Source organism: Pseudomonas lactis (assembly GCF_001439845.1).
Classification (GTDB): domain Bacteria; phylum Pseudomonadota; class Gammaproteobacteria; order Pseudomonadales; family Pseudomonadaceae; genus Aquipseudomonas; species Aquipseudomonas lactis.
Genome location: NZ_JYLO01000005.1, coordinates 225,503 through 340,845, shown reverse-complemented (window position 1 = coordinate 340,845; position 115,343 = coordinate 225,503). Strand labels below are relative to the sequence as shown.

101 protein-coding genes, 2 pseudogenes and 1 riboswitch (1 of these 104 cut by a window edge) are annotated in these 115,343 nt (G+C 59.8%); of the genes and pseudogenes, 55 read left to right on the top strand and 48 right to left on the bottom strand.

Features of this window, described 5'->3' with window-relative positions; genetic code table 11:
• Nucleotides 1–44: 44 nt before the first annotated feature.
• From TX24_RS10470 to TX24_RS10460, 4 genes are all read left to right on the top strand, one after another.
• A complete protein-coding gene (locus tag TX24_RS10470; RefSeq protein WP_057710286.1) occupies nt 45–2,483 on the top strand; it encodes a TonB-dependent siderophore receptor in 2,439 nt (812 codons plus the stop codon).
• 62 nt (nt 2,484–2,545) lie between these two features.
• On the top strand, nt 2,546–3,649 hold the full coding sequence (locus TX24_RS10465; RefSeq protein WP_057710319.1) for a PepSY-associated TM helix domain-containing protein: 1,104 nt from the start codon (nt 2,546–2,548) through the stop codon (nt 3,647–3,649).
• Nucleotides 3,646–3,816 carry a hypothetical protein gene (locus TX24_RS32140; protein WP_087149549.1) on the top strand — a complete coding sequence of 57 codons (171 nt, stop codon included), beginning with the start codon at nt 3,646–3,648 and terminating at the stop codon, nt 3,814–3,816. Before TX24_RS10465 ends, TX24_RS32140 begins: the two co-directional genes overlap by 4 nt.
• A 106-nt stretch (nt 3,817–3,922) precedes the next feature.
• On the top strand, nt 3,923–4,552 hold the full coding sequence (locus TX24_RS10460) for a glutathione S-transferase family protein (protein ID WP_047711942.1): 630 nt from the start codon (nt 3,923–3,925) through the stop codon (nt 4,550–4,552).
• On the opposite strand, the gene TX24_RS32790 is transcribed toward TX24_RS10460, so the two are convergent.
• From TX24_RS32790 to rloA2, 5 genes are read right to left on the bottom strand one after another with little or no spacing between them, the layout of a single operon-like run.
• On the bottom strand, nt 4,537–4,719 hold the full coding sequence (locus TX24_RS32790; RefSeq protein WP_044271779.1) for a hypothetical protein: 183 nt from the start codon (nt 4,717–4,719) through the stop codon (nt 4,537–4,539). The two genes, TX24_RS10460 and TX24_RS32790, sit on opposite strands and share 16 nt — an antisense overlap.
• On the bottom strand, nt 4,716–6,065 hold the full coding sequence (creD, locus tag TX24_RS10450; protein ID WP_057710285.1) for a cell envelope integrity protein CreD: 1,350 nt from the start codon (nt 6,063–6,065) through the stop codon (nt 4,716–4,718). The genes TX24_RS32790 and creD overlap by 4 nt, the downstream gene beginning before the upstream one ends.
• 51 nt (nt 6,066–6,116) lie before the next feature.
• Nucleotides 6,117–7,556 (bottom strand): two-component system sensor histidine kinase CreC, encoded by a 1,440-nt coding sequence (creC, locus tag TX24_RS10445; protein ID WP_057710284.1) that lies wholly within the window; start codon nt 7,554–7,556, stop codon nt 6,117–6,119.
• On the bottom strand, nt 7,556–8,224 hold the full coding sequence (gene creB / locus TX24_RS10440) for a two-component system response regulator CreB (RefSeq protein WP_003194839.1): 669 nt from the start codon (nt 8,222–8,224) through the stop codon (nt 7,556–7,558). The genes creC and creB overlap by 1 nt, the downstream gene beginning before the upstream one ends.
• 8 nt (nt 8,225–8,232) lie before the next feature.
• Nucleotides 8,233–8,733 carry a retropepsin-like aspartic peptidase RloA2 gene (gene rloA2 / locus TX24_RS10435; protein ID WP_057710283.1) on the bottom strand — a complete coding sequence of 167 codons (501 nt, stop codon included), beginning with the start codon at nt 8,731–8,733 and terminating at the stop codon, nt 8,233–8,235.
• 171 nt (nt 8,734–8,904) lie between these two features.
• On the opposite strand from rloA2, the gene TX24_RS10430 reads away from it, so the two are divergent.
• A complete protein-coding gene (locus TX24_RS10430) occupies nt 8,905–9,792 on the top strand; it encodes an acyltransferase (RefSeq protein WP_044271786.1) in 888 nt (295 codons plus the stop codon).
• On the opposite strand, the gene TX24_RS10425 is transcribed toward TX24_RS10430, so the two are convergent.
• Nucleotides 9,789–10,361 (bottom strand): DUF2780 domain-containing protein, encoded by a 573-nt coding sequence (locus TX24_RS10425; protein ID WP_047711945.1) that lies wholly within the window; start codon nt 10,359–10,361, stop codon nt 9,789–9,791. The genes TX24_RS10430 and TX24_RS10425 overlap by 4 nt on opposite strands.
• Nucleotides 10,362–10,497: 136 nt before the next feature.
• Between TX24_RS10425 and TX24_RS10420 the strand changes: the two genes are divergently transcribed.
• Together TX24_RS10420 and TX24_RS31820 are read left to right on the top strand one after the other, a co-directional pair.
• A complete protein-coding gene (locus TX24_RS10420; RefSeq protein WP_044271796.1) occupies nt 10,498–10,956 on the top strand; it encodes an anti-sigma factor domain-containing protein in 459 nt (152 codons plus the stop codon).
• Nucleotides 10,957–11,177: 221 nt separating this feature from the next.
• A complete protein-coding gene (locus TX24_RS31820) occupies nt 11,178–11,681 on the top strand; it encodes a hypothetical protein (RefSeq protein ID WP_157255544.1) in 504 nt (167 codons plus the stop codon).
• 136 nt (nt 11,682–11,817) lie between these two features.
• Here TX24_RS31820 and fdhA read toward each other — a convergent pair whose 3' ends face one another.
• From fdhA to TX24_RS10380, 8 genes are all read right to left on the bottom strand, one after another.
• A complete protein-coding gene (gene fdhA / locus TX24_RS10415) occupies nt 11,818–13,017 on the bottom strand; it encodes a formaldehyde dehydrogenase, glutathione-independent (protein ID WP_003194849.1) in 1,200 nt (399 codons plus the stop codon).
• Between the two features lie 183 nt (nt 13,018–13,200).
• Nucleotides 13,201–14,058 (bottom strand): formyltetrahydrofolate deformylase, encoded by an 858-nt coding sequence (purU, locus tag TX24_RS10410; protein WP_044271799.1) that lies wholly within the window; start codon nt 14,056–14,058, stop codon nt 13,201–13,203.
• 161 nt (nt 14,059–14,219) lie between these two features.
• Nucleotides 14,220–14,852, bottom strand: a complete 633-nt coding sequence (locus TX24_RS10405) for a sarcosine oxidase subunit gamma (RefSeq protein ID WP_047711947.1) — start codon at nt 14,850–14,852, stop codon at nt 14,220–14,222.
• A gap of 124 nt (nt 14,853–14,976) precedes the next feature.
• Nucleotides 14,977–17,994: a sarcosine oxidase subunit alpha gene (locus tag TX24_RS10400; protein ID WP_044271807.1), complete on the bottom strand. Its 3,018-nt coding sequence runs from the start codon at nt 17,992–17,994 to the stop codon at nt 14,977–14,979.
• The gene (locus TX24_RS10395) at nt 17,991–18,293 is read right to left on the bottom strand and encodes a sarcosine oxidase subunit delta (RefSeq protein WP_003194855.1); all 303 of its coding nucleotides are present in this window, start codon (nt 18,291–18,293) and stop codon (nt 17,991–17,993) included. Before TX24_RS10395 ends, TX24_RS10400 begins: the two co-directional genes overlap by 4 nt.
• Nucleotides 18,294–18,308: 15 nt before the next feature.
• Entirely contained in the window at nt 18,309–19,559 is a 1,251-nt protein-coding gene (locus TX24_RS10390; RefSeq protein WP_044271809.1) for a sarcosine oxidase subunit beta, read from the bottom strand.
• Between the two features lie 22 nt (nt 19,560–19,581).
• Nucleotides 19,582–20,835 (bottom strand): serine hydroxymethyltransferase, encoded by a 1,254-nt coding sequence (gene glyA, locus TX24_RS10385; RefSeq protein ID WP_003194857.1) that lies wholly within the window; start codon nt 20,833–20,835, stop codon nt 19,582–19,584.
• Between the two features lie 260 nt (nt 20,836–21,095).
• Nucleotides 21,096–21,824, bottom strand: a complete 729-nt coding sequence (locus TX24_RS10380) for a TraX family protein (RefSeq protein WP_057710282.1) — start codon at nt 21,822–21,824, stop codon at nt 21,096–21,098.
• A 90-nt stretch (nt 21,825–21,914) separates the two neighbouring features.
• On the opposite strand from TX24_RS10380, the gene TX24_RS10375 reads away from it, so the two are divergent.
• Together TX24_RS10375 and TX24_RS10370 are read left to right on the top strand one after the other, a co-directional pair.
• Nucleotides 21,915–22,955, top strand: a complete 1,041-nt coding sequence (locus TX24_RS10375; protein WP_003194862.1) for a threonine aldolase family protein — start codon at nt 21,915–21,917, stop codon at nt 22,953–22,955.
• Between the two features lie 193 nt (nt 22,956–23,148).
• Entirely contained in the window at nt 23,149–23,349 is a 201-nt protein-coding gene (locus TX24_RS10370; RefSeq protein ID WP_044271814.1) for a hypothetical protein, read from the top strand.
• A 70-nt stretch (nt 23,350–23,419) separates the two neighbouring features.
• On the opposite strand, the gene TX24_RS10365 is transcribed toward TX24_RS10370, so the two are convergent.
• Nucleotides 23,420–25,237 (bottom strand): flavin monoamine oxidase family protein, encoded by a 1,818-nt coding sequence (locus TX24_RS10365; RefSeq protein WP_057710281.1) that lies wholly within the window; start codon nt 25,235–25,237, stop codon nt 23,420–23,422.
• Nucleotides 25,238–25,519: 282 nt separating this feature from the next.
• Here TX24_RS10365 and TX24_RS10360 point away from each other — a divergent pair, with 282 nt between their 5' ends.
• Together TX24_RS10360 and TX24_RS10355 are read left to right on the top strand one after the other, a co-directional pair.
• Nucleotides 25,520–26,950 carry a purine-cytosine permease family protein gene (locus TX24_RS10360; protein WP_087149719.1) on the top strand — a complete coding sequence of 477 codons (1,431 nt, stop codon included), beginning with the start codon at nt 25,520–25,522 and terminating at the stop codon, nt 26,948–26,950.
• A 2-nt stretch (nt 26,951–26,952) separates the two neighbouring features.
• The gene (locus TX24_RS10355) at nt 26,953–27,768 is read left to right on the top strand and encodes a nitrilase-related carbon-nitrogen hydrolase (protein ID WP_057710280.1); all 816 of its coding nucleotides are present in this window, start codon (nt 26,953–26,955) and stop codon (nt 27,766–27,768) included.
• Between the two features lie 3 nt (nt 27,769–27,771).
• Here the strand turns inward: TX24_RS10355 and gbcB are convergent, their stop codons facing one another.
• Nucleotides 27,772–28,872: a glycine-betaine demethylase subunit GbcB gene (gene gbcB / locus TX24_RS10350; protein ID WP_014720237.1), complete on the bottom strand. Its 1,101-nt coding sequence runs from the start codon at nt 28,870–28,872 to the stop codon at nt 27,772–27,774.
• A 282-nt stretch (nt 28,873–29,154) separates the two neighbouring features.
• Between gbcB and gbcA the strand changes: the two genes are divergently transcribed.
• Nucleotides 29,155–30,450 (top strand): glycine-betaine demethylase subunit GbcA, encoded by a 1,296-nt coding sequence (gbcA, locus tag TX24_RS10345; protein ID WP_032894948.1) that lies wholly within the window; start codon nt 29,155–29,157, stop codon nt 30,448–30,450.
• An 841-nt stretch (nt 30,451–31,291) separates the two neighbouring features.
• Here the strand turns inward: gbcA and etfB are convergent.
• From etfB to TX24_RS10315, 6 genes are all read right to left on the bottom strand, one after another.
• Entirely contained in the window at nt 31,292–32,068 is a 777-nt protein-coding gene (gene etfB / locus TX24_RS10340; RefSeq protein WP_164545343.1) for an electron transfer flavoprotein subunit beta, read from the bottom strand.
• 4 nt (nt 32,069–32,072) lie between these two features.
• Complete coding sequence (gene etfA, locus TX24_RS10335) at nt 32,073–33,293, bottom strand: electron transfer flavoprotein subunit alpha (RefSeq protein ID WP_057710279.1); 1,221 nt, start codon at nt 33,291–33,293, stop codon at nt 32,073–32,075.
• Nucleotides 33,293–35,236: a dimethylglycine demethylation protein DgcB gene (dgcB, locus tag TX24_RS10330; RefSeq protein WP_057710278.1), complete on the bottom strand. Its 1,944-nt coding sequence runs from the start codon at nt 35,234–35,236 to the stop codon at nt 33,293–33,295. Before dgcB ends, etfA begins: the two co-directional genes overlap by 1 nt.
• A 158-nt stretch (nt 35,237–35,394) precedes the next feature.
• Entirely contained in the window at nt 35,395–37,455 is a 2,061-nt protein-coding gene (gene dgcA, locus TX24_RS10325; protein WP_032894946.1) for a dimethylglycine demethylation protein DgcA, read from the bottom strand.
• Between the two features lie 15 nt (nt 37,456–37,470).
• On the bottom strand, nt 37,471–38,001 hold the full coding sequence (locus tag TX24_RS10320) for a DUF5943 domain-containing protein (protein WP_008033249.1): 531 nt from the start codon (nt 37,999–38,001) through the stop codon (nt 37,471–37,473).
• 78 nt (nt 38,002–38,079) lie between these two features.
• Nucleotides 38,080–39,057 carry a dipeptidase gene (locus TX24_RS10315; protein ID WP_003176573.1) on the bottom strand — a complete coding sequence of 326 codons (978 nt, stop codon included), beginning with the start codon at nt 39,055–39,057 and terminating at the stop codon, nt 38,080–38,082.
• Between the two features lie 218 nt (nt 39,058–39,275).
• Here TX24_RS10315 and TX24_RS10310 point away from each other — a divergent pair, with 218 nt between their 5' ends.
• Nucleotides 39,276–39,677 (top strand): lysozyme inhibitor LprI family protein, encoded by a 402-nt coding sequence (locus TX24_RS10310; RefSeq protein ID WP_044271826.1) that lies wholly within the window; start codon nt 39,276–39,278, stop codon nt 39,675–39,677.
• A gap of 40 nt (nt 39,678–39,717) precedes the next feature.
• Nucleotides 39,718–40,134, top strand: coding sequence for a DUF3010 family protein (locus TX24_RS10305; protein WP_057710277.1), 417 nt, complete (start codon nt 39,718–39,720; stop codon nt 40,132–40,134).
• Nucleotides 40,135–40,141: 7 nt separating this feature from the next.
• Here TX24_RS10305 and TX24_RS10300 read toward each other — a convergent pair whose 3' ends face one another.
• Together TX24_RS10300 and TX24_RS10295 are read right to left on the bottom strand one after the other, a co-directional pair.
• Nucleotides 40,142–40,570, bottom strand: a complete 429-nt coding sequence (locus tag TX24_RS10300; protein WP_047711954.1) for a hypothetical protein — start codon at nt 40,568–40,570, stop codon at nt 40,142–40,144.
• 240 nt (nt 40,571–40,810) lie between these two features.
• Nucleotides 40,811–41,755 (bottom strand): GlxA family transcriptional regulator, encoded by a 945-nt coding sequence (locus TX24_RS10295; RefSeq protein WP_032894941.1) that lies wholly within the window; start codon nt 41,753–41,755, stop codon nt 40,811–40,813.
• Between the two features lie 195 nt (nt 41,756–41,950).
• On the opposite strand from TX24_RS10295, the gene TX24_RS10290 reads away from it, so the two are divergent.
• From TX24_RS10290 to TX24_RS10270, 5 genes are all read left to right on the top strand, one after another.
• Complete coding sequence (locus TX24_RS10290; protein WP_047711955.1) at nt 41,951–42,895, top strand: choline ABC transporter substrate-binding protein; 945 nt, start codon at nt 41,951–41,953, stop codon at nt 42,893–42,895.
• Between the two features lie 73 nt (nt 42,896–42,968).
• On the top strand, nt 42,969–43,856 hold the full coding sequence (gene cdhC / locus TX24_RS10285) for a 3-dehydrocarnitine:acetyl-CoA trimethylamine transferase CdhC (protein WP_044271833.1): 888 nt from the start codon (nt 42,969–42,971) through the stop codon (nt 43,854–43,856).
• 138 nt (nt 43,857–43,994) lie between these two features.
• Nucleotides 43,995–44,960 (top strand): L-carnitine dehydrogenase, encoded by a 966-nt coding sequence (locus tag TX24_RS10280; protein ID WP_057710276.1) that lies wholly within the window; start codon nt 43,995–43,997, stop codon nt 44,958–44,960.
• 119 nt (nt 44,961–45,079) lie between these two features.
• A complete protein-coding gene (locus tag TX24_RS10275; protein ID WP_057710275.1) occupies nt 45,080–45,574 on the top strand; it encodes a thioesterase family protein in 495 nt (164 codons plus the stop codon).
• Nucleotides 45,575–45,797: 223 nt separating this feature from the next.
• On the top strand, nt 45,798–46,061 hold the full coding sequence (locus TX24_RS10270; protein ID WP_032894934.1) for a hypothetical protein: 264 nt from the start codon (nt 45,798–45,800) through the stop codon (nt 46,059–46,061).
• A 127-nt stretch (nt 46,062–46,188) separates the two neighbouring features.
• Here the strand turns inward: TX24_RS10270 and gbdR are convergent, their stop codons facing one another.
• Nucleotides 46,189–47,292, bottom strand: coding sequence for a choline metabolism transcriptional regulator GbdR (gene gbdR, locus TX24_RS10265; RefSeq protein ID WP_003194907.1), 1,104 nt, complete (start codon nt 47,290–47,292; stop codon nt 46,189–46,191).
• Between the two features lie 512 nt (nt 47,293–47,804).
• Complete coding sequence (locus TX24_RS10260; protein ID WP_014720257.1) at nt 47,805–49,181, bottom strand: L-serine ammonia-lyase; 1,377 nt, start codon at nt 49,179–49,181, stop codon at nt 47,805–47,807.
• Nucleotides 49,182–49,597: 416 nt separating this feature from the next.
• On the opposite strand from TX24_RS10260, the gene TX24_RS10255 reads away from it, so the two are divergent.
• The 3 genes from TX24_RS10255 to choV all read left to right on the top strand — a co-directional run bounded on the left by TX24_RS10255 (nt 49,598) and on the right by choV (nt 52,635).
• Nucleotides 49,598–50,545 (top strand): choline ABC transporter substrate-binding protein, encoded by a 948-nt coding sequence (locus TX24_RS10255; RefSeq protein WP_032894932.1) that lies wholly within the window; start codon nt 49,598–49,600, stop codon nt 50,543–50,545.
• Nucleotides 50,546–50,614: 69 nt separating this feature from the next.
• On the top strand, nt 50,615–51,460 hold the full coding sequence (choW, locus tag TX24_RS10250) for a choline ABC transporter permease subunit (RefSeq protein ID WP_003194913.1): 846 nt from the start codon (nt 50,615–50,617) through the stop codon (nt 51,458–51,460).
• Nucleotides 51,457–52,635 (top strand): choline ABC transporter ATP-binding protein, encoded by a 1,179-nt coding sequence (gene choV / locus TX24_RS10245; protein WP_032894931.1) that lies wholly within the window; start codon nt 51,457–51,459, stop codon nt 52,633–52,635. Before choW ends, choV begins: the two co-directional genes overlap by 4 nt.
• Before the next feature lie 166 nt (nt 52,636–52,801).
• Here the strand turns inward: choV and TX24_RS10240 are convergent, their stop codons facing one another.
• Nucleotides 52,802–54,736: a BCCT family transporter gene (locus tag TX24_RS10240; protein ID WP_235369397.1), complete on the bottom strand. Its 1,935-nt coding sequence runs from the start codon at nt 54,734–54,736 to the stop codon at nt 52,802–52,804.
• 390 nt (nt 54,737–55,126) lie between these two features.
• Here TX24_RS10240 and betI point away from each other — a divergent pair, with 390 nt between their 5' ends.
• From betI to yccS, 10 genes are all read left to right on the top strand, one after another.
• Nucleotides 55,127–55,720: a transcriptional regulator BetI gene (gene betI, locus TX24_RS10235; protein WP_044271839.1), complete on the top strand. Its 594-nt coding sequence runs from the start codon at nt 55,127–55,129 to the stop codon at nt 55,718–55,720.
• A 110-nt stretch (nt 55,721–55,830) separates the two neighbouring features.
• Nucleotides 55,831–57,303: a betaine-aldehyde dehydrogenase gene (gene betB, locus TX24_RS10230; RefSeq protein ID WP_057710274.1), complete on the top strand. Its 1,473-nt coding sequence runs from the start codon at nt 55,831–55,833 to the stop codon at nt 57,301–57,303.
• 171 nt (nt 57,304–57,474) lie between these two features.
• Complete coding sequence (gene betA, locus TX24_RS10225) at nt 57,475–59,169, top strand: choline dehydrogenase (protein WP_032894927.1); 1,695 nt, start codon at nt 57,475–57,477, stop codon at nt 59,167–59,169.
• Between the two features lie 192 nt (nt 59,170–59,361).
• The gene (locus TX24_RS10220) at nt 59,362–60,804 is read left to right on the top strand and encodes a TldD/PmbA family protein (RefSeq protein WP_057710273.1); all 1,443 of its coding nucleotides are present in this window, start codon (nt 59,362–59,364) and stop codon (nt 60,802–60,804) included.
• Nucleotides 60,804–62,120: a TldD/PmbA family protein gene (locus tag TX24_RS10215; RefSeq protein WP_057710272.1), complete on the top strand. Its 1,317-nt coding sequence runs from the start codon at nt 60,804–60,806 to the stop codon at nt 62,118–62,120. Before TX24_RS10220 ends, TX24_RS10215 begins: the two co-directional genes overlap by 1 nt.
• A gap of 197 nt (nt 62,121–62,317) precedes the next feature.
• Nucleotides 62,318–63,208, top strand: coding sequence for an alpha/beta fold hydrolase (locus TX24_RS10210; RefSeq protein ID WP_057710271.1), 891 nt, complete (start codon nt 62,318–62,320; stop codon nt 63,206–63,208).
• A gap of 36 nt (nt 63,209–63,244) precedes the next feature.
• Nucleotides 63,245–64,672 carry a multidrug transporter subunit MdtD gene (gene mdtD, locus TX24_RS10205; protein WP_057710270.1) on the top strand — a complete coding sequence of 476 codons (1,428 nt, stop codon included), beginning with the start codon at nt 63,245–63,247 and terminating at the stop codon, nt 64,670–64,672.
• A gap of 130 nt (nt 64,673–64,802) precedes the next feature.
• A complete protein-coding gene (gene dbpA / locus TX24_RS10200; protein WP_232964675.1) occupies nt 64,803–66,140 on the top strand; it encodes an ATP-dependent RNA helicase DbpA in 1,338 nt (445 codons plus the stop codon).
• A 150-nt stretch (nt 66,141–66,290) separates the two neighbouring features.
• Nucleotides 66,291–67,469, top strand: a complete 1,179-nt coding sequence (locus TX24_RS10195) for a BaiN/RdsA family NAD(P)/FAD-dependent oxidoreductase (RefSeq protein WP_057710318.1) — start codon at nt 66,291–66,293, stop codon at nt 67,467–67,469.
• Nucleotides 67,470–67,669: 200 nt separating this feature from the next.
• Nucleotides 67,670–69,853 (top strand): YccS family putative transporter, encoded by a 2,184-nt coding sequence (gene yccS, locus TX24_RS10190; RefSeq protein ID WP_047711962.1) that lies wholly within the window; start codon nt 67,670–67,672, stop codon nt 69,851–69,853.
• Between the two features lie 685 nt (nt 69,854–70,538).
• Here yccS and TX24_RS10185 read toward each other — a convergent pair.
• Nucleotides 70,539–71,277 (bottom strand): annotated as a pseudogene (locus TX24_RS10185) (substrate-binding periplasmic protein).
• A 197-nt stretch (nt 71,278–71,474) separates the two neighbouring features.
• On the opposite strand from TX24_RS10185, the gene TX24_RS10180 reads away from it, so the two are divergent.
• Nucleotides 71,475–71,927 (top strand): GNAT family N-acetyltransferase, encoded by a 453-nt coding sequence (locus TX24_RS10180; protein ID WP_057710269.1) that lies wholly within the window; start codon nt 71,475–71,477, stop codon nt 71,925–71,927.
• A gap of 97 nt (nt 71,928–72,024) precedes the next feature.
• On the opposite strand, the gene TX24_RS10175 is transcribed toward TX24_RS10180, so the two are convergent.
• Genes TX24_RS10175 through TX24_RS10165 form a run of 3 tightly spaced genes read right to left on the bottom strand, consistent with a single transcriptional unit; the run spans nt 72,025 to nt 74,987 of the window.
• Nucleotides 72,025–72,321, bottom strand: coding sequence for a winged helix-turn-helix domain-containing protein (locus TX24_RS10175; protein ID WP_057710268.1), 297 nt, complete (start codon nt 72,319–72,321; stop codon nt 72,025–72,027).
• A gap of 17 nt (nt 72,322–72,338) precedes the next feature.
• Nucleotides 72,339–72,839 carry a M48 metallopeptidase family protein gene (locus TX24_RS10170; protein WP_003194942.1) on the bottom strand — a complete coding sequence of 167 codons (501 nt, stop codon included), beginning with the start codon at nt 72,837–72,839 and terminating at the stop codon, nt 72,339–72,341.
• A 42-nt stretch (nt 72,840–72,881) separates the two neighbouring features.
• The gene (locus TX24_RS10165) at nt 72,882–74,987 is read right to left on the bottom strand and encodes a putative bifunctional diguanylate cyclase/phosphodiesterase (RefSeq protein WP_057710267.1); all 2,106 of its coding nucleotides are present in this window, start codon (nt 74,985–74,987) and stop codon (nt 72,882–72,884) included.
• Between the two features lie 312 nt (nt 74,988–75,299).
• On the opposite strand from TX24_RS10165, the gene TX24_RS10160 reads away from it, so the two are divergent.
• The 3 genes from TX24_RS10160 (at nt 75,300) to TX24_RS31815 (ending at nt 77,079) form a co-directional block, all read left to right on the top strand.
• On the top strand, nt 75,300–75,965 hold the full coding sequence (locus tag TX24_RS10160; RefSeq protein WP_047711966.1) for a polysaccharide lyase family 7 protein: 666 nt from the start codon (nt 75,300–75,302) through the stop codon (nt 75,963–75,965).
• Nucleotides 75,966–76,172: 207 nt separating this feature from the next.
• Nucleotides 76,173–76,451, top strand: a complete 279-nt coding sequence (locus tag TX24_RS10155) for a hypothetical protein (protein ID WP_057710266.1) — start codon at nt 76,173–76,175, stop codon at nt 76,449–76,451.
• Between the two features lie 265 nt (nt 76,452–76,716).
• Nucleotides 76,717–77,079, top strand: a complete 363-nt coding sequence (locus tag TX24_RS31815) for a hypothetical protein (protein ID WP_125970778.1) — start codon at nt 76,717–76,719, stop codon at nt 77,077–77,079.
• Between the two features lie 335 nt (nt 77,080–77,414).
• Here the strand turns inward: TX24_RS31815 and TX24_RS30645 are convergent, their stop codons facing one another.
• Both TX24_RS30645 and TX24_RS31810 read right to left on the bottom strand, forming a co-directional pair.
• Entirely contained in the window at nt 77,415–77,603 is a 189-nt protein-coding gene (locus TX24_RS30645) for a hypothetical protein (protein WP_228391120.1), read from the bottom strand.
• Between the two features lie 175 nt (nt 77,604–77,778).
• Nucleotides 77,779–77,925: pseudogene (locus TX24_RS31810) on the bottom strand (fructose-1,6-bisphosphate aldolase); the annotation flags it as partial.
• A gap of 636 nt (nt 77,926–78,561) precedes the next feature.
• Here TX24_RS31810 and TX24_RS10150 point away from each other — a divergent pair.
• The 3 genes from TX24_RS10150 to TX24_RS10140 are packed head-to-tail and all read left to right on the top strand — an operon-like array spanning nt 78,562 to nt 82,454.
• Nucleotides 78,562–79,638 (top strand): SagB family peptide dehydrogenase, encoded by a 1,077-nt coding sequence (locus TX24_RS10150; RefSeq protein WP_057710265.1) that lies wholly within the window; start codon nt 78,562–78,564, stop codon nt 79,636–79,638.
• A 13-nt stretch (nt 79,639–79,651) separates the two neighbouring features.
• Nucleotides 79,652–81,250 carry a carbamoyltransferase C-terminal domain-containing protein gene (locus tag TX24_RS10145; protein ID WP_057710264.1) on the top strand — a complete coding sequence of 533 codons (1,599 nt, stop codon included), beginning with the start codon at nt 79,652–79,654 and terminating at the stop codon, nt 81,248–81,250.
• Nucleotides 81,237–82,454, top strand: a complete 1,218-nt coding sequence (locus TX24_RS10140) for an MFS transporter (protein ID WP_234454813.1) — start codon at nt 81,237–81,239, stop codon at nt 82,452–82,454. Before TX24_RS10145 ends, TX24_RS10140 begins: the two co-directional genes overlap by 14 nt.
• Before the next feature lie 109 nt (nt 82,455–82,563).
• Here TX24_RS10140 and fba read toward each other — a convergent pair whose 3' ends face one another.
• The 6 genes from fba to tkt form a co-directional block, all read right to left on the bottom strand.
• Complete coding sequence (gene fba, locus TX24_RS10135; protein ID WP_003177554.1) at nt 82,564–83,628, bottom strand: class II fructose-bisphosphate aldolase; 1,065 nt, start codon at nt 83,626–83,628, stop codon at nt 82,564–82,566.
• A gap of 232 nt (nt 83,629–83,860) precedes the next feature.
• Nucleotides 83,861–84,193 (bottom strand): MliC family protein, encoded by a 333-nt coding sequence (locus TX24_RS10130; protein ID WP_034133963.1) that lies wholly within the window; start codon nt 84,191–84,193, stop codon nt 83,861–83,863.
• Between the two features lie 61 nt (nt 84,194–84,254).
• On the bottom strand, nt 84,255–84,482 hold the full coding sequence (locus TX24_RS10125) for a hypothetical protein (protein WP_003194953.1): 228 nt from the start codon (nt 84,480–84,482) through the stop codon (nt 84,255–84,257).
• Nucleotides 84,483–84,513: 31 nt separating this feature from the next.
• Nucleotides 84,514–85,677, bottom strand: a complete 1,164-nt coding sequence (locus tag TX24_RS10120; protein ID WP_057710262.1) for a phosphoglycerate kinase — start codon at nt 85,675–85,677, stop codon at nt 84,514–84,516.
• 17 nt (nt 85,678–85,694) lie between these two features.
• A complete protein-coding gene (gene epd / locus TX24_RS10115) occupies nt 85,695–86,750 on the bottom strand; it encodes an erythrose-4-phosphate dehydrogenase (RefSeq protein WP_003194958.1) in 1,056 nt (351 codons plus the stop codon).
• A 142-nt stretch (nt 86,751–86,892) separates the two neighbouring features.
• Nucleotides 86,893–88,890, bottom strand: a complete 1,998-nt coding sequence (tkt, locus tag TX24_RS10110; RefSeq protein ID WP_034133964.1) for a transketolase — start codon at nt 88,888–88,890, stop codon at nt 86,893–86,895.
• A 260-nt stretch (nt 88,891–89,150) separates the two neighbouring features.
• On the opposite strand from tkt, the gene TX24_RS10105 reads away from it, so the two are divergent.
• The 5 genes from TX24_RS10105 (at nt 89,151) to TX24_RS10085 (ending at nt 94,115) form a co-directional block, all read left to right on the top strand.
• The gene (locus TX24_RS10105) at nt 89,151–90,146 is read left to right on the top strand and encodes an ArsR/SmtB family transcription factor (protein WP_003194962.1); all 996 of its coding nucleotides are present in this window, start codon (nt 89,151–89,153) and stop codon (nt 90,144–90,146) included.
• Between the two features lie 19 nt (nt 90,147–90,165).
• Nucleotides 90,166–91,356, top strand: coding sequence for a methionine adenosyltransferase (gene metK, locus TX24_RS10100; protein ID WP_003194964.1), 1,191 nt, complete (start codon nt 90,166–90,168; stop codon nt 91,354–91,356).
• Nucleotides 91,357–91,568: 212 nt separating this feature from the next.
• Nucleotides 91,569–91,919 carry a DUF1090 family protein gene (locus tag TX24_RS10095; RefSeq protein WP_047711968.1) on the top strand — a complete coding sequence of 117 codons (351 nt, stop codon included), beginning with the start codon at nt 91,569–91,571 and terminating at the stop codon, nt 91,917–91,919.
• A 99-nt stretch (nt 91,920–92,018) separates the two neighbouring features.
• Nucleotides 92,019–93,680, top strand: a complete 1,662-nt coding sequence (gene ligB, locus TX24_RS10090) for an NAD-dependent DNA ligase LigB (protein WP_057710261.1) — start codon at nt 92,019–92,021, stop codon at nt 93,678–93,680.
• Between the two features lie 39 nt (nt 93,681–93,719).
• Entirely contained in the window at nt 93,720–94,115 is a 396-nt protein-coding gene (locus TX24_RS10085; RefSeq protein WP_044271866.1) for a DUF1090 domain-containing protein, read from the top strand.
• A gap of 6 nt (nt 94,116–94,121) precedes the next feature.
• Here the strand turns inward: TX24_RS10085 and TX24_RS10080 are convergent, their stop codons facing one another.
• A complete protein-coding gene (locus TX24_RS10080; protein ID WP_003194972.1) occupies nt 94,122–94,571 on the bottom strand; it encodes a c-type cytochrome in 450 nt (149 codons plus the stop codon).
• Nucleotides 94,572–94,700: 129 nt separating this feature from the next.
• Between TX24_RS10080 and mltA the strand changes: the two genes are divergently transcribed.
• Entirely contained in the window at nt 94,701–95,894 is a 1,194-nt protein-coding gene (gene mltA, locus TX24_RS10075) for a murein transglycosylase A (RefSeq protein WP_057710260.1), read from the top strand.
• Between the two features lie 124 nt (nt 95,895–96,018).
• On the opposite strand, the gene TX24_RS10070 is transcribed toward mltA, so the two are convergent.
• Nucleotides 96,019–96,405 (bottom strand): MAPEG family protein, encoded by a 387-nt coding sequence (locus TX24_RS10070; RefSeq protein WP_003194977.1) that lies wholly within the window; start codon nt 96,403–96,405, stop codon nt 96,019–96,021.
• 29 nt (nt 96,406–96,434) lie between these two features.
• Nucleotides 96,435–97,268, bottom strand: a complete 834-nt coding sequence (locus tag TX24_RS10065) for an EamA family transporter (protein WP_044271870.1) — start codon at nt 97,266–97,268, stop codon at nt 96,435–96,437.
• A gap of 103 nt (nt 97,269–97,371) precedes the next feature.
• Here TX24_RS10065 and TX24_RS10060 point away from each other — a divergent pair, with 103 nt between their 5' ends.
• The gene (locus tag TX24_RS10060; protein WP_044271874.1) at nt 97,372–98,607 is read left to right on the top strand and encodes a cation:proton antiporter; all 1,236 of its coding nucleotides are present in this window, start codon (nt 97,372–97,374) and stop codon (nt 98,605–98,607) included.
• Here the strand turns inward: TX24_RS10060 and TX24_RS10055 are convergent.
• Entirely contained in the window at nt 98,591–99,466 is an 876-nt protein-coding gene (locus TX24_RS10055; RefSeq protein WP_057710259.1) for a LysR substrate-binding domain-containing protein, read from the bottom strand. The two genes, TX24_RS10060 and TX24_RS10055, sit on opposite strands and share 17 nt — an antisense overlap.
• Before the next feature lie 92 nt (nt 99,467–99,558).
• On the opposite strand from TX24_RS10055, the gene TX24_RS10050 reads away from it, so the two are divergent.
• Nucleotides 99,559–99,972, top strand: a complete 414-nt coding sequence (locus TX24_RS10050; RefSeq protein WP_044271877.1) for a VOC family protein — start codon at nt 99,559–99,561, stop codon at nt 99,970–99,972.
• Between the two features lie 34 nt (nt 99,973–100,006).
• On the top strand, nt 100,007–101,296 hold the full coding sequence (locus TX24_RS10045) for a cation:dicarboxylate symporter family transporter (protein WP_234454812.1): 1,290 nt from the start codon (nt 100,007–100,009) through the stop codon (nt 101,294–101,296).
• Between the two features lie 19 nt (nt 101,297–101,315).
• Here TX24_RS10045 and TX24_RS10040 read toward each other — a convergent pair whose 3' ends face one another.
• From TX24_RS10040 to TX24_RS10030, 3 genes are all read right to left on the bottom strand, one after another.
• Entirely contained in the window at nt 101,316–102,206 is an 891-nt protein-coding gene (locus tag TX24_RS10040) for a formate/nitrite transporter family protein (RefSeq protein WP_057710258.1), read from the bottom strand.
• A 71-nt stretch (nt 102,207–102,277) separates the two neighbouring features.
• Complete coding sequence (locus tag TX24_RS10035; protein WP_057710257.1) at nt 102,278–104,179, bottom strand: patatin-like phospholipase family protein; 1,902 nt, start codon at nt 104,177–104,179, stop codon at nt 102,278–102,280.
• Nucleotides 104,180–104,279: 100 nt separating this feature from the next.
• A complete protein-coding gene (locus tag TX24_RS10030) occupies nt 104,280–104,684 on the bottom strand; it encodes an acyl-CoA thioesterase (RefSeq protein ID WP_003194988.1) in 405 nt (134 codons plus the stop codon).
• A 198-nt stretch (nt 104,685–104,882) separates the two neighbouring features.
• A riboswitch (S-adenosyl-L-homocysteine riboswitch) is annotated at nt 104,883–104,989 on the top strand.
• 21 nt (nt 104,990–105,010) lie between these two features.
• Here TX24_RS10030 and ahcY point away from each other — a divergent pair.
• From ahcY to TX24_RS10005, 5 genes are all read left to right on the top strand, one after another.
• A complete protein-coding gene (ahcY, locus tag TX24_RS10025; protein ID WP_003194990.1) occupies nt 105,011–106,420 on the top strand; it encodes an adenosylhomocysteinase in 1,410 nt (469 codons plus the stop codon).
• A 172-nt stretch (nt 106,421–106,592) separates the two neighbouring features.
• A complete protein-coding gene (metF, locus tag TX24_RS10020) occupies nt 106,593–107,438 on the top strand; it encodes a methylenetetrahydrofolate reductase [NAD(P)H] (protein ID WP_003194992.1) in 846 nt (281 codons plus the stop codon).
• 79 nt (nt 107,439–107,517) lie between these two features.
• A complete protein-coding gene (locus TX24_RS10015; protein WP_044271883.1) occupies nt 107,518–108,600 on the top strand; it encodes a hypothetical protein in 1,083 nt (360 codons plus the stop codon).
• A 63-nt stretch (nt 108,601–108,663) separates the two neighbouring features.
• Nucleotides 108,664–109,467 (top strand): substrate-binding periplasmic protein, encoded by an 804-nt coding sequence (locus TX24_RS10010; RefSeq protein WP_044271885.1) that lies wholly within the window; start codon nt 108,664–108,666, stop codon nt 109,465–109,467.
• A gap of 222 nt (nt 109,468–109,689) precedes the next feature.
• Nucleotides 109,690–111,567, top strand: a complete 1,878-nt coding sequence (locus TX24_RS10005) for an RNA helicase RhlE2 (protein WP_044271888.1) — start codon at nt 109,690–109,692, stop codon at nt 111,565–111,567.
• A gap of 158 nt (nt 111,568–111,725) precedes the next feature.
• On the opposite strand, the gene TX24_RS10000 is transcribed toward TX24_RS10005, so the two are convergent.
• Together TX24_RS10000 and TX24_RS09995 are read right to left on the bottom strand one after the other, a co-directional pair.
• Entirely contained in the window at nt 111,726–112,304 is a 579-nt protein-coding gene (locus TX24_RS10000; RefSeq protein ID WP_032894782.1) for a YceI family protein, read from the bottom strand.
• Nucleotides 112,305–112,336: 32 nt separating this feature from the next.
• Nucleotides 112,337–112,888, bottom strand: a complete 552-nt coding sequence (locus TX24_RS09995; RefSeq protein ID WP_032894779.1) for a cytochrome b — start codon at nt 112,886–112,888, stop codon at nt 112,337–112,339.
• 272 nt (nt 112,889–113,160) lie between these two features.
• Here TX24_RS09995 and TX24_RS09990 point away from each other — a divergent pair, with 272 nt between their 5' ends.
• On the top strand, nt 113,161–114,567 hold the full coding sequence (locus TX24_RS09990; RefSeq protein WP_057710256.1) for an adenosylmethionine--8-amino-7-oxononanoate transaminase: 1,407 nt from the start codon (nt 113,161–113,163) through the stop codon (nt 114,565–114,567).
• Nucleotides 114,568–114,704: 137 nt separating this feature from the next.
• Nucleotides 114,705–115,343 carry the 5' portion of a 16S rRNA (uracil(1498)-N(3))-methyltransferase gene (locus TX24_RS09985; RefSeq protein WP_044271891.1) on the top strand. 81 nt of this gene lie beyond the right edge of the window, so 639 of the gene's 720 nt are visible here — the first part of the coding sequence; its start codon is at nt 114,705–114,707; the stop codon falls past the right edge of the window.

The window sequence follows — 115,343 nt, the reverse complement described above, 5'->3', positions numbered from 1 at the left end:
GCACCTAGGCAATTGAGAAATATTTCCATTCAGGAGCCGCCCGTATGTCCCGCACGCTAGACACCTTGTTGCGCCCCAGCCTGTTAGCCGTGGCGATCGCCCTCAGCGCCCCGCTGGCGAGCACTACGCTGTATGCCGCAGAACAAGCCTTGAGCGTGCGCGCCTACAACCTGCCGGCTGCGCCCCTGGCCACCACCCTGAACCAGATCGCCAGCCAGGCCGGCCTGGCGCTGACCCTCAACCCCGCACTCGCCGCCGGCAAGACCTCGGCGCCGGTCAAAGGCCAGTTCGATGCGCAGGGCGCGTTGCGTGAGGCGCTGCGGGGGACGGGGTTGCAGTTGGAGCAGAGTACGGCGGGGACTTTTACCTTGGCCGCGATTCCGCAAGGGGTTGTGGCGTTGCCCGAGACCAGCATCATTGCCCAGGGCAACTATGAAAGTGCCTGGGGGCCGGTGGATGGCTATGTCGCTACTCGCACAGCGGCGGGCACAAAGACTGATACTCCTATCGCCGAACTGCCCCGTTCCGTCACGGTCATTACTCGCCAGCAAATGGAAGACCGCTCCGTTCTCAACCTTAATGACGCCCTGCGCTACACGGCCGGCGTGCAGAGCAGTGGCTATGGCTCCGACTCGCGCAGTGATTGGTTACTGATTCGCGGTTTTGTCCCGACCCAATTCCTCGATGGTCTGCCTTTGCCCAAGGGTAACTACGCCACGCCGAAAATCGATACTTGGAATCTGGAACGCATCGCCGTGCTGCGAGGCCCCGCTTCGTCGGTTTACGGGCAAACCCCACCCGGCGGCTTGCTGGATATGGTTAGCCGTCGCCCCGAGGCCGAAAGCTCAAACGAAATTGAAGTGCAGGCAGGCAGCAACAACCACAAGCAGATCAACTTCGATAGCACCGGCAAAATCGACGACGAAGGCCAGTTCCTTTACCGAATCAGTGGCGTCGTGCGCGACAGCAATACGGCGGTAGACCACATCCCGGACAAGCGATACAACGTTGCCCCCAGTCTCACATGGAATATCAACGACGACACCAAGCTGACCTTGCTCACCCAATTCACTCGCGACGATACCGGTATCACCGGTCAGTTCCTGCCGCTGCAAGGCACCAAATTGAGCTCGCCAGCCGGCAAGATTTCCCATCATAAGAACCTGGGCGATCCAGACTGGGAGTTCTATGACCGCACTTACTACGCACTGGGCTACGCGTTTGAAACGCGCTTGAACGACATTTGGCAGTTCCGTCAGAACCTGCGATATACCAAGAACGACTTGTCGTTCCAGGGCCTTACCGCCGGGGGAGCGTTTTTCCCGAATGGCCCGGAAGCCGCAGTTGATGCCGACGGCAACGTAAGTCGCTCCGCCGGCAAGGTCGATGAGGACATCGGCCAGTTCGCAGTCGATAACAATTTTCAAGCTAACTTCCAGACCGGTCCTGTAAGTCATACCCTGTTGCTTGGTCTCGACCACCAGCGCTCCGACAGCAATGCACGCTGGCTATGGGGTTCAGGCGGTGTACCCACTATTAACTTCAATCGACCGGTGTACGGACAGGACTTTTCCAAGGTTCAGTACTTCACCATGTATGACTACAACCAAAAAACCCAGCAGACCGGTCTGTATGTTCAAGACCAGATGGCCCTCGATAACTGGCGCTTGACCCTCGGCGGACGCGAAGACTGGGTACACACAGGCACCACCTTCCACAACTTGAACGACGCCACCAATACTCAACGTGACAAGCATTTCAGCGGTAACGCCGCGCTGAGCTATGTCTTCGACAACGGCATTACTCCGTACCTGTCTTACGCCGAGTCATTCCAGGCGGGTTCAGGCACTCAAGTAGCCAGCACGGGGGCTTTCAAACCAACTGAGGGCAAGCAATACGAAGTCGGTGTCAAATACCAGCCACCTGGCACCAAAGCCTTGTTTACCGCAGCGGTGTTCGACCTGACTCAGCAGAACACCTCGGTTACAGAAGGCAGCATCACGCGCCAAGTTGGCGAGGTTCGGGTTCGCGGCTTGGAACTTGAAGCCAGCGCAGACGTTACTGAAAGCCTAAAGCTGGTGGGTTCCTACACCTATAACGATAGCGAAATCACCCAAGGCGCAGCCGCTGAAAAAGGAAATCGTCTGAACCAGTTGCCTCGCAATCAAGCCACAGGATGGGCCGATTACACTTGGCGCAGCGGCCTGCTGGACGGTTTCGGTGTAGGTGCGGGCGTACGGTATGTCGGTGACACTTACGGCAACGCTGCCAACACCGAACTCGGCCACGTAGGGTCCTACACCGTCTACGACGCCTCGGTGCATTACGATCTTGGCCGTGTAAGCAATGCCATGAAGGGCGTAACGGTGGCCGTCGACGCCAAGAACATCTTCAACAAGGACTACCTGCCCACCTGCGATGGTTTCTACTGCTACTACGGCGACCAACGTAACGTAGTAGCCAGCGTGAACTACAAATTCTAAGACGGTGAAAACCGCTGATGAAGGGCCGCCTGAACCGCGGCCCTTTTGCCTTTGGAGCCGTGATGAAAAGCAAAACCATCCGCCACTGGTCCTTCATCCACACCTGGACCAGCCTGATCTGCACCGTATTCCTGCTACTGCTCGCTCTCACCGGCCTGCCGTTGGTGTTTCACCACGAGATCGACCACCTGCTGGGCAATGAGCCCGAACTGGCGCAGATGCCTGCCGATACGCCCCGGCTCAACCTCGAGCAGCTTGTAGCCAAAGCCCAGGCCCATCGCCCCGGCGAGGCCATGCAGTACCTGGCCTGGGACGAAGACGACAACAACGGCGTGATCGCGATCATGGCGGCCACCGCCGGCACGGAGCCGAACTCATCGCACACCTTCATGCTCGATGCCCGCACTGGCGAAACCGTCGAAATGCCATCTGCCAATGGGGGCTTCACCCTGTTCCTGCTGCGCCTGCATGTGGATATGTTTGCCGGGCTGGCGGGCAAGTTGTTGCTGGCGTTCATGGGCATTCTGTTTGTGCTGGCGATTATCTCGGGCACGGTGTTGTACCTGCCGTTCATGCGCCGCTTGAAGTTCGCCACCGTGCGCCAGGACAAGTCCACTCGCCTGCGCTGGCTCGACCTGCACAACCTGATCGGCGTGGTCACCTTGACCTGGGCGCTGGTGGTGGGTGTTACCGGCGTGATCAGCGCCTGCGCCGACCTGATCATCGCCGCCTGGCGCCAGGACAGCCTCAGCGCCATGATCGAACCCTACAAGAACGCCCCGCCGCTGACCCAGCGCGCACCCGCCACCGAGCTGTTGAGCATTGCCGCCAAGGCCGCACCGGGTATGGAGCCAGACTTTATCGCCTTCCCCGGCACGCGCTTTTCCAGCGAACATCACTACGCTGTGTTCATGAAGGGCAGCACCCACTTGACCTCCCATTTGCTGACACCGGTACTGATCGACGCCAGCACCCTTGCCGTCACCGCCATCGCCGAACGGCCGTGGTACATGGACGCCATGGGCATGTCCCAACCCCTGCATTTTGGTGATTACGGCGGCATGCCGATGAAGGTCCTGTGGGCGGTGCTGGATGTGTTGACCATCATCGTGCTGGTGAGCGGCATTTACTTATGGATCGTACGGCGCAAGGCGGCCAGGGTATGAAGCCGCGGCAGTCGAATTTCTGGAAGGTGTTTGCCATACCCCTGGGGATTGGCCTGCTCAGTGCCGCCGGGTTATTTGCAGCGCTGCTGGGCGATGGGTGGTGGGATTCGTTGAGTTGGATCGGGTTGGGCATACCCGCGGCCATTGCCGTCTACAAACTGCTGTAGGAGCGAGCTTGCTCGCGAAAAACCCGAGAGCACCGCGTTAAACCAAGCGAGCTGCGTTATCGTTGGCGTTATTCGCGAGCAAGCTCGCTCCTACAGAGGAATGCCCATGTCCGCGCCTAGCATGACCTTGTTCCACAACCCGGCGTCACCCTTCGTGCGCAAAGTCCGCGTGCTGCTGATAGAGACCGGCCAACAGGACCGCGTGGCCCTGCACGCTTGCATGCCCACGCCCATCACCCCGGACGCCGATGTGGTGCAAGGCAACCCCACCGGCAAGATCCCGGCCCTGCGCCTGGCCGACGGTTCGGTACTGCACGACAGCCGGGTGATCCTCGATTACTTCGACCACCAGCATGTCGGCAACCCGCTGATCCCCCGAGACGGCTCGGCCCGCTGGCGGCGCCTGACCCTGGCCTCGATGGCTGACGGCATCATGGATGCCGCCGTGCTGGTGCGTTACGAGACCGCCATGCGCCCGCCAGAAAAACACTGGGCGCCCTGGCTAGATGAACAGCGCAACAAGATCCGCCGCGCCCTCGCCGAACTGGAGCGGGACGCCATTGCCGAACTGGCCAGCCACTTCGACATCGCCGCCATCAGCGTGGCCTGTGCACTGGGCTATATCGACTTTCGCCACCCGGATCTGCAATGGCGTACAGATAACCCAAGGCTCGCCGCCTGGTACGCCGAGGTCAGCCTGCGGCCTTCGATGCAGCAGACTCAGCCGCCTCTGTAGGAGCGCGGTTGCTCGCGAAAATCGTCAACGATAACGCGGGTCGTCTGGTTAAACGCGGTGTTCTTGCGTTCTTCGCGAGCAAGCTCGCTCCTGCAGTGGAAGGTGGCGTTGGTGAGAAAGTTGACCATCTTCGCTTTCATTTGCTGGTCTTCGCGCAGTCCGATCATTGCCCTTGCTCCACCTTGCGTTTACCCACCCCATACCAATCCAGCTTGCGTGTCAGCACCATCACGGTGCCCAACAGGCCAAACAGCAACAGCGAGCCCATCAACAGCGCGTAATCCTCGGCACTGAGCAACCCGTACAGCAAGCCATACAACGCCGCCAGCCCGGCCGAAAACCCCAGGCCGTGGGCAACGCTGCGCAGCACATGGCACACGTAGAAGCCGATCAACAGCACACAGGCGCTGGCGGATATCAGGTAGGCCAGGGCAAAGCCCAGATGCTCGGACAACGACAACAGCAGCAGGTAGAAGAACGCCAGTGCGACGCCCACTAAAGCGTACTGGATCGGGTGCACCGCCAGACTCTTGAGCACCTCGAAGAGGAAGAAGCCGGCAAAGGTCAGGGCGATAAACAACAGCGCATATTTAATCGCCCGGTCGCTCTTGAGGTACTGGTCTACCGGGTCGATGAAGTTCACGCCAAAGCTGCGGTTGCTGAAGTTTTCACAGCCTTGCCCGTCCAGGCAGTTCTGCAGGGCTTGTTCGAGGTTGGTGGAGAAGAATGTCGTCTGCCAATTGGCGCTGAAACCCTGGTCGGTGACTTCACGTTGAGCCGGCAGGAAGTTGCCGATAAAGCTCGGGTGCGGCCAGTTGGACGCCATTGACACCTGGCTGGTCTTGCCCACGGGCACCACTTGCAGTTGCTCGGTGCCTTGCAGGCGCAGGTCGAAGGCGAACTCCACCACGGCGGGTTTCTTGCTGTCTTGCTCGGGCAGCGTTACATGCACACCCTCGCCCAGCCAATCGACTTGGGAACCCGGAGAGAACTCCAGCCGCTGCTCACCCAGTTCCAGCTTCAGTGCGTTTTCAATGCCGCGAATATCACTGATGCCCACCGCCAGAAACGCCGGTTCAAAGCGGTAGTCTGCAAAGTCTTCGGTGATCCCCAACTGCGCAGGCAACTCGAAACGCCCGCTGATACGGTTGTCGGCATGGAACAACCGCGCCTGGTAGATCCCCCGCGAGCGCAGTTCGGTTTGCACCTTGCCGTCGAGCTCAAAACGGTCCGGCAGGAAATACAGACGGCCGCGTTCTTCACGGGTTTCTTCGTAGCGTTTGTTGAGCTTCTCATTGAGCTTCCACTCACGCACGGTCTTGCGATACGGCACCACCATCACCGGCCCGGTGAGGCGCTGGGCAAAGCTTGAGCTTCTGGCAATGTCCATCAATACGCCGTCGCGCAGTTGCTGGCGGTCGCTGATGATGCCGTTGATCATCAGCAATGGAATCAACAACAGCAGGATCAGCAGCGCAATCGCGCCCAGTTTGAAAAGCAGGTTGCGGTTCATGGGTCTCTCCCTGTTTTGATGGGGAGAGTCTGCCCAGCCGATATGGGGGATTTATGTGGGCAATGTGGAGACTGTGTGGAGATGCAGCACCGCTTGCACGCCGCCCGGTACGTTGCCGATCTGCAACAAGCCGCCGTGCAGCTTCATCACCTCCTCGACAAAGTTGAGCCCCAGGCCCGTACTTTTGCGCCCGCTGGCCGGGCGCGGCAGCGAGTAGAAGCGCTCGCTCAGGCGCGGCAAGGCGTAATCGGGAATTGCATCCGCCTGGTTGAACAGGCTGACCTGCACCTCGTTATGCCGCACCTGCGCGCTGAACCGCAGCGTGCCGCCGGGCGGAGTAAAGTCCAAGGCATTGTCCAGCAGGTTACCCAGGGCCTGGCGCAGCAGGAAAGGTTCGCCAAATACCTTCACATCAGCGGCAATCGCCTGCTCGACGTGCAAGCCGGCGCCTTCGACCCGCGCACATTGAGCCTTGAGCACATCCTCAACCAGGGCGGCCAAAGGAATGCTCGACTGCTCTTCCAGACCCTGGCGCTGCTCCACCTGGGCCAGGTTCAACAGGCGTTCGATCAACTGTTGCAGGCGCGCGCTTTCGCTGTCGATATTGCCGACAAAACGCTGCTGCTGCTCGCGGCTCATGTCGCCCTGCAACAACTCCGCCGCCCCGCGAATCGCCGCCAACGGGCTTTTCAATTCATGGGTCAGCGTGTGCACGTAGCGCTCTACGTAAGCCTTGCCTTCCAGCTGCGTGCGCATGTGTTCCACGGCGGTGGATAACTGCTTGAGCTCTCCGCCGCGATAATGCGGCAACTCGGCGCGGCGGCCCTCGCTCACGGCTTCGGCATAGGCGGTAAGGCGTCTGAGGGACGCCGTCAGCCACCACGACAATAGCGCGCCCAGCAGCAGCCCCAGGGTGACCAGCCCGGCGCCGTACCACAGCAGGCGCCGCTCAGTGCGATCCACGTAGGGTTGCAACGAGCTGTTGGGCTTGGCTACCGTGACCACGCCGATAATCTGGCCGTTGTCACGAATCGGCGCCCCCACGTGCATCACCGATGAGGTGGCGTCGTCCGCGTCACTGCGGGTGGAGCGCGCACCGTATTCGCCACGCAGGGTCAGGTACACGTCGTTCCATTTCGAATAGTCCTGGCCCACCGCTTCACCGCTGGAGTCGAGCAATACCCTGCCCTTGGCGTCGGTCACGTAGATGCGATGGTTGACCTGGTTTTTCGGCAGCCCCCAGATCACCGCACCCGGTTGACGGTTGCCATAGGCCTTGAGCAGCGCTGGCCAATGACTCTGGCCGAGGGTGCCGTTCTTCACGTCCTCGCGCAGGATCTCGGCCAACAGGTTGGCGGTGTCCACCAGGGTTTCTTCGGTGGACTGGCGCACGCCGGGGCGGATTTCCTTCATCACGGTGTTGAGCACGAAGTAGCCGGTCAGGCCGATAAACAGCGCATACACCAGGAAAATCCGCAGCCCCAGGCGCATCAGCTGTGGCTCGGGCTGTAGCTATAGCCAAGGCCACGATGGGTCTGGATTGGCTCGGCGTCCGCCGCCACACTCCGAAGCTTGCTGCGCAGGCTTTTGATATGGCTGTCGATATTGCGCTCGTAACCGGCATCAAAGGGTACGCCCACCGCGTCCAGCAGTTGCTCGCGGCTGAACACACGCTCGGGTTGTTCCAGCAGGCTTTGCAGCAGGCGGAACTCATGGCGCGTGAGGCTCAAGGGTTGGCCGCGATAGAGAATCTGCATGCGCTCCAGATCTACCTGGAACAGCGTCGGCGCCACACCCGGGCCGACCCGCTTGAGAATTGCCCGGACCCGCGCCGCCACTTCCCGTGGGCTGAAAGGTTTGACCACGTAATCATCGGCGCCGATCTCCAGCCCCACCACGCGGTCGATCTCCGCATCCCGGGCACTGAGGAACATCACCGGCACTTCGCTGAAGCGGCGCAATTGCTTGCAGGTTTCAAAGCCGGTGATGTCCGGCAGGCCGATGTCGAGGATGACCAGGTCGGCCGGGGTCTGGCGCTGATGCTCCAGCGCCGCCTGGCCGAGCGTCAGCCAGGTGGTGGTGAAGCCTTCGCCTTGCAGGGCAAAGATCAGCGTGTCGGCTATCGCCGCTTCGTCTTCGACAATCAGGATGTGCGGCATGGGCTCAATCAGCAGTCCGGTTTGTCGGCAGTGTAACGACGCGCCGGGTTTACCGCAGCACCAAACTCACGCAGGGCCTTGGCGCCAATCAGCAGTGGGTAGTTGAAACTGCTGCGGTCAGTAAGGTTGACCTCGACGGTGCGCTTGACGTCGCCCAGGCACATTTCCAGGTCGATCACCGGGCGCTTGGCCACGCTGGCTTCGTCCTTGTCATCATCTTCGTCGGCGCGGCTCTTGATCTTGCTGATGCGCGACACCTTGTGCTCATACACCTTGTTACTGGCGTCCTCACCGCCGAGGCGGAAGCGTACCCAATCATCGCCGTCGCGCTGAAAGGTTTCGATGTCACGCGCCGACAGCGAGGCGGTCAGTGCGCCGGTGTCCATCTTGGCCTTGAAGGTCTGGCCGATCTCCGGCAACTGGATGTATTCGTAGCGACCGTAAAGGGTCGGCTCGGCCGCCATGACAGGCACAGCAACCAGGGCGAACGCGGCAAGGAGTAATTTCACGGCAGGATTTCCTCGAAAGAAGTGGGCGGAGTCTAGACCGCAAACACGGCACTTAGTTGGATGACCGAGCATATCGCGCGCAGTGTGAAACATTCGTCGGGCATTTTGCGATTTGGCCTCTAGACTCACCTTGCTTATCATGGCCCGCCCACAGAATTCCAAGAGTTGCTTATGCGCCGCCTGCTCACCGGCTGTCTGGTTACACTGCTGCTGTTACTCAACACGCTGATCCTGATCGGCCCCTTGATGGTCTTCGCCCTGCTCAAGCTGGTGGCGCCAGGGCGCTCGCGTGACTATGCCTCATGGGCGGTGATGTGGATCGCCGAGACCTGGGCCGAGATCGACAAGCTGATCTTCGCCGCGTGCATCCCCACCCAATGGGATATTCGCGGTGGCGAGGACCTGCGCGGCGATACCTCTTACCTGGTGATCAGCAACCACCAATCCTGGGTCGACATTCCCGCACTGATCCAGGCATTGAACCGGCGCACACCGTTCTTCAAGTTCTTCCTGAAAAAAGAACTGATCTGGGTGCCCTTCCTCGGCCTGGCCTGGTGGGCGCTGGATTACCCCTTCATGAAGCGCTACACCAAGGCGTTCCTGGCCAAGCACCCGGAGCTGGCGGGGCAGGATTTGAAGATCACCAAGCAAGCGTGCGAGCTGTTCAAGCGTCAGCCGGTCACCGTGGTCAATTACCTGGAGGGCACGCGGTTCAACGAGGCCAAGCGCACGCAACAGGCTTCACCGTATAACCGGTTGCTCAAGCCCAAGGCGGGCGGCGTGGCCTTTGTGCTGGCGGCGATGGGCGAACAGTTGGACGCGATCCTCGACGTGACCGTGGTGTACCCGCAGCAAAAGATTCCGGGGTTCTGGGACTTGATCAGCGGCGCGGTGCCGACGGTGATCGTGGATATCCGCACCCGCGAGCTGGACCCGGCGTTGTGGCAAGGGGATTACGAGAATGATCCGGCGTTTCGCCAGACCGTCCAGAACTGGGTCAACCAGCTCTGGATGGAAAAGGATGCGCGCATCGAACAACTGCGCGAGGAGCCTCTTTAGCTGCCGGTGCCCCACGCCTGAGCCAATTTGCCCAGCACGGAGTTGCTGGCACCCGCGCCGCCCAGGTATTGCAAAATCACCGGGGCAAACTGGCCGACCATGCCGCTGTCCATGCCCAGAGCGCTGAAGGCGGTGTTCAAGTCATTGGTGCTTTTCACATTGCCCAGCAGGCCGTCCAGGCCGCTGGTCTTGCTGCCGCCGGTTTGGCCGAGCATCCCGCTCAAGGCACCGAGGCTGCCCAACGCGTTATTACCCGACAGCTGCTCGAGGCCCGGCACACTGCTACTCAACTGCGAGAAGTCGTTGCCGCTGAGTTTGTTCTTGGCCAGACCCAGCATGGCACCCGTGCCGCCCACCGCTTGCTCGGGGGTGATGTTCAATTGCGAGGTCAGGGCCTTCAGCAGGCCGCCCGTTTCCGACGTAGGCGCGGCGGCAGCGGCCTTGTTGTTGCCACCCTGCATGCCGGAAATGGCGTTGGCTGCATCGCCAAGGCTGAAACCTGCGGCGAACACCGGGCCGGCGGCCACGGTCAACAGGCAGGACAGGGCAAAACCGCGTGAAATCTTCATCGAAACAACCTCTGGGTATAGGGGTAAACGCAGGCGTTGGACTGGGTAACCCGTCGGTTGTTCCGGAGCCCCTCAGGAACCCATCGAGGATAAGCGGGTCCATGAACTGACTACAAAATTTGTCGAGAAGAGACTTATGACTGCGATCCAACCCCCAGTGATTGAGCACAAGCCTGCGTTCTGGAGCCGCCCTCGCCTGTTCATCGGCGCCTGCGTGGTGGTGGTTGCCGGTATCGGCGGCGCGCTCTACACCCAGGACAGCGTCAAATCCGCGGCAACGTTGGTGACCACGACCCAGCAGCCAGCCGCACAGATCATGGCCCACAAGGATTACCTGGAAGTAGAACCGATTGCCTCCACGGCGCCAGCACCGGACCAAAGCCTTGAACTCTGGGCGATTCCCAAAGACGGCACACCGGTGTCCCTTGGCCTGTTGCCCGAGGATGGCAAAGGTATCATTGGCCTGAATCCGCGCCAGCAGGAAACCATCAAACAACCCGTGGAGTTGATGGTAAGTTCTGAAACCAAAGGTGGCTCAGTGAGTAAGCAGCCAACCGGCCCTACGGTGTATCAAGGGGCACTGGCAATTCGCTAACCCTCGGCTACGCAAACTCGGATCAAACTGTCGGAGCGGGCTTGCCCGCTCCAACGTCACCTGTAAATCGCCCACCACACGATCAGACATCTTGAATACTTATTCAATTTGATTATAGACCGCATAAAAAATGAATCTAAAAACCTGTCAACATTCACAGTAGCTCATATCAAATTAAATATTGATGATGGAGACTCCTTCAAGCACTGGAGCAAACAAGGATGAACCCTTCAACATTCAAAAAACAGCCTTCTCTGAGCCTCTTCTGCCTGTCAGGTTTTATATCGCTGGCTGCGTTACTTGGAACCACTTACGCGTCGGCGGAAAGCTGTCCAGATCTAAGTCAGGTCAATGGCTCCCTGGACAACGGAACCTACAAATACCAGTTTGGTAATTGGAAAGGCTCCAATCAGCCCGGCGCACCCGACGCAGATAAGTCTTACCTGAATGCAGGGCTACACTTTGACAGGGTCACACTGGCGCAACGGGTAATTTCAAGCACAGAGGGATCGGAGGATCCCAATGAAACAGAAAGTCCGGGCACAACTGTCGCCTACATCAGATGTGATTATGTTGGCGCGGGAGATGACGCTCGAATCCGACTGGTCAAACATGTCGGCGAGCTACCTAAACCGGATGCTGGCACTTGGGAAAATGAAACCACCACTAATACAGCCGGCACGATCAACAAGTACTGCACCCATACAAGTTGCTCTTTTAAATAAATACGACTACCAGACCTCTAAGCATGGGTTATGCGTGGAGAATTCAGAACCGCTAAACGCGCCTTACCTCACTACGAAAGTTCTAGCTTTCAAATAATGCAGCAGGGCGGCCATTGGCCGCCCTTTTATCTTGAACTCAAGCTGCACTAAACAAACTATGCGGATCAATCACAAACTTCTTCGGCACACCCGCATCGAACTCGCCATACCCGCGTGGAGCGTCATCCAGGCTGATCACCTGCACGCCGACGATCTCGGCAATGTTGATACGGTCCCACATGATCGCCTGCATCAGTTGGCGGTTGTACTTCATCACCGGCGTCTGCCCGGTGTGGAAGCTGTGGGATTTGGCCCAGCCCAGGCCAAAGCGAATGCTCAGGCTACCCATTTTCGCGGCGGCATCGACAGCACCTGGGTCCTCGGTCACATACAGGCCTGGAATACCGATCTTGCCCGCCACGCGCACCACGCCCATCAGCGAGTTGAGCACCGTGGCCGGGGCTTCGGCCTTGACGCCATCGTGGCCGTGGCCGCGTGCTTCAAAGCCCACGCAGTCAACGGCGCAGTCCACTTCGGGCTCGCCCAATAGCGCGGCTATTTGTTCGTGCAGGGGGGTGTCGGTGGACAGGTCGACCACTTCAAAACCCTGGGCCTTGGCGTGGGCCAGGCGGATTGAGTTGACGTCACCGATGATCACCACCGCTGCACCCAGCAAACGAGCGGAGGCGGCAGCGGCCAGGCCGACCGGGCCGGCGCCAGCGATGTACACGGTGCTGCCTGGGCCAACACCGGCCGTAACGGCGCCGTGATAGCCGGTGGGCAGGATGTCGGAGAGGCAGGTCAGGTCACGGATTTTCTCCATGGCCTTGTCGCGGTCCGGCAGTTTCAGCAGGTTGAAGTCGGCATACGGCACCAGCACGTACTCGGCCTGGCCGCCGGTCCAGTCGCCCATGTCCACGTAGCCGTAGGCACCACCGGCACGGGCCGGGTTGACGGTCAGGCAGACGCCGGTGTGTTGTTCCTTGCAGGAGCGGCAGCGGCCGCACGCCACGTTGAAGGGCACAGACACCAGGTCACCGATTTTCAGGTTCTCGACGTCGCTGCCCTTCTCGATCACTTCACCGGTGATTTCATGCCCCAGCACCAGGCCGGTCTGGGCCGTGGTGCGGCCGCGCACCATGTGTTGGTCGGAGCCGCAGATGTTGGTGGAGACCACGCGCAGGATGACGCCGTGCTCAATCTTCCTGCCACGGGGGTCCTGCATTTTGGGATAGTCGATTTTCTGTACTTCGACCTTGCCGTTGCCGAGATACACGACACCACGATTACCAGACATGCTTTCACCTCGCTGTTGTTTTTATGGAACTGCGTTGCCCTTGGGGCAGCGCGTTAAGTGCTCGGGTACAGATGCTGTTTCTTGTGTTGCTTGTAAGGGCCTCATCGCAGGCAAGCCAGCTCCCACCGTGGATCGGGTTCACACATCCAGGAATGTGGGAGCTGGCTTGCCTGCGATAGCGATCTAGAGAACGACGGTGCGATTGGCATTCAAAAACACCCGCCGCTCGATGTGATACCCCACCGCCCGCGCCAATGTGAGCCCTTCGATATCGCGCCCCTTGGCAATCAAGTCTTCGGGATAGTGGCTGTGATCCACCACTTCCACGCCTTGGGCGATGATCGGCCCTTCATCCAGATCGTTGTTGATGTAATGCGCCGTCGCGCCCACCAGTTTCACGCCCTTGTTGTACGCCTGGTGATACGGCTTGGCGCCCTTGAAGCCCGGCAGCAACGAGTGATGAATGTTGATGGCCTTGCCGTCCAGCTTGCGGCACAGCTCCGGTGACAGCACTTGCATGTAGCGCGCAAGGATCACCAATTCGGCGCCGGTGTCTTCAATCACCTGCCACACCTGACGCTCCTGGGACGGTTTGTCGTTGGGGTCCAGGGGGAAATGGTAGTAGGGAATCTGGTGCCAGTCGGCCAACGGTTTCAGATCAGGGTGGTTGGACACCACCGCGACCACATCCATCGACAACTGGCCGATGCGCTGGCGATACAGCAGGTCGTTGAGGCAGTGATCGGCCTTGGAGACCATGATCACCACTTTGGGCCGGTAGTTCGGCGCCGTCAGTTCGAAGATCATGCCAAACGCTTCGCCACGGCTCGCCAGGCCTGCGCGAAAGGCTTGCTCGTCGAAGCCATCGGGCTGGCGAAACTCCACACGAATGAAAAACCGGCCCGAAAGGCGGTCATCGAACGAATGGTGCTCGGTGACGTAGCAGCCCTGTTCGAACAGATAGCGGGTGACCGCGTCCACCGTGCCGAGCACGCTGGGGCAGTCGGCGGTCAAAATCCATGTATCAGGGGCGCGGCTCATTACGAATAACTCCTCAAACAACGCTATCGACTGTAGGAGCGAGCTTGCTCGCGAAGAACGCCAACGATGATGCGTGCATGCTGAATGAACGCGGCGTCTTTGAGTTTTTCGCGAGCAAGCTCGCTCCTACAGTGAAGGGGTGAGACAGCGCGAGCGCCATGTCAGGCTTGGACGCTCAGGCCGAATTCGGCCGAGGCATCCTGCAGCCACAACCACCAGTAATCCGAGAAGCTGCGACGGATCAGCAGCTCCCAGGTGTCGTCGCTGGTATGACGGATCACCAGTTGCGACTTGGCAAACACCGTACCCACCGCCTTGCCCACCGGAAAGTTATTAGGGTGCACGTCATAGCTGGTGGACTTCATCAGCACATCGCGCACATTCGGGCCGCTCAGTTCAAGAATCTGCTGGCCGCCGCTGACGTTGACGATCTGGATATGCAGGTCGCCCAGGGCAGCGCGCAGATTTTGCTCGGCGGCAAACTCTTCACCGCTCGGCACGATCAACAGCCACTCATCCGGGCCGAGCCACTGCAGGCTGGTTTCACCGTTGACGACCACGCTCAAGGGGCCGGGCAGTTCGATGCCAACCGCCTTGTGTACGCCAGCGGCGAAGGCGGCGTCGTGGCCATCGCCACGGATAGTCAGGTGGCCGAGGAGTTTCTTTTCACGCACGGTCACGCCGGCGTTCTTGCGGCCCTTGCCCACCAGGCTGGCGAGGTCGGCATGGTGCAGCGACGACTCGGCCTTGGCACCGGTGGTGGGGCGTTGTTGGTAAACATTGGCTGCTGTCATAAAGCACCTGTTCTGAATTCTGTGGTGACTGTTCTGGCCTCATCGCGGGCAAGCCCGGTTCCCACAGGACAATACATTCCAAATGTGGGAGCTGGCTTGCCTGCGATGCAGGCGACTCGGTCGATCAGATGTTCTGGCGATCGCCTTTCGGGTCAAAGAACACCGATGAAACAATCTCGGCCTCGATCACGCTGCCATCCGCTTGCGGCGAGAACACCCGCTCGCCGATGCGCTTCAAGCCGCCCTTCACCACACCCATGGCAAACGAATAGCCCAGGGAGTTATGCGCATAACTTGAGGTAACGTGCCCCACCATCTTCATCGGGATCGTCTGCTTCGGATCGAACACCAACTGCGCGCCTTCCGGCAGCCACACATTCGGATCGATCGGCTTGAGCCCCACCAACTGCTTGCGCTCTTCGCGCACGCAGTCTTCACGGTTCATCCCGCGCCAGCCAATCCACGAGAACGGTTTGGTACGGCCAACGCACCAGCCCATGTTCAGGTCGTCCGGGGTCATCGAGCCGTCGGTGTCTTGCCCGACGATGATGAAGCCCTTCTCGGCGCGCAGGACGTGCATGGTCTCGGTGCCGTACGGGGTCAGGTTGTACTTTTTGCCGGCCTCGACGATTTTTTCCAGCACGCCCATGGCGTAGTCGGCCTGTACGTTGACCTCATACGACAGCTCACCGGTAAACGAGATACGGAACACCCGTGCCGGCACGCCGCCCACCAGGCCTTCCTTCCAGGTCATGAACGGGAAGCCGTCCTTGTCCAGGTCGATGTCGGTGACTTCACTGAGCAGCTTGCGGCTGTTGGGGCCCGACAAGGTCATGGTTGCCCAATGGTCGGTGACCGAGGTGAAGTACACCTTGAGGTCCGGCCATTCGGTCTGCTGGTAGATTTCCAGCCACTGCAATACGCGGGCGGCGCCGCCAGTGGTGGTGGTCATCAGGAAGTGGTTGTCGGCCAGACAGGCAGTCACGCCGTCGTCGAAGACCATGCCATCTTCCTTGCACATCAGGCCGTAGCGCGCCTTGCCCACGTCGAGCTTGGTCCAGGCGTTGGTGTAGATGCGGTTGAGGAACTCGCGGGCATCCGGGCCCTGAATGTCGATCTTGCCGAGGGTGGAGGCGTCCAGCAGGCCGACGCTGTCACGCACCGCCAGGCATTCGCGTTTCACCGCGGCGTGCAGGTCTTCACCGTTGCGCGGGAAATACCACGGGCGTTTCCACTGGCCGACGTCTTCAAACTCGGCGCCGTTCTTGACGTGCCAGGCTTGCAGCGCGGTGTAGCGCACCGGCTCGAAGATATGCCCACAGTGACGGCCCGCTACGGCGCCGAAGGTCACCGGCGTGTAGTTGGGACGGAACATGGTGGTGCCCATCTGGGGGATGGTCACGTTCAGCGAACGGGCGGCGATGGCCAGGCCGTTGACGTTACCCAGCTTGCCCTGGTCAGTACCGAAGCCCAGCGCGGTGTAGCGTTTGACGTGCTCGACCGATTCGAAACCTTCGCGGGTGGCCAGTTCGATGGCGGCTGCGGTGACGTCATTTTGCAGGTCGACAAATTGCTTCGGCGCCCGTGCAGTGGCTTTTTCGTGGGGCACCTGGAACAGCGCCAGCGTCGGCTCTTCCAGACGGCTCAAGGCTTTTGGCAGCGTGCCTTCAACCGGGGCAAAACCGGCTTCGCTGGCCGCACGCACGCCGCCTTCAAAGCCATCGGCGAGGGAATCGCCAAGGCCGTAGACACCGTTGATGCCGCCCACGCACACGCGTTTTTGCGGTGCTTCGCCCGGTACAAACCCGAGGATATCTTCACGCCAGGTCGGCTTGCCGCCCAGGTGCGAGGCCAGGTGCACCACCGGGCTGTAACCGCCGGAGCTGGCGACCAGGTCGCAGTCCAGCCACTCGCCGGGGCTGGTGACTTTATGCGCTTTGACGTCGATGGCTGCCACGCGGGCACCGGTCACATGCTTACTGCCACGGGCTTCGATCACGGCGCTGCCGGTGAGGATGCGAATGCCTTTGGCGCGGGCTTCTTCCACCAGTGCACCGCGTGGGTTGTGACGCGCATCGGCCACCGCGACAACGGTGAGGCCCGCATCGAACCAGTCCAGCGCTACGCGGTAGGCATGGTCATTGTTGGTCGACAGCACCAGCTTTTTACCCGGTGCCACGCCATAACGACGCACGTAGGTTGACACCGCACCTGCGAGCATATTGCCCGGCACATCGTTGTTGCCGTACACCAGCGGACGCTCGCACGCACCAGTAGCCAGCACCACCCGCTTGGCACGTACGCGGTGGATACGCTGACGCACCACGCCAATCGGCGCACGGTCACCCAGGTGGTCGGTCAGGCGTTCGTGAATGGTCAGGAAGTTATGGTCGTGGTAGCCGTTGACGGTGGCGCGGGGCAGCAGCACCACGTCCGGCAGGGCTTTCAATTCGGCAATGACGCCGGCGACCCATTCAGTGGCGGGCTTGCCGTCGAGGCTTTCACGGGAATCAAGCAGCGAGCCACCAAATTCCTCTTGCTCGTCGGCGATGATCACGCGGGCACCGCTGCGCGCCGCCGCCAGTGCCGCTGCCAGGCCGGATGGGCCTGCACCGACCACCAGCACGTCGCAATGACGGTTGAAGTTGTCGTAGGTGTCCGGATCGTTCTCGGTGGGCGAACGGCCAAGGCCCGCCGCCTTGCGGATGTACTTCTCGTAGGTCATCCAGAACGATTGCGGGTACATGAAGGTTTTGTAGTAGAAGCCCGGCGGCATCAGCTTGCCGCCGACCTTGCCGAGAATGCCCATCATGTCGTTGTTCACGCTCGGCCAGCCGTTGGTGCTGGTAGCAACCAAGCCCTGGTACAGCGCCTGTTGGGTGGCGCGCACGTTGGGGATCTGCGTGGCTTCGGTGGCGCCGATCTGCAGCACCGCGTTCGGCTCTTCGGCGCCTGCGGCAAAGATGCCCCGTGGGCGCGAGTACTTGAAGCTGCGGCCAATGATGTCGACGCCGTTGGCCAGCAGGGCTGCGGCCAGGGTGTCGCCTTCAAAGCCTTTGTAGCTCTGACCGTTGAACGTAAACGTCAGGACTTTATTACGGTCGATGCGGCCACCGTTGGACAGGCGATTGATCTGGCTCATACCTTCTCTCCAGAGGCCTTGGCGGTGAACTGAGGCTTCTCACCGATCTTGTAGGTTTCAAGAATTTCGTAGGTGACGGTGTCGCGGGTGGCGTTGAAATACTGGCGGCAACCGGCGGCATGGATCCACAGTTCGTGGTGCAGGCCGCGCGGGTTGTCGCGAAAGAACATGTAGTCGCCCCACTGCTCGTCGGTGCAGGCATTCGGGTCCAGCGGGCGCGGGATGTGCGCTTGGCCGGACGCATGGAATTCCTCTTCGGAGCGCAGTTCGCCACAGTGAGGACAGAAGATATGCAACATAGGGAATTTCTCCTGTTAGTGGGCGACGGCCGCAGCGCCGTGTTCGTCGATCAACGCACCGTTGTGGAAACGGTCGATGGAAAAAGGGGCGGCCAGTGGGTGCATTTCACCCTTGGCCAGGCTGGCGGCAAACACGTTGCCTGAGCCTGGGGTGGCCTTGAAGCCGCCCGTACCCCAACCGCAGTTGAAGAACATGTTCGGTACCGGGGTCTTGGAAATGATCGGGCAGGCGTCCGGGGTGGTGTCGACGATGCCGCCCCACTGGCGGTTCATGCGCACCCGCGACAACACCGGGAACATCTCGACGATGGCCTGGATGGTGTGTTCGATCACCGGGTACGAGCCACGCTGGCCGTAGCCGTTGTAGCCGTCGATACCGGCGCCGATCACCAGGTCGCCCTTGTCGGACTGGCTGATGTAACCGTGCACCGCGTTGGACATGATCACGCTGTCGATAATCGGCTTGATCGGCTCCGACACCAGGGCTTGCAGCGGGTGGGATTCGATCGGCAGGCGAAAGCCCGCCAGCGAAGCCATGTGCCCGGAATTACCGGCTGTGACCACACCGACGCGCTTGGCGCCGATAAAGCCCTTGTTGGTTTCCACACCGATGCACACGCCGTTTTCCTTGCGAAAACCGATCACTTCGGTCTGCTGGATCAAGTCCACGCCCAAGGCATCGGCGGCACGGGCAAAGCCCCAGGCCACAGCATCGTGACGGGCCACGCCGCCGCGCCGTTGCACGGTGGCGCCGAGTACGGGGTAACGGGTGTTCTTCGAGCAATCCAAATACGGGATTTCGTCGGCCACTTGCCGGGCATTCAGCAGTTCGCCGTCCACGCCGTTGAGGCGGTTGGCGCTCACACGACGTTCGGAATCACGGATGTCCTGCAGGGTGTGGCACAGGTTGTACACGCCACGCTGGGAGAACATCACGTTGTAGTTCAGGTCCTGGGACAAACCTTCCCAGAGTTTCATGGCGTGTTCGTACAGGTGCGCCGACTCGTCCCACAGGTAGTTGGAACGCACGATGGTGGTGTTGCGCGCGGTGTTACCGCCGCCCAGCCAGCCTTTCTCGACCACGGCCACGTTGGTGATGCCGTGCTCCTTGGCCAAGTAATAGGCGGTCGCCAGACCATGCCCGCCGCCGCCGACGATCACTACGTCATAGACCTTTTTAGGGGTCGGCGTGCGCCACATCTTCTGCCAGTTTTCGTGATGGCTGAGGGAGTGCTTGAAGAGGCCGAAGCCTGAGTAGCGTTGCATAGTCATTACTCCAAAACCGCGCTCAGCGATAAACCGGGAAATCAGCGCACAGGGCAGACACGTGCTTGGCCACGTTAGCCTCGACATCGGCGTCGCCGAGGTTGTCGAGGATGTCGCAGATCCAGCCGGCCAGCTCTACGCACTGCGGCACTTTGAAGCCACGGGTGGTCACCGCCGGGGTACCGATGCGCAGGCCCGAGGTCACGAACGGCGACTGCGGGTCATTCGGCACCGCGTTTTTGTTGACGGTGATGTGGGCGCGACCCAGAGCGGCATCCGCCTCTTTGCCGGTGAGGCCCTGGCGGATCAGGCTGACCAGGAACAGGTGGTTGTCGGTGCCGCCGGAGACCACGTCGTAGCCACGTTTGATGAACACTTCGGCCATGGCCTGGGCGTTATCGATCACTTGCTGCTGGTAAGCCTTGAAGCCGGGCTCCAGCGCTTCCTTGAAGCACACGGCCTTGCCGGCGATCACGTGCATCAGCGGGCCGCCTTGAGCGCCGGGGAATACCGCGGCGTTGAGTTTCTTTTCGATTTCTTCGTTGGCCTTGGCCAGAATCAGGCCGCCCCGTGGACCGCGCAGGGTTTTGTGGGTGGTGGTGGTGACCACGTCGGCGTAGGGCAGCGGGTTGGGGTACAGGCCGGCGGCGACCAGGCCGGCAACGTGGGCCATGTCGACGAACAGCAGCGCGCCTACTTTGTCGGCGATCTGACGAAAGCGTGGGAAATCCAGGGTTTTGGAGTAGGCCGAGAAACCCGCCACGACCATCTTCGGCTTATGCTCGACCGCCAGGCGCTCGACTTCGTCGTAGTCGATCAAGCCGGTGTCGGTGTTGATGCCGTATTGCACCGCGTTGTACAGCTTGCCCGAGGACGACACTTTAGCGCCGTGGGTCAGGTGACCGCCGTGGGCCAGGCTCATGCCCAGGATGGTGTCGCCGGCATTGATCAGCGCCAGGTACACGGCACTGTTGGCCGAGGAACCGGAGTGCGGCTGCACGTTGGCGTAATCGGCACCGAACAGCTGCTTGGCGCGTTCGATGGCCAGGGCTTCGACCTTGTCCACATGCTCGCAGCCACCGTAGTAGCGCTTGCCCGGGTAGCCTTCGGCGTATTTGTTGGTGAGGCCGCTGCCTTGAGCTTCCATCACGCGCTTGCTGGTGTAGTTCTCCGACGCGATCAGCTCGATATGATCTTCCTGGCGCTGCTCCTCGGCATTCATCGCCGCCAGCAGTGCGTCGTCATATCCCTGAATCTGGTCTTGTTTGCTGAACATCGCGTCTCTCCCAGCCTTTCGTATTGTTGAGGCCCTCGCAGGGCCCTTTGATGCGATGGTAGGGCTGGCGCGTGCGGGCCAAATGCCTGCGCACGCCACGCAAAGGTGCGTTTACGACATGGCCGAACGAATGATATTGGCAGGCCTGACAATTTGTAGGAGCGAGCTTGCTCGCGAAAACCTCATGGGCGCAGTGTTTATTCAGTAAGCACGCGTAATCGTTGACGTTTTTCGCGAGCAAGCTCGCTCCTACAGGAGGGTTAGGCGATGAGCTTGCGAAGGAGCAGCAGCAGGAGGAAGTGAAGCGGATAAAGGGCATAGGCCCAGCGGCGCATTGCTGGTGGCGCAGCGCTCCGGGCGCGCCGTAGTAAGATCAACCCAGCCAGCGGCGCACTCAGACATGCAGCCAACCCCAACAGCGCCACAGGCGTGCCGCTATTGAGCAGAATCTGCCACTGATTGGCGGCGACACAGACTAAACCCGGCAGCACGCTGAAATACCAGGGCCGGCGAAACACCAGCAATATCGCCAGCGGCAGCAATACACCAAAGAAACCGAACATCAACTGGTGTGAAAACACGGCCGCCATTGTGACGGCGATCAGCGCCAATCCTCGATCAACCAACGCCTTTTGCTGCCAACCTCGGGCAACCAGCAAGCCCAGCGCCAAGGTCGGCAACACGTTCAAGGTATCGGCATCTTCGATGAACATCCGATACGGCACCTCGCTGATCACGCTGAACAGCAGCAACCAACCCAAGTAGCGCCAATGGCCGGTCACCGGGGCGTAACGGACGCGATGCAAATTGGCCGCAATCGCCAGGCAAAACCACGGAAACGCCAGGCGCCCCGGCACGTATAGCCCATCCAGGCTCAGTCCCACATAGCGCAGATGATCGAGCACCATACTCAACAGCGCCAGCCACTTGAGCAGATCCAAAGCGCCATCTCGGACAGGTCCGACAGGCAGGGTTTGAGTACCGTGCATAATTCCCCAACGACTTTGCATTTACAGTGCGTGCGCGCCCCCGGCAATCTTGGGTAAAGTGCGCACCAACATCGACCACAGGAACGGGCCATGACCGACAAGAGCCAACAATTTGCCAGTGACAACTATTCCGGCATCTGCCCGGAAGCCTGGGCCGCCATGGAACAAGCCAACCAGGGCCATCAACGCGCCTACGGCGATGATGAATGGACCCACCGCGCCGCCGACGGTTTCCGCAATCTGTTCGAGACCGACTGCGAGGTGTTCTTCGCCTTCAACGGCACGGCCGCCAACTCCCTGGCGCTGTCCTCGTTGTGCCAGAGCTACCATAGCGTGATTTGCTCGGAAACCGCCCACGTCGAGACCGACGAATGCGGCGCGCCGGAGTTTTTCTCCAACGGCTCCAAACTGCTCGTCGCCCGCACCGAAAACGGCAAGCTGACCCCGGAGTCGATCCGTGAGATCGCCCTCAAGCGCCAGGATATCCACTACCCCAAACCCCGCGTAGTCACCCTGACCCAGGCCACCGAAGTCGGCAGCGTGTACACCCCCGAAGAAATCCGCGCCATCAGCGCCACCTGCAAGGAGCTGGGCCTGAACCTGCACATGGACGGCGCACGCTTCGCCAATGCCTGTGCATTCCTGGGTTGCTCACCGGCCGACCTGACCTGGAAAGCCGGCGTGGACGTGCTGTGCTTTGGCGGTACCAAAAACGGCATGGCGGTGGGTGAAGCCATCCTGTTCTTCAATCACAAACTGGCTGAAGACTTTGACTACCGCTGCAAACAGGCCGGTCAGTTGGCGTCGAAAATGCGCTTTCTCTCGGCGCCATGGGTGGGCCTGCTGGAAAACGACGCCTGGCTCAAGCATGCACGCCACGCCAACCATTGCGCGCAATTGCTGAGCAGCCTGGTGGCGGATATTCCCGGCGTGGAACTGATGTTCCCGGTACAGGCCAACGGCGTATTCCTGCAGCTCTCGGAACCCGCGATTGCAGCGCTGACCGCCAAGGGCTGGCGTTTCTACACCTTCATCGGCAAAGGCGGTGCGCGCTTCATGTGTGCGTGGGATACCGAGGAAGAGCGTGTAAGGGAATTGGCTGCCGATATTCGGGAAGTCATGAACGCTTAACGTACGAATTCGGCCAGTCCGTACTGGCCGATCGCCGAGACTGTTTTTTGATATTTCTGACAGCAATACAGCTCGTTTTTATTGTCTAGCCTCTTGTTACTCGCAAGGAAAACGCAGCGATATCTGCCCCCTTTCGGGTTTCACCGCCAGCCGAATAATCGGCGGCAAAGGTAAATCAATGGAGAGCTTGATCATGGAATATCAAAGCAACGTGAACACCGTGCTGAACAATGGTACTACCACCACCACTGTTATCGACTGGGATGAGTTCAGGAAAAGCGCCAAAGTCGGCGACACCATCCGCGAGCCATCCAGGACGCTCAGGATCTACGACAAAGTCTATGAACTGACAGCATCTGGCCAACACTTTGTGGTGCAGGTCTACGCTCAGTAATCATTAACTGAGGACCGCGTCGGAGCCTCATGACCTCCGGCGCGGTACCGAAGCAGCCCTCAGCTCGCTCCTACAATGCCTTTGGCTGAAGCGCCACCCATTCATCAATGGGGCCACGGTTACCAACAAAGGTGCCGCCACCGAACCTTACCGCCAGTTTATTAACCGCGTTCAGGGCTGTCGTCACCGCGCCCTCTGCCCAACCGCCAGTGAAAGACACATCATCTCCAGCAATAATGAACCCATCCGGGTTCCCACTATGCACACCGTTCATGAACTGCGAAAACAACAGGCGCTGGTATTCGTACTGCCCCGGCAGATTCATCTTGAAAGCACAAAGAAAAAACGGCTGCTCTTCCCAGTTGATTTCCACAAAGGGATCGGTCATGCCGAACTCCGCTGCAAGGTCCAGTTGGTGGTGGGCATACACCGAGTCCAACAAGGTCGAACATAGTGCAACATGGGAAGGCAACGGCGTCGTGCGATCCCCCATGAACTTGAGGCTGTCGTCGTTCCAGGTGTAAGACAAAAACATTCCGCTGCCCTTGTAGGCGCCTTGACTCGCCGCGTAATCCAACAGGTAAGTGCCACGGGTAATCCGGTCCGACAAGGTCACACTCATCTTGTACTGATGGTCCACCCCGATATCGGTCCAGAAAGGTCGCTTGGTCTGGGCGAATATTTTGGCCGACTGCATGTAGTGGGTGTACATCACCGCTTCCCATTCCTTGACGGACAGCAGGCTATTCATGGCGTTGAAATGATCGATGCCGCTCATATAGCGAAATTTGTCCAGAATCCGCTTCTGGGGTGTGTAGATCACGGCAGGGAAGGTGTATTGACGTTCGCCCCCCTGGTTATGATCAAAGATGTACACGTCGAACTCGCCGTCTTGGCGCCTTATGATCTGCCGCACCTCCTGCCCGAAAACCTGGGGAATGACTTGAGCGCTCAGGCTTGCGACGGTAGTGCCCGAAGGCCAGTGGGCCATGCTGTCGCCCATCGCATCCGGGCTGCGCGCCCATAACCGACAAGGCAGTTCGGTAGAGCCGTCGTACATCAACTTGTGGTTGGTATCCAGGCCGGTGTACAACACCCGTAACACCTCTAGAAAGCAGTTCGGATAGTCGGTATTCCACCCTCCCGTCCCAAACCCGATCTGGCCAAACAGGTCGATGTCCTCCCGACTCCAACCGGCCTGTTCCACCATGGCGGCAAAAAAGCTGAGATTGTCCCAACCTGCATCCAGAATCGCATTCCACAACGTCTTGATCTTCGCCTGGTCAAGGCTGCCCTCGGACATTGCCGCTTCCATTTCAGTGAAATGGATCGGGGCCTGTTCCAGAAAAACCTCAAACAACTTACGCTCGATTTCCAGGTATTCATCGGGCAAATTCTTGCCTTCGTAATAGACCTGTTTGTGTTGATAGTCGACCACCGTACTGAGAGTTGCAGCCGAGCCTGGGTTGGGAAAATCCGCCGAGTTGGCGCTCATGCCGACCTTGTCGAAATAGTGCATCAGCGCCTTGCCAGAAACGGGAAAACGCATGGCCCCCATTTCGCAGATAACACTGTTGGCCGGGTCTTGTGGGTCGCCCACTACATAGGAATAGAGTCGCCCACCCATGCGATGACTGGCCTCCACGACCACGGGATGCAAACCCATGCGCAGGGCTTCATAAGCCGCGACAAGGCCGGCGACGCCAGCCCCCACGATCAAGACCTTGCTGCCGTGGGCACTGTTGGAAACCTGCGCCAACGCCGTCCCGTTGCTGGCAGCCTGATTGAGGAACCGGGCGTAGTGAAAAGGAAAATCGGGGATAAGCGCGGTGACATCATCGGTCAGTAAGCGCGCCGCGCCTTTACTACGAGAAGGGATAGCAGACATGTCGAGCATCCTTGACTGGATAAAGGACGTCCACCTACTGCTCTATTACGAAGGGCGACAACGACGCGTTCGTTCATCAGCGTAGAAGATTGTAGGAATTGTCTCTATATCGCTTGGGAATAAGAAAGTCCGATATCAGCCAATCCTCACTTCTGCAAGGTTTTGCGCACTCAGTTCAGAGATTTCTGAAGTGATTATTTGCAAATACCGATTCAATCGTACATTTGCTTGTAAGACTCTTCATCGATCACTCAATAAAAACAGATCGTGAAACCTATGAACATGCCCTGCGACCAAGCGGCAGCTCCCCGTCCCGCGCTGAAAATAGAAACCCGTTCCATTGACTATGTGCCGCGCAATGAACGCCACGGCAAAGTCTGGCATCAAGCGCCGTTCTGGTTCACCGGTAACTTCGTACTCACTACCATGGTCACCGGGTTTACCGGCGCAGCCTTGGGGTTGAGCCTGGTCTACGCCATCCTGGCGATTGTCATCGGCGTGTGCCTTGGCACGTTCGCGATGGCCTTCCACGCCAACCAGGGGCCGCGCATGGGCTTGCCGCAGATGATTCAGTCGCGGGCGCAATTCGGCTTGCGCGGGGCAATCGTGCCCTTTATCGCGGTGGTCTTCGTGTACATCGGTTTTAACGTGTTCAACGTGATTCTCGCCACCGACGCCATTAATACCGTGCTGCCCGGCAATCGGACACCGTGGTATGCCTTGATGATCATCCTGGCCGTGGTGATCGCTGTGATCGGCCATGACCTGTTGCACACCGTGCAACGCTGGCTGACCTACGTGATGATCAGCGTGTTCGCGGTCCTGACGGTGGCTGCCGTGATGACCTTGCAGGCCGACACGGCGGTGGTCGACGCTCATTTTTCCTGGTCGGCGTTTCTGATTCAGCTTTCAGCCGCGGCGGGCTACCAGATCAGCTATGCCGTCTACGTCTCGGACTACTCGCGCTACCTGCCCTATAACACGCCGTCGCGCAGTGTCATTGGCTGGACGTACCTGGGCGCTGCCGGCTCGGCGCTGTGGCTGATGTCGCTGGGAGCCTTTCTCGCCTCGGCGCTGCCCTCACCCGATGCCATCGGCAGCGTGCAGGCCGTGGGCAATCAATTGCTTCCGGGATTTGGCACCTTTACCGTGCTGATCGCAGTACCCGCGCTGGTCGGCATCATGGCGGTCAACTGCTATGGCGCGATGCTCACCGGGATCAGTGCCATTGATGGGTTCGTCTCGATAAAGCCTCGCCTGAAAAGTCGAATCATTGGCATCAGCCTAGTGGCCGCCGTGATTTTTGGAATCGCCTTGAGCATCCCGCAAAGCTATCTGCACAGCTTCAATAACTTCGTACTCCTGATGTTGTATTTCCTCGTGCCCTGGACGGCGGTGAACCTGGCGGATTTCTACGCAGTACGAAAAGGGCGCTACGCAATCAGCGATCTGTTTAACCCAGCCGGCATCTACCGCCGCTGGTCAAGTACAGGGCTCACCGCTTATTTCCTGGGCATCGCGGCGATGATCCCGTTCATGTCCCTGGGCTTTTACCAAGGGCCGGCGGCACTGTGGCTGGGCGGAGCTGACATTGCATTCGTGGTGGGCCTGGTCGTGTCGGCCACCACCTACTGCATCATGGCCCGCGGCATCGACCACGCCCGCGAGGCCCGTGCCATCAAGGCCAGTGAACGCCTATTAGAGAGGAAATAGCCATGACATTGGCAACGGTTGCTTGCCATCAACTGGCGCCCCGTATTGGCGACCTTGATTACAACAGGGCGCTCAGTGAGAGCGCGATCCGTGACGCAAGCGCCCTCGCGGTGCAAGTCATCGTTCTGCCGGAACTGATGCAAAGCGGGTACGCCTTCGATAATCGCGAGGAGGCGTATGCGGCCTCCGAGGCCGATGACGGCCCAACGCTGAGCCTATGGCGTGCCCTGGCCAATGAACTGGATATCATCATCGTCGCCGGTTTCTGTGAGCGTCTGAGCGCTGGGCGAGTCGCCAATAGCGTTGCGCTGGTCCAACCCGCAGGCCGGCTGACGGTGTATCGCAAAGGCCACTTATGGAATCGGGAAAAGCTGATCTTCACGCCGGGCACCGAACCGCCTCCTGTCGTCGACACCCAAGTCGGGCGGATCGCCACAATGGTTTGCTACGACCTCGAACTGCCGGAGTGGGTCCGCCTTGCAGCCTTGGCCGGCGCCGACCTGCTATGCGCTCCGGTGAACTGGCCAGAGGGTCCGCGTCCGGCTGGCGAGCGGCCGGGAGAAATTGTCCGCCTCCAAGCCAACGCTGCCGTCAATCGCATGTTCATTGCCGCCTGCGACCGCTACGGCGAGGAGCGCGGCGTCAACTGGGTTGGCGGCTCGACCATCGTCGATGCCGACGGCTACCCATTGGCTGGCGCAGCCTCCCACCAACGCGAACAGCGGTTAGTCGCTCAGTTGCCACTGGCAGAGGCCAGGAACAAGTTTATCAGCGAGCATAACCACGTTCACCAAGACCGCCGACCGGGCTTGTACTGACCCTCAGAACTCAATCCGCACGTCACCCTTGGGCACACTGCAGCACGATAGGATGTAGCCTTCGGCTTCGTCCTCTTCGGTAATCCCGCCGTTGTGCTCCATCTCCACCTCGCCGCCCAGCTTCATCACCTTGCACGTACCGCAGATGCCCATGCCGCAGGCCTTGGGGATCAGCAGGCCGAGCTTGGCGGCCGCGGCGTGCACGGTCTCCCCCGGCGCCACGCGAATGCTCTTGCCGGACGCGATAAATTCCACTTGATGCAGGTCCGCCAGGTCGATCTCCGGCGCATCCGCCGCTTGCTCGGCCTGCTCCACCGCATCGGCACGGGCTTCCGGTGGTGTCGCGCCAAAGGATTCTTCGTGATAACGGGTCATGTCGAAACCGGCGACTTCCAGCAAACGCTTCACTGCGTTCATGTACGGCGTAGGGCCGCAGCAGAACACTTCGCGCTCCAGGAAGTCCGGCACCATAAGCTCCAGCATCTTGTGGTTCAGATAGCCGCGATACCCGGCCCAGGGCTCACCCAGGCCGTGTTTTTCGCAAATCAGGTGCAGGCTGAAGTTGTCGATCCGCGACGCCATGTGCTCCAGCTCGCGGTGATAGATGATGTCCTTGGGCGAGCGGGCGCTGTGGATAAAGGTCATGTCGACGTTGGCGTTGGTGTCGTAGAACCAGCGCGCCATGGACATCACCGGCGTAATCCCGACACCGCCGCTGAGGTACAGCACTTTAGGGCTCGGGAAGTCGATGGCATTGAACAGCCCGACCGGGCCGTGTACGGCCAACTCCTGGCCTTCGTGCAACGTATCGTGCAGCCAGTTGGAAACCCGGCCGCCGGGTACGCGCTTGATGGTCACCGAGAAGCTGTAAGGCACCGACGGTGAGCTGGAAATCGTGTACGAGCGCATGATCGGCTGGCCTTCGATTTCCAGCTCCAGGGTGACAAATTGCCCCGGCTTGAAAAAGAACAGGATCGGCTGATCGGCCATAAAGCAGAAGGTGCGCACATCCCAGGTTTCCTGGATGACTTTGACGCAGCGGACGATGTGCCGACCATTGGCCCAGGTCTGGGTGGTTACCGGATTCAGGAAATTATTGGACATGTTGTTCTCCACCGCCGACGTCGGCCTTATGGTGGCGATTCTGCGTAACGCGAGAACCACCCATTTACCTATCTGCGACATTCACATACTTACGGCGACCAGCCCCCAAAGACAGGGGCTTGCGCGTCGGGATCAGATTGGGCCATGTCGCCCATGGATAAGGTTCGACGTGACGCCGGGCCCACACTCGCTCCCAACAAAGACGCGTTCTTTACGCCTTGCACAGCACCAACCGTAGCCACTATTCGCCGGCCACACAGAATGGCCATGAGGACACACACGATGGACGTCACCGCAACCTTAAGCTTGGGCGATCCGCTGGAACCCGCACGCAAGGCCACCGCGCAAATGCTGCAAGAGCGCGAGCGCACTTTTTCGCTGCCGCAGCCGTTTTACTCTGATGAGCGGCTGTTCGATATCGATATGCAGGAGATCTTCCAGAAAGAGTGGTTGATCGCCGGCATGACCTGCGAAATCCCCACCAAGGGCAACTACCTCACCCTGCAAGTGGGCAAGAACCCGATCATCGTGATCCGGGGGGCCGACGGCGTGGTGCATGCGTTCCACAACGTCTGCCGCCACCGTGGCTCACGCTTGTGCACCAGCGACAAGGGCAAGGTCGCCAAATTGGTCTGCCACTACCACCAGTGGACCTACGAGCTGGACGGCCGCCTGCTGTTCGCCGGCACCGAGATGGGCGCCGATTTCGACATGAAGCAGTACGGTTTGAAGCCGGTGAACGTGAAGACTGCTGGTGGCTACATCTTTATCAGCCTAGCCGAAAACCCACCGGCCATCGATGACTTCCTGTCGACGCTCAGCCATTACATGGAACCCTACGACATGGAGAACACCAAGGTGGCGATCCAGACCACCTTGTTCGAAAAAGCCAACTGGAAGCTGGTGCTGGAAAACAACCGCGAGTGCTACCACTGCAACGCGTCACACCCCGAACTGCTGAAAACCCTGCTGGAGTGGGACGACGTTACCGACCCGCGCGCCGACCAGGCATTCAAGGACCACGTGGCCGCTTCCGCTGCCGCTTGGGATGCCGAAAAAATCCCTTACGCCCACGCCAGCTTCGGCCTGCGTAACCGCATTGTGCGCATGCCGCTGCTCAAGGGCACTGTGTCGATGACCCTGGATGGCAAACAAGGCTGCGCCAAGCTCATGGGCCGCATCAAGAACCCGGATCTGGGCTCGATGCGCATCCTGCACCTGCCCCACTCCTGGAACCACTGCATGGGCGACCACATCATTGTGTTCACCGTGTGGCCGATCAGCGCCCAGGAAACCATGGTCACCACCAAGTGGATCGTGCACAAGGACGCCGTGGAAGGCGTGGACTACGACGTGGAGCGCATGCGCCAGGTGTGGGACGCCACCAACGACCAGGACCGCCGCCTGGCCGAAGAGAACCAGCGCGGGATCAACTCCACCGCCTACCAGCCAGGCCCTTACTCCAAGACCTATGAGTTTGGCGTGGTTAATTTTGTGGATTGGTACAGCGAGCGCATGTTGAGCAACCTGGGCGCTGCTCCGGCGCCGTACCTCAAAGGTGTGGCAGCACACGAATAAAAATGTGGGAGCGGGCTTGCTCGCGAATACGGTGTATCAGCTTGCACATGTAGTGGCTGACACACCGTATTCGCGAGCAAGCCCGCTCCCACACTGACCTCAGAGTGATCAAAATTTGATCACCCTTCTCGCAGAGCGCTAGCGCCCTGCCCTCCAGCCTTTCCCCAACAACTTATCCACAGAGCCACCCACAGCAATTGTGGGCAAGTGCGCCGCGCACGCAAATTAAATCAAGAAAATCCGTGACTTATTCAAACTTGCGGGTTTTATCTTGAGCAGCTCATTTATTGATCAATCCTCCAAGAGCCTTGATTAGCGTGGCTTGTAGCGGTAAGCGAACACCTTATCCACAGATGCACCAACAGACTTTGGGGGCAACTTTGTTCGGGTTGTGGAAAAGCCCTTGAAACCCTCATGAATCGGGGATATCCAGCCGTTTAAACGGCGAATATGTGAGATTTGATCAATTATTGACCAACCCCTCGAAAGCCACGTTTTATAAGGCTTGTAGCGGATAGCGAACATCTTATCCACAAAAGCGCCAACAGACTTTGGGGGCAAGTCGAGGCCTCAAGACGGTGAAAACCCGAGCAAAAACCGCAAGTTAGGTTGGTTGTTTTTCGTACAGAGGGCTGCAGAGCTTGATATGCCGGGCTTGTGGACACCCGCGAACAGGTTATCCACAGGCGGATCAACAGGCATTGTGGGTAAGCCCAAGATAAAGCAGGAAAATGTGGAAGCGGCTTGCCCGCGATTGCAATACGTCAACGGATGCATGGGTTGCTGACCTACCGCTATCGCAGGCAAGCCAGCTCCCACAAGGTTTGGTGGTGGTCAGGGTTCAGCGTACGACGCCCTCTTCTACCAGAAGCTTGAGAATCGCTTGCGCGCCCTCTTCAGCGCTCACGCCCTTGAGCACCTGCCCACCGCCGCCACTGGCCTTGGCCGTTGCGGCCTTCATACGGTCGGCACCACTCTTGGCCTTGATCACCTTGAGGCGCTTTGGCCGTGGCTTGGCCGGTTGCAGCAGTGCGCCTGTGAATAACTCATCCTGTTCAATCTCGACGTCATGGGCCGCCAGCTCACCCCGTTGCGCCGGGCCGTAGGCGCTCTGGCGTGGTTTGGGCGCGGCGTTATCCACAGTGGCAAGAAACGGCAGGCGCACCTTCAAGCGCCGCCGCTGGCCGCGAGGCAACGCCTGCAGCACCAGGGCTACGCCGGCGTCGATGGACTCCACCTGCGCCAGCCCCACAATCAGCGGCCAGCCCAGTTGTTCGGCCAACAGGAACGGCAGCATCCCCGAACCTTCGCCGGTTTCTGCCTGGCTTCCGGTCAGTACCACTTGGGCGCCCGCGTCGCGCAGATACTCGCTGAGCACCGGCAACGCATCGGCGCCCGCCGGCTGTTCGAGTACCTGCAGTTGCGGCAGGCCCATGCCCAGGTAGCTGCGCAGGGTCGGTTCGCTGACATCACCCGCGTGCAGTACCTGCAACTTATCCCCAGCCAGTTGCAGCCCCAGCTCGACCGCGCGCGCGTCCTGCTCGGCGCGGCGTGGGCGCCCGGAGGTGGGGTGAGCGCCGATGGACACCAGGCTGAATACAGTGTTCGTCATGGTCATATCCTCAGGCTGCATCGCGCTTGGCGCCGTTGCGGTAGGTTTCGACCGCTGCGATCAAAGCGTTGAGTATCGAGGCGCTTTCGCCAATCACCGACAGGTCGGCACGCTTGATCATGTCGCAACCCGGGTCGAGGTTGATTGCCACCACCTTGTCGCAGGCACCAATGCCTTGCAGGTGCTGGATCGCCCCGGAAATCCCGACGGCTACGTACACCCGCGCAGTGACCCAGGTACCGCTGGCGCCGACCTGGCGATCACGCGCCATGAAGCCATCATCCACCGCCACCCGCGAGGCGCCTTCGGTGGCGCCCAGAGCCGCAGCGGTCTGGTGGAACAGCGCCCAGTCCTTCACACCGTTGCCACCGGAGAAAATGAACTCGGCCTCGGCCATCGGAATCGCTGCCGGGTCGACCGCCACCGCGCCGAGGTCTTCGATACGCGGCAAACTGCGCGCCAGGCCTGTGGATAACTCCACGGGCAAGACTTCGTGGCGGGTCTCGCTGACCGGATCGGCACATTCGGCGGCGGCGAGGATCAGACGGGGCAACGGTCGCGCCAGGTCTTCCTGGCCGGCACCAGCCCGGCCGATGCATTCATCACCCTTGATCTGCCACACCCGCGTTGCCGGGCGTTCCTTGAGGCTGGCGGCAAAACGTCGCCCCAGTTCGCCACCACCGCTGCGGCTGTCTGGCAGCAGCCAGTGGCGCGGGCTGAATTGGTTATCCACAGCACGCAAACCCTGCACGCGTTGCTCCGGTGCATAACCTTCGAATTCATGCCCCTCCAGCACCAGCAGTCGGTCGACGCCGGCGGTGGCAAAGGCGCTTTCCTTGTGTTCACCGAACACCACCGCCAACACCGCGCCGTCACTGCCGGCCAGTTGGCGCGCCAGGCCAAGCAGGTCGCGGTCGTGGCTGCTCAGGCGGCCGCCGACCATGTCTGGCACCACGTTGATGTAGAACGCCGGGACCGGCACCTGATGCAGCGGCAATTGCACTTCCACCGCCGCGGTACGCTTGGCTGCGCCGCCCTGCTGGGCACCGCTGCGGTCGATGCGCTTGATGCCGTTGGGGCCGATAAAACCGACACCATGCACGTTTTTGCGAATGACGCCGTTGGGGCCCATCCAACTGTGTTGCACCGGCTGCATGGCCGCGTGCAACGGGTGCAGGCGGTTACGGGCGATCCATTCGGCCCGTGGGTCGCGGCGGATAATGTCGCTCATCAGTGCACCTCCGCAGGTTCACGCTTGAGGGGGGCTTTGGCTGGCGCGGCGTCTTCAAGCAACGCGTCGGCGACCAGCTCGGCGATGTCTTTGATCAACGGGCGTGGTTCGACCACGCCTTCCAGCATCGCGGTGCATTGCGGGCAACCCACGGCCACCAGTTCGGCACCGGTTTCGCGGATGTCGTCCATGCGCATATCGGGAATGCGTTGCTTACCGGGAATGTCGGTGATCGGCGCGCCGCCGCCGCCACCGCAGCAGCGTGAACGGAAGCCCGAGCGTTGCATTTCCTTGACCTCGATACCCAACGCCCGCAGCACTTGGCGCGGCGCCTCGTACTCACCGTTGTAGCGGCCCAGGTAGCACGGGTCGTGGTAGGTCACGCTGTTGCCTTTGTGCTGGCCCAGGTTCAGCGCGCCCTCGCCAATCAGCTCGGCCATGAAGGTGCTGTGGTGCTGCACCCGGTAGTTGCCGTTGAAGGCACCGTATTCGTTTTTCAGCACATGGAAACTGTGCGGGTCGCAGGTGACGATGCGCTTGAAACTGTACTTGGCCAGGGTCTGGATATTGCGCGTGGCCAGCAGCTGGAATGTCGCTTCATCGCCGAGGCGGCGCGCCACGTCACCGCTGTCGCGTTCTTCCAGGCCAAGCACGGCGAAGTCGACCTTGGCGGCCTTGAGCACTTTTACGAAGGCGCGCAGGGTACGTTGGTTACGCATGTCGAAGGCGCCATCGCCGACCCAGAACAGCACATCGCAACTGCCATTGTCGCTGAGCAGCGGCAGGTTCAGGTCTGCCGCCCAGTTCAGGCGACCACCGGGGGCAAAGCCGCCAGGGTTGTCAGTAGCGATCAGGTTTTCCAGGACTTCGGCGCCCTTGTTCGGCGTAGCGCCTTTTTCCAGGGTGAGATGGCGGCGCATGTCGACGATGGCGTCCACGTGCTCGATCATCATCGGGCACTCTTCCACGCAGGCGCGGCAGGTGGTGCACGACCACAGGGTCTCGGCGTCCACCAGGCCGTTGACGATCGGCTGGTGCGGGTTGCCGCCGTGTTCGCCCACCGGTTTGCCGGGGTACGGGCTGCCGGCGAACTTGGCATCGGTGCCACCGGCCAGGCCGACCACCATGTCCTGGATGAGTTTTTTCGGGTTCAATGGCTGGCCGGCGGCAAACGCCGGGCACGCCGCTTCGCACTTGCCGCACTGCACGCAGGCGTCAAAGCCAAGCAGTTGGTTCCAGGTGAAGTCCTTGGGCTTTTCCACGCCCAGCGGTGCGGTTTTATCGCTCAGATCCAACGGTTTCAACCCGGTGGAGCGGCCACCGCCAAAGCGTTCGGCGCGGCGGTGCCAGGCCAGGTGCAGGGCACCTGCGAAGGCGTGTTTCATCGGCCCGCCCCAGGTCATGCCGAAGAACATTTCGGACACGCCCCACAACACGCCCACGCTCAGCAATGCCGCGAGCAACCAGCCGCCGAAGTCAGCGGGCAGAATCCCGGCCACCGGCAAGGTCACCAGGAAGAAGCTCACCGAGAAGGCCATCAGGCTTTTCGGCAGGCGCATCCACGGGCCTTTGGACAAGCGCGCAGGCGGATTGCGGCGGCGCAGGTACATGAAGATCGCGCCGACAAACATCAATGTCGACGCCAGCAGCAGTGCATAGCCAAGAATGCGGCTCTGCAGGCCGAAGCCGTGCACCACAATCGCCAGCAGCGCCGACAGCACAAAGCCCAGCGCCGTCGCAACGTGGGTGTTGGCGATGTATTTGTCACGGGCGACCACGTGGTGCAGGTCGACCATGTAACGCTTGGGCATGGCCAAAAGGCCGGCCAGCAGGTCGACTTTGGATGCGCGGCCACGGCGCCACATGTTCACCCGGCGCAGTGCGCCGAGGAAGGCGAGGCCCAGGGCGGCGAAGAGCAGGATGGGAAGAAGGGTATTCAGCATGGTGAAGCTCCCGAAGACCACACAGGTCTACTGTGAAACTGGCCCTGAATGTGGGAGCGGGCTTGCTCGCGAAGACGGCGTGTCAGTCGATGCATCCAGTGCCTGATACACCGCCTTCGCGAGCAAGCCCGCTCCCACATTTGACCGAGTTCACCTCGTCAGAAATCCTTGCACAAGCGCAGGGCGTCATAGATGGCGGCGTGGGTATTGCGCTGGGCCACACAGTCACCAATGCGGAACAGCAAGTACCCCTCGCCCGCTTCGCTCAAGCAGGGCTGCGGCTTGATCGCAAACAAGGCTTCAACGTCGATCTGGCCCTTGTTGCGCGAACCTTCCTTGAGCCCGTAGTAAATGGCCTCGTCCGGACGCACGCCGTTCTCCACCACCACCTGGTCGACCACCCGCTCCTCTTTGGCGCCGGTGTATTCGTTCTCCAGCACGGCCACCAGCTTGTCGCCCTCGCGGTAGACCTTTTCCAGCATCATGTCGCCGGTCATGATCACTTCCTTGGGGTACATGCTGCGGTAGTACGTGGGGAACGACGTACCGCCGATCGCCACGCCCGGCTTGATGTCGTCGGTGACGATTTCCACCTGGCTGCCTTTGTCGGCCAAGAAGTCGGCCACCGACATGCCGGTGAATTCACAGATGGTGTCGTACACCAGCACGTTCTTGCCCGGCGCCACCTTGCCGTCGAGCACGTCCCAACTGCTCACCACCAAGCCTTCGGCGGCGCCCCAGTGTTCGTTCTGCTCGATGAACGGATGACCGCCCACCGCCAGCACCACCACGTCCGGACGCACGTCCAGGATGGTCTCGGCATCGGCTGCAACACCCAGGCGCAGGTCGACTTTCAAGCGCGCCAGTTCCAGTTGATACCAACGGGTGATACCGGCGATCTGGTCACGCTGCGGCGCTTTCGACGCGGTGGTGATTTGCCCGCCGATAAACTCTTTTTTCTCGAACAGCGTCACGTCGTGGCCACGTTCGGCCGCCACGCGTGCAGCTTCCATCCCGGCCGGGCCGGCGCCCACCACAACCACCTTGCGCTTGGGCCCGGTGGACTTCTCGATGATGTGCGGTACGCCCATGTATTCACGGGAGGTCGCGGCGTTCTGGATGCACAGCACATCCAGGCCCTGGTACTGGCGGTCGATGCAGTAGTTGGCGCCCACGCACTGCTTGATCTGGTCGATCTGGCCCATCTTGATCTTGGCGATCAGGTGCGGGTCGGCAATGTGCGCACGGGTCATGCCGACCATGTCCACATAGCCGCCTTCCAGAATGCGCGTGGCCTGGTTCGGGTCCTTGATGTTCTGCGCGTGCAGCACCGGCACCTTGACCACTTCCTTGATGCCGGCCGCCAGGTGCAGGAACGGCTCCGGCGGGTAGCTCATGTTCGGGATGACGTTGGCCAGGGTGTTGTGGGTGTCGCAACCCGAGCCCACCACACCGATGAAATCGAGCATGCCAGTGTCGTCGTAGTACTTGGCGATCTGCTTCATGTCCTCGTGGGACAAGCCGTCCGGGTGGAACTCGTCGCCGCACAGGCGCATGCCCACGCAGAAGTCGTCACCCACCTCTGCACGCACGGCCTTCAACACTTCCAGGCCGAACTTCATGCGGCCCTCGAAAGTGCCGCCCCATTCGTCGGTACGCTTGTTGACCCGCGGGCTCCAGAACTGGTCGATCATGTGCTGGTGCACGGCCGACAATTCCACCCCGTCCAGGCCACCGGCCTTGGCCCGGCGCGCAGCCTGGGCGTAGTTGCCAATCACGCGCCAGATCTCTTCCGGCTCGATGGTCTTGCAGGTGGCACGGTGCACCGGCTCACGCACGCCGGACGGCGACATCAGGGTCGGCCAGTTGAAGCCGTCCCACCGCGAGCGCCGGCCCATGTGGGTAATCTGGATCATGATCTTGGCGCCATGCTTGTGCATGGCATCGGCCAGGTTCTGGAAGTGCGGGATGATGCGGTCGGTGGACAGGTTCACCGACGCCCACCATTCCTGCGGGCTGTCGATGGCCACCACCGAGGAGCCGCCGCAGATCGCCAGGCCAATACCGCCCTTGGCTTTCTCTTCGTAGTACTTCACATAGCGGTCGGTGGTCATGCCGCCGTCGGTGGCATACACCTCGGCATGCGCAGTGCTGAGCACGCGGTTGCGGATGGTCAGTTTGCCGATCTGGATCGGCTGGAACATTGCTTCGAAAGCCATGGCACGGTCCTCGGCTTACAACGGTTTGACGGTGAACAAACCATCATCGTGGCCCTCTTCGGAGCCTCCGTAGACTTGTTCGGCGACAGTGCGGATCTTGCTGCCACGCGCTTGCAGGATCTGGTCCATGGCGCCGGCAAACCAGCCGGTGAACATGTAGTCCACCTTGCGACCGACCTTGCCGTACACATAGACGAACGCCGAGTGTTCCAGCTTGACGCTGGCGGTGCCTTTGTCCAGGTCGATGTCCTGGATCTTGAACAGGCCCCAACCGCGTTGCGACAGGCGCTTCATGTAGTGTTCGAACACCGCAACGCCTTCCAGGCCGTGGCATTCAGCTTCTTTTTCACACCAGTGCCAAGCGGACTTGTAGCCAGCCTTGTAGAGGATCTCGGCGTAGGCGTCAGCGCCCAGCACTTCTTCGATGCCCATATGGTTGTTGACGAAGAAATGGCGTGGCACGTACAGCATCGGCAGGGCGTCGGAGGTCCAGACACCGGTTTCGCTGTCGACTTCGATAGGCAATTGCGGGGCGATCTTGGCCATGGAAACTTAACTCCAGAAAATTCGTTTTGATGCCCGCCGCGCGGATGGCGGCGGGTGAAGGATTAAGCGAGCAGTGGCTTATTCGCCCCAGACGTCCTTGAGTACGTTGACCCAGTTCTCGCCCATGATCTTGCGCACCACGCGCTCGCTGTGGCCGCGCTTGAGCAGCGTCTCGGTGAGGTTGGGGAACTCGCCCACGGTGCGGATGCCCAGCGGGTTGATGATCTTGCCGAAGCTGGTCAGGCGGCGGGCGTAACCCTTGTCATGGGTGAGCATTTCGAAGAAATCCTGGCCGTGGCCCTGGGTGAAGTCGGTGCCGATGCCGATCGCGTCTTCGCCGACGATGTTCATGGTGTATTCGATGGCTTCGGCGTAGTCGTCGATGGTCGAGTCGATGCCCTTGGCAAGGAACGGCGCAAACATGGTCACGCCGACAAAACCGCCATGGTCGGCGATGAACTTGAGCTCTTCATCGGACTTGTTGCGCGGGTGCTCTTTAAGCCCGGACGGCAGGCAGTGGGAGTAGCACACCGGCTTTTTCGATTCGAGGATGACCTCTTCGCTGGTCTTGGAGCCGACGTGGGACAGGTCGCACATGATGCCGACGCGGTTCATCTCGCCGACGATCTCACGCCCGAAACCCGAGAGGCCGCCATCGCGCTCATAGCAACCGGTGCCCACCAGGTTCTGGGTGTTGTAGCACATCTGCACCACGCCCACGCCGAGCTGCTTGAAGATCTCGACATAGCCGAGCTGGTCCTCAAAGGCATGGGCATTCTGGAAGCCGAAGATAATGCCAGTCTTGCCCAGCTCCTTGGCGCGGCGGATGTCGGCGGTGGTTTTCACCGGGATCACCAGGTCGCTGTTTTCGCGGATCAGGGTCTGGCTGGCAACGATGTTGTTGATCGTGGCCTGGAAGCCTTCCCACACCGACACCGTGCAATTGGCGGCGGTGAGGCCACCTTTGCGCATGTCTTCGAACAGGTCGCGGTTCCACTTGGCAATAATCAGACCGTCGATAACGATGCTGTCGGCGTGCAACTCGGCTGGGCTCATCAGGCGTCCCCTTATTGGCGATTCATGCGCCGAATCGTCTGCCGGCGCTTTGGGGCCAGCATATGCCCAGGCACCGACGGAGCCGGGTGCAAAAACGACAGGGGAATTGCCGAAAGCGTCAATCCGCGACAAAGGCTGCGAAGACAGGCCCCACGGTCGGCTGTTCTTTGTCTTACGCTTGAGCCAGAATTCCTCATCACCTGATATGAGACGGCGCAATGAAATCGATTTTCCTGGCTTTGGCACTCATCGCAACCACCGCCCACGCGGCCGAAGACCCCGACAGCACGCCGTGCGACGGTATCGAGAACGACCAGCAAACCCTGGAATGCGCCACCTACAACAAAACCACCGCCGAGCAATTGCTCAAGGATAACTATCAGGGGTTGCTGGAGCGCATGGGTTCGACCTACGGCAGCGACAAGACCAAACTGGCGGACATTACCGCCCGTCTGAAGGATGCCCAGCAAAAATGGGAAAAACTGCGCGACGCCGATTGTGCAGTGGACACCTTCCCGGCGGTAACCGGCACCAAGGCCTATGCCATTGCGCACAACGACTGCCTGGCGCGGATGAGTGATGAGCGGTCGGAGTTTTTGGAGTCGATTGGCCAGGAATAAGCGACAATCGCGCCACCTTCTCTTTTGATCAAGGCTACTCATGACTCTCTGCGGCATCGAAATCAAAGGCAGCGAAGCCATCATCGCCGTCGCCTCCCTGGACAACCAGGCGCTGACCCACGTCGCCTTGGCCACCAAGAAAATCGCCCTTGAAGACGACGACGAAGCAGCCAATGTCAAAGCCTTCGCCGCCCAGGCAAAAGCATTCGTCCAGGCCAACGGCATCACGCGCATTGCCATTAAGAAGCGCAGCAAAAAAGGCGAGTTCGCCGGTGGCCCGACGACGTTCAAGATTGAAGGGGTGTTTCAATTGCTGGAAGGGGTGGAGGTGACGCTGCTGTCGCCGCAGACCATCAATGCACAGAACAAGAAGCACACCTTTGATCTGCCCGCGACGCTCAACAAGTATCAGCACGAGGCCTATAAAACAGCCTGCTCAGGCCTGATGAAGAAATAACTGCGCGTCAGCTTTTGACGCAGTGCTCCAGGCCGTGCCCGCCGCCTTCGTATTCTGGGCCGTAGTAATACTTGACGAAGGACACCTTGCCTTCTGGGGTAGGTGTTACTTGGGCGACACCCACACCAAAGTCTTTCAAGGCAGGGTCGGTGTGGGCGAAGTAGATACCCAGGGTATCGGCAGTCCCGGCGGCCATGCCTTCATAGCGGGACTTGTCTTCCAGGGTCAGAGTGAAGGTGTAGGCCGCATATTTGCCAGTGCTTTGCTTGGCGTCGAGTTTCATGTCGACAACGCCTTTGAAGTTGCCGATATGTTTGTCCTGGCCAGTGCACTCATAACGCCCGCTGTAATCGGCGCCCGTGAAAGGCGCTGGCGCCTGGGCGGCCCACACTGGGGTGGACGCGAGTGCGATCAGAGTGATTAGTTTTTTCAGCATGCCAACCTCTTATGGTTACGTAAGGAACCCTTTGAACGTTAGCAGTCCGTTTCCAGTAATCGCCCGCAACCTTGAAAAACAAGAATATTCCCACACCACCACATGCGTTTCCTGACACCACACTACTTACCAATGTGGGAGCTGGCTTGCCTGCGATGGCGGCGGGTCAGCACTGCATAGGCCAACTGATACATCGCAATCGCAGGCAAGCCAGCTCCCACATTGAATCTGCACCAACGCTTAAACCACCTCCCGTCGCCGGTCCTCCCTAGGGCATTTGGCGAACCTGGCTCGATAACTTCGCGTGAAATACGACGGTGACTCAAACCCGCACGCAATACTCACTTCCAGCACGCTCATGTCGCTCTGGCGCAGCAGTTTGCGAGCTTTTTCCAGGCGCAGGCCAAGGTAGAAGTTACTGGGGGTGTCGTTGAGGTGCAGGCGAAACAGCCGCTCCAGTTGGCGTCGGGTGACCTTGATTGTTTCGGCCAGGGCCAAGGTGCTCAGGGGCGGTTCGGTGTGCTGTTCCATTTCGCCGATCACGTGCACCAGCTTCTTGTTATTGATGCCGTAGCGCGTGGCGATCTGCATGCGCTGGTGGTCTTTGCGTGGGCGGATGCGGCTTAGTACGAATTGCTCGGAAACCTGGATAGCCAGCTCCGGGCCGTGGGCCTGGGCGATGAGGTCGAGCATCAGGTCGATGGAGGCCGTGCCGCCGGCGCAGGTGATGCGGCGCCGGTCGATTTCGAACAGTTCCTGGGTCACGCTCAGGTGCGGATAGGCTTCCTTGAAGGCGTCGATGGCTTCCCAGTGCAAGGTCAAGCGGTGGCCGTCGAGCAGGCCCGCCTCGGCCAGCACGCAGGCGCCGGTGTCGATGGCGCCGAGGGTCACACCCTCATGGTCGAGGCGGCGCAGCCAATGCTCCAGGGCGGGCGTGGCGAACTGCAGGGGTTCGAAGCCGGCCACCACCAGTAAAGTCGCGCCTTTTTTCAGCGGCTCAAGCGCGGCGTCGGCGTTGACCGACATACCGTTGCTCGCCAGCACCGCGCCGCCATCGGCACTCAAGATGTGCCAGCGGTACAGCTCGCCGCGAAAGCGGTTGGCCACCCGCAACGGTTCCAGTGCGGAGATAAAACCGAGGGCCGAGAAACCCGGCATCAGCAAGAAATAGACATCCTGGGACATGGTGGCGCTCTCGTCGGACGGGCAGCGTGGTCACTGTGATACGCCAGTTCAACCGGCCATTCAAGAGCACAGGTCGCTGCAGTGCAAGAGCGAGTCGCCGCTGTGCGCTTTGCGGGGCGCCAAGCTGCGTAACGTGATCCCACGGCGCACCAAGACGCCGGCACCCACAATAACGACCTGCCGAGGGCTCCACCCATGAACCGACTGATCAGCCGCTGCGTACTTGCACTCAGCGCCAGCGCTATTTTGAGCACCCCTGTCATGGCAGCGGATGCCCCTGCTTGCCAGAACGTGCGCATGGGCGTGGTGAACTGGACCGACGTCATCGCCACCAGCGCCATGGCCCAGGTGCTGCTCGATGGCCTCGGCTACAAGACCAAACAAACCAGCGCCTCTCAGCAAATCATCTTTGCCGGCATCCGCGATCAGCGCCTGGACCTGTTTCTCGGTTACTGGAACCCGCTGATGACCCAGACCATCACGCCGTTCGTCGACGCCAAGCAAGTCAAGGTCCTCGACAAAGCCAGCCTGGAAGACGCCCGCGCCACCCTCGCAGTGCCGACTTACCTGGCCGACAAGGGCCTGAAAACCTTTGCTGACATCGCCAGGTTCGAGAAAGAACTGGGCGGCAAGATCTACGGCATCGAGCCGGGCTCGGGCGCCAATACCCAGATCAAGGCGATGATCGCCAAGAACCAGTTCGGCCTGGGCAAGTTCCAGTTGGTGGAGTCCAGCGAAGCCGGCATGTTGGCGGCCGTGGACCGTGCCGTGCGCCGCAAGGAAGCCGTGGTGTTCTTTGGTTGGGCGCCGCACCCGATGAACGTCAATGTGGCGATGACTTACCTCTCCGGCAGCGAAGACGCCCTGGGCCCGAACGAAGGCATGGCCACCGTGTGGACCGTGACCGCGCCGGCCTACGCCGAACAGTGCCCCAACGTGCATAAGCTACTGACCAACCTGACATTCACCGCCGCCGACGAGAGCCGGATGATGCAGCCGCTGCTGGATCACAAGGACGCCTTGGAATCCGCACGGCAGTGGCTCAAGGATCACCCTCAAGACCGGCAGCGCTGGCTCGATGGCGTCACCACTTTCGACGGCAAACCCGCCGCGACCAACCTGCAACTGACCAGCAAATAACGTTTTGCGAACCACCGTTTCGCGGCCACTTGCGACCGCGAACGGCACCACCACGCCTGTAAGGAACCGCCTCATGAACCACGACGTCATCATCACCTGCGCACTCACCGGTGCTGGCGACACGACCGCCCGAAGCCCACACGTGCCGGTCACGCCCAAACAAATCGCCGCCGCCGCGGTAGAGGCCGCCAAAGCCGGCGCCACCGTGGTGCATTGCCATGTACGCGACCCGCAAACCGGCAAATTCAGCCGCGATGTAGCCCTGTACCGTGAAGTGATGGAGCGCATCCGCGAGGCCGACATCGACATCATCGTCAACCTCACCGCCGGCATGGGCGGCGACCTGGAGATCGGTGGCGGCGAGAATCCCATGGAGTTCGGGCCTAATACCGACCTGGTCGGCCCGCTGACCCGCCTGGCCCACGTCGAAGAACTGCTGCCGGAAATCTGCACCTTGGACTGCGGCACGCTGAACTTCGGCGATGGCGACACCATTTACGTGTCCACCCCGGCGCAACTGCGTGCTGGCGCCAAACGTATCCAGGAACTGGGCGTAAAGGCCGAGCTGGAGATTTTCGACACCGGCCACCTGTGGTTTGCCAAGCAGATGATCAAGGAAGGGCTGCTTGATAACCCGCTGTTCCAACTGTGCCTGGGCATTCCCTGGGGCGCACCGGCCGACACCACCACCATGAAAGCCATGGTCGACAACCTTCCCGCCGACGCGGTGTGGGCGGGCTTCGGCATTGGTCGCATGCAAATGCCGATGGCCGCGCAGGCGGTGCTGCTGGGCGGCAACGTACGGGTGGGCCTTGAGGACAACCTGTGGCTGGACAAGGGCGTGCTCGCCACCAATGGCCAGTTGGTGGAACGCGCCAGTGAAATTCTCAGCCGGTTAGGCGCACGGGTCCTGACCCCGGCCGAAGGCCGCATCAAGATGGGCCTGACCCAACGCGGCTAACACAGACACCACACAACCCTGTGGGAGCGGGCTTGCTCGCGAATGCGGTGTGCCAGTTGGTGCATTCGGTACTGACCCACCGCATTCGCGAGCAAGCCCGCTCCCACAGGGGAATACCGAACTTTTTAGGAATATGCCATGCGCTTTATCACCGACATCAAAACCTTCGCCGCGTTGGGCAGCGGCGTCATCGGCAGCGGCTGGGTGTCCCGTGCCCTTGCCCATGGCCTGGATGTAGTCGCCTGGGACCCCGCGCCCGGTGCCGAGGCAGCCCTGCGCAAACGCGTCGCCAACGCCTGGACTGCCCTTGAACAACAGGGCCTGGCGCCCGGTGCCTCCCAAGACCGCCTGCGCTTTGTCACCACCATCGAAGAATGCGTGAAAGACGCGGACTTCATCCAGGAAAGCGCCCCGGAACGCCTGGAGCTGAAGCTGCAATTGCACAGCCAGATCAGCGCCTCGGCCAAGCCGAATGCCTTGATAGGCTCCAGCACCTCCGGGCTGTTGCCCAGCGAATTCTATGAGGGCTCCACCCACCCGGAACGCTGCGTGGTCGGCCACCCCTTCAACCCGGTCTACCTGTTGCCACTGGTAGAGGTGGTGGGCGGCAAAAACACCGCGCCAGAGGCGATCCAGGCAGCGATCAAGGTGTATGAATCCTTCGGCATGCGCCCGCTGCATGTACGCAAGGAAGTGCCGGGGTTTATTGCCGACCGCCTGCTGGAAGCGCTGTGGCGTGAGGCGCTGCACCTGGTCAATGACGGCGTGGCGACGACTGGTGAAATCGACGATGCCATTCGCTTTGGCGCCGGCTTGCGCTGGTCATTCATGGGTACCTTCCTCACTTACACCCTGGCGGGCGGCGATGCGGGCATGCGCCACTTCATGGCGCAGTTCGGCCCGGCGTTGCAGTTGCCGTGGACTTATCTACCAGCGCCTGAACTGACTGAAAAACTGATTGATGATGTGGTCGACGGTACCGCCGATCAGCTAGGTAACCACAGCATTTCGGCGCTGGAGCGCTATCGTGATGACTGCCTGCTGGCGGTGCTGGAAGCCGTAAAAACAACCAAGGCCAAGCACGGCATGAACTTCGCCGAATAACCCTGTAGGAGCGAGCTTGCTCGCGAAGATCGCCAACGATAACGCGGGGCATCAGGTACCCCACGGCGATCTTGAGTTTTTCGCGAGCAAGCTCGCTCCTACACATTGGAATTCATACCATGCCCGCACTGACCACCTACACCACCAAAGTCCAGCCGGACTGGGTCGACTACAACGGCCATCTGCGTGATGCGTTCTACCTGCTGATCTTCAGCTACGCCACCGATGCGCTGATGGACACCCTGGGGCTGGACAGCGAAAACCGCGAAGCCAGCGGCCACTCGCTGTTCACCCTGGAGTTGCACCTGAACTACCTGCACGAGGTAAAGCTCGGCGCCGAGGTTGAGGTGCATACCCAACTGATCGCCCACGACGCCAAGCGCCTGCATCTCTATCACAGCCTGCACCTTGTGGGCGAAGGGCGCGAGTTGGCCGGTAACGAGCAGATGCTGCTGCATGTCGACCTGGCCGGGCCGCAGTCGGCGCCGTTTGCCGGCGCCACCCTGGAAAAACTCACTGCCCTGAGCCAGGAACACGCCGACCTACCCCGGCCTGCCCTGCTCGGCCGGGTGATTGGGCTGCCCGCGCAAAAAAAAGCCCCGATCCAGCCGTGACGGGATCGGGGCAGAGTGCTTTGTGTGAGCCGTGCATTCGAGGGTGACCAAACCGTCAAGCTGCGTGCCTGGGGTCAGTGTGCCTGTTACGGGTCAGATCAAGTGACCCGAAAACGACCTGTTCATAGCCATACGAGCCATCGCTGGATTCTGCCCTTGCCGCCAGTCCTGGGGCCTACCAGAATCCAAGTCAATTCCCGCTCCCTACACCAGGATGACCGTCATGATGCACGCGGATTTGATTGACCAGGATGACCTGCTGGGCCAACTGCGCTCGCTGGGTTTTGAAGTGTCCAGCGGCGCTACCGCCGAGCAGGCTTGCGAATGTGCGGTGCGCGGGTTGAGCGAAGCCCGGGCCAAGGCGCTCAAGGGCATGGTTGAAAAGATGTACAGCGGCAGTGCGACGATTTTGCCGGCGGTGAGGCAGGCGATCGACAAGCAATTGTTGCCTGCGCTGATGCAGTTCAAACAAAGCTCTGGCGCCTGAAATACATCCTCTGTAGGAGCGAGCTTGCTCGCGAAAATCGCCAACGATAACGCGGGGCATCAGATACCCCACGGCGATCTTGAGTTTTTCGCGAGCAAGCTCGCTCCTACCATAAGGCAGCCCGGTGTCAGAGCCTTACGCTGGCAAACGTCGACTCGTTGCGCGCCTGGCTCAACGCCGACATCGGCCCCGACAACGGTGACAACACCAGTGCCGGCGGAATCGGCATCATCGCCACTTGCTGGGTGGTGTTGGAGCCTACGCGCTCATCCCGAGGCGGAATGCCGAAGTACTCGCGGTAGCACTTGGAAAAGTGCGGCGTAGACACAAACCCGCACACCGAGGCGACTTCGATGATCGACATTGGCGTCTGCTTGAGCAGTTGCCGTGCACGAATCAGGCGCAGCTTGAGGTAGTAGCGCGACGGCGAGCAGTGCAGGTATTTCTGAAACAGCCGCTCCAACTGCCGGCGCGACACGGCGACATACACCGCCAGTTCGTCCAAGTCGATCGGCTCTTCGAGGTTGGCTTCCATCAGCGCGACGATTTCCTGCAGTTTCGGCTGGTTGGTGCCGAGCATATGCTTGAGCGGCACACGCTGGTGATCCTGTTCGTTGCGGATGCGTTCGTACACGAACATCTCGGAGATGGCGGCGGACAATTCACGGCCGTGGTCGCGGCTGATCAGGTGCAGCATCATGTCCAGGGGCGCGGTGCCGCCGGAGCTGGTGAAGCGGTTGCGGTCGAGGGTGAACAGGCGCGTGCTCATGGCCACCCGCGGGAAGGCTTCCTGCATCGACGCCAGGCACTCCCAGTGCACGCTGCAATCAAAGCCGTCGAGCAAGCCGGCGCAGGCCAGGGCCCAGCTGCCGGTGCACACCGCGCCGAGGCGACGAGACTGGCGTGCCTGGCTTTGCAGCCACGACACATGCTCACGGGTGACGGTGCGCTGGATACCCACGCCGCCGCACACGATGACCGTGTCCAGGACGGGGGCTTTGTGCATGGAGGCATCGGGGGTGATTTGCAGGCCATCGCTGGCCCACACCTGGTTGCCGTCGACACTCAGCGTTGTCCAGCGATACAGCTCGCGGCCGGACAGCTGGTTGGCCATGCGCAGTGGCTCCACGGCTGACGCCAGGGAAATCAGCGTGAAATTGTCCAGCAGCAAAAAGCCGATGGATTGAGGCGCACGGTTCTGGGGTTGGGCCCCGGAGTTGGTCGACGTCATCGCAGTATCTCCTCACATCACACAAAGCAGGTGGTGGCCTCAGGCGAGGCTCTTGTTATTGCGCTCGTCCTGAAAAGGAGAGGCTTTGCAATTGATAGAGCAAATGCCATGCCTAAAATTGAATGGCTATTCAAGAACTCCTGAAAACGACCTGTTGATGCGTCTATACAAGCCCGCGCGTGAAGTGCGGGATATGACGCCTAACGGGCGGGGTTCAAGGGGTGTGAGCAGATCGGTAGCACTTGTGGGAAGGCGCTTTGCGGGCGTAGGAGAAGTCTGTCACCCAAAGCACATCAGGCGTGTGATCGTGTAGGAATCGTTCGGAAGCTACTTATCTATTTGCGACGCGCTAAAAGGTGGCGATTTTGGCTTAGGGTGTTCACTTTGTGAGCAGCGCTGGCTGAGCTACCGCATTCGCGAGCAAGCCCGCTCCCACATTTGACCGAGTACATCCTGACGAAATGCGGTCGAGTGTGGGAGCGGGCTTGCTCGCGAATGCAGGCAACTCGGTCTCAGCACTCGACCGCACTCACCGCCAACCCACCCCGCGATGTCTCTTTGTACTTGTCATGCATATCGGCCCCGGTATCACGCATGGTGCGGATCACCCGGTCCAACGAGATGAAGTGCTGGCCATCGCCACGCAACGCCATTTGCGCCGCGTTGATCGCCTTCACCGCCGCGATCGCATTGCGCTCGATACACGGCACTTGCACCAAACCGCCCACCGGGTCGCAGGTCAGGCCAAGGTTATGTTCCAAACCGATTTCGGCGGCGTTGCACAGTTGCTCCGGCGTGGCGCCGAGGATCTCCGCCAATCCGGCCGCAGCCATGGCGCACGCAGAACCGACCTCACCCTGGCAACCGACTTCGGCCCCCGAGATCGAGGCGTTCTTTTTACACAGGATGCCCACCGCCGCCGCGCCGAGCAGGTAGTCCACCACGTTGGCTTCGGTGACTTCTTCACTGAACTTCATAAAGTAGTGCAACACCGCCGGGATGATCCCCGCCGCGCCATTGGTAGGCGCCGTGACCATGCGCCCACCGGCGGCGTTTTCTTCGTTGACCGCCAGGGCGAACAGGTTGACCCATTCCATGGCGCTCAAGGTCGAGCCAATCACATTGGGCTTGTTCAGCTCCTGCAAGCTGCGGTGCAACTTGGCGGCGCGACGGCGCACGTTCAAGCCGCCAGGCAGGATGCCTTCGTGCTTGAGGCCCTGCTCCACGCAATCTTGCATGGCGCGCCAGAGCTTCATCAGGCCGCTGCGGATTTCTTCTTCGCTGCGCCAGGTTTTTTCATTCGCCAGCATCAGTTCGGCAACACGCAGGTTGTGGGTCTTGCACAGCTGCAACAGCTCCACGGCACTGGAAAAGTCATAGGGCAGCTCGGTACGGTCCATGTCCGCCACACCGCTTTGGGCCTGGGCTTCATCCACGACGAAACCGCCGCCCACCGAGTAATAGGTGTCGCGGTGCAACTCGCCGTTTTCGCCAAACACCACCAGGGTCATGGCGTTGGGATGAAACGGCAGGTTCTCATCGAGCAGGCGCATGTCCCGGGCCCACACAAACGGCACCGGCAACCGCCCGTCAAGCAGCAACGTGTCGGTTTCGCGCAAAGTGTGAATGCGGGCGCCGATTTGCGTGGGGTCGATTGCGTCCGGCCATTCGCCCATCAGGCCCATGATGGTGGCGGTGTCGCTGCCATGACCGATGCCGGTGGCCGACAACGAGCCGTACAGTTGCACTTCGACACGCTGCACCTGTTCCAGCCACCCACGCTCACGCAACCCTTGAACGAATAACGCCGCGGCGCGCATGGGCCCCACGGTGTGCGAACTCGAAGGCCCGATGCCGATCTTGAACAGGTCGAAAACGCTGATAGCCATTAACGTGAAACTCCTCGATAAGCACGGGCCGGGCTTGAACGAGGTGCTACGCTCAGATCGCCCAGATGGCGGCATCATCAAGCTTTTATTCGTCATCACGGCGTCTCACACCGACGCACTCATGCTCACCAGCGGCGCTCGCGTGCGAACGCCAGTTTTGGCCGTTTTTTGCGGTGCAGAAGGGTAAAAACAGCAGTTTTACCTTCGGAAAAACCTGTAAGCGACGTCATCGGTACTGGATGCGACCCTCCCTGTACTGGATACGACGCCCCCTGTAGGCGTCAGATTTTCACTGGTACATGATCAGTCTCGACTCGTTTGCAAGGCACCGCGCCAGAGCTGTTGTCTCACGCTCCAACCGCAACACTTATAAAGCGCGGCGAATGCCGCCAGAAAAGACACAGGAGTCTACCCACATGAAAGGTTCACCCTCGTTGTTGTTGGCCGCCATGCTGAGTCTGCCAGTCGTGGCACACGCCGCAGAACCGGAACAGTGCAAGACCGTCAACTTCTCCGATGTCGGCTGGACCGACATCACCGTCACCACCGCGACCACCAGCGAGATCCTCAAGGGCCTGGGCTACAAGCCGCGCACCACGATGATTTCGGTACCGGTGACTTACAAGTCCCTGGCCGACGGCAAGAACATGGACATTTTCCTCGGCAACTGGATGCCGACCATGGAAAACGACATCAAGCAGTACCGTGATGCCGGCACCGTGGAAACCGTGCGCGCCAACCTGGAGAACGCCAAGTACACCTTGGCAGTCCCACAAGCGCTGTACGACAAGGGCCTGAAGGACTTCGCCGACATCGCCAAATTCAAGGATGAGCTGAACGGCAAGATCTATGGCATCGAGCCGGGCAACGATGGCAACCGCACCATCCAGACGCTGATCGACAAAGATGCCTTCGGCCTGAAAACCGCCGGCTTCAAGGTGGTTGAATCCAGCGAAGCCGGCATGCTCTCCCAGGTTGAGCGCGCCTCCAAGCGCGACCAGGCCATCGTGTTCCTCGGCTGGGAACCGCACCCGATGAACACTCGCTTCAAGATGAAGTACCTGACCGGTGGTGACGACTCGTTCGGCCCCAACTACGGCCAGGCCACCATCTACACCAACACCCGCAAAGGCTACACCCAGGAGTGCAGCAACGTTGGTCAGTTGCTGAAGAACCTGGTGTTCACCCTCGACATGGAAAGCACCCTGATGGGGAACGTCCTGGACGACAAGATGAAGGCCGATGCTGCCGCCAAGGCCTGGCTGCAGAAGAACCCGCAAGTGCTCGACACCTGGCTCGCCGGTGTCACCACCGTTGATGGCAAACCAGGGCTCGATGCCGTTAAAGCTTACCTCGCCAAATAGCACCCGCTGACCCCAGGCCGGTGCGCTGGCCTGGGATGTTTTCCCCTTCGCATGTGGACATTCACTACCATGCTGACTGAACAGAAAATCCCACTAGGCCAGTACATCGCTGCCTTCGTCGACTGGTTGACCCAACACGGGGCCAACTACTTCGACGCAATCGCATCGACCCTGGAAACGATGATCCACGGCGTGACGTTTGCGCTGACCTGGTTCAATCCACTGGCATTGATCGGTCTGATTGCGCTGCTGGCTCATTTTATTCAACGTAAATGGGGACTGACTGTTTTTGTCATCGCCTCCTTCCTGCTGATCCTCAACCTGGGGTACTGGCAGGAAACCATGGAAACCCTCGCGCAGGTGCTGTTCGCCACCCTGGTCTGCGTGGTCATCGGTGTGCCGCTGGGTATTGTTGCCGCGCATAAGCCGATGTTCTACACCATGATGCGGCCGGTACTCGATCTGATGCAGACCGTGCCGACCTTCGTCTACCTCATCCCTACCCTGACCCTCTTCGGGCTGGGTGTGGTGCCTGGGCTGATTTCCACGGTGGTGTTCGCGATTGCCGCGCCGATCCGCCTGACCTACCTGGGTATCCGTGATGTCCCGCAAGAGCTGATGGACGCCGGCAAAGCCTTTGGCTGCTCGCGCCGCCAGTTGCTCTCGCGCATTGAACTGCCCCACGCCATGCCGAGCATCGCCGCCGGCATTACCCAGTGCATCATGCTGTCGCTGTCGATGGTGGTGATCGCGGCCCTGGTGGGCGCTGATGGCCTCGGCAAGCCGGTGGTCAACGCACTCAACACCGCAGACATTGCCTTGGGCTTTGAAGCGGGCCTGGCCATTGTATTGCTCGCCATCATGCTCGACCGTATCTGCAAACAACCCGACGCTAAAGTAGGGGGTGATGCATGAGCATTATCCGATTCGACAATGTCGACGTGATCTTTTCCAAAGACCCACGCGAAGCGCTCAAGCTGCTGGATCAGGGCATGAGCCGTAACGAAATCCTGAAGAAGACCGGGCAGATTGTCGGCGTTGAAAAGGCCAGCCTGGACATCGAGAAAGGCGAGATCTGTGTGCTGATGGGCCTCTCGGGCTCAGGCAAGTCCAGCTTGCTGCGCTGCATCAACGGCCTCAATACCGTCAGCCGTGGCCAGCTGTTTGTGGAGCATGAAGGTCGCCAGATCGACATCGCCTCCTGCACCCCCGCCGAGCTGAAAATGATGCGCACCAAACGCATCGCCATGGTGTTCCAGAAGTTCGCCCTGATGCCCTGGCTGACGGTGCGCGAGAACATCAGCTTCGGCCTGGAGATGCAGGGCCGCCCAGAGAAAGAACGACGTACGCTGGTGGACGAAAAGCTCGAACTGGTGGGCCTGAGCCAATGGCGCAACAAGAAGCCCGACGAGTTGTCCGGCGGCATGCAGCAGCGCGTCGGCCTGGCCCGCGCCCTGGCGATGGACGCCGATATCCTGCTGATGGACGAACCCTTCTCGGCCCTCGACCCGTTGATCCGTCAAGGCTTGCAAGATGAACTGCTGGAGCTGCAACGCAAGTTGAGCAAGACCATCGTGTTCGTCAGCCACGACCTGGACGAAGCACTCAAACTCGGTAGCCGTATCGCGATCATGAAAGACGGCAAGATCATCCAGTACAGCGTGCCGGAAGAGATTGTGCTGAACCCGGCGGATGACTATGTGCGCACCTTCGTCGCCCATACCAACCCGCTGAACGTGCTGTGCGGGCGCAGCCTGATGCGCACCCTGGATAACTGCACGCGTGTGAATGGTTCAGTGTGCCTTGATCCGGGTGGCGACTCCTGGCTGGACCTGGCCGAAGGCAACACCATCCAGGGCGCACGCCAGAATGGCGTGACGATGAACCTGCAAAACTGGGCGCCAGGGCAGGCCGTGGAAGGCTTGGGCCGCGTACCGACGCTGGTGGACTCGAACATCGGCATGCGCGATGCGTTGCAGATTCGCTACCAGACAGGCAACAAGCTGGTGCTGCACGACAACAACAAGGTGGTGGGGATTTTGGGAGACAGTGAGCTCTACCATGCCCTGCTGGGCAAGAACCTGGGCTAAGCCGCACCGCAGAGCAAATGTGGGAGCGGGCTTGCTCGCGAATGCGGTGTGTCAGTGAGTACATCTATTACTGATCCACCGCATTCGCGAGCAAGCCCGCTCCCACATTTTGATCTGCTTTCACATTAGCTAAGCGGCGCCAGTTAAGGCGCCGCCCGCTCAACTATCAGCTATAGACCCGGCCAAGGAGCTGCCGATGGCTTTCAAACTGATCGAGCACATCCCGGGTGATCTGCTCCTGGGTGAAGCCCATCAGGTCATACTCCTGAGGCCCGTTGTGCAGGTACACCTCGGCACGGTAGTAACGAGTGCGCTCTTCTTCAGGCAGGTCAGCGGGTGCTGCCGAGTAGCCATCCAGGCTCACTTCGTAGACAAACGGGTTGCCTTCGTCCATCTCGATTCGCACGCCGATGCAGCGCTTGGATTTGCCCAGCAAGGTCTGCACTTCCAGGCCCTGATCACGCAACGCACTCGCGGCTTCTTCCAACGCCGGCGTTACGTGCTTGTCCATAAAGCGCTGCACGGTGGCCTGGCTCGGTTGCAGGTCCAGGGCAGTCAAACGCTCGCTGAAACCACGACGCCCGCGTTCAGCCAATTGCGCCTGCTCCTGTTCGATGGCCACGTCTTGGCGCATGGCCTTGTGCAAACCGAACATAAAGAACACCAGCACCACCGAGAACGGCAGCCCCGCCAACACCACCATGGTTTGCATGGCTTCGAAGTTACCGGCAAACAGCAGGCCGATGGTCACCAGGGTGATCACCGCCGACCAGAAGATACGCAACCAGTGCGGCGCATCTTCATCCACATTACCGCCTTTGCAGGAAAGGTTGGCCATCATCACCGCGCCGGAATCCGCAGGCGTCAGGAACAGCACGAAGCCCACGAAGATCGACACGCCGATCACCACTTTCGACGCCGGGTAATGCTCAAGCAGTTGGTAGATGGCCATGGACGGTTGTTCCAGCGCCGTCTTGCCCAACTCCACCGCCCCATGGTTCAACACCAAATCCAGGGCCGAGTTGCCGAAGATCGACAGCCACGCCAGGGTAAAGCCCAGCGGGATCAGCAATACGCCAGCCACCAGTTCACGCACGGTACGCCCACGGGAAATACGCGCGATGAACATGCCTACAAATGGCGCCCAGGAAATCCACCAGGCCCAGTAGAACAGGGTCCACAGGCCCATCCAGCGTTCGGTCTTGGCACCGTCGCCTTCGTACACATACAGGTCGAAGGTTTTGAGCACGATACCGTTGAGGTAATCACCAGTGTTCTGCACCAGGCCATTGAGCAGGTGCAAGGTAGGGCCGAACAGCAGCACAAAGATCAGCAAACCGCTGAACAGCACAATGTTGAGGTTGGAGAGGCGGCGAATGCCGTTTTCCACACCCGACACGGCAGCGATGGTCGCCACGGTGCTCATCACGATGATCACGATCAGCAAATTGGTATTGCTGTGCTCCATGCCGAACAGGTTTTCCAGCCCCGACGACACTTGCATCGAGCCGATCCCCAGGTTGGTCACCAGGCCCAGCAGGGTCACGAACATGCCGAAACCGTCTACCGCATGGCCGGCGGCGCCCTTCACCCAACGCTCGCCCACCAGCGGGTACAGCGCCGAACGCAAGGCCAGCGGCTGGTTGTGACGATAAGCAAAGTACGCCACGGCCAGGCCCACCAGCGCATAGATCGCCCAGCCGTGCAGGCCCCAGTGCAGGAAGGTCAGTTGCAGCGCCTGGCGTGCCGCGCCATTGCTGGCGGCAGCGCCTTCGGGCGGGTTGAAGTAGTGGTCCAACGGCTCGGACGCACCGAAATACAACAGCGAGATGCCGATACCCGACGAGAACAACATGCCGGCCCAGGCGCCGTAGCTGAAGTCTGGGGTATCGTCCTTCGCACCCAGCTTAAGTTTCCCATAGGACGAAAACGCCAGGCCGACCACAAACACCAGGTAGGCGGCGATGACCACCATGTAGTACCAGCCAAAGCTTTTCGACAGCCAGGCCTGTGCTACGCCGAGCAGGCGCCCGGCCTCCTGCGGGGCGACGATCAGAATGGCGGTCAACAATAAAATCAGCGCGGTGGAGGTGTAGAACACCCAACCGTTGACCCGGACCTTTTCCGGTGGGGTCTTTATAAGAGAGGCAGAACTCATGGCGCAGATGCTCCAGGCAGTGCGAAAGAGAAACACAAGGCAACGGTTATCCCGGGACATCGATTTTTCGGCAGTCGACGGACGGGTGTTATAAAGACACCCCGAAAATTCTTGAGCCCGCCAAGGCGGTGATCAGGCTCTGAAGTGGCCTGTTTCAAGGGTTTTTGCAGGTGTCGAAGGTTGCAGCTCGCAGGTAGGAAACATCTGTAGGCAGCGACCATTTGTCGCAGATCTTATTCTTTGTTGATTGAACGTTCAATCAAAACAAAATAGACTGGCCCTCAAGCCGACGGACGTGGATCGCCCATCGGCAGGCCTAAGGAGAGGTGCTACATGCCCAAGGTCGGTATGCAACCCATACGCCGCCAGCAGTTGATCGAAGCCACATTGACGGCCATCGATCGGGTCGGGATGGGAGATGCCAGCATTGCGTTGATCGCCCGTCTGGCCGGCGTCTCGAACGGCATCATCAGCCACTACTTTCAGGACAAGAACGGCCTGATCGCAGCGACGATGCGCTACCTGATGAATGCGCTGATCGAGAACGTGCAAGAACGCAGGCGTGCCTTGAAGGATGACAGCCCACGGGCGCACCTTCAGGTGATCATCGAAGGCAACTTCGACGCCAGCCAGGTCAACGGCCCGGCAATGAAAACCTGGCTGGCCTTCTGGGCCACCAGCATGCACCACCCGTCATTGCACAGGTTGCAGCGGATCAACGATCAACGTCTGTATTCCAACCTGTGCTGCCAGTTCCGCCGAGTGCTGCCGCTGCCGCACGCACGCAAAGCAGCCCGAGGCCTGGCGGCTCTGATCGACGGTTTGTGGTTGCGCGGCGCCCTGTCGGGAGACGCTTTCGACACGGCGCAGGCGCAACGGATCGCTTACGAATACATGGATTTCCAATTGGCCAAGCAGGTGAGTTAGAGCACACATAACCGCTCAACCCCTGAACGTCCGCCGCTCAGTGTTGCCACAACCCCATGGCCCACTGTTCGGCGGGTAACGCCAACCACTTATGCACTTGCGAGGACTTTATGGCCCGTTTCGACCTGCAAAAACTCTACATTGACGGCGGCTACAGCGACGCTGGCAGCGATGCCACCTTCGAAGCCATCAACCCGGCTAACGGTGAAGTTCTCGCCCAAGTGCAACGCGCCACCTTCGATGACGTTGAACGTGCCGTGGTCAGCGCTGAAAAAGGCCAGAAAATCTGGGCCGCCATGACCGCCATGGAGCGTTCGCGCATCCTGCGTCGTGCCGTGGACATCCTGCGCGAGCGCAACGATGAACTGGCCGCCCTGGAAACCCTGGACACCGGTAAAGCCTTCTCTGAAACCAAGTACGTCGACATCGTCACCGGTGCTGACGTGCTGGAATACTACGCTGGCCTGGTGCCCGCCATCGAAGGCGAGCAGATCCCCCTGCGCGACACCTCGTTTGTCTACACCCGCCGCGAGCCGCTGGGCGTGGTTGCCGGTATCGGCGCGTGGAACTACCCAATCCAGATCGCCCTGTGGAAGTCCGCACCAGCCCTGGCTGCCGGTAACGCGATGATCTTCAAGCCAAGCGAAGTCACCTCGCTGACCACCCTGAAACTGGCCGAGATCTACACCGAGGCTGGCGTTCCAGCGGGCGTGTTCAACGTACTGACCGGCAGCGGCCGTGAAGTCGGCACCTGGCTGACCGAGCACCCGCGCATCGAAAAAGTCTCCTTCACCGGCGGCACCGACACCGGCAAGAAAGTCATGGCCAGCGCGTCGAGCTCCTCGCTTAAAGACGTGACCATGGAGCTGGGCGGCAAGTCCCCGCTGATCATTTTCGACGACGCCGACCTCGACCGCGCCGCCGACACCGCCATGATGGCCAACTTCTACAGCTCCGGTCAGGTCTGCACCAACGGCACCCGTGTGTTCGTGCCCAAGCACCTGCAAGCCGCGTTCGAAGCCAAGATCGTTGAGCGTGTTGCGCGTATTCGCATCGGCAACCCGGAAGACGAAAACACCAACTTCGGCCCGCTGGTCAGCTTCGCCCACATGGAAAGCGTGCTGGGCTACATCGCCAAAGGTAAAGAACAAAGCGCCCGCCTGTTGTGCGGCGGCGATCGCCTGACTGACGGCGACTTCGCCAAAGGCGCCTTCGTGGCCCCGACCGTGTTCACCGACTGCACCGACGACATGGTGATCGTGCGTGAAGAAATCTTTGGCCCGGTGATGAGCATCCTCACCTATGAAACCGAAGAAGAAGTGATCCGTCGCGCCAACGACACCGACTTCGGCCTGGCCGCTGGCCTTGTAACCCGCGACCTGAACCGCGCCCACCGCGTGATTCACCAGTTGGAAGCCGGTATCTGCTGGATCAACGCCTGGGGCGAGTCCGACGCGAAAATGCCGGTCGGTGGCTACAAGCAGTCGGGTGTGGGCCGTGAGAACGGCATCAGCTCGCTGAACAACTTCACCCGCATCAAATCGGTACAGGTTGAATTGGGCGATTACGCCTCGGTGTTCTAACACCAGCGAGTCTTGTATTGCCCGTGAGGCCATCGCGGCGGTGCGACGACTCGACAAGCCCGGCGCCCACATTTGCTCTGTGTGAACCCGATCAAATATGGGAGCTGGCTTGCCTGCGATCGAGTGCGAAGCACTCGCCAGACCTGACCATACTTCAAAGAGGGTACATTCATGTCCCAAGAATACGATTACATCATTGTGGGTGCCGGCTCCGCCGGTAACACCCTGGCGACCCGTCTGACCGAAGACGAAGGCGTCACCGTCCTGTTGCTGGAAGCCGGTGGCCCGGACTACCGCCTCGACTTCCGTACCCAGATGCCAGCCGCCCTGGCCTTCCCGCTGCAGGGCCGCCGCTACAACTGGGCCTACGAAACCGATCCAGAGCCCCACATGGACGGCCGCCGGATGGAATGCGGTCGCGGCAAGGGCCTGGGTGGCTCTTCCCTGATCAACGGCATGTGCTACATCCGTGGCAACGCCATGGACTACGACAACTGGTCGAAGCTGCCGGGCCTGGAAGACTGGACCTACCTGGACTGCCTGCCGTATTTCCGCAAAGCCGAAACCCGCGACATCGGCCCCAACGATTGGCACGGTGGCGACGGCCCGGTCAGCGTGACCACGCCGAAAGCGGGCAACAACCCGCTGTTCCACGCCATGGTTGAAGCGGGCGTACAGGCCGGTTACCCACGTACCGAAGACTTGAACGGCTACCAGCAAGAAGGCTTCGGCCCGATGGACCGTACCGTCACGCCGAACGGCCGTCGCGCCAGCACCGCACGCGGTTACCTGGACACGGCTAAAAAGCGTTCGACCCTGACCATCGTCACCCATGCCCTCACCGACAAAGTACTGTTCGAAGGCAAGCGTGCAGTGGGCGTGCGTTACCTGATCGGCGCGGCCGAAGAGCGCGTTGAAGCCCGTGCGCGTAAAGAAGTATTGGTGTGCAGCGGCGCAATCGCTTCGCCGCAACTGCTGCAACGCTCCGGCGTCGGCCCGGCCAAATTGCTGGAAAGCCTCGACATCCCGGTGGTCCACGACCTGCCGGGCGTGGGTGAAAACCTGCAGGACCACCTTGAGCTGTACCTGCAATACGCCTGCACCCAGCCCGTGTCGCTGTACCCTTCGCTGCTCTGGTACAACCAGCCGGCGATTGGTGCCGAATGGCTGTTCAACGGCACCGGCATCGGCGCCAGCAACCAGTTCGAAGCGGGCGGTTTTATCCGTACCCGTGAAGAATTCGAGTGGCCGAACATCCAGTACCACTTCCTGCCGGTAGCCATTAACTACAACGGCAGCAACGGTGTGAAAGAGCACGGTTTCCAGGCGCACATGGGCTCCATGCGTTCGCCAAGCCGTGGCCGTATCCAGCTGAAGTCGAAGAACCCACGGGACTACCCGAGCATCCTCTTCAACTACATGGCCACCGAGCAGGACTGGCAGGAGTTCCGCGATGGCATCCGCCTGACCCGTGAAATCATGCAGCAGCCGGCACTGGACCCATACCGTGGCCGCGAAATCAGCCCGGGCATCGACGTGCAAACCGATGAGCAGTTGGACAAGTTCATCCGCGAGCACGCCGAGACCGCGTTCCACCCGTCCTGCTCGTGCAAGATGGGCACCGACGAGATGGCCGTAGTCGATGGCGAAGGCCGCGTGCATGGCATGCAGGGCCTGCGTGTGGTCGATGCCTCGATCATGCCGATCATCACCACCGGCAACCTGAACGCGCCGACGATCATGATCGCCGAGAAAATCGCCGACAAGATCCGTGGCCGCAAGCCGCTGCCGCGCAGCACCGCCGATTACTACGTGGCAGGCGATGCGCCGGTGCGTGGCAAGCCGTTGCGTGAGATTGCGCAGTAACTGATACACCGCGGTGCCTGCATCGCAGGCAAGCCAGCTCCCACAGTTGAATGGGTTCACAACTCAAAATGTGGGAGCGGGCTTGCCCGCGATGAGGCCCGACCAGACACAACAAAACCTCCCTTGATCAGCTCCCCGCCCAGGCCTACTCTGTTGGCCTGCCCGCGCCGAGCCGCCCACAAGGAAGGCCCCATGTTCGAACACCACGCCACGCTCAAGAAACACTTCGGTGCCCTGCGCACCACCGCCGAATTTTTCTCCCTGCGCTACGTTCGCGAATCCGGCCAGTACCTGTCGGTGCGCAAGAACGTCGCCGAACCGCCTCACCTGGGCCATGACGAAGGCGCCATGCTTACCGTGCGTCTCAACGGCGTGGAAGCCTACGCCGCGACCAACGATATTTCCCTTGCCGGCCTGCAAGCCGCCCTTGAGCGTGCTGAACAGCAAGCCCGGTTGATCAAGCCTCACGCCCTGCTCGACCTGCACCAGCAACCAGTGTCCAGCGACGTCGCCGACTACCTGTCGCCCGACCTCGACCAGCCCTTCCCTTCCCTGAGCGACTGCTACCAATTGCTCGGCGATGAGTCCGCCGCCGTGCCCAAGGATGAGCGCCTGGTGAGTTGGGAAGTCAGCCTGGGCACCACGCGGGTCGAACAGATCTACCTCAACAGCGCCGGCGCGCAATTGCGTCAGGCCCAGCGTTTCGTGTTCCCCGGCTTGAGCGTCACCGCCTTCGACGGCAACGACAGCCAGACCCGCACCTTGGGCGGCACCAACTTCGGCCAGCAAGGCAGTGCCGGCGTGATCCAGCGCTTCGGCCTGGTGGGCGCCGCCCGCAAAGTGGCCGACGAAGCCCTGCAGTTGCTGCTCGCACCGAATACGCCCCACGGCCCGCGTGACCTGCTGCTGATGCCCGACCAGATGATCCTGCAGATCCACGAATCCATCGGCCACCCGCTGGAGCTGGACCGCATCCTCGGTGACGAGCGCAATTACGCCGGCACCAGTTTTGTGAAGGCCAGCGACTTCGGCCACCTGCAATATGGCTCACCGTTGCTCAACGTCACCTTCGACCCGGACATCCCCGAACAGCTTGCCAGCTACGGCCATGACGACGACGGCACGCCTGCCAGCAAGCAATTTCTGATTCGCGAGGGCCTGCTGCTCAAGCCCTTGGGCGGTGCCTTGTCGCAATTTCGCGCCAACCTGCCAGGCGTTGCCAACAGCCGCGCCTGCGGCTGGAACCGTGCGCCCATCGACCGCATGGCCAACCTGAATATCGAGCCCGGCGATAAAAGCCTCGCGCAATTGGTGGGCGGCATCGAGAACGGCATCCTGATGTCGACCAACCGTTCGTGGTCCATCGACGATGCGCGCAACAAGTTCCAGTTCGGCTGCGAGTGGGGCCAGTTGATCGAAAACGGCGAACTCAAGGGCGTGGTGAAGAACCCCAACTACCGGGCGATTTCCGCGCAGTTCTGGCGCAAGCTCAGCGCGGTGGGCGATGCCAGCACCTTCAAGGTGTTGGGCACGCCGAACTGCGGCAAGGGCGAACCCAACCAGGTGATCCGCGTCGGCCATGCGTCGCCGGCCTGTGTATTCAGCAATGTCGATGTATTTGGGGGAGATGCCTGATGAACCACTTCAAGGCACTGGTGGACTGGCTCCAGCAAGCCATCACCGACAAGGAACACTTTCAACTCGGCTACGCGGATGAAGCGTCCGAGTTCGTGCGCTTCAACCACGCACAGGTGCGCCAGGCCGGCCAGGTACAGCAGGCCAGCCTGAACCTCAAATTGATCAACGATGGGCGCCACGCCGACCTGGGTATCACCCTGTCGGGCGAAGCGGAGCTGGATCGCCAACGCCTGGCGAATGGCCTGCAACAACTGCGCGAAACCTTGCCGCTGTTACCGCCTGACCCGTACCTGCTGTTGAACCCCGACGCCTGGCACAACCATAACGAACAGCTGCGCCCGCTGCCGGAACTGGCCCAGGTGCTGGACGATATCAGCCAAGCCGCCGACGGCGTGGACCTGGTCGGTTTCTACGCCGCAGGCCCCATCAGCCGTGGTTTCGCCAGCTCAACGGGCGCGTTCGGCTGGCACCGGGCTAACAGCTTCAATTTCGACTTCAGCCTGTTCCACGCCAATGGCGAAGCGGTCAAAGCCAGCTACGCCGGGCATACCTGGAACAGCGCCGAATTCGCCGCCCGTTTCCAACAGGCCCGGGAGCAACTGGCGTTTCTCGATCGCCCGCTGCACAACCTGGCGCCCGGCCAATACCGCGCCTACCTGGCGCCGGCAGCGCTGGAAGAAATCATCAGCATCATCACCTGGGGTGGTTTTTCGGCCCAGGCCATCGCCAGCAAAGGCAGTTCGTTGCAACGCCTGTACGCGGGTGATCAGTCACTGAGCCCGCTGGTGACGGTGGATGAGCAGATCAGCGGCTCCCTGAGCCAGGCGTTTTCCACTGAAGGCTACCCGCGCGAGGATGTCACCCTGATCAACGCAGGCCAGGCCGAGGGCCAGTTGATCAACTCGCGCAGCGCCGCCGAATACGGCTTGAACACCAACGGCGCCAGCAGCGACGAGTCGCCCAGCGCCTTGCAAATGGCGGCCGGCAACCTGGCCCAGGCCGATATTCTCAAGCAGTTGGGCACCGGGCTGTATATCAGCAACCTGTGGTACCTGAACTACTCCGACCTGCCGGCAGCGCGTCTGACCGGCATGACGCGCTTTGCGACCTTCTGGGTGGAAAACGGCGAGATCCAGGCGCCTGTCAGCACCATGCGCTTTGATGACAGTGTCTATCAGTTGCTCGGTTCGCAATTGGAAGCGCTGACTGCTGATCGGGAGCTGCTGTTGTCGGCCAGTACCTATGACCAGCGCAACACCGCTTCCAACCTGTTGCCAGGCGCTTTGGTAAAGCGCCTGACGCTGACCTTATAAACCGTAGGAGCGAGCTTGCTCGCGAAGAACTTACAGACACCGCCGGCTGGCTATCAGCACTGCGTTATCGTTGACGTTTTTCGCGAGCACGCTCGCTCCTACAGAGCAATAACCTGCACTGCAAAGAAACGTCTATCCCGCCACCCCTGCCCACGAGAGCATAACCTTGCCTGGGAAAGGCAAGCTGGAGTCTTGAGATGAACCATGGAAGTTTTGTCATTGAGAAGTTGTACAAGCACTACAACGTTCACGTAGAGCAACTGGGTAACGACCCGCACAGAAAAACCGTACTGATGGTTAACGGCGCGCTATCCACCACGCGCTCCTTTGCCCGTACCAGCAAATGCCTGGCCGAGCACTTCAATGTGCTGCTGTTCGACTTGCCCTTCTCTGGTTTGTCGCGCGAGCACAACACCGAACTCGACCTGGTCACCAAGGACGACGAAGTGCAAATACTGCGGGCCTTGGTGGCGCGTTTCAAAGTCAATCATCTGGTCTCGGCATCATGGGGCGGCATCTCCACGCTGTTGACCCTGGCGCACAACCCGCCCTCCATCGAAAGCTCGGTGGTGATGGCCCTGGCGCCCAACCTCAACCAGGCGATGCTGGAGTATGTCGAGCGCGTGCGTGTGCTGATCGAGGCTGATGACAAATCGGCGGTCGGCCATCTGCTCAACGAAACGGTGGGCAAATACCTATCGCCGCGCCTCAAACGTAATAACCATCGGCACCTGTCGACCATGGCCACCACCGAGTACCGCCAGGCGCGCTTTCATATTCATCAGGTGCTGGGCTTGGGCGATGGCAACTACTTGCCGGCGCTCAGGCAGATTGAAACACCGGTGCACTTTCTCAACGGCGCGCTGGACGAATACACCCCGGCCGACGAGGCCCAGCTGTTCAAACACTATGTAGGCCGCAGCAGCTTTGCCGTGGCCGAACACACCGGCCATCTGCTGGACCTGGAGTCCCGCGAAGCCGCGCTGGCAGTGCATCGGGCCTTGCTGGACTTCCTGGTGGGCGAGCATGCGAGCTTGTCAGCTATAGACGAACCGCCAGTGGGAAAAGGGGCGACGGATGGCGCATAATCGCCAACACATAGCCTGCTAATAAAAAGGGATCCCATGCCGAATCGTGCCCCTCTCGATGCCAAGACCGCCCGCTGGCTCCCCTGGGTGGTAGCGATTGCCTTCTTCATGCAGTCGCTGGACGGGACGATTCTCAACACTGCGCTGCCGGCGATGGCCCAGGACCTCGCGGAAAACCCGCTGCGCATGCAAGGGGTGGTGATCGCCTACATGCTCACCGTGGCCTTGCTGATTCCCGCCTCGGGCTGGATCGCCGACCGCTTTGGCACCAAGAAGATTTTCTTTGGCGCGATCATGCTGTTCAGCATCGGGTCGTTGCTGTGTGCGCTGTCCAGTAGCCTGAGCATGCTGGTGGGCGCACGGGTGGTCCAGGGCCTGGGCGGTGCGCTGATGCTGCCGGTCGGGCGGCTGGTGGTGCTGCGGGCTTATCCGCGCTCCGAGCTGGTGCGGATCATGGGCTTCATCACCATTCCCGGCCTGCTCGGCCCCTTGCTTGGCCCGACGATGGGCGGCTGGATGGTGCAATACCTGACCTGGCACTGGATCTTCCTGATCAACCTGCCGGTGGGCATGATCGGCTGCTATGCCGTGTGGAAATTCATCCCCGACCTGCGCGGCAGCGAGCGCACGCGCTTCGACGGCCTGGGCTTTCTGCTGTTCGGCGCGGCGATGGTGCTGATCACCATCGCCATGGAGGGCCTGGGCGAACTGCACCTGCCGCACCTGCGGGTGATGTTGCTGTTGTTCGGCGGGCTTGCCTGCCTGGCGGCGTACTGGCTGCGCGCCGGGCACATCGACAACCCGCTGTTCTCGCCGGTGCTGTTCAAGACGCGCACCTTTGCCGTGGGGATCCTCGGCAACCTGTTTGCGCGCCTGGGCAGCGGCGCACTGCCGTTCCTGGTGCCGCTGCTGTTACAAGTGGCGCTGGGCTATTCGCCGTCAGAAGCCGGCATGAGCATGCTGCCGCTGGCGGCGGCGGCAATGTTCGCCAAATCCATCGCGCGCCCGCTTATCGAGCGCCTCGGCTACCGCGTCGTCCTGACCGGCAACACCCTGGCCCTGGGCCTGATGCTGGCGAGCATGGGCCTGGTCAGCGAACAAACGCCCTACCCGTTACTGTTAGGCATGCTGGCAGTCCTGGGGGCCATCAACTCCCTGCAATTTACCGCGATGAACACCGTCACCCTGATCGACCTCGACGACGCCCAGGCCAGCAGCGGCAACAGCTTGCTGTCGGTGGTGGCGCAGTTGTCCCTGAGCCTGGGCGTGGCTTGTGCCGGTGCATTGCTCGGCGGCTTTACCGCCGAAGCCGGCAATGACGGGGTCAATACGGTGCTGGGCGCCTTTCAACTGACCTTCCTCACCGTGGGCATCATGGCGATGCTGGCGGCGGCGATCTTCCTGCAACTGTCGCCCAAGGACGGCAAACGCGTGGTCAGCCGCGAGCACGATATCGAGCACTAACGGGCGTCTCGTCGAGAACTTGCGAGGAAAATCCCACGAGACTGGTACACTGCGCGACATTTTGTTTTGCAGAGCCAGTCCCGTGACTACCATCGCCACCGCTTTTAATACTTTGCCCCTGTCCGCCGCCATGCTGGCTAACCTCGACTCGCTGGGTTACGTCGAGATGACGCAGATCCAGGCGCAAAGCTTGCCGGTGATCCTCAAAGGGCTGGACCTGATTGCCCAGGCCAAGACCGGCAGCGGCAAGACCGCTGCATTCGGCATCGGCCTGTTGAACCCGATCAACCCGCGCTACTTCGGTTGCCAGGCGCTGGTGATGTGCCCGACTCGCGAGCTGGCCGACCAGGTGGCCAAGGAAATCCGTCGCCTGGCCCGTGCCGAAGACAACATCAAGGTACTGACCCTATGCGGCGGCGTGTCCCTCGGCCCGCAGATCGCCTCCCTGGAGCACGGCGCCCACGTTATCGTCGGCACGCCGGGCCGTATCCAGCAGCACCTGCGTAAAGGCTCGCTGGTGCTGGACGGCTTGAACACCCTGATCCTCGACGAAGCCGACCGCATGCTCGACATGGGCTTCTACGACGCCATCGAAGACATCATCAGCAAGACCCCGCCGCGCCGCCAAACCCTGCTGTTCTCGGCCACGTACCCCGTGAGCATCAAGCAGCTCGCTTCCAAGTTCATGCGTGCGCCTCAGCAAGTGAAAGCCGAAGCGTTCCACTCCGACGACCAGATCGAACAGCGCTTCTACGAAATATCCCCGGAAGAACGCATGGACGCCGTGACCAAGGTGCTGGCGCACTTCCGCCCGGCCTCCTGCGTGGCGTTCTGCTTTACCAAGCAGCAAGTGCAGGAAACCGTCGACCACCTGACCGCCAAGGGCATCTCCGCCGTTGGCCTGCATGGTGACCTGGAACAGCGCGACCGTGACCAGGTACTGGCGATGTTTGCCAACCGCAGCACCTCGGTGCTGGTGGCCACCGACGTTGCCGCCCGTGGCCTGGACATCGACGCCCTGGACATGGTGATCAACGTCGAACTGGCCCGCGACTCGGAAATTCACATCCACCGTGTAGGCCGTACCGGCCGTGCCGGCGAAACCGGCATCGCCATCAGCCTGGTGGCGCCGTCCGAAGCCCACCGCGCCCAGGCCATCGAGCAACTGCAAAAGTCGCCGCTGAACTGGGACCAACTGGACAACCTCAAGCCGCAAAGCGGTGGCCCGCTGTTGCCGCAGATGAGCACCCTGTGCATCGCCGCAGGGCGTAAAGACAAGGTGCGCCCAGGCGACATTCTCGGTGCATTGACCGGTGAAGCCGGCATTCCGGGTGCCCAGGTCGGCAAGATCGCGATCTTTGATTTCCAGGCCTTCGTGGCCGTGGAGCGCGGCATCGCCAAGCAGGCGTTGCAGCGTTTGAATGACGGCAAGATCAAAGGCCGTTCGCTGCGCGTGCGTATTTTGTAATAACACCGAGTTCCCATTGCAGGAACCGAATCAATGTGGGAGCTGGCTTGCCTGCGATAGCGACGGTGAATCCACTACCGCTATCGCAGGCAAGCCAGCTCCCACAGTGTTGATGGCATTTCAAATCAATAGTTTTGTGAGGACATGGCTGTGCGCTCGACCGAAGTTGTGATCATTGGCGCCGGCGCCGCAGGCTTGATGTGCGCGCTGACCGCCGCCGGGCGTGGGCGCAAGGTGATGTTGATCGACCACGCCAACAAGGCCGGCAAGAAAATCCTGATGTCCGGTGGCGGCCGCTGCAACTTCACCAACATGTACACCGAGCCGGCCAACTTCCTCTCCCATAACGCGCACTTCTGCAAATCCGCCCTGGCCCGCTACACCCAGTGGGATTTCATCGGGTTGGTAGCCAAGCACGATGTGCCGTACCACGAGAAGAAACTCGGCCAGCTGTTCTGCGACAACAAGTCCAGCGACATCCTCGGCATGCTGCTCGACGAGTGCATCCAGACCGGCGTGAGCCTGCACCTGGACACCTCCATCGAGGCAATCGCCAAGCTCGAAAGCGGCTATCAACTGCAAACCACCTTGGGTGAGCTGCGCTGTGAATCCCTGGTGATCGCCACGGGCGGTTTGTCGATCCCAACGCTGGGCGCCACCGGTTTCGGTTACCAAGTGGCCAAACAGTTCGGCCACGAACTGCTGCCGACCCGCGCCGGGCTGGTGCCGTTCACCATCACCGACCAGCTCAAGGAGTTGTGCGGCGAGTTGTCCGGCACCTCGGTCGACTGCCTGGTGAGCTGCAACGGCCAGAGTTTTCGCGAGAACATCCTGTTCACCCACCGCGGCCTGAGCGGGCCGGCAATTTTGCAGATTTCCTCGTATTGGCACTCCGGCGACACGGTAGAAATCAACCTGCTGCCCGACCACGACGCCCATGCCTGGCTGCAACAGCAACAGGCCGAACACCCCAACAGCGAGTTGAAAACCCTGCTGGGCGAGATCTTCACCAAGAAGATGGCCAACCTGCTGGCCCAAAGCTGGTTCGAATCCAAACCGATGAAGCAGTACACCCACGCTGAAATTGCCGATATCGCGCAAAAACTGGGGAGCTGGCAACTGGTACCGGCCGGCACCGAGGGTTATCGCACCGCCGAGGTGACATTGGGCGGGGTGGATACGCGGGAAGTGTCGTCCAAGACCATGGAATCGCTGAAAAGCCCCGGCCTGTACTTTATCGGCGAAGTGCTGGATGTGACCGGCCACCTGGGCGGGTTCAATTTCCAGTGGGCCTGGGCCTCGGGCTACGCGGCCGCGCAATACGCCTGATGTGGGAGCGGGCTTGCTCGCGAATGCGGTGGATCAGTTAACTGTCTATTAGCTGACACACCGCATTCGCGAGCAAGCCCGCTCCCACATTGGTTTTGCAGTGATCCTGAGAATTTTGCTGTCCGATGTGATCGCCGCACTTGCCGTGGCGTCCTTGATAGCTCAATTTAGCGACAACGTCCCGGAAGACTCCAGACTTCATGTCATCGACCTCGTTCAAGCAGTCCATGCGGCGCCTGTGGGCGCTGGATAAATTCAGCTACAGCGTACGGGTGTTCATCGCCCTCACCGGCAGCATGGCGTTGTGTTGGTACCAGGATGAAATGACGCTGCTGATCCCGCTGTTCCTGGGGATTATCGCCAGCGCCCTGGCCGAGACCGATGACAGCTGGCAAGGCCGCCTCAATGCGCTGGCGGTGACACTGGTGTGTTTCAGCATCGCCGCGCTGTCGGTAGAGCTGCTGTTCCCTTACCCCTGGATATTTGCCATCGCCCTGGCCCTGGCCAGTTTCGGCCTGACCATGCTCGGCGCGCTGGGCGAACGCTATGGCGCGATTGCTTCGGCTACCTTGATTCTGTCGGTCTACACCATGATCGGCGTGGACCAGCGCGGCGGCGCCGTCACGGATTTCTGGCATGAGCCGCTGTTGCTGGTCGCCGGTGCCGCTTGGTACGGCGCGTTGTCGGTGCTGTGGCAGGCGCTGTTTTCCAACCAGCCGGTGCAGCAGAGCCTGGCGCGGTTGTTCCGCGAGCTGGGGCGTTACCTCAAGCTCAAGTCGTCCTTGTTTGAACCCATCCGTCAGTTGGACGTAGAAGCGCGACGCCTGGAACTGGCTCAGCAAAATGGCCGAGTCGTCGCTGCGCTGAATGCCGCGAAGGAAATCATCCTGCACCGCGTCGGCAATGGGCGTCCGGGCTCGAAGGTCAGTCGCTACCTGAAGCTCTACTTCCTGGCCCAGGACATTCACGAGCGCGCCAGTTCCTCTCACTACCCCTACAACGCCCTCACTGAAGCCTTCTTCCACAGCGATGTACTGTTTCGTTGCCAGCGCCTGCTGCGCCAGCAGGGCAAGGCCTGCCAGACGCTGGCCGAGTCGATCCAATTGCGCCAACCGTTCATCTATGACGACAGTTTTGCCCAAGCCCTGGGCGACCTGAACGCCTCCCTGGAGCACCTGCGCATCCAGAGCAACCCGGCCTGGCGTGGCCTGCTGCGCTCCTTGCGCGCCCTGGCGGCCAACCTGTCCACGCTCGACCGCCTGCTGGGCGACGCCAGCAACCCCGATGCCCTGGCCGACGCCACCGACAGCAACCTGCTGGACCGCGCCCCGCGCAACCTCAAGGAAATGTGGACGCGCCTGCGCACCCAACTGACGCCCACCTCGCTGCTGTTTCGCCACGCCCTGCGCCTTTCCCTCGCGTTGACCGTCGGCTACGCCACCCTGCACGCCATTCACGCGTCTCAGGGTTACTGGATCATCCTCACTACCCTGTTCGTGTGCCAGCCGAGTTACGGCGCCACCCGGCGCAAACTCGGCCAGCGGATCATCGGCACCGCCATCGGCCTCACCGTGGCCTGGGCGCTGTTCGATCTGTTCCCCAACCCGGTGGTGCAGTCGATGTTCGCTATCGCCGCAGGCCTGGTGTTCTTTATCAACCGCACCACCCGCTACACCCTGGCGACGGCGGCCATCACCTTGATGGTGCTGTTCTGCTTCAACCAGGTGGGCGATGGCTACGGGCTGTTCCTGCCGCGCCTGTTCGATACGTTGCTCGGTAGCCTGATCGCGGGCCTGGCGGTGTTCCTGTTCCTGCCAGACTGGCAAGGCCGACGCTTGAACAAAGTGCTGGCCAACACCCTGACCTGCAACAGCATCTACCTGCGCCAGATCATGCAGCAATACGCCGCCGGCAAGAGCGACGACCTGGCTTACCGCCTGGCCCGCCGCAACGCGCACAACGCCGACGCCGCGTTGTCCACCACCCTGGCCAATATGCTGATGGAGCCGGGGCACTTCCGTAAGGAAGCCGACGTGGGCTTCCGCTTCCTGGTGCTGTCTCACACCTTGCTCAGCTATTTGTCAGGGTTGGGGGCACATCGCGATACTTCGCTACCGAGCGATGTGCGTGAGCACTTGATCGAAGGCGCGGGCAACAGCCTGGCGGCGAGCATTGATGAGATCGCCACCGGCCTGGCCAACAAACAGTCGGTTGCGATCCAGAGCGATGCCGAGGAAGCGCTGGCCGCCGAGCTTGAACAAATGCCGGATGAGATCGACGAAGGGCAGCGGTTGGTACAGACGCAGTTGGCGTTGATCTGCCGGCAGTTGGGGCCGTTGCGTACGTTGGCGGCGCATTTGATCAAGGATACCGGTGCGGCTTAGGCCGCTATCGCAGGCAAGCCGGCTCCTACATTGGAACGCATTCCCATGTAGGAGCCGGGCTTGCCCGCGATGAGCATAGGTATCTACACAACTGTGTAGTTCGCAGCAGCCTCCTGAAACCACGATGCGAAGCGAGTCGCTCTTGATCTTGATCTGCTTTTGATCTTAGGCGCCCCGTTAAACCACGCTGGCCGGAATTCGACAGGGATTTGGGGGGTAAACCGGCAGGGATGCCGGTTTAGCCGCCCCGCGCCATGGATGGCGCGTGGCGGCGGCCCCCCAAATCACTGGCGGATTACGGGCACACCGAGCCTAAGCGAGGTGCCGAGTGGTGGGGCAAGAGCGTTTTGCTTACTTTTGCGCTTTTCAAAAGTGAGCCGCCGTCAGGGCGGAACCCTAAGTGGCCGTTACCGCAGGAATCGATATGTACTCGGTATAACTGTTTTGACTGTCAGGCCGCCTTCGCGAGCAAGCCCGCTCCCACAGTTGGGTCGTGGGGCGTCAGGTAAATAGGCGTCGGCTGTCAGGCCGTCTTCGCAGGCAAGCCAGCTCCCACAATTAGATCGCGGTGCGTCAGTTAGAGCCGCGTCGGCTATCCGGCCGTCACGGGAGCAAGCTCCCTCGCCACAGGGTCAGCGTCGCACCAACGTTGTGTAGATAACTATGCCGCGATGAGGCCCGCACGCTACATCCCATGCGCCTTCATCAACCGCGCATAACTGCCATCAGCCTTCATCCTGGCAATCTCCCGATCAAAACCCGCGACAATCTGCGCATGCTCGGGGTTCTTCAAACTGACCAGAATATGCAGGCTGTTCTCGCTCAAAGGCTTGCCCACAAACGCCACGGTATTGCGCACCCGCGGCGACTCCCGAGCCAGGTAATAACGCGCCACGTATTCATCTTCCAGCGTCAACCGCACCCGCCGCGCCGCGAGCATGCGCACCGCCATGGCAAAGTTGTGCACGGGTACTTTCTGTAGCTGGGTGTCTTGATCGAACGCTGCCGAGTAAGCGTAACCGCGCACCACGGCGATGGTCTCGTCGCGCAGTTCGGCCAGGCTCTGATAACCAATGTCATCGTCGCTGCGCTTGAGAAAGCGCACACGGTTAAGCAGGTACTCAGCAGAAAACTGGCCAAACTGCGTGCGGGCCTCGTCGTACCAGGCGTTGATCAGCACATCGTAGCGCCCATCCCCCACGCCCTTGAGCGCACGGGCCCAGGGCACCTGTTCAAAATCACTGGCGTACCCCGCACGGGCCAGGGCCGTGCTGACGATATCGGTGGCCAGGCCGCCATTGATCAATGGTGGCATCGGTGAACGGCGGCCAGCCATCCGCCACCAGGCGCAGACGCTGGGCCAGCACCGGCTGGGCCAGCAACAGCACTGCGATCAAAGCAACGGCACGAGTCAATCGCGGCATGCTCAAAGTCCTTGGCGGGCAGGCGGTGGCCTGATAACAGTAGCTCATCAATAAGCTTGCATTGCAGATTACACAAAGCAGCCAACGGCGCACGCACTGAATGATGGCAAATTGACGCCATTCACACATTTGCCAATTTTAGACAGCGGCGCCCGTCACGCTTACTATCCAGGCACGTCTTTATAAGAGCACACATCATGACGGTTGATTGGGTTTGTAAACATCACAACGACTTGGGCAAGGACCAGCTATATGCCGTCCTGCGTTTGCGCAGCGAGGTATTCGTCGTCGAGCAGAAATGCGCGTATCAGGACATCGATGGGCAGGACCTGGCGGGGGACACCCATCACCTGATGGCCTGGAACGACAATGAACTGGTGGCTTACCTGCGCCTGCTGGACCCGGAGTCCCAGGGCGGTGATGTGGTGATTGGCCGGGTGATCGTTGCGCCATCGGCACGCGGCACCGGGTTGGGGCACACGATGATGGAAGAGGCCCTCAAGCAGATTGAAGAAATCTGGCCCGAGACACCGATCTTTCTCTCAGCTCAGGCGCATTTGCAGGAGTACTACGGGCGGTATGGGTTTGTAGTGGCGGGTGAGGAATACCTGGAGGACGATATTCCCCATATCGGCATGCGGCGCATCTGAGGGCGCCATCGCAGGCAAGCCAGCTCCCACATTGGAACGCATTCAACTGTGGGAGCCGGGCTTGCCCGCGATAGCGTCAGCCCTGCCACCGCTGAACTCAGGGGTAGCCCAACACCTGCTTGATCGACGCCAGATTAGCCTCGATCCACCCCCGATCAATCGCCCCCCAATCCCGAATCCGATAGCGCCCCGCATGGTTACGCGCACCGTCCTCCTGCTCGAACTCACACACAATATCCAGGTCGGCCAACGCCGCAATCGTATCCTGGGCGGTACGCCTAGGCATGCCGGTGGCCTCGGTCAGCGCCGGGACGCTGCTGGCCAGCTGGCTGTCGATCAAGTACGCCACGTACAGGCGGCGGTAGAAGCTGCTTTTGGTCTTGCTCACATCCATGGTCAGTCGCCTTGGGGTTAGGGCTTGCCCTGCAAATCGCGCCAGGTGAGGTACACGCGCAGGTCGAATTCCACCTGATGGTAGCCCGGCATCATGTATTGGCAGAGTTTATAGAACGCCTTGTTGTGGTCCGACTCCTTGAAGTGAGCCAGTTCATGTACCACGATCATGCGCAGAAACTCCGGGGCCGCCTCCTTGAACAGCGAAGCGATGCGGATCTCTTTCTTGGACTTGAGATTACCGCCCTGCACTCGGGAAATCGTGGTGTGCAAACCCAAGGCACGATGGGTCAGGTCCAGCCGGTTGTCGAACAGCACTTTGTCGATAGACGGCGCGTTACGCAGGTGCTCCTGCTTCAAGGCCAGGGCATACGCATACAGGGCCTTGTCGCTCTGCACCGCATGGCGCTCGGGGTAACGCTGTTCCAGATAGGCACCCAACTGGTCCTTGGCGATCAGTTGGCGCACTTGCTCCTGGAGCGCGGCGGGGTAGGCCTGGAGGTATTTCAACGCGGTCATGGGCTCGGCAACGCAATTGGGACGGGCGCCAGTGTAGCGAATTCAAAGCGCGCGAGGGTACGACCAGCCGGCAACGTCTTCGGCCATCAACGGCAGCGCCGCCCACGGCCCCTGGATATACGCGCAGCCATTGGCCTTTAGCCATTGTGTTTGCTCAAGGGTCTCCACGCCTTCGGCGATCACCAGCACACCAAAATGCTCACACAGTTGGATGATGCTGCGCGCCATCGCCGCATCCCGCGCCGAGCCAGGCAGGCGCGCCACCAGTTGAGGGTCAAGTTTGAGCGTATCGAACTTGAGGTCGCGCAAATGGGCCAGGGAGCACTGGCCGCAGCCAAAGTCGTCCAAGGCAATCCGCACCCCGATCCGGCGCAGTAACTGGAGTTGCTTGGTAGACTCGGCAAGATTACTCATCAAGCAGTCCTCGCCGATTTCCACCTCCAGTTGCCGCCCCTCTAACCCATGCCGCTCCAGCATCTGCTGCAGTTGGTTGGCGAGGTTGGGCATGTTGAACTGGCTGCTGCTCAGGCTCACGCTCAACACCAGGTCGGGGTCGAAGGTAGCTTGCCAACCCTGGCGCTGGGCGGCGACTTGCTGGTAGATCCAGGCACTCAACTGGTTGATCAACCGCGCCTCTTCCAGCAGCGGCAAGAACAGGCCCGGCGGCACATCACCGACGCTGGGATGCTGCCAGCGCAACAGCGCCTCGACGCCGCGCAAACGCCCGTCTTCCAGGGAGACTTGGGGCTGGTACACCAAGGTGAAATCCTTGTTGGCAATGGCGGTACGCACACTGTCTTCCAGCATCAGCCGCGAGCGGGCGCGGCCGTTCATTTCCTGGTCGTAGTAACGATACTGCTGACGGCCGGCGCGCTTGGCTTCGTACATGGCAATATCCGCCGCCCGCAGCAGGCCGCTCAAGTCCGAGCCGCAATCCGGGAAGGTCGCGATGCCGATACTGACCCCCAGCATCACCTCCAACCCATCGACCTGCTGGCACACAGACACCCGTTCGATGAGCTTTTCCGCGATCTTCGCGGCCTGCTCGGGAAACTCCAGCTCCAGCAACGCGGTGAACTCATCCCCGCCCATGCGCCCCAGAATGTCGTAGGAACGCAGGCACGCCTGCATTTGCTCCGAGACCCAACGCAACACGCGATCCCCGGCGTCATGGCCCAGCGTATCGTTGACCCGCTTGAAGCCATCCAGGTCCAGGTACAGCAATACCAGCGCCTGCTCGCTACGTTCGCTGCGCAGCAAGGTGTTCTCCATCGCCTGATGGAAACCGCGCCGGTTCAACAGTCCGGTCAGCGGGTCGGTCACGGCCTGAAATTCCAGTTGCTGGTGCAGGTGCCTTACTTCAGACATGTCCAGCACCGTCACCACCATCGCCTTCTGCTCGGCAGGCAAGGGCGCACAGGACAACGCCACCGGCACCTGCTGGCCCCGACCGGTGCGCAAAATGGCATCGTGCTGGCGCCACGTCTCACCCCGGCGATACGCCTCGTACATGGGGAAACCCAACCAGGCTGGAACATGGGGCTTTTGCAGGAAACTGAGGAAACTCTCGCCCTGCAACTCAGCCAGCGTCGCATTCAACAGCCGCGAAATGGCCGGGTTGGCGTACTCGATCACACTGGCTTCGCTCACCACCAAAATGCCCTCGGCGGCGTTATCCAGCACCGAGGCATTAAAAGCGCGGGCCAACTCCAGGTCATGGCTCAGGCGCTGCAAGGCACGGCGATTGCGCTGGTGCTCCAGCAACGCCTGCACCTTGGGCTTGAGGATATGCGGGTCAAAGGGCTTGAACAGGTAGTCGATCGCCCCGCTGGCATAGCCTTCAAGCACCGCGTCGGGCGAATGGGCGGTGGCGGTCAGAAAGATAATCGGCGTCATACGCGTGCGCTGGCTGCCCCGCATCAGGCGTGCCACCTCGAAGCCGTCCATGCCCGGCATGCGCACGTCCAGCAACACCAGGTCGACGTCGTGGGCCAGCAGTAACTCCAGGGCCTCCAGGCCAGACGCGGCGGTGATCACACGCCAATCGTCACGCTGCAACAGCGCACGCATGCTGACGAGGTTTTCCGGGTAGTCATCGACCACCAACAGAACCGAAATTGCATCGTCGTGTTGTGGAGCGCCATCCATGCTACGTCTCTTCCTTAGGGAGCTACACCGGTCACTTTTGTTACAAAGGCCGGATAAACACTGAGGGCTCACTCTAGCCGTGGTTCTAAAAAAGCAGAAGTGACGTAGGGGCCATCATTGTGCCAAAGGCCAGGAAGCCGACTAACGGTAAGACCCTGTAGCCCGCGGTTCACGGGCAACATGGCTTTTTGGCATTCCTCTGACGCCAATAAATTGCCAGCAATTGTTTAACAATCTCACCAGCACCGCCTATAAAGAACCTGGAAGGCCCGTTGGGCCAATGCCTTCACCCTCTGTAAAAAGGCCAACACCATGATCGACCTTTCCACCTGGAACCTGAGCATTCCGGTCGGCTCCCCACCCACAACCATTGAAACGCCAAGGCTGCTGAGCGGCTTCAACGATCAATACTTCCAGGCCGAAGGCAGCGACGTGCAGTTCTGGACACCCGTGACGGGCTCGCGCACCGAAAACGCCATCTACCCACGCAGCGAACTGCGCGAAACCTACGCCGACGGCCGCCTGCGCAATTGGACCTACCCCGAGGCCGACAACTTCCTGCGCGCCACCCTCACGGTCAACCAGGTGCCCTCCTCCGGCAAAATTGTGATCGGCCAGATCCACGCCTACGACAGCCAGAAGCCGCTGATCAAGCTGGAGTACCAGTTCAAGGAAAAAACCCAGACCGGCAACATCGTCGCCAAAGTGCGCATGCGCCCGGACGAGGCCGAAAGCCGGGTGATCATCGTCGCCTCCAACGTGCCGCTGGAGAAGAGCTTCACCTATGTGATCAACCTCAACAAAGCCGGGTTGCTCAGCGTGTATGCCGCCGACAGCGAGTGGAATGAACGGATCGGCGCGGCCTGGGGCGACAAGCCGTTGTACTTCAAGGCGGGGGTGTACGTGCAGGACAATTCGGGCGACACCAATGAGGGTGCGCGGGTGACGTTTGCGAAGTTGGATATTGATCATGAGTAAGGAGATTGGCCTCATTTCAAGTAGGCAATGCCCGATGAGTACAAGGATCCTTCGCGAGTAATCCAATCACTTAAAGCCACTGCCCCCCCCCTGTGGGAGCGGGCTTGCTCGCGAATGCGCAGGATCAGCCAAAATCTATATTGACTGATACACCGCATTCGCGAGCAAGCCCGCTCCCACAAAGGTTCTGTGTGGCCTGAGGATCCTGTGCGGGTCCTACAGCACCATTGCGACAAGCCACATCGCCTCTTTAGCCCCTGCACAGAAACCGCCACCGACTACCCCGTACTGTTGATCGACAGCGAAGCCCCACTGCTCGACCTCCACGCCTGCCTGCGCGAACGTCTCAACGCCGCTCTGGAACACCTAAACCTGATGGTGTGCTCCAGCCTGCCGGATTTTGCCGAGCGCGACCTGAACAACGTGGCTAATACCGGACACATTCTGGTGCAGGATGTGAGTAATGTGTTCTGGGCGATTGAGTAGCGTGGGTTCGATAAGCGCCACGGCGTGATCAAATCCCATCGATAAATAACCGCACTTTCGCGCGTTCTGGATGTAATTCGAGCTCGAAGAAACGATATGTAAGCCACACTTATAAATTATCGCACCACCATTATTCTAAAAAAGAATATAAAACTGTCAGATCTAACAGGTCCCTAGAATCAGATCACTTGATAACATTTTTTCCACGGCGACGAAATAGGTACTTTACGGAAGCCGCACCTGACTCCCACCTTGGATAACTATCATGGCCAAACACGAACCCGCACTTGAACACACCTATAGGTTCTCTCCTGCAAGCGTAAATCAATATGCGATAAGAATTACCTTTGCTGATTACGACACAGGAAAATTAGAAGGAGTCATGCAAAATCATCCTTTTATAACAGCAGGCTATCACAGAGAAAGTGCGCCCTCCACGAAGTCCTCGTTCACCTTCAGGGTGAACTACAATTTGTGGGATCCTGAAAGTGGTACAAACGGGAATTTGACAAAACGTACTGGAACACTAAACCTTACGGCCGACGATCACTCATACAACAACATGTACGGCACACTGACAGAGGACGGAGGCGAACCAATAAACGTAGCGCTTACAAAACAGCCATAGTAACTCTACACCTTATCAATGCAAGCAGTTCAGATGACACGCAATCAAGACATAGCTGGGCAAACATAAGGAAATACCCAAATTGGAACATGGGTATTTTCTTTTTAACAAGTCTCTATTTTAACTTTAAATACAGAATATATACAACCCGATAAAACCCAGGCCCTTTATTTGAATACGCCGACCATTACCTGCTAAAACCCTAAGTAAAAAGTACCTGCGCCAAAATTTTTCACAGCCCCCAGCACAACTTTCTTGCTATCGATCTATGCTGCTACTTTTTAGATAGTTCGCCGCAAATGCCCTGGAAAGTATCGACGTTGAGCCTTTTGATCTTACTCATCGTGCTCTACCCGTTCGGCGATCGATTTGAGATCAATACGCCGACCAACCATTTCCAGCGCCATACCTAGTGCAGTAATCACTCTGAAGGCGGTATACATCGCGACATTTTCTCCAGCTTCCAGGTCGATGATGGTCTTGCGGCTGCACCGTGCTTCTGCCCGAGTTGCTGCTGACTGCACTGCTTAGCTCGGCGTAGTTGCCTGAGTCGCTCGCCAAAAGCTGGAGGGGTAGTGATGAGCAAAATGTCACCTCTATCGAACTTTTAACTAAATTAATCTGAGTATGTCCCTTATAGTGAAATAGCATCCATAAAAAACCCGCATCACTGCGGGCTTCTTTTTAAACGACTAAGACTCAATTCACCTTAGCGTTCAACTCACCTTTCAAATACCGCTGATACATCGCTTCCAACGAGATCGGCTTGATCTACAAAGCATTGCCCCCCGTACCGAACGCTTCATAACCCGTGATAGAGCAATCACGCATGGAGCTCTCGGTTGCAAGGGAAAATCACAGATGCGGGTCAGTATCAACGTAAGCACTCTATACGCCGCGCCTAGCGTCCTCGACTAAACGCTTATAGCGCTGAGCACCCGCGAAGAAAAACATATGCCCACAACGGCTACGAAACCTTCGGCTTTTATGCAACAGGATATTACCGCCTCGTATATAAATTAGTGCTTTTAGAAATCAACGGGGAAGCGAAATGTAGGAAATACCAATCAGAACGATCCGATAAGCTCATGGACAAATACACAAAAATCCGACTGAGAACAATACCGCTCAAGAAAACAAAATTGACAATCTCAATACGCGCTCATACGGTTTAATTGCATCGCACATCTGCGAAGGCAACAACCCTGAGGAACTATATTATGAAACGAGTAACTATAGAACCGACGCTCAACAATCAATCAAACGACGCGTACCAGACCCCTCACTTCTCAATTAAAACGGTGACTGTACCCCACTACGCATTCGTTCCAAACTGTAAGGATCGAATTATTGAAGCTTCTGCTGACAGTAGAAAACTAGAAATTAAATAATCATTTACCGCCTGGGCTTCGGCCCAGGCAGCTCATAAAAATGAATCTCGCTAAATGAATTTCACCAAACCTAATAGGTGCTTAGGCGGCTATGTGTACTGCGAAGAAAAAATGGCTCTCAAACGACGTATTTCTTGTACTTAAAGATGGTGCGGCTTACTTGTGGGACTATAGAAATCACGCTCAATACCAGATAAGTGCTGGGGAGTTTGAGCGGTTAGTGAGTTTTTCTGCAGGCGATTTCGTATCAGACACAGACGATGACATATCCATAGACACATCCGGGGTCCTTCATGACGTGAAACCAACCGATGAATGGGGTTGGGACGTGTTATCAAAAATATTCCACATTGGGACATCTCATCCGAATTCGCCAGCCCCTGACAAGCCTGAAATGTACATTGAATACGCTAAAAGCTACTTGAATTTCTGCAAGTCAATCCATAAGAATGAACCAGATATTTCTTTAATAAAAGGAGGCGAAAAAACACTACTGCCACCTCCAAACATTTCAGTCATTAAAGAAGCGAGTCTATGGGAAACCCTTTTGGCGCGTCATACTTGTCGAGATTTTTTTGAAACTTCAGTACCAGTATTGTCACTAGCAACCATACTTTATGGAACTTTAGCAGATAAAAAAGAGGTCGATTACGACGCTCCGACTGGCGCTCAAAAGTTCGGATTCAGAAGGACGTCACCTTCGGCGGGAGGCTTACAGGCGACGGAGGGCTATGTATGGGTACGGAATGTCGAGGATCTTGCACCCGGCATTTATCATTATATAAGTGAACAGCACACGCTGGAGAAAGTACGCGACCTTCCGCCTGAAGTAATATCTACTTATTTATGCGGCCAGCACTGGGCAAACAACTTGGCATTCGCAATTTTTTTCACCTCTCGTTTTGACAAGCTTTGGTGGAAATACCCTCACTCTCGTGCCTATCGTCCAATGCTGCTGGACGTCGGACATCTATCACAAACTGCAAATTTGTTAATCACCGCGCTTGGCTTACATCCTTGGTTGACCGGATACTTTCATGACAAAGAGATAAATGAACTCTTAAAGGTAAACCTTCCCTCGGAGCAAGTCATCTTTTTGGTGGGTGCAGGGCATGGCACGGGTAGCTCGTACACCACCGAAGTTAGGAAACTACTAGACGGAGTCTGATGAGGTGCTGACTATGGTCAATTTTGAAAATGATGACAGTGTAATCCTTGGCCTTAAAGATGGACATGACGGAGCGGTAGCTCTAATTATCGGTAACCACTTGGAGTTTTCTGTAGAAGCAGAAAAGGATAACGGTCTTCGCTTTTCAAGCGTGACACCTGACGTACTTTTGAAAATTTTTCACATATTCAACAAACCCGTGGACATAGTAGCTCAGAGTGGTTGGAGTAGAGGACAGAGTTCAGAAAGTGACACCATTGGTGCAGGTTATTCTGGATTAACGCAGATTCTTAACCAAAAACGATCAATATTTGGTCGCGACGTTACTTATTTCTCATCCTCCCATGAACGCTCACATCTTTTATGCGGATATGGGCTTTCGCCGTTCCCACAAGGACAACCTTGCTACGCATTACTTTGGGAGGGTTATTTTGGCGCATTCTATCGAATCGATGAAAACGTAAATATTTCTAAATTAGGTAGTGCACTTGAAAACCCTGGGGACAGATTTGCTTTTCTATACGCGCTCGCAGATCCCACTTTTAATCTTGGGGCGGGGCAAATTCGTTTAAGTGATGCCGGAAAACTCATGGCGCTCGCCGCTTATGGCGAAAACGGTGAGATCGATGAGGACGCCAGACACATAATAGCGACGCTACTCGACGAGAACACGAATTTTAGAAAGCTTCACAAGCGCCAATTTCGTAAAAGCAAATATTACAATATTGGAATTGAAAACCCTCGACTCGCATCGCTTGCACACCAATTTTCAAACGCAATTTTCAATCTGTTTCGCGACTTTGTTCAGCCGCTAGTTTTTGATGACGCACCTTTATTAATTGTGGGTGGCTGTGGATTAAATTGTGACTGGAATACCAAATGGAAAGAGACACAACTATTCCCTGATGTATTTATTCCTCCGTGCACAAACGACAGTGGATCTGCAATTGGAACCGCGATTGATGCATTATTGCACACCAAAGGACTTGCCAAGATAACTTGGTCGCCCTATGCAGGTGAGCCATCACAGATTGACACAGATAATACAGGCACCTTCATTAGTGAACCCTATGATATACGGCGTGTTGCACAATTGCTTCATGACGGTTCCATATTAGGTTGGGTGCAGGGTAGATATGAAATGGGGCCTAGAGCCCTAGGGAATCGCTCAATATTGGCGGCGCCCTACCCTAGAGAAAATCTCATTAGATTGAATAAAATCAAGCAGCGCGAAGGGTTTCGACCTATTGCGCCGATATGTTTAGAAGAATGTATGGGTGAATACTTCCACCCGTCTACTCCCTCCCCCTTCATGCTAGAGTTTCGTAGAGTAATTTCATCTAAAATTCCGGCGGTCACGCACGTTGATAACTCAGCGCGTCCTCAATCAGTCAATAAATCGCAAAATCCTCGTATGTATCAATTACTGAGTGCCTATCGTGACATTTCAGGAGTCGGTGTACTTTGTAACACTTCCCTGAATTTTAACGGTCGCGGTTTTATTAATAGGTTGAGCGACCTTTGTCGATTTGCCAGCGAACATCAACTCGACGGCTTCGTATTTGAAGACAAATTTTTTCTCAATTCAGATCGGCATGATGAAAACGTCTAGCAAGCTTATTTATGTGCAAGCGCTATCCAGCCTCTCATTATGGCTTGATATTTTTTTGGTCTTCACGGTTCCCGTTTATATATGGCATGCCTCTCCTTCATCGATAGCATTCTTGGCTTTTTGTCTGGGTGCACCAATGTTGTTTCTTGGCCCTATCATTGGAACACTGATAGATCGACATGACGTCAGGAAAACACTATTATTAGGTGCCTTGCTGCGCACACTATCTACTGTAGCGCTAGCAGTGTCTCCAGACCTTCAGAGTTTTTTGTTTTTCGTTTTATTCAAAGGTGTATCAAACTTATTCTACTTTCCTTCGATGACCATCGCGGTTCGAAAACTGATACTTGCCGAAGAGCGTAAATCTTTTTTCAGTCACGTCAGTGTATTTGATCAATCTTCAAAAATTCTCGCCCCATTACTTGCAGGTGCGTTAGCGGTAGTATTGCCACCCAAGGATTTATTCTTTTTATCTGCTGCCGCCGTTTTATTAACCATTCCATTCCTAAAGTCTATTTGCCGGGCATTCCGAACGCAAATGAATGACTCCTCTACGAAAATCCTTCCACTCTATCGTGACATAACTAGAGGGTTTTCTATATTCAATGCCCTGCCCTTTCAACTCCGCATAGGCTTTTTGTACTCCCTACTGACATCGCTTGCGTTAGGAATTTACGACCCACATTTGGCGTCCTTTCTAGCCTACGAAGCTTTACCTCCAGTCAGTTTCTCAGTGATCGTTTCCGCGACAGCCGCAGGCGCGATATGTGCCGCGCTGCTGATGAAGTTAAAGCTGAGCAATATCGATGAGATTCTACTTCGATCACATGCATTAGTTATTTTCTCTACAGCATTAATCCTGACGGCAATTTTAGTATTTTTTCAAGTACCTGGAAGAGCCTATCTCTATCCGCTGGTTTGGTTTGTGAATGGTTTCAGCTATGAGCTTTTAATCATTTCCTCAAACATAATCCTTCAACAGTTATGCCCTCCTGACAATATTGGAAGAGTGTCCATGTCTTTCAGAAGCGTCCAAATGCTCTGTATTATAATTGGGCCTTCATTAGGGACAATATTAATAATCGCGGCAGGTCGCTCAGCACCTTTCGTTGCGGCCGCATGCATGGCTTTTTTAACTGCATCAGTGTCAATTGCGGTCTATTTATATCTGTACAAAAAACAAGCACGCACACCTGTCAGTTAGTGCAGCATCGAACGATGGCCCGGTGACTCTCCTAACACTTAAAGTTGCCAATTCAAGTCCACAAAAAAGCCCGCATCACTGCGGGCTTCTTTAGTTAAACGCTTGAGACTCAGTTCACCTTAGCGTTCAACTCACCTTTCAAATACCGCTGGTACATCGCCTCCAACGAGATCGGCTTGATCTTCGAAGCATTACCCGCAGTACCAAACGCTTCATACCGTGCGATACACACATCACGCATCGCCGTCACAGTGGCGCCGAAGAATTTACGCGGGTCGAACTCGCTCGGGTTAGTGGCCATCAGGCGACGCATCGCACCGGTGGACGCCAGGCGCAGGTCGGTGTCGATGTTGACCTTGCGCACGCCGTACTTGATGCCCTCGACGATTTCTTCAACCGGTACGCCGTAGGTTTCTTTGATGTCGCCGCCGTACTGGTTGATGATCGCCAGCCACTCTTGCGGTACCGAGGAAGAACCGTGCATCACCAGGTGGGTGTTGGGGATGCGCTTGTGGATTTCCTTGATGCGGTCGATGGCCAGCACGTCGCCGGTAGGCGGCTTGGTGAACTTGTAGGCGCCGTGGCTGGTGCCGATGGCGATGGCCAGGGCGTCGACCTGGGTCTTCTTGACGAAGTCGGCGGCTTCTTCCGGGTCGGTCAGCATCTGGCTGTGATCCAGCACGCCTTCGGCGCCGATGCCGTCTTCTTCGCCGGCCATGCCGGTTTCCAGCGAACCCAGGCAGCCCAGCTCGCCTTCAACCGATACGCCGCAGGCGTGGGCCATGGCCACGGTTTGTTGGGTCACGCGTACGTTGTACTCGTAGTCGGTTGGGGTTTTGCCGTCTTCGCCGAGGGAACCGTCCATCATTACCGAGCTGAAGCCCAGTTGGATCGAGCGCTGGCACACGTCAGGGCTGGTGCCGTGGTCCTGGTGCATGCACACCGGGATGTGTGGGAATTCTTCGATCGCGGCGAGGATCAGGTGACGCAGGAACGGGGCGCCGGCGTATTTGCGCGCACCGGCCGAAGCCTGGACGATCACAGGGGAGTCGGTCTTGTCAGCGGCTTCCATGATGGCGCGCATCTGCTCAAGGTTGTTGACGTTAAAGGCTGGGACGCCGTAGCCGAACTCGGCTGCGTGGTCCAGCATTTGACGCATGCTGATAAGTGCCATTGTGTTGTCTCTCCCGGTCGAGGGTCGTTAATCGTGCAAGCCTGCCGTAGCGGCGGCTGCTATTCAAGTTATTGCAGTGCTCGGCGCACAACCTCTGTGAGATTGGAGCCGGATCAATGTGGGAGCGGGCTTGCTCGCGAAAGCGGTGTATCAGTCACCGGACTCGTCAGCTTACCCACCGCATTCGCGAGCAAGCCCGCTCCCACATTTGCTTCTCATCAAATCCAAAATCCTATTGGGCCTTACAGCCGCGCCCAATCAAATCATCCGTCGCCACCCAGTAAACCAGGCCTTCCTCACCTTTGGTGTGAAACGCCAACTGGCCGTCGCTGTACAGCACGCCCGAGGCGGCTACTTCTTGCTTGAGCCGGTAAACCTGGTCCGAACCGCCGAGGCGTACATCCACTTCGGAACGGGCCGGGTTGGCAAAGCGCCAGTTCACCTCGGCCTTGCTGTCGCAGGTCCAGGTGGTCCATTTGTCGGCTGGCTCTGCCTTGTCGAACAGGTTCATGCTGCTGCAGCCGGCCAACAGGGCCAGGGCTGCCAGGGCGAAAACGCCTTTCATTGCCAATCCTCGCAGGGCGGCCTATGGGCCGCCGTTGCTGTCGGTTAGTGGATCAGACCCGTCATGGGCAACCCTGTTCCTGACCGTTGGGCGCGGAGTCGTATTTCTCCAGCCGTTCGTTGCCGATGCGCTTGTTGATCACCGGCATGGTCTCGGCTTGCCAGTCAGCCTGGTAACAGCTTTTTCTCAACGGTGCCTTCGCGTTATCCGCCTCGGGCGCCGCGCTGGGTGTGCTGCCGCAGCCAGCCAACAGGCCCGCTGCGATCACCAGTGCCAACGACTTGATCATGGGAACGCTCCTTTTCCTGATCACGCGAGCCTTAACCTTTGGCTCGGGTTTCCAGCACTTCCACGGCTGGCAACACCTTGCCCTCGACGAACTCGAGGAAAGCGCCACCACCGGTAGAAATGTAGGAGATCTGATCAGCCACACCATATTTATCGATAGCCGCCAAGGTATCGCCGCCGCCAGCAATGGAGAACGCCGAGCTTTCAGCGATCGCTTTAGCCAGCACCTTGGTGCCGTTGCCGAATTGGTCGAACTCGAACACGCCCACCGGGCCATTCCACAGGATAGTCTGGGATGCCTTGAGCAGCTCGGCGAAGTTGGCCGCGGTTTGCGGGCCGATGTCCAGGATCATGTCGTCGTCGGCCACGTCAGCGATGAGCTTGACGGTAGCGGCGGCGCTGTCCGCGAATTCCTTGGCAACCACCACGTCTACCGGCAGCGGCACGCTGACCTTGGCGGCGATGGCGCGGGCGGTGTCGAGCAGGTCTGGCTCGTACAGGGACTTGCCCACCGGGTGGCCAGCAGCGGCCAGGAAGGTGTTGGCAATGCCGCCGCCGACGATCAGTTGGTTGCAGATCTGGCTCAGGCTGTTGAGTACGTCCAGCTTGGTGGACACCTTGGAGCCAGCAACGATAGCGGCCATTGGTTGGGCCGGAGCACCCAGGGCCTTGCCCAGTGCATCCAGCTCGGCAGCCAACAACGGGCCAGCCGCGGCGACCTTGGCGAACTTGGCCACGCCGTGGGTCGAACCTTCGGCGCGGTGGGCGGTGCCGAACGCGTCCATCACAAACACATCGCACAGGGCGGCGTATTGCTGGGCCAGTTCGTCGCTGTTCTTTTTCTCGCCCTTATTGAAGCGCACGTTTTCGAACAGCACGATATCGCCCGCTTTCACGTCCACGCCGCCCAGGTAGTCTGCGACCAATGGCACGTCACGGCCCAGGGCCTTGCTCAGGTACTCGGCGACCGGCTTGAGGCTGTTTTCGGCAGAGAACTCACCTTCGGTCGGGCGACCCAGGTGGGAGCAGACCATCACGGCCGCGCCTTTTTCCAGGGCCAGCTTGATGGTCGGCAGCGAGGCCAGGATTCGCGCATCGCTGGTGACAACACCGTCCTTGACGGGGACGTTGAGGTCTTCGCGAATCAGTACGCGCTTACCTTGCAGATCGAGGTCGGTCATCTTCAACACGGTCATGGGTCGCAGTTCCTGAATTACTGTTGAGGTTGTTTAGAAGCGATGTGCAGATAGTGTTCGGCAACATCCAGCATGCGGTTGGCAAAGCCCCATTCGTTGTCGAACCAGGCCAGGATGTTCACAAGCCTGGGGCCGGAAACGCGGGTCTGGCTGGCATCGACAATCGCCGAATGCGGGTCATGGTTGAAATCGCAACTGGCGTGGGGCAACTCGGTGTAGGCCAACAGGCCTTTGAGCGGGCCGCTGGTAGCGGCGTCGCGCAGGATCCGATTGACCTCGGCCGCGTCAGTGTCGCTCACGGTTTGCATGGTGATATCCAGGCAAGACACGTTCACCGTCGGCACCCGTACGGCTTTGGCCTGGATTCGCCCGGCAAGTTCCGGCAGCAGTCGCTCGATGCCACGCGCCAGGCCGGTGGACACCGGAATCACTGACTGGAATGCCGAACGCGTGCGGCGCAGGTCTTCGTGGTGGTAGGCGTCGATCACCGGCTGGTCGTTCATCGCCGAGTGAATCGTGGTGATCGACACGTAGTCCAGGCCGATCGCCTGGTCCAGCAGGCGCAACAACGGCACGCTGCAGTTGGTGGTACACGACGCGTTGGACACCAGCAACTCATCGCCGGTCAGGCAATCCTGGTTGATGCCGTAGACGATGGTGGCGTCGACATCCGCCTCGCTGGCCATCGGCTGGGAAAACAGCACACGCGGTGCGCCGGCGTCGAGAAAACGCTGGCCGTCGGCACGGGTGTGATAGACACCGGAGCATTCCAGCACCAGGTCGACGCCCAGTGCTTTCCAGTCGATGCCTTCGGGGGTGGCACTGCGCAACACTTGTACGCAGTTGCCATTGATATGCAGACAATCGCCTTCAACCCGCACTTCGCCCGGGAAGCGGCCGTGGGTGGAGTCAAAGCGTGTCAGGTATTCGATGCTGGCCATGTCGGCCAAATCATTGATCGCGACAATTTCAAACCCGGCCGCCGCCCCTCGCTCGAACAGAGCACGCAAGACGCAACGACCAATGCGGCCGTAGCCGTTGAGTGCAACTTTGTAGGGACGCGGTTGAGGCATGGGGTTCTCGATTACCTTGGGTAATAGGGTGGCGGTACTGCCGCCTTCGCGAGCAAGCCCGCTCCCACACTTGAAATGCATTCCAAATGTGGGAGCGGGCTTGCTCGCGAAGAGGCCAGCACAGCCACCTCAATTTACAACCTTAGTCTTCCAGCAGCTCTTCAGCCTGACCCAGGATGTTTTCCAAGGTGAAACCGAACTCTTCGAACAAGGCTGGCGCCGGCGCCGACTCACCGTAGGTGGTCATGCCGATCACGCGGCCTTCCAGGCCCACGTACTTGTACCAGTAGTCAGCGTGAGCCGCTTCAATGGCGATACGCGCACTGACCTGCAGCGGCAATACCGATTGCTTGTAGCCGGCGTCCTGGGCTTCGAACACGCTGGTGCAGGGCATGGACACAACGCGCACATTGCGGCCTTGGGCGGTCAGCTTGTCGTACGCCTGAACGGTCAGGCCCACTTCGGAACCGGTGGAGATCAGGATCAGCTCCGGCTCGCCGATGCAGTCCTTGAGCACGTAACCGCCACGGCTGATGTCGGCGATCTGCGCGTCGGTACGCACCTGGTGTTGCAGGTTCTGACGCGAGAAGATCAGCGCCGAAGGGCCGTCCTTGCGCTCGATGGCGTGCTTCCAGGCCACGGCGGATTCCACCGCGTCGGCGGGGCGCCAGCAATCGAGGTTCGGCGTGGTGCGCAGGCTGGTCAGTTGCTCGACCGGCTGGTGCGTCGGGCCGTCTTCGCCCAGGCCGATGGAGTCGTGGGTGTAGACGTGGATCACGCGCTTCTTCATCAGCGCGGCCATACGTACGGCGTTACGAGCGTATTCCATGAACATCAGGAAGGTCGCGCCGTAAGGCACCAGGCCGCCGTGCAAGGAAACGCCGTTCATGATGGCGCTCATGCCGAACTCGCGCACGCCGTAGTACATGTAGTTGCCGCTGGCGTCTTCGGCCGAGACACCTTTGCAACCTTTCCACAGGGTCAGGTTGGAACCGGCCAGGTCAGCCGAACCGCCGAGGAACTCAGGCAGCAACGGGCCAAAGGCGTTCAGGGTGTTCTGGCTGGCTTTACGGCTGGCGATGGTCTCGCCCTTGGCCGCGACTTCAGCGATGTAGGCCGAGGCTTTTTCCGAGAAGTCGGCAGGCAGGTCACCGGCCAGGCGGCGTACCAGTTCGTTGGCCAATTCCGGGAATTCGGCGGAGTAGGCCGAGAAACGCTGGTCCCACTCGGCTTCGGCGGCCAGGCCTTTTTCCTTGGCATCCCATTCGGCATAGATGTCGGCCGGGATTTCAAACGGGCCGTGGTTCCACTTCAGCGCTTCGCGGGTCAGGGCGATTTCCGCGTCACCCAGTGGGGCGCCGTGGCAGTCTTCTTTACCTTGCTTGTTCGGCGAGCCAAAACCGATGGTGGTCTTGCAGCAGATCAGGGTTGGCTGCGCGCTCTTGCGAGCGGTGTCGATGGCGGTCTTGATCTCTTCCGGATCGTGGCCGTCAACGTTGCGGATCACCTGCCAGTTGTAGGCTTCGAAACGCTTAGGCGTGTCGTCGGTGAACCAGCCTTCGACTTCGCCGTCGATGGAGATGCCGTTGTCATCGTAGAAGGCAATCAGCTTGCCCAGGCCCAGGGTGCCGGCCAGGGAAGCGACTTCGTGGGAAATGCCTTCCATCATGCAGCCATCACCCAGGAATACGTAGGTGTGGTGGTCAACGATGTCGTGGCCAGGGCGGTTGAACTGCGCGCCCAATACTTTTTCCGCCAGGGCGAAACCAACGGCATTGGCCAGGCCTTGGCCCAGGGGGCCGGTGGTGGTCTCAACGCCTGGGGTGTAGCCGAATTCCGGGTGGCCCGGGGTGCGGCTGTGCAGTTGACGGAAGCTCTTGAGGTCGTCGATGGTGACGTCGTAGCCGGTCAGGTGCAGCAGCGAATAAATCAGCATCGAGCCATGACCGTTGGACAGCACGAAGCGGTCACGGTCGGCGAACGAGGGGTTGCTCGGGTTGTGTTTCAGGTAGTCACGCCAAAGTACCTCGGCGATATCCGCCATGCCCATCGGGGCACCGGGATGGCCGCTGTTGGCTTTTTGCACGGCATCCATGCTGAGGGCACGAATGGCGTTGGCACGCTCACGACGGCTGGGCATCGCTGATCTCCTGGAGTTTGCTTATAAAGAAACGGAAAAAAGGACCGGTATTTTCCCTCAGCCACCGCCTGCGGGCAATGACAGATAGTCACTTGTGGGCGTTTTTCCTGTGCTTTGGGCACCAATCCCTTGCAGAAACCTTTAACCGGTTCGTCTAAAGGTTATAGCGATGGCTTATAACCGCCACTTATCGATCAATATCAAAACTTTTTGATATTGATCTTGCGGGGATGCACACCCGTCACTAGACTGCTGGCCTTATGAACCTACCCGTGCCCTCCCTGCGTCCTGACGACGGCGATGAACTGGCTGCCTTGTGCAAGGCCGCTGGCGATCCGTTGCGCTTGAACGTATTGCGCGCACTGGCCAACGATTCTTTCGGGGTACTGGAGCTGGCGCAGATCTTCGCCATCGGCCAGTCCGGCATGAGCCACCATTTGAAGGTGCTGGCCCAGGCCGACCTGGTGGCCACCCGTCGCGAAGGCAATGCGATTTTCTACCGACGTGCCCTGCCCCATACCGAACTGCTTGGCGGCAAATTGCACGCTGCCCTGCTCGACGAAGTGGACAACTTGTGCCTGCCCGGTGATGTGCAGTCGCGCATCGGCCAGGTGCACGGGCAACGCGCCGCCGCCAGCCAGGATTTTTTCTCACGGGTGGCCGACAAGTTTCGCGCCCAACAGGACCTGATCGCCGGCTTGGCCCAGTACCGCGAAAGCGTACTGGCGCTGTTGGACAAGCTGAGCTTCAGTGAAGAAGCCACGGCCTTGGAAGTCGGCCCTGGCGACGGCGGTTTCCTGCCCGAACTGGCGCGCCGCTTCGAGCAGGTCACCGCGCTGGATAACAGCCCGGCAATGCTTGAACTGGCGCGCCAACTCTGTGAACGCGAAGCCCTGGGCAATGTGCGCCTGCAGTTGGCAGACGCCCTGAGTGACACCGGCCTGCGGGCCGATTGCGTGGTGCTGAACATGGTCTTGCACCATTTCGCCGCACCGGCAGAAGCCCTCAAGCAAATGGCCGGGTTGCTGCACCCCGGCGGTAGCCTGCTGGTTACGGATTTATGCAGCCACAACCAGAATTGGGCCAAGGAGGCCTGCGGTGATCTCTGGCTGGGTTTTGAACAGGACGATCTGGCCCGTTGGGCCACCGCTGCGGGACTCGTTCCCGGGGAAAGCCTCTATGTAGGTTTACGTAATGGTTTCCAGATTCAGGTCCGCCATTTTCAGCGACCGGCTGGCGACACTCACCATCGGTAAATATCAGGAAAACATCGAGATGAGCGAATACTCCCTTTTCACCTCCGAGTCCGTGTCTGAAGGGCATCCGGACAAAATCGCCGACCAGATTTCTGACGCGGTGCTGGACGCTATCATCGCTGAAGACAAGTTCGCCCGTGTGGCGTGCGAGACGCTGGTGAAAACGGGCGTGGCGATCATCGCCGGCGAAGTCACCACCACTGCCTGGGTTGACCTGGAGCAGATCGTACGTGACGTGATCACCGACATTGGCTACAACAGCTCCGACGTGGGCTTTGACGGCGCGACCTGCGGCGTGATGAACATCATCGGCAAGCAATCCCCGGACATCAACCAGGGTGTTGACCGCGCCAAGCCAGAAGACCAGGGCGCGGGCGATCAGGGCCTGATGTTCGGCTACGCCAGCAACGAAACCGACGTGCTGATGCCCGCGCCGATCACCTTCTCGCACCAACTGGTACAACGCCAGGCCGAGGCGCGCAAATCCGGCGTACTGCCATGGCTGCGCCCGGATGCCAAGTCCCAGGTGACCTGCCGTTACGAAGGCGGCAAAGTGGTGGGTATCGACGCTGTCGTACTGTCGACCCAGCACAATCCGGACGTGTCCTACGCCGACCTGCGCGAAGGCGTGATGGAGCTGATCGTCAAGCACGTGCTGCCTGCCGAGTTGCTGACCAAGGACACCCAGTTCCACATCAACCCGACTGGCCAGTTCATCATCGGTGGCCCGGTGGGCGACTGTGGCCTGACCGGCCGCAAAATCATCGTCGACAGCTACGGCGGCATGGCTCGTCACGGCGGCGGTGCGTTCTCCGGCAAGGATCCTTCCAAGGTTGACCGCTCTGCCGCTTACGCCGGCCGTTATGTGGCCAAGAACATCGTCGCTGCCGGCCTGGCCGAGCGCTGCGAAATCCAGGTTTCCTACGCCATTGGCGTGGCCCAGCCTACGTCGATCTCGCTGAATACCTTCGGCACTGGCAAGATCAGCGATGACAAGATCGTCAAGCTGGTGCGCGAGATCTTCGACCTGCGCCCTTACGCGATCACCACCATGCTCGACCTGCTGCACCCGATGTATCAGGAAACCGCAGCCTACGGCCACTTCGGCCGCACCCCTGCGCAGAAGACTGTTGGCGATGACACCTTCAGCACCTTCACCTGGGAAAAAACCGACCGCGCCAACGACCTGCGTACCGCCGCCGGCCTGTAATCGTTCGCGGTAAATAAAGCCCCGCCAGGTCTGCCTGGCGGGGCTTTTTGTTATCTGCAGGGCCACTTCGGGCTTTTTTGGATCCAAGGCTTGCAGGCCAAATGATGGCCCACTAGAATCCGCGCCCTCTCGGGCCCTTCACCTTACTTGGATATTGCACTGCGCCCGCCCGGGATGGATAAGCGCGCAGGCAATCGAACATTGAGGTTTTCATGCGCATTTGCACACTCGCCCCTGCCGCCCTTCTGCTCAGCCTGTTCACCCTGCCAGCCCAGGCCGCTGACCTGAACGCACTGAGCGGCGCCCTGAGTGCCCAGCTCGGTGGCGGCAATGCCGGCGACTGCCAGCAGCAACCCAAAGACCTGCAAGCCAAGATCGACGCGGCCAATGCCAAGAACGATCTGTTGAAAGTGCGGGCGTATGAGACTGCGCTGGAGCAGGTCAACAAAGCTTGCAACAAACTCGCCGACAGCCAGGCAAAAGTCGACGCCAAGCAGCAAAAGCAGCAGGCCAAGGCTGAAAACAACGACGCTGTGAAGGCCTTGGGCGGCCTGTTCAAGTAAACAGAAATACCCGGTAAAAAGCCCCGCTCGGTCGGGGCTTTTTTGTGGGCGCGTGGATCACTTAGGCTGGGCATCCTTTTTCGAGCAAGGATGCTCCTGATGCAAGTCTTACTGGCTGTTCTCATAAGCGCCCTGCCAGCCTGGGCCTGGGCCGAAACCTGCCCCGATGACGTTCACTCACAGTTGGAAACCTTGTCCAGGCAAATCCAGCAGTGGGACGACAGCTACCATCGACAGGGCCAATCCCTGATCAGCGACGAGCTCTACGACCAGGCCCGCACACGCCTGGCGCATTGGCAGGAATGCGCCCGCCAGCAGACACCCAAGGCTGATAACCCACTGGCCAGGGCGCGCGGCACCTTACGTCATCCGGTCGCGCACACGGGTTTGCAAAAGCTGCCGAGCGAGCCGGCCGTCAGTGACTGGCTCACCACTCGACAGGATGTCTGGGTGCAACCCAAGGTGGATGGCGTTGCGGTGACCCTGGTGTATCGCCAGGGCCGCTTGCACCAGCTCATCAGTCGGGGCGACGGCCTGCTGGGTCACGACTGGTCAACCTCCGCCGCCAAGATCCCCGGCATTGTCCAGCAACTGCCCGACGCCGTTGATGTGGTGCTGCAAGGCGAACTCTATTGGCGCCTCGACCACCATGTGCAATCGCTCAAGGGCGGGCTCAATGCCCGCAGCAAAGTGGCCGGCCTGATGAACCGTCGCCAGTTGAACGATGCCGAGGCGGCAGGGATCGGCCTGTTCGTCTGGGCATGGCCCGACGGCCCGGCGGACTTCACCGAACGCCAGGCCACCCTGGCGCGCTGGGGGTTCACCGACAGCCGACAGTACAGCCAGCCCGTCAGCACCATCAGCGAAGCCGCGCATTGGCGTACCCATTGGTACAACGCGCCATTGCCCTTCGCCAGCGATGGCGTGGTGCTGCACCAGGCTGCGCGAGCGCCCGCCGAGCGCTGGCAAGCCACTGCGCCTTACTGGTCGGTTGCCTGGAAGTACCCGGCCATCAAGGCACTGGCGCTGGTGCGCAAGGTGCAGTTCAGGGTGGGGCGCACCGGGCGCATTACCCCAATCCTCGAACTGGAGCCCGTACGGCTGGATGATCGGCAGATCAGCCGGGTTAGCGTCAGCTCGCTCAAGCGCTGGCAAGCCCTGGATATCCGCCCAGGCGATCACGTGTCGATCAGCCTGGCGGGCCAGGTGATACCGCGGCTGGACGAGGTGATCCTGCGCAACAAGACACGCGTGGACGTGCAGGTCCCCGACCCTCAAGACTTCCACGCTTTGAGCTGCTGGCAACTGGACCCCGGTTGCGAAGATCAACTGCTCGCCCGCCTCACCTGGTTGAGCGGCAAACACGGCCTGGCCTTGCCCCATATGGGCCGTGAAACCTGGAACGTATTGATCCAGGCGGGTCTAATCGCAGGCTTTCTCGATTGGTTAACCCTGGATGCGGCCGAGCTTGCTACCATTGAGGGCTTAGGCGAGCGTACCCGTACGCGGGTGCTCGACAGTATTCAAAGCGCCCGGCAACGCCCTTTTTTACAATGGCTCTGCGCCTTGGGCATACCGCCAGCGGCGCGCAACAACCTGGAAGGCAACTGGCAGACGCTGGTCGCCAAAGACACCCAAGCCTGGCTGGCCTCAGATGGCATAGGCCCGGGACGCGCAGCGCAACTCAGCGCTTTTTTTCGCGACCCGCAGGTACAAGCCATGGCTGAAACATTACGCGCAGCCGGGGTAGATGGGTTTTGAACACCACCCGGCCACCTGATTGCGAACTTGGAGCTTTATATGAAATTTCTCGCCCCCTTTGCCTTGCTGACCCTCGCAGGCTTCATGAGCACGCCACTGTTGGCCGCCGAAGACGCGCAACCGCTCACCGGCTGCGCCGCCAAGCGCCAGGCCATCAGCAGCCAGATCGAACAGGCCAAGGCCCACGGCAACAGCGCCCAACAGGCCGGCCTGGAAAAAGCCCTGGCCGAAGTCACCGCTCACTGCACCGATGCCAGCTTGAAAAAAGAGCGTGAAAACAAGGTGCTCGACGCCAAGCATGAAGTCAGCCGCCGTCAGGCCGACCTCGACAAGGCCATGAAGAAAGGTGACCCGGACAAGATCAACAAGCGTAAGGAGAAGCTGGCCGAATCGCGTAAAGAGCTGCAAGACGCGGTGGAAGAACTCGACCAGTAAAACCGATCAATGATCGCGGAATTGCTTATGGCAGGCGCTGCAGGCATCTTCAACTTTTTGCACCGCAGGTTGAAGGTTGCTGGCTTTATAAGGCTGCACCTGGCTGGCGATCACCAATTCACCGGTGGCCGCCTCAAGGTCGCGGGCCAGTTGCTGGAACTGCGCCTGTTTTTGCCACACGTCATCCTTGGCACTGGTGTGGTCTTCTTCGCGCACGCTCGGGAAATGTTTCCACGGCTCATGGGACAACGCATCCAGCTTGACCGCACCCTCGGCGAACTTGGCGCCATCGAATGGGATACGCCCGCGCAGCATGCCACCCAGGTCTTCACCGGTCTTGAGCATCTGCTTGAAGATCGCCTTGCGCTGGCCCAGCGGGGAATTGGGATCAACACCGCCACAGGCAGACACCGCCAGGCAGGCCAGCAATACAACAGTCAATTTTTTTAACATCATCATGGCTTCAAGGTCACGGGAAACGGCGGCCAGTATCCTCGCACCGCCCACAAAGACCAATAGCCCTATTAATAATAAGGGTTGCCCGGATGCAGTGAAGCACGGGCAATCGTTTCAGGAACTACCTACATGAATGTCACCTTCAAACCCTGGAGCCGGCGCCTGGCGTGGGCTCTGCCGATGTTCGCGCTACTGGCCGGCTGCGATGGCGGTAAAGACACCGGCAAACAAGTTGCCCAGGAGCCAACCAAACCTCACGCCGTTGCCACCTATGTGAGCGCACCGTGGGAAGCCCTGCCGAGCGTTTCCGACAGCGACTTGCTCGCCGGGTTTGAATCCTGGCGCAGCGCCTGCCAGCGCCTCAAGGCCGACCCGATCTGGGGCGCGACCTGCGCGGCCGCGGCCAGCGTACCGGGCGATGCCGTGGCGGTTCGTAGTTTTCTCAAGGAACATCTGGATGTCTTCGGCCTGCGCTCGGCAGACAACACGCCAAACGGCTTGATCACGGGCTATTACGAGCCGGTCTACCCCGGCAGCCTGACCAAGACCGCCACCGCCCACGTGCCGGTATACGGCGTGCCGGACGACCTGATCATCGTCAACCTCGAGAGCATCTACCCGGAACTCAAGGGCAAGCGCCTGCGCGGGCGCCTGGAAGGTCGCGTGCTCAAGCCTTATGACGATGCCAGCACCCTCAACAGCCAAGGCTCCACCGCCAAGCCGATCGCCTGGCTGACCGACCCGATGGACCTGCAATTCCTGCAGATCCAGGGCTCGGGGCGTATCCAACTGGTCGGCGGGCGCCAACTGCGTGTGGGTTACGGCGACCAGAACGGCTACCCGTACCGCCCTATCGGCCGCTGGCTGGTGGAACAAGGCGAGCTGAAAAAAGAAGACGTGACCATGGGCGCCATCAGCGCCTGGGCCAAGGCCCACCCGCAGCGCATTCCAGAACTGCTGGCGAGCAATCCCAGCTACGTATTCTTCAGCGCCCGCCCCGACAGCAACGAAGGCCCGCGTGGTTCGCTGAACGTGCCATTGACCGCCGGCTACAGTGTGGCGGTGGACCGCAAGGTGATTCCGCTGGGCAGTCTGTTGTGGTTGTCGACCACCAAACCAGACGGCACGCCACTGGCACGCCCGGTCGCAGCCCAGGACACCGGCGGCGCAATCACCGGCGAAGTGCGCGCAGATTTGTTCTGGGGCACAGGCAATGCAGCAGGCGAGTTGGCGGGGAATATGAAACAGCAAGGGCAGATCTGGATGCTGTGGCCCAAAGGCGCGGCGTTGCCACAGGTGCCGGATGCGCCTGCCGGCACCTGACAACCGCTGGGGCTTTTTGTAGGAGCGAGCTTGCTCGCGAAAAACTCACAGGCGCCGCGCTTACTCAGTAAGCACGCGTTATCGTTGGCGTTCTTCGCGAGCAAGCTCGCTCCTACAGCACCCCTTACATCGAAACGAAGAAGAAACTCGCAATCAACGCCATACCCACGGCCCACACCAGCGAACGCAAGATCGCCCAGTCCGCCAGGTAGCAGATGATGTACAGCAGGCGGCTGGTGATAAACAGTACTGCCAGCACGTTGATCGTCACCAGGTCGGCGTTGCCGGCCAGGTGCGCAACGATCACTGCGGCGGCAAACGCAGGGGTCACTTCGAAACTGTTGAGTTGCGCGCTATGCGCACGCTTGGCGACGCCTTCCAGGCTATCGAGGAAGGCACGCGGGTCGTGGTTATCCCGTGGCCCGAACTTGCCTGTACTGAACTTGGCCACACCGGTGCAAATGTACGGCAGAAAAATTGCGATCAACACACACCATAAAGCGACTGTCATCACCGATTCCTTTTAGTTTTATCCGACGGTTAGAGTTTCATCACCAACATGCCAATCAACACCAACCCACAGGCTATGAGCCGTGGACGGCCAAAAGGTTCTTTCAAGTAACGCATGCCGAACAGCACCACCAGAATCACACTGACTTCGCGCAGCGCGGCGGCTTCGGCAATCGAGCCCAACTGCATGGCCCAAAGTACCAAAGCGTAGCTCAACAACACGCACAGCCCCACGCTCAAGCCCAACCGCCACTGGGTGCGCCAGAACAGGCTGAAGGCTGCGCGCTTGCGCACCAGGGCCAGCAACGGAAACGGCCAGGCGCTGATCAGCGTCAGCCACACCAGGTAATCCAACGGGTGCGACCAGCGCCGCAGCGCCTGCCCGTCCAGAAAGGTGTAGCAGCCGATGCACAGGCCAATCAGCAACACCACCGGCAGCATCGACCAGGGCAACCGGTCACCGCCGCCGCCCTGCCACAACAGGCATACCATGCCGAACGGGATCAGCAGGATCCCCAGAATCTGCTGGGTGCTCAGCACTTCGCCAGCGAACACCAGCGTCAGCACCAGCACCACCAACGGCGACAAACCGCGCATCAACGGATATACCAGGCCCAGGTCCCCCACCCGATAGGCCTGGATCAACAAATAGCGATAGAGCAATTCAAACAGCGCCGAGGCCGCGATCCACGGCCAGATGTCCAACGGCGGCAAGGACACGAACCCCACCGCCACTGCCACGAACAGCAGCGCCACACTGTCCATGCAGGCGATGACCAAAAGGCGCTCGCCACTGAACTTGATCAAGGTATTCCACGTCGCATGCAACAGCGCCGCTACCAGCACCAGGGCTGTCGCTATCACTAGAACCTCCTTAATTGATACGTCATGTAACAGCACCTGTTTATACTAAACCCCGATTCGACGCACCTCGTGCGCCTATATTCCCCCGCTCCAAGGACCCCGGATGCTTGAACTTGTCGCCGCCTTCATCTGCCTCACCACCCTGCTCACTTATGTGAACTTTCGCTTTATCGGCCTGCCGCCCACCATCGGCGTGATGGTCACCGCACTGTTGTTTTCGCTGATCCTGCAAGGCCTGAGCGTGCTCGGCTACCCGGGCCTGGAAGAACGCATCCAGCAGTTGATCGGCCAGATCGACTTCGGCGATTTGCTGATGAACTGGATGCTGTCGTTCCTGCTGTTCGCCGGCGCCTTGCACGTCAACCTGAACGACTTGCGCAGCTACCGCTGGCCCATCGGCCTGCTGGCAACCTTTGGCGTGTTGATCGCCACCGTGGTGATCGGCAGCCTGGCGTACTACATCTTCGCCCTGTTTGGCTGGCACGTGAGTTTCCTTTATTGCCTGCTGTTCGGCGCGCTGATTTCCCCCACCGACCCCATTGCGGTGCTCGGCGTGCTGCGGACCGCCAATGCCTCCAAACCGCTGAAAACCACTATCGTCGGCGAGTCGCTATTCAATGACGGCACCGCCGTGGTGGTGTTTACCGTGCTGCTGGGCATCGCGCAGTTGGGTGAGACGCCCACCGTCGGCGCCACGGCCATGCTGTTTGCCCACGAAGCCATTGGCGGCGTGCTGTTTGGCGGGCTGATCGGCTACCTCGTGTACCTGATGATCAAGAGCATCGAACAGCACCAGATCGAAGTCATGCTGACCCTCGCCCTGGTAATCGGCGGCTCGGCCATGGCTTCGGAACTGCATGTGTCCGCACCGATTGCGATGGTGGTCGCGGGGCTGATCATCGGCAACCTGGGGCGCAAGCTGGCGATGAACGACATGACGCGTCGCTATCTGGATGGTTTCTGGGAACTGCTCGATGACATGCTCAACGCGCTGCTGTTTGCGCTGATCGGCATGGAGCTGCTGCTATTGCCATTCAACTGGCTGCACGTGTTCGCGGCCAGCCTGCTGGCGGTGGCGATCCTGCTCTCGCGCCTGCTCACCGTGGCCCCGGCGATCCTGTTGCTGCGCCGTTGGCGCACGGTGCCACGCGGCACAATCCGCATCCTCACCTGGGGTGGCCTGCGCGGCGGCGTCTCGGTAGCACTGGCCTTGGCCCTGCCCTTGGGCCCGGAGCGCGACTTGTTGCTGAGCATCACCTACATCGTGGTGCTGTCTTCGATCCTGTTGCAGGGCTTGACGATTGGTCGCGTTGTCAGCCGTGTCACTGCGCCGCAGTAACCGCGCCGCGCAACACTTCAAGCAGATGCCGCATCGCCAACGGGCGGCGCGGTGTCGAGCTGTACATGACCACCATCTCGCGTGCATAGCACAGCCGGTCGCCGGCCGGTAACACACGGATGCCGTTGCAGGGCATGCCCGCCCACTGCGGCACCAGCGATACCCCCATCCCCTGGGCGACCAGCATCAGGATAGTTTCCAGCGCATCCAGCTCACATAACACCTCGGGCTCGAAGGACTGTTCATCGAGAAAACGCTGGGCGATCTGCCCACCCCAGGAGCGAGCGTCATAGCGGATAAACGGGCGTTCGCCTAACAAGGCTGCCAGTGACTGCACCCCCCACTCGGCGGGCGCAATCAGAATCAAGGGTTCGGCACGCAGCAAAGCCATCGACAAGGCTTTGGGCGGTTGAAACGGCGGTCGCACCAGTATCGCTGCATCCAATTCCTGGTTGAGCAACTTCTCATAGAGACTTCTGGAATCGCCGGGTGTGATCTTCAGCCTCAGCTTGGGTGCCGACACTGTCAGCCGCTCGATCAGTCCGGGCAAGACGCCGGTCAGCGCCGTGGAAATGGCCCCAATGTTAATCTCCCCCGATAACTCGTCCTGGCTCAGGTGCTCCTGCAACTGGCGCGCCTGTTCAATGACGGCCTGGATTCTGGGCAAAAGCAGCAAGCATTGGTCCGAAGGCCACGCGGCATGTGCGGTGCGCATGAGCAACGTACAACCCAGCGTGCGCTCAAGCGCCTTGACCCGCTGGCTGATCGCCGCCGCACTGCGGTTTTCACGCCGTGCAGCAGCGGCTATAGACCCGGTTTCAATGACAGCGACCAGGCTCCTCAGGAATCGAACATCCATAAGTTTTCCTTTCGCTCAGACCAAGGCAAACCCGTTTTACCCTGGCGGCACCGCCTGTTTAACCTGACAGCTCCCCATCTGGAGAGCCAGCCATGAACAGACCCTTCCACGCTGCATACCATGTTTATGACTTAGACGAGGCGCGCATTTTTTATCGAGATGTTTTGGGTTGCACCGAGGGCCGGTGCAGCGCGACCTGGATCGACTTCGACTTTTTCGGCAATCAACTTTCACTGCACCTGGGTACGCCCTTCCCAACTACACGTACCGGCCTGGTCGGTGAGCACCAGGTACTGATGCCGCACCTGGGCGTGGTGCTGCCACTTGATGAGTGGTTAACGCTTGCCGAACGCCTCACCCGCCTGGGCACACGCTTCGAGATCCCACCCGTGACCCGCTTTGCCGGCGAACCAGGCGAGCAGCGCACGATGTTTTTCCTCGACCCCAGCGGTAATCCCATCGAGGTGAAAGGGTTCAAGCACTTCGAAGGATTGTTCGCGCAGTAAATCCCTGACAACCACAACAATAAGGGCCACCCCCATGACCGTCAGAAAACCCACCAGCCTCATCACCCGCATTATGATCGGCCTGGTTGCCGGGATAATCGTCGGCATCCTGCTCAACCAATTTCCCGAGCAAAAAGCCTGGTTCATCGACAACCTGCTGCAACCAGCGGGCGACCTGTTCATCAAGCTGATGAAGATGATCGTCGTGCCGCTCGTCTTCGCCTGCATGACCGTCGGCATCGCCGGCATGGGCAACCCGGCCGCCCTGGGTCGCGTCGGCCTGAAGACCTTCGTGTACTTCTTCACCATCACCAGTATTGCCATCGTCTTCGGCCTGCTGGTTGGCAATGTGGTGCAGCCGGGCTCGGGCGCCGAATTCGGCAGCACGCTGCAGGCACCGGCCACGGGGCTGGCCTCCAGCGGCAGCCCGCAGAACCTGGGCCAGTTACTGCTGGCAATCGTGCCGGACAACATCGTCCTGGCCATGTCGCAGGGCAAGCTGCTCTCGGTGCTGTTTTTCGCGATTCTGTTCGGTTGTGCCTTGTCGTTGTTGCCCGAGGAACGCAAAGCGCCGTTGATCAGCGTGATGCAGGGCGTCTCCGACACCATGTTCAAAGTCACCCACCTGGTTATGCACTACTCGCCGATAGGTATTTTCGGCTTGATCGCGGTCACCGTCGCCAGCTTTGGCATCAGCGCGTTGCTGCCGCTGGCCAAACTGATCGGCACCACCTATGTCGCGGTGCTCTTGTTTGCCCTGTGTGTATTGGGGGCAGTGGCACGCTTGGCCGGCGTCGGCTTTTTTCACCTGCTGCGGGAAATACGCAGTGAACTGTTACTGGCCTTCAGCAGCGCCGCCTCGGCGACGGTCATGCCTCAACTGATCGAGAAGATGGAGCGTTATGGCGCGCCACGGCCCATTACCAGCATGGTGATCCCGCTGGGGTACTCGTTCAATCTGGATGGGGCATCGCTGTTTGCCGCACTGGGCACGCTGTTCATCGCCCAGGCGTATGGCATCGACTTGAGCCTGGCAGATCAAGGCATGCTGGTCTTGATCATGGTGCTGACATCAAAGGGCGCGGCAGGCGTGCCAGGTTTCATGTTCATCATCCTGACCGCGACCTTGACCGCCGCAGGGCTGCCGGTGGAAGGCGTGGCGATCATCGCAGGCATCTATCGGCTGATGGATATGCCCGTCACCGCATTGAACGTACTGGGCAACGCATTGGCACCCTTGGTGATCGCACGCTGGGAAGGCCAGCTCAGGGCACCCGACAGCACGCCGGCCTCCGAACCTCCCAGCGTGCCTTTCAAGGCCTGACGCGGCAGCCAGGGTGATGTCAGGCTTTGTCCTTATCCTGACGGAGCTTGGCCCGCGTATGAGGTTGAGCAACAGCGGGCACGGACGCCTCGCTGCGAACCTGCGCATGGCTGATCAACGCAAAGATGAAACTACCGCCGATGATATTGCCCGCCAGGGTCGGCCCGGCGAAGACCAGCCAGAAATCCTTCCACGGCAACTCGCCGGCAAACACCAGGTAGGACACTTCCGCTGAACCGACGACGATATGGGTGAAGTCGCCCAGTGCCATGAAGTAGGTGATCAGAATGATGATCCACAGCTTGGCGCTCTCCATCGACGGAATCATCCAGACCATGGTGGCGATCATCCAACCGGAGACAATGCCCTTGGCGAACATCTGCGCGGGGTCGTTCTCCATGACCTTGCGCCCGATCTCGAGGAAGGCCAGGTCGGTCTTGGTATCGAAGATCGGCAGGTGCAGCATTACGTAGGCCACCAGCAAGGTGCCACACAGGTTGCCCACCAGCACCACCGTCCACAGCCGCAACAAGCGCGCGGCATTGGCCAGGGTCGGCTTGCTCATCACCGGCAGCACAGCGGTCAGGGTGTTCTCGGTAAACAACTGCTGACGGGCAAGAATCACCGCGAGAAAGCCTGCGCAATAGCCAAAGCTGGCGATCACCTTGAATTCCTCACCATCCGGCAGGCGCGAATTGAGCAGGCCCATGCCCATCAGCGACAGGCCCATGGTCAAGCCGGCGGCCAGCGCCGACCACCACAGCGCGGCCACACTGCGTTCCAGCTCCTGGTCGCCTTGGGTGCGGATAATTTCGTGTAATACAGCCGCGCGCGGCGGCTGGTTGTCATCAACGTCCTGCTGCTCTTCCTGCGACAGGTTGGGGGTCTTGCCGTCTGCTTGAGTGGCCATGATGTACCAGAGTCCAAGGGGTGCCTGTAGCTACGACACGCCGCGACGATGGCTGTTCAGTGGCACCGCAACTAAACCGGAATACGCCAAGCCTTGGCCTGCTCCACGGTGGTAGAGCTCAAGGGTTTACCCCACGGTTTATTGCGCGCCCGGTAGTGTTTGACGATGCCATCAAGCACACGATTGAACTCTTGCGGCGTCGTCGCCTCGCCCAAATCACGCACCGCGCGTTGCAGTAACTCAACGTTGGCAGACGGCTGACCAGGGCGGTATAGCGAGGGATAAATGACTTCGCGGATAAAATTCGCTGCCTTCACCCCGATATCGCGTTTTTGCATTTCAGTGACGGCGCGGCTCAACACCTTGGACAGGCCAGAGCCATTGCCCACCTGCAGCAGTTGCTGAAAATTACGCTGGCCTGGCGCATTCAGGCGCTTGCCCAGCCAGTCGATATCCTCGGGTCTACGGGCGAGGGCGTCCAGATTGCGCAGCGCCGAGGCTATCTTTGGCGTAATCACCAGCGACGTATCGGATTGATTCGCTTCGGCAATCGCACGGTCCAACGCCTTTAACGCCTGTTGTGCGTCTTTGCGAAAACGCAACGCCTCGGCGCCGGCCGGGTCCTTCTGCAGTTCGTCCTGCACGCTGGCGAGCAGGTGCTCATCCATCGCCATCACGGCATCGTTCAGCGAGGGGAATTCATGGCGCTCACGCTCCAGCTCACGTTTTTGCAGATGCCCTGACACCGCCTGGCGGGCCTGGGCCTGCAAATGCTGTTTCTGCTCGCAGGTCATGGTGAAGTTGACGGTGCCACCGAGCAGGCCGCGATAGTCGCCTTTATCGGAGTTCAACGGCAGCGTTACGGTTTGCTCCGAATACGCTTTGAGCCGGTCATCCTGATAGCTTTCAGCGGCGGTGTGTGGCGTGCCGGTGAACGTGTCAGTCAGATAGCTGAAAAAACCACCGCTTTGGGGGGGCGCCGATGGTTTGTCAGACTCGAACTTGACGATCAGGGCCTCGTCCTTGTTCAGGGGGCTTTCCGGGAAAGAACGTTCAATAATGCCTGGCGCCGGGGTATTGAGGAGCAACCCGCCGTCCTGAAACGCCGTGACCTCTGAAGCAGCCTGAAACCCGTGGCCCTGTTCGGAAGGGCTCTTGAACAACCCAGGCAGCGCCCCCGAAATAAGCGCGGCGCGGGCGATATCCATATCCGGTGTGAGGCTGGCATTGAACACCACCAACTGCGGGCGACCGTCGAACATGCCCGTGCCGGTGATGTTCAGTTGCTTGATCGCCGGAATATGCCGGCTCAAGATCTCCAAGTCGCGAAAAGTGGGGCCACCGCCAGCGTTGAGCCGTTCGGCAATTGCGGTGACTTCCGGGGGGCGGTTGGCTGCGGGCATACCCGCGATATGGGCCAGAACAGACTTACGTGATTCATTACGAATCAAGTCTTCCAGCGGCTGCCCCTCGGTTTGCAGGCGCGGCAGCAACGTCAGCAGCAGTTGAGAGATATTACCCGCCGGCCCTGGCACTTTCCCGACGAATTTGCCGATCTGGGAACTGGCCTCCTGCAACCACGCCGGGACCGGGTCTTTGCTATTGAGCAGGCTGGGCAGGTCAAGGTTATTCGACAGTTGCGTGAAGGCCTTGGCATCCATGCCGCTGGCGAGTAGCGCTGCCGAAATCGCGCCGGCAGAAGAGCCGGAAACCCCTTTGACGCCTTTGAGTTTGTCGGCCTCTTCAAGCGCCTGCACCATCCCTGGAAAGGCGATGCCCTTGGCGCCACCGCCACTGAGTACCAGGTGAGCGGGCGGCGGCGGTGACAGCACCACCTCCACCCGCCCGTCACTGTGACGATAAATACTCAGGTTGCGCTCGCCCACACCTTTGACCAAAGGCGTCTTTACGTCCTGGCCGGTGGTCTGAGGCTGAGGGGGCTGATTCTGTACAACAGAACTGGAGACTTTCATACACGAGGCTCTCTCTACAGGGTGTAGGCCTGAGTGATGAGAGAGCCTCGGATAGATCCATGTGGAATGATTTGGTAAAGCAAATCACGCCACGTAGGTGTTACTCGGGAAGACTGTCGTCCTTGAACTGGTCCTTCACGTACTTGATCTCGGTGCGACCGTGGGGCGCTGGCAATCCGTCTTCGCCCAGGTTGACGAAGACCATTTTTTCCACGGTCAGGATGCTTTTGCGCGTGATCTTGTTGCGCACTTCACAGGTCAGGGTGATGGAGGTGCGGCCGAACTCGGTGGCGGTGATGCCCAGTTCGATGATGTCGCCCTGGCGCGAGGCGCTGACAAAGTTGATTTCCGAGATGTACTTGGTGACCACGCGCTGGTTGCCGAGTTGGACAATCGCGTAGATCGCCGCTTCTTCGTCGATCCAGCGCAGCAAGCTGCCGCCGAACAGGGTGCCGTTGGGGTTGAGGTCTTCGGGTTTTACCCATTTGCGGGTGTGGAAGTTCATGATCACTCCAAAGCGTCTTGCCAAATGATGGGCAACATCATGGCAGAGCCAGGGCCCAAGCTCTATGAGCCATTAGCTATCAGGCCCATGAGCGATCTTCATGCCGCCGACAGAAAGGCTTGGGAAGTGCCGCTTACACGGCTATAATCGCCTCCGCTTCAAAACGGTCATCTTCGATTGATACCGTTCTCCCGCCACCTGTCCGAGGGGCGCTGCAGCAGGTTCAACCTGTCAGGCTCGGATGGGGCGTTGTCCGGCCTGGTTGCCCTGGCCTGATACTAAACGCACAACGGCGCCCATTCGCACCCTACGAATGGAGGCTCTCTATGAGCGCTGTAATGACGCCTGCTGATTTCAATGACTACAAAGTCGCCGATATGTCCCTCGCTGCCTGGGGCCGTCGCGAAACCTTTATCGCCGAATCCGAAATGCCAGCCCTGATGGGCCTGCGTCGCAAGTACGCCGCTGAGCAGCCGCTCAAGGGTGCGAAGATCCTCGGCTGCATCCACATGACCATCCAGACTGCCGTGCTGATCGAAACCCTGGTTGCATTGGGTGCCGAAGTGCGTTGGTCGTCCTGCAACATCTTCTCGACTCAAGACCAGGCCGCCGCCGCTATCGCTGCTGCCGGTATCCCGGTATTTGCCTGGAAAGGCGAGACCGAAGAAGAGTACGAGTGGTGCCTGGAGCAAACCATCCTCAAAGATGGCGCGCCTTGGGATGCCAACATGATCCTTGACGACGGCGGCGACCTCACCGAGCTGCTGCACAAGAAGTACCCGCAAATCCTCGACCGCGTCCACGGCGTCACCGAAGAGACCACCACCGGCGTACACCGCCTGCTGGACATGCTGGCCAAGGGCGAGCTGAAAATCCCGGCCATCAACGTCAACGACTCGGTGACCAAGAGCAAGAACGACAACAAGTACGGCTGCCGTCACAGCCTGAACGATGCGATCAAGCGCGGCACCGACCACCTGCTGTCGGGCAAGCAAGCCCTGGTAATCGGCTACGGTGACGTGGGCAAGGGTTCGTCCCAGTCGTTGCGTCAGGAAGGCATGATCGTCAAGGTCTCCGAAGTTGACCCGATCTGCGCCATGCAAGCCTGCATGGACGGTTTCGAAGTGGTTTCGCCGTTCATCAACGGCCAGAACGACGGCACCTCCGCCTGCATCGACGCAGCCCTGCTGGGCAAGATCGACCTGATCGTCACCACCACCGGTAACGTGAATGTGTGCGATGCAAACATGCTCAAGGCCCTGAAGAAGCGCGCCGTTGTCTGCAACATCGGTCACTTCGACAACGAGATCGACACCGCTTTCATGCGCAAGAACTGGGCATGGGAAGAAGTAAAGCCTCAGGTACACAAGGTTCACCGTACCGGCGCTGGTGATTTCGACCCACAGAACGATGACTACCTGATCCTGCTGGCCGAAGGCCGCCTGGTGAACCTGGGCAACGCCACTGGCCACCCAAGCCGCATCATGGATGGCTCGTTCGCCAACCAGGTACTGGCGCAGATATTCCTGTTCGAACAGAAGTACGCCGACCTGTCGCCCGCCCAGAAAGCCGAGCGCCTGACCGTGGAAGTACTGCCCAAGAAACTCGACGAAGAAGTGGCCCTGGAAATGGTCCGCGGCTTCGGCGGCGTGGTGACTCAACTGACCAAGACCCAGGCCGACTACATCGGCGTGACGGTTGAAGGTCCGTTCAAGCCGCACGCTTACCGCTACTAAGTAACCGGCCCTCTCCTTGCCGCAGAGGGCTTGTGTGGAAGCGGGCTTGCTCGCGAATGCGGTGTGTCAGTTGATGTATAGGGTGACTGACACGCCCCTTTCGCGAGCAAGCCCGCTCCCACATTAAATCGGTGCATGACTTCCGGTATCCAAGTTTCATAGGGTTATTACCATGTCCCAAGACCGTCGCTACAGCTTCGAGTTCTTCCCGACCAAGACCGATGCTGGGCATGAAAAACTGATGACCACTGCCAAGCAGTTGGCCAGCTTCAGCCCTGATTTCTTCTCCTGCACCTACGGCGCTGGCGGTTCGACCCGTGACCGCACGATCAACACCGTGTTGCAGCTGGAAAGTGAAGTCAAAGTTCCAGCCGCTCCGCACTTGTCGTGCGTGGGCGACAGCAAGGCCGACCTGCGTAGCCTGCTGACCCAATACAAAGCCGCCGGCATCAAGCGCATCGTTGCGCTGCGTGGCGACCTGCCATCGGGTATGGGCATGGCCAGCGGAGAGCTGCGCTACGCCAACGACCTGGTGAGTTTCATCCGCGAAGAAAGTGGTGATCACTTCCATATCGAAGTGGCCGCTTATCCGGAGATGCACCCCCAGGCGCGCAATTTCGAAGACGATTTGCAGAATTTCGTGCGCAAGGCCAATGCCGGCGCCGACAGCGCAATCACCCAGTACTTCTTCAACGCCGACAGCTACTTCTACTTCGTCGAGCGTGTACGGGCGATGGGCGTGAACATCCCCATCGTGCCGGGCATCATGCCCATCACCAACTACAGCAAGCTGGCGCGCTTCTCCGACGCCTGCGGCGCCGAGATCCCACGCTGGGTGCGCAAGCAACTGGAAGCCTATGGCGATGACGTCAAAAGCATCCAGGCGTTCGGCGAGCAGGTCATCACCGAGATGTGTGAGCAATTGTTGCAAGGTGGTGCACCAGGGTTGCATTTCTATACCCTGAACCAGGCTGAACCCAGCCTTGCCATCTGGAACAACCTCAAGCTGCCACGTTAACGCTTGACCAGTTGTACCAAGGCCCTCGTTCTGACGAGGGCCTTTGTCGTTTTACGTTACCCACGGAACCCCGCAGTCCATGAATACAGTGCCCCCGACGTCCCGCCCGCAACTGGTCTACCTGGTCTTCGGCGCCGACACCTACCATCAGGAAGCCGTATTCAGCATCGCCAGCGCACTGGCGTTCCTGCAGGACACCCCGGACGCGAACATCGACATCCAGGTATTTAGCGACAACCCCGAGCCCTATCGCCTGTTGCCGGTGCGCGTGCGCCCATTGGACGAGGCCACCCGCAAGCGCTGGAGCGAGCCTCACGGCTATCACTTTCGCACCAAACACGTGGTGCTGCGCCAAGTACTGCAAGAATCCCCGGTGGCGCTGCTGATCGACACCGACACTTTCTTCCATCATTCGCCCATGGCCCTGTTCGAACGCGTACAGCCCGGCACCTTGTTGTGCAACGCCTTCTACACCAAGTACGGCGACAACCACGAAAGCATCCTGTACACCGCCCTGCGCCAGCGCCTGCTGGACATGGGCGTGGCTGACGATGACATGATGACCCTCAACTCCGGTGTCATGGGCCTGACCCAACAGGATGCGCACATCCTCGACCGCTCCATCGAGTTGATGGATGAACTGTTTCCCCATGCCCAGGGCGCCTACACCCTGGAAGAGTTCTGCCTGTCCATCGCCGCTTACCGCACCGTGAAGGTGCGCGAGTGCCCGGACCTGATCCACCATTACTGGAGCCGCAAACAGCTGTTCCGGGCCAAGGTCAAGGCGTGGATCGCCAAGCACGCCAGCGCGCCCACCAGTGCGCAAGCCCTGGCCGATACGCGCCAGGTCTCCTCGCACCTGCCGCGCCCGCCGCGTTTGCAGCGTTTGATGTACAAACTGATCACCCTGCTGCTGCCCAAGCATCAGCAACAGTTCATCCGCGAGATTCTTTACGGCTGCTACGAACACGAAAACGAGTTCGACCAGGCGTGCGGCCCGGTCTGGTGGGACAAGGCCCGACAAAACCAGGAAGAACGCCAGAAGCGCCCGCTTGATGCCCACCAGCTGGAACACTGGTTCGCCAACCCCGTGGTGCGTTTGATTCTGGGTGAGCGCCGCGCCGCGATCCAGGAACACCTGCTAAACGCTCCCGCGAAGTAAGACCGCCCTCCAATGCGCGTGCCAGAGCTTCTCTTTCTGTGGGCAGCGTCGTAACCTCAGGGTATGCCCGTCCTCTTCAAGCTGTTGACCGCTGTGCTGTTTTCTTGCCTGAGCCTGGCCGCTCATGGCGAGAAGCTGCGCATTGTCACCGAACCCTGGGCGCCCTATGTCTACGAAGACAACGGCACCATGGCCGGCCTGGATTACGAAACCACCCTGATCGTGTTCCAGCGCCTGGGGGTGCAGGTGCAATGGCAGTTCCTGCCCTGGAAGCGCTGCCTGGCGATGCTCGAGCAGGGCCACGCCGACGGCGCGCTGGATATTTTCCACAGCCAGGAGCGCGACGCCTTGCTGCTCTATCCCAGCGAGCCGTTGTCGGAAGTCGAATTTGTCTTGTTCTATGCCAACGACCGCCCCCACCCCGCCGCCACCCTCGACGACCTGCGCGGCCTGACAGTTGGCGTTTCCCCCGGCTACCTCTATGGCGACGCGTTCAGTGGGTCCAACACCTTCGAGCGTGAACCTGCGCCCAGCCATGAGGCCAATTTTGGCAAACTCATGCTGGGGCGCGTCGATATGGTGGTGACTGACCGACGCGTGGGGCACTACGTGATCAAGGCGCTGGGCCTGGAAGGTAAGGTCAGCCAGGCGTCGGTGGTGGTCAGTCGCCAGCAGCAATTTCTTGCGGTACGCCGTGGCGCAGGCATGGACCTGCTGGTGCAACGCTTTGCCGCCGAGCTCAAGCGCTTCAAGCAAGAGCCGGCCTATGCCACCTTGAGTGCTAAATATGGCCGGATGCACGAGCAAACGGCCCCCATACCGGCCCCCGAACACGCCGTTGAGCAGCAGGAAAGCAGCGCGCAGTGATTGCTCTGTTATACTGCGGCCTTTCCGCCAGGCTTACGCCCGGCCGCTCGGGTCTTGAAAACGGCACCCAACCCAGCTACTGCGCAGCTTTGCGGCCCGCGCGAGCCGGTGGAGTGCCCGCCAGACGCAGCAGGACCGGACGGGGTTGCGCTCCCCTAAGCGCCATTCACGCCCGGCAAGATTATCCCTTTGGGCCAAGCCCTAACTAAAACAGGATTACTCATGTCCTTTGCTTCCCTCGGTCTCTCCGAGGCTTTAGTCCGCGCCATCGAGGCAGCGGGCTATACCGAGCCTACTCCGGTGCAACAGCGGGCCATTCCCGCCGTGTTGCAAGGTCGCGACCTGATGGTCGCGGCTCAGACAGGTACTGGTAAAACCGGCGGTTTCGCCCTCCCGATCCTGGAGCGGTTGTTTCCCAACGGTCACCCGGACAAATCCCAACGTCACGGCCCGCGCCAACCGCGTGTACTGGTCCTGACCCCAACCCGCGAACTCGCAGCCCAAGTGCACGACAGCTTCAAGCTGTATGCCCGCGACTTGAAGTTCGTCAGCGCCTGCATCTTCGGCGGCGTCGGCATGAACCCACAGGTTCAGGCCATGTCCCGTGGCGTCGACGTGCTGGTGGCCTGCCCGGGTCGCTTGCTCGACCTGTGCGGCCAAGGCAGCGTCGATTTGTCCCACGTGGAAATCCTCGTGCTGGACGAAGCCGACCGCATGCTCGACATGGGCTTTGTCCATGACGTGAAAAAGGTCCTCGCCCGCCTGCCGGCCAAACGTCAGAACCTGCTGTTTTCGGCAACGTTCTCCCAGGACATCACCGCCCTGGCTGGCAAGCTGCTGCACAACCCCGAGCGCATCGAAGTCACGCCACCGAACACCACGGTCGAGCGTATCGAGCAACGCGTGTTCCGCCTGGCAGCCAGCCACAAGCGCTCGCTGCTGGCGCACCTGATCACCCACGGTGCCTGGGAACAGGTGCTGGTGTTCACCCGCACCAAGCACGGCGCCAACCGCCTGGCCGAGTACCTGGACAAGCACGGCCTCACCGCCGTTGCCATCCACGGCAACAAGAGCCAGAACGCACGCACCAAAGCCCTGGCCGACTTCAAGGCCGGTACTGTGCGTATCCTGGTCGCTACCGATATCGCCGCACGCGGCCTGGATATCGACCAGTTGCCACACGTGGTCAACTTTGAGCTGCCAAACGTCGATGAAGACTATGTGCACCGTATCGGCCGTACGGGCCGTGCCGGTCGTTCGGGCGAGGCCATTTCGTTGGTCGCGCCGGACGAAGAAAAACTGCTGAAAAGCATCGAACGCATGACCAAGCAGAAAATCGCCGACGGCGACCTGATGGGCTTCGATGCCAGCGCCGTGGAGGCCGAGAAGCCAGAAGCGCGCGAACGCCCAGACGTGCGTAACCCACGCAACCCACGCGGCCCCAAAGGCGATGGCCCGAACGGCGGCGGTGGTGGCGGTGGTCGTCGCGACAAAGGCAAGGACAAGGGCAAGGAAAAATCCGCGACCAGCAGCCGTGGCGAACGCCCGGCCCGTGAGCAGAAGCCCCGTGAAGGTACCCCGGCCCGCGAACAGCGCCAGCCGAGCCAGCCACCACGCGCCGCGGCCGACCGCGCCCCGGACGAGTTCCTTGACGACGATATCGATAACTTCGGTAACCGCGTCGACTACGTACCCCAAGCCAAACCGGCCCAGGGCCGTGGCCGTCGTCCAGGGGCTCCGGCCCAGGGCGCAGGCGCTCCACGTAGCGGCCAGCCACAGGGCGGTCGCCAGAACGCCCCGCGCAACAGCAGCGGCGGCACCACCGGTACCCCGCCTGCCAAGCGCAGCGGCCCGCGTAATGGCGCACCGCGTGACGGCCAGGCCCGTCGCGAAGACTCGCGAAGCAACAACCGCCGCCCGGCCCGTGACGATCAGCCTCGCTCGTCCGAGCCTGCGGTACAAAACCCGCGCGGTGGCCCGGCGCCGAAGATCATCCACAAGGAGTCGAAAGCGGATCGCTTCCCGACACCTGAGCAGTTGGACCAACTGCCAGGCCGTCCTCGTGGTGAGAAACCAGCGCTGCTGACTCGCAACCGCTGATTTTCTGTGGGAGCTGGCTTGCCTGCGATGGCATCAACCCGGTGCACCTGATGTACCGAGGTGCCTGCATCGCAGGCAAGCCAGCTCCCACATTGACTGCATTTCAGACACAAAAAAACCGGATCTCAGAATCCGGTTTTTTTGTGTACAGGCAGAAATTACTTCTGCTTCACGCCTTCCAGCGAGATGTCCAAGTCGACAGTCTGCGAAGTCGGGCCTGGGCCTTTCACGCCGAAGTCGTTCAAGTCAATCGTGGTCTTGGCGTTGAAGCCGGCACGTTCGCCGCCCCATGGATCCTTGCCTTCACCGTTGAAGGTGGCCTTGAAGGTCACAGGCTTAGTCACACCGTGGAACGTCAGGTCGCCAGTCACATCAGCTGTCTTTTCGCCAGTGGATTTGACGGCGGTAGACACGAACTTGGCATCGGCAAATTTGGCCACATCGATGAAGTCTTTGCTGGCGATGTGCTTGTCACGTTCTGCGTGGTTGGACCACAGGCTGGCGGTTTTCACGTCGACCGCGATTTTGCTGGCTTCAGGCTTGGCTGCGTCCCAGCTGAAGGTGCCATCCCAGTCCTTGAAGGTACCGTGGATGTAGCTGTAGCCCAGGTGGCTGATTTTCCAATCGATAAAGGCGTGTTGGCCTTCTTTATCGATCTTGTAGTCAGCGGCCATCGCCGAACCTGCGGACAGCAGGGCAGAACCGATTGCCAGCGCAGCGAGTGTTTTTTTCAACATGCTTTCTATTCCTTGTGAGTCGAGGTTGAACATCAGGCTTTGCGTCCCAGCATTCGCGTAAGGGTCGCATCACGATCGATAAAGTGGTGTTTCAGTGCCGCCACGCCGTGCAAGCCGGCGAAGACCACCAACACCCAGGCCAGGTACAGGTGCACCCAACCGGCGGTATCTGCCTGGTCCGGTAGACCGGAAACCACGGCAGGAATTTCAAACAGACCAAACACCGGGATACCGACACCGTCTGCGGTGGAAATCAGGTAACCGGCAATCATCACGGCAAACAGCCCAACATAAAGGAATGCGTGCCCAAATGCGGCACCGATCCGCGTCATGCGGCTATAGCTGGTCAGCGGTGGCGGCGGCGGGCTGACCAGGCGCCAGACGATCCGCACCAGCATGATGGCGAACAGCGTGATGCCAATGCTCTTGTGCAAGTCGGGCGCATCTTTGCGCCAGGCGCTGTAGTAATCGAGACCGACCATCCACAAGCCCAAGGCAAATAAACCGAACACCACCAGGGCGACGCCCCAGTGCAGAACCATGCTGACCCAACCATAGCGGGCCGGCGAATTGCGTAGCTGCATGTACTTAATCCCGTAAGAACTGTGCCCAAGACTAGCGCTTTACCTATCGAATTAAAGCGGAAAATTTTGCTTTGAAATATCGAGAAATACGATAAAGAGGCTATGCATAATAAATTAACAAGGGATTAAGACTATTCCCAAGAAACGTGACAGACCGTCCTGCATTTACCGCGAATTTCCCCACAATGGCTTGTGAGCCAAGCCACCATTGCATAGGCTTGCGCGATTGTTTCGCCCGCGCAGGCAGCGGGACCGCTTCGAGGAGATCACCGATGGGCTTGAACAACCAGTGGATGCAACGCGACCTCGCGGTGCTGTGGCATCCCTGCACCCAGATGAAAGACCACCAGCAACTGCCGCTGGTGCCCATCAAACGCGGTGAAGGCGTATGGCTGGAAGACTTCGAAGGCAAGCGCTACCTCGACGCCGTCAGTTCCTGGTGGGTCAACGTATTCGGCCACGCCAACCCGCGTATCAACCAGCGCATCAAGGACCAGGTCGACCAGCTGGAACACGTGATCCTCGCCGGCTTCAGCCATCAGCCGGTGATCGAGCTGTCCGAGCGCCTGGTCGCGATGACGCCCGAAGGGCTGACCCGCTGCTTCTACGCCGATAACGGTTCGTCCTGCATCGAAGTGGCGCTGAAGATGAGCTTTCACTACTGGCTCAACCGCGGTCAGCCGAATAAAAAGCGCTTCGTCACCCTCACCAACAGTTACCACGGCGAAACCATCGCCGCGATGTCGGTGGGTGACGTGCCGCTGTTTACCGAGACCTACAAGGCGCTGCTGCTCGACACGATCAAGGTGCCGAGCCCGGACTGCTACCTGCGCCCCGAAGGCATGAGCTGGGAAGAACACTCGCGCAACATGTTTCTGGCCATGGAACAGACCCTGGCCGAGCACCACGACACCGTTGCCGCCGTGATTGTCGAGCCGCTGATCCAGGGCGCCGGTGGCATGCGCATGTACCACCCGGTGTACCTCAAGCTGCTGCGCGAAGCCTGCGACCGCTATGGCGTGCATTTGATCCACGACGAAATCGCCGTGGGCTTTGGCCGCACCGGCAGCATGTTCGCCTGTGAACAAGCCGGCATCCGCCCGGACTTCCTGTGCCTGTCCAAGGCCCTTACCGGCGGTTACCTGCCGCTGGCCGCCGTGGTCACAACCGAAGAGGTCTACAGCGCCTTCTACGACGATTACCCCACCTTGCGCGCCTTCCTGCACTCCCACAGCTACACCGGCAACCCGCTGGCCTGTGCGGCGGCGTTGGCGACGCTGGATATCTTTGAAGAAGACAACGTCATCGAGAGCAACAAGGCCCTGGCCCAGCGCATGGCCACCGCCACCGCGCACTTGGTGGACCACCCTCACGTATCCGAAGTGCGCCAGACCGGCATGGTGCTGGCCATCGAGATGGTGCAGGACAAAGCCACCAAGGCCGCCTACCCGTGGCAGGAGCGCCGTGGTTTGAAGGTTTTCGAGCACGCGTTGGAACGTGGTGCGTTGTTGCGGCCGTTGGGCAGCGTGGTGTATTTCCTGCCGCCGTATGTGATTACACCCGAACAGATCGACTTTCTGGCCGAAGTGGCCAGCGAAGGCATCGATATCGCCACTAACAGCAAAGTCAGTGTGGCGGTGCCCAAAGATTTTCACCCAGGCTTCCGTGATCCGGGTTGATTGCCCAAATCCTTGTAGGAGCGAGCTTGCTCGCGAAGGCATTCCAGGCGCACCGCTGCGTCGGATGTACATTTTTCGCGAGCAAGAACTAGGCGTCCCCCTCGCTCCTACATAAACAACCTCTTCAGAGAACAGATATGAGATTGTCCCGCTTTTTCACCGACACCCCGCTGAGCCTCGGTGATCACGAATTGCCCGAAGCCCAGGCGCATTACATCAGCCGTGTGTTGCGCATGACTGAGGGCGATGCCGTGCAATTGTTCGACGGCTCTGGCCAGGAATTTCGTGGCACCTTGCTGGAAGTCGGTAAAAAACGCGTCACCGTGCAACTCACGGAAAGCTTTGCCGGCCAGGCTGAATCTCCCTTGCATATTCACCTCGGCCAGGGCCTGTCCCGGGGCGAGCGCATGGATTGGGCGATCCAGAAAGCCACTGAATTGGGCGTCAACGCGATCACACCGATCTTCAGCGACCGCTGCGAAGTACGCCTCAAGGACGAACGCGCCGACAAGCGTTTGCTGCACTGGCGCCAGGTAGCAATCAGCGCGTGCGAGCAATGTGGGCGTTCAACGGTGCCGGTGATTCACCCACCGCTCTTGCTGGCAGACTGGCTCAAGCAAACCGAGGCGGACTTGAAGCTGGTGCTGCACCCGGTGGCAGAGCCGATGATCAGCCACGCCAAGCCCTCCAGCCTGGCGTTCTTGATCGGCCCCGAAGGTGGGCTGACCGACAATGAAGTCGAGACCGCCCAGGGCGCCGGCTACCATGCCGCCCGC

Excerpts from the sequence above, each read along its gene's own strand:
- TX24_RS10470 (WP_057710286.1), top strand. The coding sequence starts at position 45 with ATGTCCCGCACGCTAGACACCTTGTTGCGCCCCAGCCTGTTAGCCGTG.
- TX24_RS10465 (WP_057710319.1), top strand. The coding sequence starts at position 2,546 with ATGAAAAGCAAAACCATCCGCCACTGGTCCTTCATCCACACCTGGACC.
- TX24_RS32140 (WP_087149549.1), top strand. The coding sequence starts at position 3,646 with ATGAAGCCGCGGCAGTCGAATTTCTGGAAGGTGTTTGCCATACCCCTG.
- TX24_RS10460 (WP_047711942.1), top strand. The coding sequence starts at position 3,923 with ATGTCCGCGCCTAGCATGACCTTGTTCCACAACCCGGCGTCACCCTTC.
- TX24_RS32790 (WP_044271779.1), bottom strand. The coding sequence starts at position 4,719 with ATGATCGGACTGCGCGAAGACCAGCAAATGAAAGCGAAGATGGTCAAC.
- creD (WP_057710285.1), bottom strand. The coding sequence starts at position 6,065 with ATGAACCGCAACCTGCTTTTCAAACTGGGCGCGATTGCGCTGCTGATC.
- creC (WP_057710284.1), bottom strand. The coding sequence starts at position 7,556 with ATGCGCCTGGGGCTGCGGATTTTCCTGGTGTATGCGCTGTTTATCGGC.
- creB (WP_003194839.1), bottom strand. The coding sequence starts at position 8,224 with ATGCCGCACATCCTGATTGTCGAAGACGAAGCGGCGATAGCCGACACG.
- TX24_RS10430 (WP_044271786.1), top strand. The coding sequence starts at position 8,905 with ATGCGCCGCCTGCTCACCGGCTGTCTGGTTACACTGCTGCTGTTACTC.
- TX24_RS10425 (WP_047711945.1), bottom strand. The coding sequence starts at position 10,361 with ATGAAGATTTCACGCGGTTTTGCCCTGTCCTGCCTGTTGACCGTGGCC.
- TX24_RS10420 (WP_044271796.1), top strand. The coding sequence starts at position 10,498 with ATGACTGCGATCCAACCCCCAGTGATTGAGCACAAGCCTGCGTTCTGG.
- TX24_RS31820 (WP_157255544.1), top strand. The coding sequence starts at position 11,178 with ATGAACCCTTCAACATTCAAAAAACAGCCTTCTCTGAGCCTCTTCTGC.
- fdhA (WP_003194849.1), bottom strand. The coding sequence starts at position 13,017 with ATGTCTGGTAATCGTGGTGTCGTGTATCTCGGCAACGGCAAGGTCGAA.
- purU (WP_044271799.1), bottom strand. The coding sequence starts at position 14,058 with ATGAGCCGCGCCCCTGATACATGGATTTTGACCGCCGACTGCCCCAGC.
- TX24_RS10405 (WP_047711947.1), bottom strand. The coding sequence starts at position 14,852 with ATGACAGCAGCCAATGTTTACCAACAACGCCCCACCACCGGTGCCAAG.
- TX24_RS10400 (WP_044271807.1), bottom strand. The coding sequence starts at position 17,994 with ATGAGCCAGATCAATCGCCTGTCCAACGGTGGCCGCATCGACCGTAAT.
- TX24_RS10395 (WP_003194855.1), bottom strand. The coding sequence starts at position 18,293 with ATGTTGCATATCTTCTGTCCTCACTGTGGCGAACTGCGCTCCGAAGAG.
- TX24_RS10390 (WP_044271809.1), bottom strand. The coding sequence starts at position 19,559 with ATGCAACGCTACTCAGGCTTCGGCCTCTTCAAGCACTCCCTCAGCCAT.
- glyA (WP_003194857.1), bottom strand. The coding sequence starts at position 20,835 with ATGTTCAGCAAACAAGACCAGATTCAGGGATATGACGACGCACTGCTG.
- TX24_RS10380 (WP_057710282.1), bottom strand. The coding sequence starts at position 21,824 with ATGCACGGTACTCAAACCCTGCCTGTCGGACCTGTCCGAGATGGCGCT.
- TX24_RS10375 (WP_003194862.1), top strand. The coding sequence starts at position 21,915 with ATGACCGACAAGAGCCAACAATTTGCCAGTGACAACTATTCCGGCATC.
- TX24_RS10370 (WP_044271814.1), top strand. The coding sequence starts at position 23,149 with ATGGAATATCAAAGCAACGTGAACACCGTGCTGAACAATGGTACTACC.
- TX24_RS10365 (WP_057710281.1), bottom strand. The coding sequence starts at position 25,237 with ATGTCTGCTATCCCTTCTCGTAGTAAAGGCGCGGCGCGCTTACTGACC.
- TX24_RS10360 (WP_087149719.1), top strand. The coding sequence starts at position 25,520 with ATGCCCTGCGACCAAGCGGCAGCTCCCCGTCCCGCGCTGAAAATAGAA.
- TX24_RS10355 (WP_057710280.1), top strand. The coding sequence starts at position 26,953 with ATGACATTGGCAACGGTTGCTTGCCATCAACTGGCGCCCCGTATTGGC.
- gbcB (WP_014720237.1), bottom strand. The coding sequence starts at position 28,872 with ATGTCCAATAATTTCCTGAATCCGGTAACCACCCAGACCTGGGCCAAT.
- gbcA (WP_032894948.1), top strand. The coding sequence starts at position 29,155 with ATGGACGTCACCGCAACCTTAAGCTTGGGCGATCCGCTGGAACCCGCA.
- etfB (WP_164545343.1), bottom strand. The coding sequence starts at position 32,068 with ATGACCATGACGAACACTGTATTCAGCCTGGTGTCCATCGGCGCTCAC.
- etfA (WP_057710279.1), bottom strand. The coding sequence starts at position 33,293 with ATGAGCGACATTATCCGCCGCGACCCACGGGCCGAATGGATCGCCCGT.
- dgcB (WP_057710278.1), bottom strand. The coding sequence starts at position 35,236 with ATGCTGAATACCCTTCTTCCCATCCTGCTCTTCGCCGCCCTGGGCCTC.
- dgcA (WP_032894946.1), bottom strand. The coding sequence starts at position 37,455 with ATGGCTTTCGAAGCAATGTTCCAGCCGATCCAGATCGGCAAACTGACC.
- TX24_RS10320 (WP_008033249.1), bottom strand. The coding sequence starts at position 38,001 with ATGGCCAAGATCGCCCCGCAATTGCCTATCGAAGTCGACAGCGAAACC.
- TX24_RS10315 (WP_003176573.1), bottom strand. The coding sequence starts at position 39,057 with ATGAGCCCAGCCGAGTTGCACGCCGACAGCATCGTTATCGACGGTCTG.
- TX24_RS10310 (WP_044271826.1), top strand. The coding sequence starts at position 39,276 with ATGAAATCGATTTTCCTGGCTTTGGCACTCATCGCAACCACCGCCCAC.
- TX24_RS10305 (WP_057710277.1), top strand. The coding sequence starts at position 39,718 with ATGACTCTCTGCGGCATCGAAATCAAAGGCAGCGAAGCCATCATCGCC.
- TX24_RS10300 (WP_047711954.1), bottom strand. The coding sequence starts at position 40,570 with ATGCTGAAAAAACTAATCACTCTGATCGCACTCGCGTCCACCCCAGTG.
- TX24_RS10295 (WP_032894941.1), bottom strand. The coding sequence starts at position 41,755 with ATGTCCCAGGATGTCTATTTCTTGCTGATGCCGGGTTTCTCGGCCCTC.
- TX24_RS10290 (WP_047711955.1), top strand. The coding sequence starts at position 41,951 with ATGAACCGACTGATCAGCCGCTGCGTACTTGCACTCAGCGCCAGCGCT.
- cdhC (WP_044271833.1), top strand. The coding sequence starts at position 42,969 with ATGAACCACGACGTCATCATCACCTGCGCACTCACCGGTGCTGGCGAC.
- TX24_RS10280 (WP_057710276.1), top strand. The coding sequence starts at position 43,995 with ATGCGCTTTATCACCGACATCAAAACCTTCGCCGCGTTGGGCAGCGGC.
- TX24_RS10275 (WP_057710275.1), top strand. The coding sequence starts at position 45,080 with ATGCCCGCACTGACCACCTACACCACCAAAGTCCAGCCGGACTGGGTC.
- TX24_RS10270 (WP_032894934.1), top strand. The coding sequence starts at position 45,798 with ATGATGCACGCGGATTTGATTGACCAGGATGACCTGCTGGGCCAACTG.
- gbdR (WP_003194907.1), bottom strand. The coding sequence starts at position 47,292 with ATGACGTCGACCAACTCCGGGGCCCAACCCCAGAACCGTGCGCCTCAA.
- TX24_RS10260 (WP_014720257.1), bottom strand. The coding sequence starts at position 49,181 with ATGGCTATCAGCGTTTTCGACCTGTTCAAGATCGGCATCGGGCCTTCG.
- TX24_RS10255 (WP_032894932.1), top strand. The coding sequence starts at position 49,598 with ATGAAAGGTTCACCCTCGTTGTTGTTGGCCGCCATGCTGAGTCTGCCA.
- choW (WP_003194913.1), top strand. The coding sequence starts at position 50,615 with ATGCTGACTGAACAGAAAATCCCACTAGGCCAGTACATCGCTGCCTTC.
- choV (WP_032894931.1), top strand. The coding sequence starts at position 51,457 with ATGAGCATTATCCGATTCGACAATGTCGACGTGATCTTTTCCAAAGAC.
- betI (WP_044271839.1), top strand. The coding sequence starts at position 55,127 with ATGCCCAAGGTCGGTATGCAACCCATACGCCGCCAGCAGTTGATCGAA.
- betB (WP_057710274.1), top strand. The coding sequence starts at position 55,831 with ATGGCCCGTTTCGACCTGCAAAAACTCTACATTGACGGCGGCTACAGC.
- betA (WP_032894927.1), top strand. The coding sequence starts at position 57,475 with ATGTCCCAAGAATACGATTACATCATTGTGGGTGCCGGCTCCGCCGGT.
- TX24_RS10220 (WP_057710273.1), top strand. The coding sequence starts at position 59,362 with ATGTTCGAACACCACGCCACGCTCAAGAAACACTTCGGTGCCCTGCGC.
- TX24_RS10215 (WP_057710272.1), top strand. The coding sequence starts at position 60,804 with ATGAACCACTTCAAGGCACTGGTGGACTGGCTCCAGCAAGCCATCACC.
- TX24_RS10210 (WP_057710271.1), top strand. The coding sequence starts at position 62,318 with ATGAACCATGGAAGTTTTGTCATTGAGAAGTTGTACAAGCACTACAAC.
- mdtD (WP_057710270.1), top strand. The coding sequence starts at position 63,245 with ATGCCGAATCGTGCCCCTCTCGATGCCAAGACCGCCCGCTGGCTCCCC.
- dbpA (WP_232964675.1), top strand. The coding sequence starts at position 64,803 with ATGCTGGCTAACCTCGACTCGCTGGGTTACGTCGAGATGACGCAGATC.
- yccS (WP_047711962.1), top strand. The coding sequence starts at position 67,670 with ATGTCATCGACCTCGTTCAAGCAGTCCATGCGGCGCCTGTGGGCGCTG.
- TX24_RS10180 (WP_057710269.1), top strand. The coding sequence starts at position 71,475 with ATGACGGTTGATTGGGTTTGTAAACATCACAACGACTTGGGCAAGGAC.
- TX24_RS10175 (WP_057710268.1), bottom strand. The coding sequence starts at position 72,321 with ATGGATGTGAGCAAGACCAAAAGCAGCTTCTACCGCCGCCTGTACGTG.
- TX24_RS10170 (WP_003194942.1), bottom strand. The coding sequence starts at position 72,839 with ATGACCGCGTTGAAATACCTCCAGGCCTACCCCGCCGCGCTCCAGGAG.
- TX24_RS10165 (WP_057710267.1), bottom strand. The coding sequence starts at position 74,987 with ATGGATGGCGCTCCACAACACGACGATGCAATTTCGGTTCTGTTGGTG.
- TX24_RS10160 (WP_047711966.1), top strand. The coding sequence starts at position 75,300 with ATGATCGACCTTTCCACCTGGAACCTGAGCATTCCGGTCGGCTCCCCA.
- TX24_RS31815 (WP_125970778.1), top strand. The coding sequence starts at position 76,717 with ATGGCCAAACACGAACCCGCACTTGAACACACCTATAGGTTCTCTCCT.
- TX24_RS10150 (WP_057710265.1), top strand. The coding sequence starts at position 78,562 with ATGTGTACTGCGAAGAAAAAATGGCTCTCAAACGACGTATTTCTTGTA.
- TX24_RS10145 (WP_057710264.1), top strand. The coding sequence starts at position 79,652 with ATGGTCAATTTTGAAAATGATGACAGTGTAATCCTTGGCCTTAAAGAT.
- TX24_RS10140 (WP_234454813.1), top strand. The coding sequence starts at position 81,237 with ATGAAAACGTCTAGCAAGCTTATTTATGTGCAAGCGCTATCCAGCCTC.
- fba (WP_003177554.1), bottom strand. The coding sequence starts at position 83,628 with ATGGCACTTATCAGCATGCGTCAAATGCTGGACCACGCAGCCGAGTTC.
- TX24_RS10130 (WP_034133963.1), bottom strand. The coding sequence starts at position 84,193 with ATGAAAGGCGTTTTCGCCCTGGCAGCCCTGGCCCTGTTGGCCGGCTGC.
- TX24_RS10125 (WP_003194953.1), bottom strand. The coding sequence starts at position 84,482 with ATGATCAAGTCGTTGGCACTGGTGATCGCAGCGGGCCTGTTGGCTGGC.
- TX24_RS10120 (WP_057710262.1), bottom strand. The coding sequence starts at position 85,677 with ATGACCGTGTTGAAGATGACCGACCTCGATCTGCAAGGTAAGCGCGTA.
- epd (WP_003194958.1), bottom strand. The coding sequence starts at position 86,750 with ATGCCTCAACCGCGTCCCTACAAAGTTGCACTCAACGGCTACGGCCGC.
- tkt (WP_034133964.1), bottom strand. The coding sequence starts at position 88,890 with ATGCCCAGCCGTCGTGAGCGTGCCAACGCCATTCGTGCCCTCAGCATG.
- TX24_RS10105 (WP_003194962.1), top strand. The coding sequence starts at position 89,151 with ATGAACCTACCCGTGCCCTCCCTGCGTCCTGACGACGGCGATGAACTG.
- metK (WP_003194964.1), top strand. The coding sequence starts at position 90,166 with ATGAGCGAATACTCCCTTTTCACCTCCGAGTCCGTGTCTGAAGGGCAT.
- TX24_RS10095 (WP_047711968.1), top strand. The coding sequence starts at position 91,569 with ATGCGCATTTGCACACTCGCCCCTGCCGCCCTTCTGCTCAGCCTGTTC.
- ligB (WP_057710261.1), top strand. The coding sequence starts at position 92,019 with ATGCAAGTCTTACTGGCTGTTCTCATAAGCGCCCTGCCAGCCTGGGCC.
- TX24_RS10085 (WP_044271866.1), top strand. The coding sequence starts at position 93,720 with ATGAAATTTCTCGCCCCCTTTGCCTTGCTGACCCTCGCAGGCTTCATG.
- TX24_RS10080 (WP_003194972.1), bottom strand. The coding sequence starts at position 94,571 with ATGATGTTAAAAAAATTGACTGTTGTATTGCTGGCCTGCCTGGCGGTG.
- mltA (WP_057710260.1), top strand. The coding sequence starts at position 94,701 with ATGAATGTCACCTTCAAACCCTGGAGCCGGCGCCTGGCGTGGGCTCTG.
- TX24_RS10070 (WP_003194977.1), bottom strand. The coding sequence starts at position 96,405 with ATGACAGTCGCTTTATGGTGTGTGTTGATCGCAATTTTTCTGCCGTAC.
- TX24_RS10060 (WP_044271874.1), top strand. The coding sequence starts at position 97,372 with ATGCTTGAACTTGTCGCCGCCTTCATCTGCCTCACCACCCTGCTCACT.
- TX24_RS10055 (WP_057710259.1), bottom strand. The coding sequence starts at position 99,466 with ATGGATGTTCGATTCCTGAGGAGCCTGGTCGCTGTCATTGAAACCGGG.
- TX24_RS10050 (WP_044271877.1), top strand. The coding sequence starts at position 99,559 with ATGAACAGACCCTTCCACGCTGCATACCATGTTTATGACTTAGACGAG.
- TX24_RS10045 (WP_234454812.1), top strand. The coding sequence starts at position 100,007 with ATGACCGTCAGAAAACCCACCAGCCTCATCACCCGCATTATGATCGGC.
- TX24_RS10040 (WP_057710258.1), bottom strand. The coding sequence starts at position 102,206 with ATGGCCACTCAAGCAGACGGCAAGACCCCCAACCTGTCGCAGGAAGAG.
- TX24_RS10035 (WP_057710257.1), bottom strand. The coding sequence starts at position 104,179 with ATGAAAGTCTCCAGTTCTGTTGTACAGAATCAGCCCCCTCAGCCTCAG.
- TX24_RS10030 (WP_003194988.1), bottom strand. The coding sequence starts at position 104,684 with ATGAACTTCCACACCCGCAAATGGGTAAAACCCGAAGACCTCAACCCC.
- ahcY (WP_003194990.1), top strand. The coding sequence starts at position 105,011 with ATGAGCGCTGTAATGACGCCTGCTGATTTCAATGACTACAAAGTCGCC.
- metF (WP_003194992.1), top strand. The coding sequence starts at position 106,593 with ATGTCCCAAGACCGTCGCTACAGCTTCGAGTTCTTCCCGACCAAGACC.
- TX24_RS10015 (WP_044271883.1), top strand. The coding sequence starts at position 107,518 with ATGAATACAGTGCCCCCGACGTCCCGCCCGCAACTGGTCTACCTGGTC.
- TX24_RS10010 (WP_044271885.1), top strand. The coding sequence starts at position 108,664 with ATGCCCGTCCTCTTCAAGCTGTTGACCGCTGTGCTGTTTTCTTGCCTG.
- TX24_RS10005 (WP_044271888.1), top strand. The coding sequence starts at position 109,690 with ATGTCCTTTGCTTCCCTCGGTCTCTCCGAGGCTTTAGTCCGCGCCATC.
- TX24_RS10000 (WP_032894782.1), bottom strand. The coding sequence starts at position 112,304 with ATGTTGAAAAAAACACTCGCTGCGCTGGCAATCGGTTCTGCCCTGCTG.
- TX24_RS09995 (WP_032894779.1), bottom strand. The coding sequence starts at position 112,888 with ATGCAGCTACGCAATTCGCCGGCCCGCTATGGTTGGGTCAGCATGGTT.
- TX24_RS09990 (WP_057710256.1), top strand. The coding sequence starts at position 113,161 with ATGGGCTTGAACAACCAGTGGATGCAACGCGACCTCGCGGTGCTGTGG.